This window comes from Luteimonas sp. KH_071, from assembly GCF_057838005.1.
The window spans coordinates 3,236,490-3,351,031 of the sequence record NZ_CM174458.1; the positions used below are offsets into that span (position 1 = coordinate 3,236,490).

Sequence of the window (114,542 nt, forward strand, 5' to 3'; positions counted from 1 at the left end):
GCCGGCAGCGGCAACCCGGCGTTCACCGACGGCTTCTACATGTTCGACTTCAAGACCGTGCGCGATCTCGCGGCGCAGTTCGCAGGCGACGAGTCGCTGTATCTCGCGCCCGCGACCTACAACACCGACCGCCGCGTCACCGAGAAGTCGAAGAGCGCGTACTTCCAGATCAGTTCGACCTGGGATATCGGCATCCAATTGAATGCCGCGGCGGGCGTGCGCTACGAGAAGACCGACGTCACCTCCTCGGCGCTCGTGCCGGTGGCCACCGCGCTGCTGTGGGAATCCAACAACGAGATCGGCATCCAGCGCGAGGGGTCAGACTTCACCACCCTCTATGGCGACTATGCGCACTGGCTGCCCAGCATCGACCTCAGCGCCGAGCTGACCGACAGCCTGGTGCTGCGCAGCAGCTACAGCCGCACCATCGGCCGGCCGGGCTGGGGCGACATCCAGGGCGGACAGACGCTCAACGAACCGGTCCGCATCGACGGCGGCACCGGCCAGCAGGGCAATCCGGGCCTCGAGCCGCTCAAGGCCGACAACTTCGACCTGTCGCTCGAGTGGTATTACGCCGAGGCGAGCTATCTGTCGTTCGGCTACTTCCAGAAGAACATCGACAACTACATCGGCACGACGATCATCCAGGCGACGCCGTTCGACCTGACGACGCCGATCGGGGGCGCGTACTGGAATGCGGCGGTCGCCAACGCGTGTCCGACGACCGACCTGACCTGTATCCGCAATTACATCTTCACCAATTTCAACGGCCAGCCCGGTGTGGTCCGCGGCCCGAACGATGCGGGCGGCAACGCGACCGGCACGATCACCGGCCAGCCGGGTGACCCGATCGCGGACTTCCGGATCACCACGCCGGCCAACACCGGCTCGTCGAAGCTCGATGGCCTGGAACTCAACCTGCAGCACGTGTTCGGCGACAGCGGTTTCGGTCTGGCGGCGAACTACACCTACGTCGACAGCCCCGATCTGAACTACGACAACTACAACCTCGGCGGTCAGTTCGCGCTTGTGGGTCTGAGCGATTCGGCCAATCTGGTGGCGTTCTACGACAAGGGCGCCTGGCAGGCGCGTGCGGCCTACAACTGGCGCGACAAGTTCCTGTCCAGCGGCTTCGACAGCGAACGTCCCAACCCGGTGTATGTCGAGGAGTACGGCCAGCTCGACGTCAGCGTGGGTTACAAGGTCACCGACAACCTCACGGTGCAGGCCGAGGCGATCAACGTGACCGACGAGACCCAGCGCACGCACGGACGCAACGCACGCCAGCTGCTGTACGGCACCCAGACGGGGCCGCGCTACATGTTCGGCGTCAGGTACACGTTCTGACCAGCGTTATCACCCGGGCGCCGCGGCTTCATGCCGCGGCGCCACGCTCCTCCAGGGCCTGCGACCACGCGCGGGCCGCATCTGCGAGCCTGTCGCGTTGAGTCGTCCGGTCCGTCATGTCGTCATCCTCGGAGGCGGTTCCGCCGGCTGGCTGACCGCCGCGTTGCTGGCCGCCGATCACGACGGCGCATCGCCTACCGGCCTGCGCGTGACCCTGATCGAATCGCCGGACGTGCCGACCATCGGCGTCGGCGAAGGCACCTGGCCGACGATGCGCGACACGCTGCGCCGCATCGGCGTGTCGGAAACTGAGTTCGTGCGGGCCTGCGATGCGACCTTCAAGCAGGGCTCGAAGTTCGTGCGCTGGACCCGCGACACGGCCGACGACCATTACCACCATCCGTTCGTGCTGCCGCAGGGCTATCACGACGCGGATCTCGTCGCCGGCTGGCTGCGCCGCGGTGACACCCCCTTCGACCGGCTGGTGAGCTTCCAGCCGCCGCTGTGCGATGCCGGGCGCGCGCCCAAGCAGTTCGGCACGCCCGAGTACGCCGCGGTCGCCAACTACGCGTATCACCTGGACGCGGCGAAGCTCGGCCTGTTCCTGCGCGCGCATTGCACGGAACGGCTCGGTGTCCGGCTGGTCTCCGACCATGTCGACGGCATCGACGTCCATGACAACGGCGACATCGCCGCCCTACGCACCCGCGCGCATGGCGCGATCGACGGCGACCTGTTCGTCGACTGCACCGGCATGCGCGCGCTGCTGATCGGCCAGCATTACGGCATCGACAAGGCGCCCTGCGGCGACGTGCTGTTCAACGACCGCGCGCTGGCGCTGCAGGTGCGCTATCCGGATGCCGATACGCCGATCGCCTGCCAGACCGTGTCGACCGCGCAGGCCAACGGCTGGATCTGGGACATCGGTCTGTCGGCGCGACGCGGTGTGGGCCATGTGTATTCCAGCGCGCACACCGATGCCGACGCCGTCGAGGCCACGCTGCAGCGCTACATCCGTGAGACCGGCGGCGCGGACTGCGAGATCATCGCCCGCCAGTCATTGTCGTTCGAACCCGGCTACCGGCGGCGCAGCTGGCATCGCAATTGCGTGGCGATCGGGCTGTCGAGCGGCTTCGTCGAGCCGCTGGAGGCGTCCTCGCTGGTGCTGGTCGAACTGGCTGCGACGATGCTCAGCGAACAGCTGCCGGCCACGCGCGAGACGATGGACGTCGTGGCCACGCGCTTCAACGACACGTTCGCCTATCGCTGGGAACGCGTGGTCGAATTCCTCAAGCTGCACTACGTGCTGTCCCATCGCGACGACAGCGCGTACTGGCGCGACCATCGCGAGGCCGCGTCCATGCCGGCGCGACTGGCCGAGCTGCTGGCGCTGTGGCGGCACCAGTCGCCGTCGCGCTACGACCTGCCGCGGGTGGACGAGGTGTTTCCCTCGGCCAGCTGGCAGTACATTCTCTACGGCATGGGATTCCGGCCCGACGCGCGCGCCACCACGCGGCGCGCATCCGATGCGGGTCGCGCCGAAGCCGCATTCCGCGAGGCCGCCGATCTCGCGCGCAAGATGATTCCGGCGCTGCCCAGCCACCGCGAACTGATCGACCACATCCACACCCGGGGCCTGTCCCCCGTCTAGGCGAGCTGATGTCCAGGACCGTGCAACTCAACAACGTCGACCACAGGGATCTGCGCGTCGACACCCGCCGCAGTGCGGCGCTCGGCGACGACGTGATGTGGGCGATCACGTTTCCCGCGGAGTTCCGCAACGTGCAGGCGCACTATCCGATCGTGTTCGGCAAATCGGCCGACGGCGAGTTCCAGCCGCTGGCGCTGTTCGGCTTCACCGACCGGCAGAACCTGTTCCTCGACGGCGAGCGCTGGGACGCGACCTATATTCCGCTGACGGTCGAACGCCAGCCGTTCCTGATCGGCCGGTCCGCCGACGAAATGCTGATGCACATCGATCTCGACCATCCGCGCGTCGGCACCACGCACGGTGAGGCCCTGTTCCTGCCACACGGCGGCACGAGCGCGTATGTCGAGCATGCGAGCTCGCTGCTCAACACCATCCACCAGGGCCTGCAGGGCACCGCGCCGTTCGTGGCCGCGCTGCTGCGGTACGACCTGCTCGAACCCTTCGTGCTCGACATCCGGCTCGACGACGGGTCCGACAACCGCCTGTCGGGCTACTACACGATCAACGAGGACCGCCTGCGCCAACTCGACGGCGAGGCGTTCGCGGCGCTGGGCCGCGCCGGCCATCTGGAAGCCATCTACATGATGCTGGCGTCGGTCGTGCGATTCCGCGACCTGATCGAGCGGGTGAACCGTGCCGGCGCTGCAGGTCGATAAGCGCATCCCGGAACTGTCGGGGATCGACCCCCGCGCGATTCCGGACGCCGTGCTGCGCTCGGAGACCCCGCTGGTCCTGCGCGGGCTGCTGTCCGAGTGGCCTGTGGTGCAGGCGGCGCGGACGTCGTCCGACGCGGCCGCGCAGTATCTGCAGCGTTTCGAGCGCGTGGATGGCCCGCCGGTGGTCGCGACGGTCGGCCCGCCGGAGATCGACGGCCGCTTCTTCTACGACGACACCCTGCAGGGCTTCAACTTCCGCCGCGAGAACGTCCCGCTGGGCGTCGCGCTGAAGACGCTGCTCAAGTACGCGCCCGACCCCGCGCCGCCGGCGATCTACATCGGCTCGAGCACCATCGACACCTGGCTGCCGGGCTTCCGCGCCGAGAACGATCTGCCGCTCGGCGGGCGAGATGCGCTGGCCAGCATCTGGATCGGCAACCGCACGCGGATCGCCGCGCACCAGGATCTGCCCGACAACCTCGCCTGCGTGGTCGCGGGCACGCGGCGCGCGACGTTGTTCCCGCCGCAGCAGCTCGAGAACCTCTACATCGGCCCGCTCGACGTCACCCCGGCCGGCCAGGCCGTGAGCCTGGTCGATTTTGCCGACGTCGACCATGCGCGCTTTCCGCGTTTCGAACAGGCGCAGGCGCAGGCCCAGTGCGCCGATCTCGAAGCAGGGGACGCGCTGTTCATTCCCAGCATGTGGTGGCACCACATGGAAGCGCAGACGCCGTTCAACGTGCTGGTGAACTACTGGTGGCGGCAGGCGCCCGCGTGGGCGACCACGCCGATGGACGCGTTGATGCACGCGATCGTGAGCATCCGCGACCTGCCGGACGCCGAGCGCGCGATCTGGCACGACGTGTTCCGCCACTACGTCTTCGACTACGACGAGGACACCGTCGCCGGCCACGTGCCGGCTCCGGCGCGCGGCGCATTGGCCCCGCTCGACGAGGCGCGCGCGCGCGCCATCCGCGCACGCCTGCGCAAGCGGCTCGACCGCTAGGAGAACTTCAATGCATGTTGCAGCTTCCGACCCGGGCCAAGTGCCCATCCGCCGCGTCGTCATCGCCGGCGGCGGCACCGCCGGCTGGATGGCCGCGGCCGCCCTGTCGCGCACGCTGGGCAAGGTGCTCGAGATCACGCTGGTGGAATCGGACGAGATCGGCACCATCGGTGTCGGTGAAGCGACGATCCCGACGTTGATGACCTTCCATCGTCTGCTCGGCATCGGCGAGCAGGAGTTCATGGCGCAGACCCAGGCCACGATCAAGCTCGGCATCAACTTCGAGAGCTGGCGCGACGTCGGCCAGGACTACTTCCACTCCTTCGGCCTGACCGGCACCGACCACTGGACGGCCGGCTTCCAGCATTTCTGGATGCGCGGCCGCGAACGTGGCCTGGCCAGCGCCTACGACGACTACTGTCTGGAACTGAAAGCGGCCCTCGACGGACGCTTCGCCCATCTGCCCAAGCGCAAGCTCAACTACGCCTACCACCTCGACGCGACGCTGTATGCGCGCTACCTGCGGCGTTTCAGCGAAGCCAACGGCGCGCGCCGCGTCGAGGGCAGGATCTCGGAGGTGGCCACCGACCCGGAATCCGGTTGCATCACCGCCCTGCAACTCGAGAACGGCACGCGCGTCGAAGGTGATTTCTTCATCGACTGCACGGGCTTTCGTGCGCTGCTGATCGAGAAGACGCTCGGCGTCGGATTCGACGACTGGTCGCACTGGCTGTTCAACGACCGCGCCTTCGCGGTGCCCACCGAAACGGTGAGAGACGCGGTGCCCTACACGCGTTCCATCGCCGGTCCCGCGGGCTGGCAGTGGCGCATTCCGCTGCAGCATCGCGTCGGCAACGGCATCGTCTATTCGAGCCGCTACATGGACGACGACCAGGCCCGCGACACGCTGCTGTCGAGCATCGACGGCGCGCCGCTGCGCGATCCGTTCCCGGTGCGCTTCCGCCCCGGCCAGCGCATGCGCTGCTGGGAGAAGAACTGCGTGGCGCTGGGCCTGTCGGCGAGCTTCATCGAACCGCTGGAATCCACCACGATCCACCTGATCCAGCGCGGCATCATCCACCTGATGCAGACCTTCCCGCGCACGCTGTGCCAGCCGGACATCGACCAGTACAACATGCGCATGGCCGATGAGCTGCAGCATGCGCGCGACTTCGTGATCCTGCACTTCAACGTCACCGACCGTCAGGACACGCCGTACTGGCGTGACTGCAAGGCGATGCCGATCCCCGATTCGCTGCGGCACCGCATCGACCTGTTCCGCGAAACCGGGCGGGTGTTCCACGTGCCCACCGAGCTGTTCGCGGAGAACTCGTGGATCCAGGTGATGATGGGCCAGGGCATCTATCCTAGGGAATACCACCGGTCCGCGGACCTGATGGGCGATGCCGAACTCAAGGGATTCCTCGACGGCATCCGCCAGGACGTGGACCGCACGCTGCGCCAGTTGCCGCCACATATGGAATACGTGCGCAGCTACGCGCCCGCCGCGCCCGCTTGACCCTCCGGGCGCGCACGATCGCAATCCACACCTGCCGGGAACCTTGTTGACCCGGTTTCAATGGCCGCAGCCGGAGCGACGCAGGGCATCCGTCGATTGCCGCGCTCAGCCCGGCGCCGGTCCCGTCGACTTGCGTACCTGCAGCGCATACGGCAATTCCAGCGTCTCGCCCGCGCTGCGGTCACGGATCGCCTTGAGCAGTTCGAGACCGGCCAGCCGCCCCATCTCGCGGCTGGGCTGGCGGACCGTAGTGAGCGAGGGATAGATGTGGCGCGCGATCGGCATGTCGTCGAACCCGCAGACCGACACGTCCTTCGGCACCGACAGGCCGCGTTCGCAGATCGCGCAGATCGCGCCGGCCGCCATGTCGTCGTTGGCGGCGAAGACCGCGGTGGGCGGATCGGGCAGATCGAGCAGGGTGTTGGTCGCGTCGAAGCCGGACTCGTAGAAGAACTTGCCGGCGACGACAAGCGACGCGTCGTATTCGAGCCCGGCCTGCTTGAGGCCGTCGCGGTAGCCGGCCAGACGCCAGACGCTGGCGCCATGCGCGGGATGGCCCTTGATGTGGGCGATGCGGCGGTGGCCGAGGCCGGCCAGATGCAACACGACGTCGCGCGCGGCGCTGCGCTCATCGACCACGGTGCCGATACGCCGGTTGCGTTCCTGTGCCGAGACGCTCGCGAACGGAATGCCCATCTCGTCCAGCCGCGCAATCAGTTTTGCGTCGTCGGTGATCGGCGGGGTCAACACGACACCATCGAGTTGCGACTGCACGATCATCGACTCGACCTTGGCGACGATGTCCTTGGCGGTGTAATCCACCGGTGCGAGCATCAGGTTGTAGTGCTGCGACTGGCAGGCGTCGAGCACACCGAGCTCGACTTCCATGAGGTAGTTGCTCGACGGATTGTCGTAGAGCATCGCCACGAGATAGGAGCGGCGCCCCGCGAGCAGCCGCGCCGATGCCAGTGGGCGGTACTGCAGCTTCTCAACTGCCGCCTCGACGGCCACGCGTGTGCGCTCCGACACGTTCGGCTCGTTGTTGAGTACGCGCGAAACGGTCTTCATCGACACGCCCGCCGCTTCCGCCACATCCTCGATCCGCACACGCATGGTGTTCAATCCGGCCATCCTGTTCCCGGTGGCGCATTCTGCCAGAGCCCACAATGCACGACTTGCGGTGCCGTCGGTGTCGATGACGCTCTGCAGCAAGCGCGCAGGCCCGTCCGCCGGTATGCTGACCGACGTCTGACAACGCTGTCATCGCTGCTGAGCAGCATGGCGCCCGTCCCATCCGCGGCCCAGGCCGCACTCTCCTGATCCGGAGCCCTTCGATGATCCAGTCGCATCGCCCCGCACACCGATCCTTCCGCCACGCATTGCTGCCCGCGATGCTCGCCGTATGCGTCCTCGGCGCCTGCGCGCGCGACGACGCACCTGCCGCTGCCGCCACGCCCGCACCTGCGGCAACGAACGCGGCCGACGCCGGCGCGATCGATGCCGCCAACTGGCCCGAGACCGCGTGGCCGCTGGCCGAGGACGCTGCGCTCGAGCAGCGCATCACCGACCTGATGGCGACGATGACCGTCGAGGAGAAGGTCGGCCAGATCGTGCAGGGCGACATCGCCGACGTCACGCCCGAGGACGTCCGCAAGTACCGACTCGGCTCGATCCTGGCCGGCGGCAACTCCGATCCGGGCGGCCGCTACGACGCATCGCCTGCCGAATGGCTGGCGCTGTCCGACGCGTTCTGGGAAGCGTCGATGGACACCGCCGGTGGCGGTAAGGCGATTCCGGTGATCTTCGGCATCGATGCCGTGCACGGCCAGAGCAACATCGTCGGCGCGACGCTGTTCCCGCACAACATCGGCCTCGGCGCGACGCGCAATGCCGAACTGATGCGCGAGATCGGCCGCGTCACCGCGATCGAAACCCGCACCACCGGCATGGAATGGGCGTTCGCGCCGACCGTCGCCGTGCCACAGGACGATCGCTGGGGCCGCACCTACGAAGGCTATTCCGAATCGCCGGACGTGGTGGCCGCGTTCGCGCCGGCGGTCGTCGAAGGCATGCAGGGCAAGGCCGGCTCGCCCGACTTCCTCGACGACCACCACGTGATGGTGTCGGTCAAGCACTACCTCGGCGACGGCGGCACGGTCGGCGGCAAGGACCAGGGCGACACCCAGGTCACCGAGGCGCAGCTGCGCGACATCCACAACGCGGGCTATCCGCCGGCGATCGCCGCCGGCGCCCAGGCGGTCATGGCCTCGTTCAACAGCATCCACGGCGAGCGCATGCACGGCCACCGCGCCCTGCTGACCGACGTGCTCAAGGACCGCATGAACTTCGGCGGCTTCATCGTCGGCGACTGGAACGGCCACGGCCAGCTGCCGGGTTGCACCACCACCGATTGCGCGGCGACGTTCAATGCCGGCCTCGACATGGCGATGGCGCCCGACAGCTGGCGCGGCCTGTTTGATAGCACGGTCAAGCACGTGCAGTCGGGCGAGATTCCTATGGAACGCCTCGACGACGCGGTGCGTCGCATCCTGCGGGTCAAGTTCCGCATGGGCCTGTTCGACGCGCCGCGTCCCTCGGAACGCGCGCTCGGCGGCAAGTTCGAACTGCTCGGCGCCCCGGAACACCGTGAGGTCGCACGCCGCGCCGTGCGCGAATCGCTGGTGCTGCTGAAGAACCAGGACGGCATCCTGCCGCTCGCCGCGAACCAGAACGTGCTGGTGGCTGGCGACGGCGCCGACGACATGGGCAAGCAGTCCGGCGGCTGGACGCTGAACTGGCAGGGCACCGGCACCAAGCGCGCCGACTACCCCAACGGCGACACCATCTGGGACGGCATCCGCAACCAGGTCACGGCCGCCGGCGGCAGCGCGCAGCTCGCGGTCGACGGCGCGTACCGGCAGAAGCCGGACGTGGCGATCGTCGTGTTCGGCGAGGATCCGTATGCCGAATTCCTCGGCGACCTGCCGAACCTGCTGTACAAGCCCGGCGACGATGCCGACCTGGCACTCGTCAATCGCCTGCGCGCGGACGGCATTCCGGTGATTTCGGTGTTCCTCAGCGGCCGTCCGCTGTGGATGAACCGCGAGATCAACGCGTCCAACGCCTTCGTCGCCGCCTGGCTGCCGGGCTCTGAAGGCGCGGGCATCGCCGACGTGCTGCTGCGCGGCGCCGATGGCCAGCCGCAGCACGACTTCAAGGGCAAGCTCAGCTTCTCGTGGCCGCGCCGCGCCGACCAGTACGTCAACAACGTCGGCATGGAGGGCTACGACCCGCTGTTCGCGTTCGGCCACGGCCTGACCTACGCCGATGCCGGCAACCTCGACGCCCTGCCGGAAGACGCCGGCGTCAGTGCCGAAGACGGCAAGGACGCCGGCTATTTCGCCAAGGGCGTGCCCGGCCCCGGCATCCGCCTCGTGGTCACCGGCGCCGACGGGCGCGGCGCCGATGTGCTGCATCCGCGCGTCGTCACACCGGACGGCACGTTGAGCCTCGCCGCGGTCGATTACCAGACCCAGGAAGGTGGACGCCTGCTGACCTGGACCGGCACTGCGACCGCCGAACTGCTGTCGCACTCGCCGGCCGATCTGAGCCGCGAGACCAACGGCGATTCGCTGCTGCTGATCACCCTGCGCGTCGACGCCCTCCCCGCCAGCGGTGACATCACCCTGTCCGCTGGCTGCGGCGACGACTGCGCGGGCGCACTGCCGGTGCGCGAATGGCTGGCGACGCTGCCGCAGGGCGAGTGGGTGACCGCGGGCATTCCGCTCAAGTGCCTGACCGCTGCCGGTCTCGACGCCACCCGCGTCAGCACGCCGTTCGCATTGCGCGCACCGGCCGGTCTGACCCTGGGTCTGGCCGAGGTCCGCATCGGCACCGACGCCACGCACCGGCTCGACTGCAACACGCAGTAAGCGCCGCTTCGACCCCTCTCCTCCAGGGAGAGGGGTTGCGGTGCGGGCAGATGCCCGCAGCACACCCGACCGACGCCGCCGCTTCAGGCGGCGTCGTCATATCCGCGCCCCAGGCCACACCACCGCAACGCAGCGTGCGTCCCGCATCCACGCCGCCCTACGAGGGCGCGCCTAGACTCGACGCACCTGTCCCGCGGAGCGGCACCCCATGATCGACCTGCACTACTGGCCCACCCCCAATGGCCACAAAGTCACTCTGTTTCTCGAAGAAGCCGGGCTCGACTACACGATCCACCCGGTCAACATCGGCAAGGGCGACCAGTTCAAGCCCGAGTACCTCGCGTTCTCCCCGAACAACAAGATGCCGGCGATCGTCGACCACGCCCCGGCTGGCGGCGGCGAACCACAGACCGTGTTCGAATCCGGCGCGATCCTGCTGTATCTGGCGGAGAAGTCCGGGCAGTTCCTGTCGACCGATCCGCGCGTGCGCATCGAGACGCTGGAATGGCTGTTCTGGCAGATGGCCGGTCTCGGCCCGATGACCGGCCAGTACGGCCACTTCAACGTCTACGCGCCCGAGAAGATTCCGTACGCGATCGAGCGTTACACCAACGAAGCCAACCGCCTGCTGCAGGTGCTCGACACACATCTGAAGGGCCGCGACTTCATCGCCGGCGACGCGTATTCGATCGCCGACATGGCGACGTATCCGTGGATCGGTGTCTACGACAAGGCGCCGATCGACATGACGCCCTACCCGGAAGTCCAGCGCTGGCATGCCGCGATCCAGGCACGCCCCGCCACCGCGCGTGCGTATGCGAAGGCAAAAGAGGTCAATCCCGATGCGGGCAAGACCATGAGCGACGCGGAAAAGAAGCTGCTGTTCGGGCAGGGGCTTCGCTGACGGACCGTCGCGCGTGGCGGTCTGCGCCGCTGCGCGCGCTTGCGTAGGATCGGAGGTCTCCCGGACTCAAGGACGACCTCGGATGCGAAAGTTCACCACGCTGACCGCCGCCTGCCTGCTCACCGCGTGCGCGTCGACCCCTGCCCCCGTCACCCTCGACATCGCACGCTGCGATGCACTGGCCGGCGACGACTGGCGACGCACCGCGGCCCCCGACGTGGCTGCAGAACTGCTCACGCTGGCCCATGTCGAAACGCCACCCGATCTCGCGGCGTGGTACATCGCCGCCGACGGCGCGCAGGCCGCGTGCCTGCCACCACCGGCGGCGGCGGGCACCTGCGGCCATGCGCTGCACACGTTCCAGCCACAGGTGCATCGCATGTGGGGCTGGTCCGACAGCACGGTGCGCCGCGAAGCCTGCGCGGACTGAGGTCTGAGCCGGGCCTCCTGCGCCCAACCGATACACTGGGCGCCTCGCTCCACTGGACCCGCCATGCGCTCCGTACTCGCTGCCGCCGCCCTGATGATCGCCACCTCCTCCGCCCTCGCCGCCACGCCACCCGCCGCCGGCGGTCTCACGCTCGAAGCCATCACCGGCGATGCACCGCTGTCGGGGCCGACGCTGATGAAGCCGCAGGTCGCACCGGACGGTTCGCGGGTGACATTCCTGCGCGGCAAGGACGAGAACCGCAACCAGCTCGACCTGTGGGAATACGACATCGCCAGCTGGCAGACGCGGATGCTGGTCGATTCCAAGGTCGTGCTGCCGGGCGAGGAAACGCTCAGCGATGCCGAGAAGGCGCGCCGCGAACGTCAGCGCATTGCCGGGCAATCCGGCATCGTCGATTATCAGTGGGCGCCGGACGCGCAGCGGCTCCTGTTTCCGCTCGGCGGCGAGCTGTATCTCTACGATCTGTCGAAGTCCGGCAGCGATGCGGTACGCCAGCTCACCGACGGCGGCGGCTTCGCGACCGATCCCAAGGTCTCGCCACGCGGCGGCTTCGTCAGCTTCGTGCGCGCGCGCAATCTGTGGGTCATTGATCTCGCCAGCGGCACCGAGCGCCAGCTGACGAATGACGGCAGCGAGGTGATCGGCAATGGCGTCGCCGAGTTCGTGGCCGACGAGGAAATGAACCGCCACACCGGGTACTGGTGGGCGCCCGACGACAGCGGGATCGCCTACGCACGCATCGACGAATCGCCGGTGCCGGTGCAGAAGCGCTACGAGGTCTATCCCGATCGCACCGAAGTCGTCGAGCAGCGCTACCCGGCCGCCGGCGACGACAACGTGCGCGTGACCCTGCATGTCGTCGCGCCGCAGGGCGGCGCGGTGACCGATGTCGACCTGGGCAACAACCCCGATATCTATCTCGCCCGCGTGCACTGGCGCGATGCGCAGCGCCTGACCTTCCAGCGCCAGTCGCGCGACCAGCAGACACTCGAACTCGTCGAGACCACGCTCGCCACCGGCGCGCAGCGCACGCTGGTCACCGAGCGCGGCCGCACCTGGGTGCCGCTGCACGACAGCCTGCGCTTCCTCGATGACGGCCGCTTCGTCTGGTCGTCCGAGCGCGACGGCTTCCAGCATCTGTATCTGGCGTCCGAAAACGGACGCCGCATGACCCAGCTCACGCAGGGCGAGTGGCCGGTCGATGAACTGCTGGCCGTCGATGCTGGCGCAGGCCTCGCCTACTTCCGCGCCGGCATGGTGTTCGAAGAGGGCAAGGCGCTGCCGCGCGCGACCGAATCGCGTATCTACAGCGTCGGCCTCGACGGCCAGCACGCCTACACCGCGCTGTCGACCGAACCCGGCATGCATGGCGCGAGCTTCGCGCGTAATGCATCGGTCTACGTCGACAGCTGGTCGAACACGACCACGCCGCCGCAGATCGCGCTGCACCGCGCCGACGGCACGCGGCTCGCGACGCTGGTCGAGAACGATCTTTCCGCCGCCGATCATCCCTACGCGCCGTTCCTCGCCGCGCACCGGCCAACCGAATTCGGCACGCTGACCGCCGCCGACGGCCGCACGCCGCTGCACTACTCGCTGATCAAGCCGGCGGATTTCGACGAGACCAAGCCGCATCCCGTGGTCGTGTTCGTCTACGGCGGCCCCGCCGCGCAGACCGTGCTCGATACCTGGCCCGGCCGCGCCGATGCGAGCTTCCACCAGTACCTTGCGCAGCAGGGCTATGTGGTGTTCTCGCTCGACAACCGCGGCACGCCGCGTCGCGGCCGCGATTTCGTCGGCGCGCTGTACGAGCGTCAGGGCACGGTCGAGGTCGAGGACCAGCTGCGCGGCGTCGAGTGGCTGAAGTCGCAGCCGTGGGTCGACGGCGACCGTATCGCGGTCAACGGCTGGTCCAACGGCGGCTACATGACGCTGATGCTGCTGGCCAAGGCGCCGGACGCATACGCCTGTGGCATCGCCGGCGCGCCGGTCGCCGACTGGGCGCTCTACGACACGCACTACACCGAGCGCTACATGAATCTGCCGAAGGCCAACGTCGACGGTTATCGCGAGGCCAGCGTGTTCACCCACGCCGACAACATCAAGCCCAACGCGCTGCTGCTGATCCACGGCATGGCCGACGACAACGTGCTGTTCACCAACGCCACGCAGCTGATGAGCCAGTTGCAGCAGGCCGGCACGCCGTTCGAACTGATGACCTATCCGGGCGCCAAGCATGGCCTGCGCGGACGTGATGCCCTGCATCGCTACCGCACCAGCGAGGCGTTCCTGGCGCGTTGTCTGGCGCCCTGACGGCGCACGCCGAAAACACCCGCATGTCCACGACCCCGCCACCGCTGCCGCCGCGCCCCGTGTCTGTGCCGCCACCACGTGGCTGGTGGCAGCGGCACTGGAAGTGGGCGTTGCCGGTCGCCGTGGTCACGTTCGTTGCGCTGGTCGCGGCGTTCGTCGCGATCGCGCTGTTCGCAGTCCGCGGCTCGATGACCCGCTCGGATGTCTACGCCGATGCACTGGCGCGCGCCCGCGCGCATCCGGAACTCGTGGAGGTCCTCGGTACCCCGATCGAACCCGGATTGATGCCGATGGGATCGATCAGCACATCGAGCGACAACGGCGGCGAAGGCCGGGCAGACCTGGTGATCGGCATCGAGGGACCACGCGGCGAGGGACGTCTCGTCGCGAGTGCCGATCGTCGGCTGGGCGCCTGGACCTGGGAATCGCTGCTGTACGTGCCCGGGGACAACGACCCCGAACAGATCATCACGATCGCCGAAGCGGACACGCCGGTCGAACACCACGCATTGCCGGCGCCGTGACCTCCGGCCATTGCCGGCACGCACGCGAGCGCCTACGGTCGCCATTCGTCCTTGCCGCTGGTGCTGCCATGAAACCGCTTGTCCTCGCGATCGCCCTGTCCCTCGCCGCGCCGCTCACGGCACTCGCCCACACCGATGACGCCAGGACCGCCGTCGCCGCATCACAGACCGCGTCGCCGGCCTGGGTGACGCGCAGCAACGAACTGTCGCAGATCCTGATCGACGCCCAGGCGCCGTTCCAGCCCGAATCCGCAGGCTTCTTCGGCGTGCCCGGCTACGACGACCAGGTCGCGGATTTCGGTCCCGACAACGCCCGGCGCTATCGCGACGCGATGACCGCGGCGCGCGCCCAGTTGCAGACGCAGCTCGAACTCGAGCGCGATGCCAACGTGCGCCAGGACCTGCAGATCCTGCTGACCAGCATCGACCAGAGCATCGAGGGCAGCACGCTCGGCGAGCGCTACCTGCTGCCCTGGACCGATGCGCCGCAGTTGATCTTCGGCGGCATCAACGGCCTGCTGTCGACACAGACGCCGGCCGAGCGCCGCGTGCATGCGCTCGCCCGCCTGCAGCGTTACGCCGGCCTCACCGACGGCAGCACACCGATCACCACCCTCGCCCGCCAGCGCTACGAAGAACGCCTGTCGAATCCCGAATTGCTGCAGCCGACGAAACTCGAGGTCCAGCGCGCGCTCGACAGCGCCGACACCTACATCGCCGGCATCCGCAAGCTCTTCGAGGAATACGGGATCGAGGGCGCCGAGCCGGCACTCGACGCGATCGCGAAGGAGATCACCGCCTACGCCGACTGGACGCGCACCACCGTGCTGCCGCAGGCGCGCGAAGACACGCGTCTGCCGCCGGAACTCTATGCGTTCGGCCTCAAGCAGTACGGCACCGATGTCGATCCGCAGCTGCTGATGCAGCGCGCGCAGCTGGCCTTCATGGAAATTCGCGCGCAGATGCAGCAGCTCGCGCCGCTCGTCGCGAAGGACAAGGGCATCGCGGCGACCGACTACCGCGAGGTGATCGCCGCGCTCAAGCGCGACACGATTCCCAACGACAGGCTCGAAGCGAGCTACCGCGAGGTCATCGACGCGATCGATCCGATCATCGAGCGCGAGGACATCGTCGACGTGCCGCAGCGCGAGATGCAGATGCGCCTGGGTTCGGACGCCGAATCGGCCGCGCAGCCCGCGCCGCATTTCCGCCCGGCGCCCCTGGTCGGCAACACCGGGCAGCAGGGCACGTTCGTGCTGCCGGTGGGCAATCCCGGCGGCACCGGCGACGACGCGGCTTACGACGATTTCAACTTCGACGCCGTGCGCTGGACGCTGTCGGCGCACGAAGGCCGGCCCGGCCACGAGCTGCAGTTCACCGCGATGGTCGAGCGCGGCGTGTCGCTGGCGCGCTCGATGTTCGCGTTCAACTCGGTCAACGTCGAAGGCTGGGCGCTGTATGCAGAAGCCGAGCTGGTGCCCTATGAGCCGCTCGACGGCCAGCTGATCGCGCTGCAGTTCCGCCTGCTGCGCGCCGCGCGCGCGATGCTCGATCCGATGCTCAATCTCGGCATGATCGACCGCGAACGCGCCGGCCACGTGCTGACCGAGGAAGTGATGCTCTCGCCCGCAATGGCGCGCCAGGAACTCGACCGCTACACCTTCAACGCACCGGGCCAGGCGACGAGCTACTTCTACGGCTACACGCGCATTCTCGAACTGCGCATGCGTACCGAACTGGCGCTGGGCGCGACGTTCGACCGCCGCGCGTTCAACAACTTCCTGCTCGACCAGGGCCTGCTGCCGCCCGACCAACTGGCCGAAGCGGTGGAAACCACGTTCATCCCGGCGCAGCAGCGCCGTTGATGCTGCGCGACGCGGGGCTCACGGCCCCGCGTCCGCGTCCACGACCACCCGCTGGGCCGCCGTGCGTGCATTGCTGGCGCCGCCGTACATGAGTTCGGCGGTGGCCGGCGCCGCGAGGTAGTCGCCACCGTTGCCGGCGCGCAGGAAGTAATGCACTGCGTGCGTTCCCGCCGGCAGGTGTTCTGCATAGAAGCGCGGCGACCGCGGATCGAGGCGGCGCGTGGCGAACCAGTCGCTGCCGGTGTCCGACACCTGCTGCAGGTCGAGTCCCGCGATCGCGCCAAGCGCGAGATCGGTCGGCCGCAGACCGCCCGGCACCGCATCGGTGACGGCCACGAACCAGCGCGTCGCGCTCGTGCGCACGGTCAGCGTGACGCGCAGCCAATCACCTTCGCGCACGTTCGCGCCATCGATCGACGTCCATGCGCCATCGCGCAACACCGCGTATTGGCGCTCGATCGAGAAGCCGATGGCCGACGCGCGCGCCAGCCGGGCGTCCTCGTCGAACGCGATCTCGGCGATATAGCCGGCCGGCGCATCGCCCGAGGAGCGGTTGGAGATCGCGAGCCGTCCGTCAGTGGGCAACGCGCCCTGCCAGTCCGTCTGCACGTCACCGGGCGCGACGCGCAAGGTCTGCTCGGCCGCTGTGCCGGGCTGCAATGCGGCCGACACCGTTCCGCTACCCGGACGCGCGACATCGCGCAGGGCCAGCAGACACATCGCGCCGCTCTGCGTGTCCACCGCCGGCGTGCCGCCCGCGTAGAGATCGCCGAGGCCGGCGATCAGGGCACGACGTTCGGTCGCATGCGCCGTGTCGCCATACAGCAGGTCGATCAACGCGCATTGCTCGCGCAGCGGCGAACCCATCCAGCGCGTCGCATCGCCGGCTGCACGCAGCGTGCGTACCGGCCCTTGCGCCGGCGCCTGCTGCAGCAGGCGCGAGAGCGCCTCGTCGGCAGACGGATGGTTCGCGTGCCGCAGGCCCGAGGTCAGCGCGATGCGTGCGGGCATCGCGAGCTGCGCCCAGCGCGCGAAGCTGTCGTCGAGCGAGGCGGCCGGCGCATCACGGAAGGCCCCGAGCGCGAACGCACGTTCATTGGCGGCGACCGCATCGGCGGCTGCCGGCAAGGGCTCGCGTGCGCGGCTCGCCAGGAAATCGCGGGCACGCTGGTCGATGCCAGCATCGACCGGATACCCCAGCCCGCGCAGTTCATTGAACGCACGCACCGTCCAGGCGGTCAGCGCGAACTGCGCCCGCGCACCGGCGTACGTCGCGTCGACACCGTCGGCGAAGAACCTGAAATCGCCGCCGCCGTTCTGGAACACTGCGGCGTTGTCGAGCGCTTCGCGCACAGCGGCTTCGGCGCCCGGCCAGTCGGCGACGTCTCCGCGTTCGATTGCGAGCGCGGCCGCAACGGCGCGGCTGAGGATCTGCTCCCAGCAGCGGTGGCGGTAGTCGCGCATGTCCCCGGTCCAGCGCGACACCAGCCCCGCAACGCCGTGCTGCAGGGTGACGTGCAGATGTGGGTTGCTGGCGCTGTCCGGCAACTGCGGCAGCGCCAGCGACACGGGCGTCTCGCCGAGCCATCCGGCCTGCAGGCGGCGGCCGCGGATCGTTGGCGGCGCGACCTCGATCGTCGAGACGACGGCGTCGCGACCGGCGTCTGCCTCCGCACTCGCGAGCACCTGCAGCGCGCCGGGCGCGACAGGTTCGATGGAGGTCGCGATGCTCGCCTGACCGCGCGAAGCGAGATTGACCGCCTGCGTGTCGCGCACCGGCGGATCTAGACCTTCGACTTGCAGGCTGCCCTGCACCGCCGTTGGCGCGTCGCCGGTCTGGCGCAGGTTTGCGGCCAGGCGCGAACGGTCACCCGGATACAGGCGCACCGGCGTCTGCAGGCGCACCTCGATCGGCAGCCCCGTTTCCAGCGTGGCTTCGGCAACCTGGAAGTCGTCATCGGCATCGCTGCTCCATGCGATCGCGCGCCAGCGGGTCAGGTTGTCGGGCAGCGTCAGCGCCACCTCACGGGTTTCCCCTGGCGCGAGCCGCACGCGCGGCAGCCACAGCGCCGTATCGGCGAAATGCGAGCGGACGCGCGCGCTTGCCTGCAGTGCGCGATCCATGTCGCTGCCCCGCGTCTCGTCGATATCGAGATCGCGCCGGCCGCTGCCGGCGTCGGCAACGGCATCGGCGAGGCGGCTGCCGGTCACCACGATCTGGTCGAGGCTCGTGTAATCAGGATCGACACTGGCGCCGATGTCCATGGCAGGAGCCGGCGGCGCGGGGGGGGCTGGCGGCGGCGCGGGCGCATCCATTGGACTGGGGTCATCGAACACCACCGGCGCCTCGGGATACGCTGGCACCGGCGGTTCCAAAGCGGCGTCCGCAGTCGTCGGCCACGGCAAACGCACTGCCCATGGGGGCGAACGCTGCCACAGCGAAAACCCGGCCGTCGCCGGCGTCGCGCGGGGCGCCCGCATACCCAGCCAGGCATTGCCGGCAGGATCCGAATAGGCCAGGAACGGCCCGGCGAGTGCGCGCAGCGCATCGTCGACGACGGCCAGCGTGACCTCGCGCGGCTGATCGCCGGGGTTGTGCAGGCGCACCATGTGGCGTCCGCCGGGCGCCGCCTGGGGGGCGTCGAATGCGACCGTGACCGCCACGTCCGCTTCGGACGTCGACGGCATCGGCACTTCGGCGCGAAGCGTCGTCAGCGTCGGCACCTCGCGGATGCCGCCCACGACCGAACCCGGCGACGCGTCGCGCACGAAGGCATGCAGCACCGGCGTGCCACGCCAGTCGCGGTCGGTCGGCACGGTGAGCTGCGCGACGCTGCGGTCGAGGGTCTCGACCTGATGGGCGAGCAGCGTGTCGTTGCCGGCCACGAACACCAGTAGAGCGCGGGTGCGCGCATGCGGCTGGGTCAGCGCAAACCGGGCCGGATCTCCGTTGGTTTCCACCGGACCCAGCAGTTCGAGCGTCGCACGCTGGCGCGTTGCGGGCGCCGTCCAGCCGTCCCAGACATGGCGCACGAGGGTGGCCGGTGCGGCGTCGCCACTGCGCGCGGTGAAGCGGTAACGGCCTGGGGCCTTGCGCGGGACATCGCAGGTCACCGCTTCGCGCGTTGGTACGATGCAGCTCGCGACCACGTTGGATGCTGCGTCCGCCGCGGCATCGTGCGGCTGGTATTCCACCACCACCTCCACCGGCGCATCGACCACGGCGCCTTCGGCATCGATGACCAGCCCCTGCAGCGTCACCGGTGTGCGAGCGTCGAACGCGCGCGGCTCGACCTGCAGCCCGGTGAAGCGTGCATAACGGCTGTAGCGCGCACTCGCCGCATTGCTCGCGGTGGCCTCGCGATCGCCTGGGCGCAGTTCGGCGATGACCCGCAGGTCGCCGAACGCAACCGGCGTCGCCTCGGGCGCGCGCATCGTCACCGGCTGGGCGATTCGGGCGCGGCCATCGGGTCCGGTCACCGGCGCGGGATCGACGGCGTCGACCAGCCGCACCGGGCCATGGCCGGCGAAGGATTCGATGAAGGTGTAGGCCGCGTGCTGCGGATACGCCGATCCGATGCCCCGCGGCGTCACTGTGGCCGTCACCCGCGACAGGGCGATGCCCGCCGCCGGCCCGCCCGAGTAATAGCCGGCCGACACGTCGACATCGAAGCGTTCCCCGTCGCGCAGCACGCGCGGCGCATCGCCCGTCGCCTCGACCCAGAGATCCTGCGCACGATGGGTGCCGACGAAGAAACACGTGCCGCGCACCGCGTAACGCTCGCCGGTGCCGATGCAGTAGGTGCCATCGGTCAGATGCACCGGCAGCGGGAGTTCCCCTTCGATGCCGCCATCGGCATCGGGCGTCGCGTTCCAGCGCAGGATCGTCCGTCTCTGGTCACGATCGAACAGCTGCAGCGCATGCGCTGGCGGCGTTTCGATGCGCAGCAATCTGCCTCCGCTGCGCTGGCGCTGCCACAGCCGGTAACGCACGGTGTCGCCGCTGCGGTACATCGGCCGGTCCGACACGCCCCAGGTCTGCAGCGGCGCGGCCCGGCCGAGGCTCAGGGTGTGCGCGGCCGGCTGCCACGCCGGCAGCACCGCCCGACGCGCGCGATCGCCACGGCCCTGGCTCGCGCGCAGCAGCCACCTCGGAAAGCCGGCCTCGCCCTGCACGTCATCGACGATGGTGTCGGGCACGCGCAGCCGGGCGACACCATCGCGGCCGGTCTTCGCCGTGGCGACCACGCGCGGCGCCGCGTCGGCACGGTCCATCCACAGCAGTTCAACCTGCGCACCGGTCACCGGGGCATCCGTGTCCCAGGCATTCGCCCAAGCCAGCACCTCGCGACGCCCGGCGACCGCGAACAGATCGAAGTCCGGCGCGGCGAACTCGAGCATCGATGGATTCGCGCCGACATCCGGACGCCAGCGCGCCCAGCCGCCTTCTGCCAGCACGCGCGTGGTGACCGCCGAGTCGATCGGCTGCGCCTGGGCGAGCGCAGGCGCTGCCGCGACGGCGCGCCCGGTGTGCAGCGTGCGACCGACGCCGGTCACGTCGATGTCGACACCTGCGGTGTTGACCGCTTCGGCGAGCATGGCCGGCAGCCGGTCGCCGTCCGCGATCAGGCGGCGTTGCCCGGGCGCGTGCAGCCCCGGGCGGAATGGCCCGATACGCAGATCGATCCGCGCCGGTTCGATCGCGGTCGATGTGCCCGACGCGCGCAGGCCGGCATCGACGTTGATCGTCACGGCATCACCGGGCGTCTCGAAGACGATCCGCGCCGAGCGGCCCGGTGCCGCCGCGATCGATCGGTCATCGTCGGCGTACACGCCGGACTGGTCGGACCAGCTGAGGACCCGCGCGCTTTGCGGCAGCGACGCGGCCCACTGCGCCTCGTCGGCCGGATCAAGCGGTCGCGAAAACCAGATTTCGACCGGTTCGCCGGCCAGGCAGCGCAGGGCGACCACGCCATCGCGATTGCGCGCATAGGCCGGCCGCGCCGGCGCCGCGCACTGGCCGCCGCGAATGCGGAAGGACTCGCGCGCGAGCACGCGCACCAGCGATGCATCCTGGGTGCCGGGTAGTGGACCGGCGGTGCTGCGCAGGCCGGGCGCGACGGACAACTCGACGATCCGGTCCGGTCCCGCCGGCAGACCCAGCGCGTCGGCATCGAGATCGAAGGAGGCGGTGGTGTTCCGGCCCGGAATGGAGACGGGCGTCAGCGCCGCGGCCGGCAGGGTCACCGGTCTGCCATCGACACGCAGGCGCAGGGTCGCGGCCACGGCCTCGCGCGCGGCCGGCAACGACGACGTGATGCGGAGCGTCGGCAGACCCTCGCGCCAGCGCATGGCGAACGCGGAGAGCGTGGGCCGCTCCGTCTCCGCCTCCAGCATGCGCGGCGCCACGGCCACACCCTGCTGCGTCGTCAGGCCTGCGCCCACCTGGATGCGATAGCGCGTTGCAGGCGTCGGCTGCGCCTCGCCGAAATCGCATTGCATCAGCAGGTCACTGCTCCAGCTGCAGGTCGCAGGCAGCCCGGGGCGCAGGCGCACGAGTCCGTCATCGCGCGGGTTGTCCCAGACCCGCATCGGCTCGGAGAAACGCAATTGCAGCCAGCGCCCCTCGAAGCTGGCGTCGATGCGCGCTGCCTGCGCGCCGGCGGTGGCGAGCCCGCAGGCCAGCGCAACGACAACCGCCACTGATGCCGAGCGGCGCGTCTTCGCGCCGGCCACGTCCGCTGTCCGCATCGTCCTGCCGCTCCCTGCCGAAGACCGGACCAGCCTACACGGCGCACGGCATGGCGTTGAGGATCGAAAGCGCCGCGGCCCACCGCGCGCATGCGGCGTGGACAGGATCGCCTAGCTGATCCGTTCGATCAGCCCGCGATGGCCGATCAACCGTGCCCAGCGCACGCCGATGTCGAGCCAGCAGACGTAGGCGGCCTCGCCGGCGATGCGCCACAGCATGCCGGGCCGCCAGGACAGCTGCGGCTCGGCCGCGCACAGCTCCCAGTGCAGGCCGAGTCCACGTGCGAACAGCGCGCAGCGTGCGAGGTGGTAGCGGCTGCTGAGCAGGGTGACGCGGCGCGTGGGCGCGTCGGGATCGACAACCGCGGCGGCGAGCAGGCTGCGCGCATTGCGCAGGTTCTGCAGCGTGTCGCGCGACGCATCCTCGAGCACCAGCGGCGCGTCCTCGGGCACACCGAGTGCGTGCAGGGCATCGCGCGCGAGCGCGGCCTCGGTAGGCCTGCCTACCGGACCGCCACCGAGCAGCAGCACGCTGCCGGGCGCATGCGAGGTCCACAGGGTCGCGGCGCGCGCGAGGCGGGCCTGGAAATCAGCGTCCAGCCGCCCCTGCGGCGAGTGCTTGCCGAACACCAGAACGCATTCGCCGTCGACCGGTTCGCAGGGCGCGTCGCGCGCGACCCGCAATACGTGCACCAGATAGCCCACATAGACCAGGCCGCCACTCAGCACGCAGGCCGCCCCGGCGACCACCAGCGTATGCAGTGCATCGCGGTCGGCGAGCCGTTTCAGGCGGTGCAGCAAGCGGGTGCGGGCCATCGTGGAGCAGCTTTCCGAACGGTCCGGAACCGGGGGTGGCCCTGAAGTCTAGCCTCACGATGCTCTCGCTATACTCGGCCTCTTGAGTCTCCCCGGATCCATTGCGTGCCTGAACCGCTGTCCCTGTCGCCGATGCCGGCACTCGCCATCCGCGCGTTCACCGCGACCACCGCGCTCGGGCGTGGCAACGCCGCCCAGGCCGCCGCCCTGCGTGAACGACGCGGTGGCCTGCGCCGCAACGATTTCGGTCCGACGCCGCTGCCGACCTGGATCGGTCGCGTCGAAGACGTGGAAGCGGCGCCGCTGCCATCCGCGCTGTCGCGCTGGGAGTGCCGCAACAACCGGCTCGCCTGGCTGGCGCTGCAGCAGGACGGCGTGCTGACGTCGCTCGACACGATGGTCGCGAAATACGGCGCGGATCGCATCGCGCTGGTCGTCGGCACGTCGACCTCGAGCATCGGCGCCAGCGAGGAAGGCTATGCGCGCGCCGAGATCGATGCCGATGGCGTGCGCCACTTTCCCGACGATCTGGCCCGCCCGATCGTGCACACCCCGCATTCGCTGGGCGACTTCCTGCAGCACGCCACCGGCCTGCGCGGTCCCTGCATCACCGTCGCCACCGCCTGCTCGTCGAGCGCGAAGGTGTTCGCGCAGGCGGCGCGGATGATCGAGGCCGGTCTCGTGGACGCGGCCCTGGTCGGCGGTGTCGACACGCTGTGCGGCAGCGTGCTGTTCGGCTTCAACGCGCTGGGCTTGGTCTCGACCGAGCGCTGCCGCCCCTTCGACGCCACGCGCGACGGCCTGTCGCTGGGCGAGGCCGGTGGCTTCGCGGTACTCGAGCGCGCGGCCAGTGGCGACGCCGGCCTGCAGCTGCGCGGCTACGGCGAGTCCAGCGATTCCCATCACATGTCCGCGCCGCATCCCGAAGGCCTCGGCGCGAGACTGGCGATGCGCGGCGCGCTCGACCGCGCCGGCATCGACGCGGCCGAAGTCGGCTATCTCAACCTGCATGGCACGTCGACGCCGGCCAACGATTCGGTCGAGGCGCGCGCGGTCGATGCGCTGTTCCCGGCCACCCTGCACGCCAGCTCGACCAAGGGCTGGACCGGCCACACGCTGGGCGCGGCCGGCATCGTCGAATCCGTCTTCGCGCTGCTGGCGCTGGAGGACGGCCTGTTGCCGGGCATCCTCGACAGCGCCGTGCGCGATCCCGCGTGCGGCCCGCAGATCCGCTTCGACAATGCGCAGGCCGACATCCGCTACGCGATGAACAACTCCTTCGGCTTCGGCGGCAACAACTGCTCGCTGGTGTTCGGCAAGGTGGCGGCATGAACACGTCCAGCGCGCTGACCGCGACGATCGCCGGCATCGGCTTCTGGACCGATGGTCTGCCGGACTGGGACGCGGCACGTGCGTTCGCGCGCGACGGCACGCGCCCGGAATCCGCGCCGTCCCGCCCGTCGCCGCAGCTGCTGGCACCGAACGAACGCCGGCGCGCGCCGGGCTCGGTCGCCGTCGCGCTCGAGGTCGCGCTCGCCGCGTGCCGCGATGCCGGCATCGCGCCGGAGACGCTGCCCTCGGTGTTCGCCTCCACCCATGGCGACCTCGGCATCACCGATTACATGTGCGACACGCTGGCCACCGATCCCACCGCGATTTCGCCGACGAAATTCCACAACTCCGTGCACAACGCCGCCGCGGGTTACTGGACCATCGGCGCCGGCTGCACCGAGGCGACGACCGCGATCAGCGCTCACGACGCCACGTTCGCCCAGGGCCTGCTCGAAGCGATGATGCAGCTCGCCACCGGCAGCCCCGCTGTGCTGCTGGTGGCCTACGACACCGCAGCGACTGGATTGCTCGGCACCGTGACCCGCAGCGAGGGCCTGCTCGGTGCGGCGCTGGTGCTGGTGCGTGACGGCGTCGGCCCGCGCCTGTCGGCGGCACTGGAGGACGGCGCGGATCTCGAATCGCCCGGCCCCCTCTGCACGCACGCGGAACAGAATGCGATGGCGCAGATGCTGCCGCTCTTCGACGCGCTCGCCACCGGCACGGCGCGCGCCCGGCTGCGGGCCGGCCCGCACCGCTCGCTGGCGATCGAAATCGCGCACGCAACGCAGGCGCAGTCACATGGCTGAGCATCCGCACCTGCATCGCGGCAACGTCGCGGTCGTGATTCCCGCGCTCAACGAAGCGCTCCGCATCGAGGAAGTCGTCGGCGAGGCGCTGTCGTACTGCGAACACGTGATCGTCGTCGACGACGGTTCCGACGATGCGACATCCGACATCGTCGCCGCACTGCCGGTCACGCTGTTGCGCCATCCGCAGCGCATGGGCAAGGGACAGGCGCTGCGCGACGGCTTCGCCGAAGCACGCCGTCGCGGCTTCGCCGCCGTGGTGACGATGGACGGCGACGGTCAGCACCGCGCCAGCGACATCCCGCGCATGATCGAAGCCGCCAACCGCCATCCCCACTGCATCGTCAACGGCGCCCGGCTGAAGAAGCGCGGCACGCAGCCCTGGTACCGGCGGATCGGCAACGATTTCGGCGACTGGGGCATCGCCTGGGGCTGCGGCTTTCGCATGGTCGACACGCAGAGCGGGCAGCGGCTGTATCCGGCGACGGTGCTCGCGCTCGACGACGTGCCCGGCGAGGGCTTCGTGTTCGAGGCGCAGATCCTGATCAGCGCCGCGCGCCAGCTCGGCTGCGGCGTGGTGTCGGTTCCGGTGGAGACGCGCTACCACTGCGCGGACTCGGACGAACAGTTCCGCAAGAGCCACTTCCGGCTCTACCGCGACCTGAAGCTCATCACCCTGCACGTGCTGCGGCAGGTGCTCGCGCGGGGCGACCTGCTGCAGACCTGGCGCGCCACGCGCGCCAATCCCCCGGTGATCTTCGATCCCGGCGCCGGGCCGGATGCGATGCTCTCCCCCGAACCGATGCAAGGCGCACGCTGATGTCCGACCAGGCCCGCACCCCCGCACGCGCCGGCGAAGCGCACACCGACGTCGCGATCCTCGGCGGCGGACTCGCCGGACTCACGCTCGCCCTGCAGCTGCGCCAGCGCGACCCCGATTGCGCGGTCACCGTCATCGAGCGCCGCGCGCATCCGGTGCGCGAGGCCGCCCACAAGGTCGGCGAATCCACGGTCGAGATCGGCGCCCACTATCTCGCCAAGGTGCTGGGCCTGGAAGCGCATCTGGAAGCCGAGCAGATCCGCAAGTTCGGCTTCCGCTTCTTCTTCTCCGACCGCCGTGCCGACATCGACCAGTGCACCGAACTGGGCGTCAGCCAGTTGCTGCCTGCCCCGTCGTGGCAGATCGACCGCGGCCGTTTCGAGAATTTCCTCGGCGAGCGCGCACGCGAGCTGGGTGTGCAGTTCGAGGATGCGGCCGTGGTGCGAGCGCTCACGATGGCCGGCGAGGGTGCGGGCGATCACGTCGTCGCATTCGAGCGCGATGGCGCGACACACACGCTGCGCAGCCGCTGGCTCGTCGATGCCAGCGGACGCGCCGGCCTGCTCAAGCGCAAGCTCGACCTCGCCCAGCCCAACGATCATGACGCCAACGCGGTGTGGTGGCGTGTCGACGGCATCGTCGATCCCAACGCCTGGTCGCAGGATGCCGGCTGGCTGCAGCGTTGCGATCCGCCGGACCGCTGGCGTTCGACCAATCACATGTGCGGGCCGGGCTACTGGTTCTGGCTGATCCCGCTGGCCTCGGGCGCGCACTCTTTGGGGATCGTCTGCGACGCGAAGATGCATCCGCTCGAGACGATGAACACCCACGACAAGGCGATGGACTGGCTGCGCACGCACCAGCCGCAGGTCGCCGCGACGCTCGACCGCAGCGAACACGGCCTGCAGGACTTCCTGTTCCTGCGGCACTTCTCGTACGGCTGCAAGCAGGTGTTCTCGCGCGAGCGCTGGGCGCTGACCGGCGAGGCCGGGCTGTTCCTGGATCCGTTCTACTCGCCGGGCACCGACTTCATCGCCATCGCCAACACCTACATCTGCGACATGATCGGCAAGGATCGCGCGGGCATTGACTACCGGCCCTACGTCGCGCTCTACCAGCAGCTGTACTTCTCGTTCTACGAAAACACGCTCACGCTCTACCAGGACCAGTACCCGCTGTTCGGCGATGCCCAGGTCATGCCGGTCAAGGTGATCTGGGACTACACGTACTACTGGTCCTTGCTGGCGCCGCTGTTCTTCGCCGATCGCCTGACCAGCATGACCGTGCTCGGCCGCTTGCGGCCGGTGTTCACGACCGCCGGCAGCCTGAACCTGGCGATGCAGGCGCTGCTGCGCGACTGGGGCCGCCGCAACCGGGAGGGTGTCGCGCTCGATGCGCGGATGCTGGACCAGTCGGGTATCGAGTGGTTCCGCGACATGAACGGCGCGCTCACCGACGTGCTCGACGACGACGCGCTGGTGGTACGGATCGGCGACAACATCGCGCGGATGCAATGGCTGGCCGCGGAGATCCTGCAGCGTGCGCGCGCCGCGCATCCCGACATCGACGACATGGGTCTGGGTGCGTTGCTGGCCGGCGTCACCACCGACGGGGCGCCATCGCTGTCGGCCGCCTGGTACGCCGACGCGGCGTGACCCGGGGCGGGTACCGGCGACATGCCGCGCGTCTCATGCGGCATGTCGCGGCCCTGAAGCGCGGGGCGCGCCGGATTACTCGGGCGAGCCCGGGAGCACCGGCGGCGTCTGCGGTGCATCGGCCGGGGGCGGATTGGCCACCCAGATCGCGACGCCACTGGCGTACTTCTGCTGCGGACTGATGTCGACGCCGACACCGGCCGACGAGAACGAGCGGCCGCCGCCGCGGCCCACGCCGCCGCCCACACTGACGCCGCCGCTGCGGTAGCCGTCGGCCGTCCCCTGGAACAGCACGCCGTTGGCGCCGAGCTTCGCCGCCTCGTTGCGCAGCTTCTGCAGCACCGAGTCGACCTTGTTCTGCTCGCCGTAGGTCAGCGCGCCGCTGCTGGTGTTGAGGATCGCGATCTCTTCGTACTGGCCCGGCGGCGGGCCGTGATAGATGCGCACCTGCGCCGGATCGATCGGGGCACGCGGGGTGCCGGTCAGCACATGGGAACTGGCGCAGCCGGCCAGCAGGCTGATGCCGAGCAACAACGGAAGCAGACGGAAAGCGCGCATCGCAGAATCCTCGTGGCGGGTACGACGATGATGCGGCGGGCGGTGTGAATCAGGGTTCATGCCGCTGAAGGACGGCGTTCCGCAGCCCGCGACCGCTCAGCCCATGCCGCCGTTGATGCCGATGACCTGGCCGTTGATGTAGCCCGCAGGCTCCGAGCACAGGAATGCGACCAGCGCCGCGACCTCGTCCGGCGTGCCCGCGCGCGCGGCCGGGACGATCTGCTTGATCATCTCGTCGGGGAACGCGTCGTCGGCCATGTTGCCGGAGATCACGCCGGGCGCGACCACGTTGACGCTGATGCCACGGCTCGCCATTTCGCGGGCCAGCGACTTCGACGCGCCGTGCAACGCTGCCTTGGCGGCGGCGTAATTGGTCTGGCCGCGATTGCCGGTCACCGCGGCCACCGACGACACGCTGACGATGCGGCCCCAGCGCTTGCGCGCCATCGGCAGCAGCAGCGGCTGGGTGACGTGGAAGAAACCGTGCAGCGACACGTCGATGACGCGCTTCCACTGCGCCTCCGACATGCCGGCCATCGGCGCGTCGTCGTGGATGCCGGCGTTGTTGACGATGACCTGGATCGGCCCGGCCTCGAGCAGGACATCGAGCGCGCGGCGCGTGACCGCACCGTCGGCGACATCGAACGCCACCGCCTCGGCATGGCCGCCATTGCCCACGATGTCGGCGACCACGGCTTCGGCACGCGCGAGGTTGCCGTTGGCGTGCACGATCACATGCAGGCCGTCGGCCGCGAGACGGCGACAGATCGCACCGCCGATGTCGCCGCTGCCGCCGGTGACGAGCGCGCGGCGTACGGGTGTGCTGGATGCGGGATGTGTCATGTGGAGATTGTAGCGGGGCACGCGCGACGGTCACGCCGGGAGCGGGTCTCCGGACCACCCCACGCACACGACAGACAGCGTCGGCTCAGGCGGCGTCCCGCGCCGGTCCCAGCATCACCGCGGCGCGCCCTTCGGCGAGCAGCACGCCGTCGCATGTGATCCCGAAGGCGTACTGCTGGCTGTCTTCGGATTCGACCAGCACCTCGGCGACACATTCGAGGTCGCCGTCGAGGTCGTCGATACGCCCCACGTGCAACTGCATGCCGCGCAAGGCGACCAGCATGCCCGGCCGCACCGGGGCGCCGCTCTCCTGCCCACGCAGGCCGCCATGCACCGCCATCGCCTGCGCGCCGTATTCGCACAGGTGCAGCGCGCGCAGCTGGCCGTCGCTGCGCAACGGGTTGGCCGGATCTCGATGGCTCGCGCTGCGCAGGGTGACGCGCGCCGCGTCCCACGCGGTCACCGCATCCCACAGGCACATCGCAGCCTGGTGCGGAATCATCGACAGGATCGTCTCGCGATCGATGTGGCTCATACGACAGGCTCCGGTTCGGCGCGTGCCGCGTCGATCGCCGCGCGTTGGCGCGCGACCAGCAGCGACAGCACGAAGTTGGACACCACGCCCAGCGCGACCGTGCTGCCGATCGCGCGCAGCACCGGGATCGACGACAGCGCAAGCAGGCTGAACACCAGCAGCGTCATCAGGCTGCAGACGAGGATCGCGTGCAGGGTGCGGATCTGGTCCTGGCGGCTGTCGCCGGCATGTTCGAAGAACAATGCGTAGTCGAGGCCGAGACCGGCGGCGAGGATCAGCGCGACGAGATGGAACAGGGTAAGTTCGACGCCCATCAGACGCAGCACCGCGACGACGACCAGCAACGTCAGCAACGTCGGCAGCAGCACGCGCCAGACCCGGCGCGGACTGCGCAGCGCGATCCACACGGTGGCGATCAGCAGCACCAGCGCAACCGCCATCGCCGCGAGCACGCGGCCGCGGTATTCGATGACCAGCGATTCGGACGCGTCCTTCATGTCGAGCAGGCGCACGTCGACGCCGGGCGCACCCGCCTGCGACGCGAGCGCGATGACATCGGCCGGATCGTCGAGGCCGCTGAGCGACACCAGTGCGGTCGATCGGCCTTCGCTTTCGAGCAGGAGGCCGGACACCGCGGTCGCCAGCGGCGAGCCCTCGAGATCGGCGCGGGTCAGCGGCGCAGCGGCCTTCGCACGCGCGACATCCTCGACGAAGGGTTCGAACACGTCGTCGTTGAACGCAGAGTCCGTCAACGCATCGGCGAGCATCGCGCGCAGCGCGTCGCTGTCGGGCAGCGCGGCCTGACGCGCACGCTGCGTATCGGCGCCGGGCAGATAGCGCGCCGCCATGTCGTAGCCGTCGAGCTGTCCGTCGGCGACCAGCGCATCGAGCGCCGGCCGCAACGCGGCGGTCGCGCCGAGCGCGGCGTCGCTGTCAGCCGACTGCGCGACCAGCACGTAGCGCACGTCGGGCGCGCCGAGCTCGACGCGCAGTTCGGTGTCGCGCTGCATCGACTCGGGATCGACCGGCGTCAACTTCGACAGATCGTTCTGCCAGAACGCGCCGGGACTGAAAGCGATCGCGGCGACGGCGCCGAACGCCAGCACCGCCAGCGTCCACTTCGGCCGCGGCAGCGCTTCGATCCGGTGCCACAACCGCTGCAGGCGCGCCGAATCGGCGAGGTCGGGCGGCGACGGATCGACCAGACCCGGCAGCAGGTAACGCGTGGTCAGTGCGGCGACACCGAGCGCGAAGATGGTGAACACCGCGAGCTGGCGCAGACCGTCGACGCCCGAGAACAGGAACGTCGCATAGGCGATGCAGGTCGCGACGACGCCGGTCGACAGCGCCGGCCACAGCCCGCGCACGTTTTTCCACGGCGACAGGCCGGCGCGCTGGTGGCTGAAGAAGTGGATCGGATAGTCCTGCACGACACCGATCAGGGTGAAGCCGAATGCGATCGTGATGCCGTGCACGCCGCCGGGGAACAGCAGCGCGACCGCGGTGAGCCCGGCGATGCCCGCACTCGCGAGCGGCAGCACGCCGAGCAGCGGCATCTTCCAGCTGCGGTAGGCGACGAGCAGCAGCAGGATCAGGCCGATGGTGTCGACCATGCCGATGCGCTGCGCTTCGGCCTGCGTACGCCCGCCGATGTCGACCGAGAACGCGCCCGGGCCGACGACTTCGAGCGTCGCACCGCCCTCGCCCGCCTGTTGCGAGAAGGTGTCGCGGATCGTGCCGACCGCATCGAGCTGGCCGGTCGGATCGAAGCCCGCGGCGCGGGTTTCGACCAGCAGCAGCGCCTGCGCGCCGGCTTGGTCGAACCACACGTCGTGCAGCCGCTGAGGCGCGCCTGCGGGCTGCCAGGCTTCGGCGAGCGTGAGGACTTCCAGCGTCGGATCGGACGGAATCAGCGGCTCGACCAGGCCGGCGGCCGGCGAGCCAAGATCCTGCAGCCGCGCATCGAGCGCATCGCGCAGGGTGTCGGCATCGAGCGGCGCGTCGTCGAATGTCGACGTCAGCAGATAGCGATAGGGCAGCAGGTCCTGCGGAAACGCATCGAGCCCGGCCTCGCCGCCGTTGGTGACCAGAGTGAAGCGCGGATCGCCGACCAGGGCGTCGTGCAGGTCACGCGAACGTTCGGCGAGCACTTCGGGTGTGTCGCCGGAGATCGCCAGCATCAGCAGGCGCGACCCCGGACCGTCGCCGAGTTCCTCCATCAGCAGACGCTGTTCGGGCGTGCGCGCGTCCGGCAGGAAGCGGCGCAGGTCGCCGCTGAATTCCAGTTTCGCCGCGGCGATCCAGCCCAGCGCGAGCAGCGCGAGCAACCACGCGACCGCCAGCGTCAGCCGCAGGCCGGGACGCTGCAGCAGGCTGTCGCGGAATCCGGGGCGACCGCTCAACGCGGAACGTCGTGGCAAAGCCGCTGCGCGGCTTCGAGCGAGTCCACGGTGGCCACGGCGGTAGCGGCGCTGCCGAGCAGGGTCGGCTGCGCATCGCCCTGCCTGGGCCGCGTCTCGATGCAGCGCAGTTCCGCGTCGCGACCGCGCAGCACGATACGGGCCACACGTGTGGCGGTGCGCGGATCGCGCGGCGTCAGGGTCAGCGTCCAGTCCGCCGGCACACCGTCGGCTTCGAGCGCATAGACCGATTCCAGCGCCTTGCGGTCGCCGGCGAGCAGCGCGCCGAAGCTGCCTTGCAACGCGGCGAGTTCGGGCACGCGCGACAGCGAGAACGTACGCGGGCTGCGGCCTTCGCGGGCGATCGTCGCCTCACCGGCGCGGATGGTCGTGGTCTCCGCGTACGGCACACGCACTTCGCGCACCAGCGTGTCGCTGTCCGGGCGGCGGTACTCGCCCGACAGCTGCAGCGGGCGCTTGAGCATCGAGGAGACGCGCAGTTCGACGAACGGCGTGGCGGTGGCGCCGTGCTGGGTCAGGCGCTGCAGGATCCAGTCGGCATCCACGGTGCGGCCGGTCGCGATCACCGGCGCAGGCACACGGTCGCGCGACTGGTTCGCGCGCGGCGCGGGATCAGCGGTCTGCGCCGCCGCCCATGTCGGCAGTGCGAGCAGCATCGCCAGCAGCAGGCAGAGCGCCGGCCACGGGCGCAGGGACGTCGCGCTTGTCATCGGCACCTGTCCAGAAGTCATAGAAGTTGAACCAGTTGTAGGGGGCACTGCGTGCGTGATGTTCCAGACGCGCGGCGTAACGGTGGATGAGCGCGGCCACGCCGGCCTGGCGATCGCGACGCGGCAGGTCGATGCCTTCGCTGAAAGGTTCGAACACCAGGTCGTAGCGGTTGCCACCACGGTACAGGCCGAACGCCAGCATCACCGGCACCTTCAGCACCGACGCCAGCAACCACGGCGCGACCGGGAACGGCGCGGGCGCGCCCAGGAACGGCACCGGCATCGTCACGCCGCCCTCCTGGCTGCGATCGACCAGCAGCGCGACCATCGCACCCTGCGCCAGCCCTTCCTGGATCGCCAGCGCGACCGCCGGGCCGCTCTCGCCGGCATCGATCACCGTCGCGGCGACTTCGGGATTCAGCGCTTCCAGCAGCTCGGTCATCGCCCGGCCGTGCGCGCGGTCGAGCACGACCCGGATCTTGTAGTCGGGGCGCTGGCTGGCGAGCACGCGCAACACCTCGAAGCTGCCCAGATGCGAGCCGAACAGCAGCACGCCGCGACCGGCGTCCAGATGCCGATGCAGGACATCGAGTCCCTGCGGGTGCACGTCGAAACGGCGCGTGTTCTCGCTGAGCAGGAACAGCCGGTCGAGGATGGTCGCCGCGAAGGTGCGGAAATGTCGCGCCACCTCGCCCAGCGTTGCCGGCCGTCCGAACATGCGCGCCAGATACTGCCGTGAATCGCGACGTTCGGCGCCGCGGCGGAGCATGAAATACAACGCGATCGGATACAGCAGCGCGCGCGCCGGTGCGCGGCCGCAACGCGAAGCGAAGACCAGCAATGCGCGCAATGCGAGCCGCCCGCCGCCTTCGCGGCGCGCCTTCCACGCAGCGCTCATGCCAGCGCGGGACCGTCGGCGACGAGTTCGCCGCTGGCGAGCAGCACGCCGTCGCGCTCCACCCGAAAACGCCATCGCGAGACGCCGTCGCGCTGGGATGCGTCGAGGACGATCGATGCCTGCTCGCCGGGCAGCAGCGACTGCACGAACTTCACCTGCGGCAGGCGCAACGCGCCCTGCGGTCCGTGCACGGCCTCGACCGCAGCGACCACGCGATCGAGGATCACCACGCCCGGCACCAGCGGCTGGCCCGGGAAATGCCCCGGCAGGCAGGGATGCGCGGCGTCGATGACGAAGGTGTGCGGCGCCATCGTCAGCGCCTGCCGAGCATCGCAGCCACGGCGTCCTGCGCCTCGCGGGCGACGGCCTGACGGCCTGCCGCACCGGTGCGGCCGTCGACGCGGACCGGGGTGCCGACGGTCGCCCGCATCGGACCCCGGCAGGTGCGGAAGAAGCCGGTCGGCGGCAGGACCCGGCCCGTGCCGTGCAACGCGATCGGCAGGACGTCGACGCCCGCGTCGATCGCAGCCTGGAACGAACCCGACTTGAACTCGCCCATGCGGCCATCGCGCGAACGCGTGCCTTCGGGAAACAGGCACAGCGACTGGCCCGAGCCCAGCAGTCCGGCGACCTGGCGCCGCAGCAGCGGCCCGGCGCGCCGGTCTTCGCGGCTGATGAAGAGCATGCCGGTGGCGCGCGCATAGCCGCACAGGAACGGCACGCGGCGCATTTCCTCTTTCAGCAGAAAGCGCAGCGGCACCGGCACGGCCATGAACAGCACGCAGATGTCGAGCAGGGATTCGTGATTGGCCACCACCAGGTAGGGGCGGTTCCAGTCGATCGCATCCGCGCCTTCGACGGTCAGCCCACCGGCCGGCCCGACCAGGCCCGGCGCCCAGTGCGTACGCGCCATCTCCAGCGCGAGATCACGCCGGCCCGTCAGCGCCTGACGGATCAGCGACACGCTGATCCAGCCCGCCGTCCATAGCAGGGTGTACAGGCACTCCAGGACGTTGATCGCGCGTGCGGACCAGGCCGCGAACGCCACGGCCCCGGGTGCGGCACGGGTCTGTCGGTATTCCATGTGTGGATAGGATATCCCGTGTGGCCGCTGCGCAACGCGCCCGATGCGTTCAGCAAATGCCGCGTCAGCGCAGCAGATCACGCCAGAACATCGGGCCCAGCCCGGCGAGCTTGCGCAGGAAATCCAGAAATCCGGCGTAGCGGCCCGGGAAGCGGCGCTTGCGGAACGCGAATTCGACGACGAAGAACCCGCCGATCACGCCGTAGTTGAGCAGGTTCGCCCACAGCGACCACTGCTCCTGCGTGATCGGCAGCGGCGACGCCACACCCATACTCTCCAGCAACCCCGCGGGGCTGGCGATCAGTGCGAGCAACAGGTTGGCGCCGGCCATCAGCAGCAGCACCCCCGCCCAGGCCGCGGTCAGATTGCGGGTGTAGCGGCGCAGATCAGGCTCGAGTGCCTCGGGGCCATCGCCGCCTTCGATGCCCAGCACGATGCGCGTGATCAGCGGGACCGAGCCGGCGCGCAGCGTGCGTGCGAACAGCCAGGCGATCGCGACCACGAACACCACCGGCACCAGCAGCAGCGGCAGCGCGGCGTGCCCGGCGGCGTACAGCGCCCACGCGCCCCAGGCCAGCAGCGGCGCGGCGACATACGCCCACGGGCGACGGGCCAGCAGCGGTTCGATCACCACCATCGCGATCAGCAGCACCAGCGCGCCCAGCGCGAGGCCGTCGTGGTGCCAGCGGCTGGCGAGATGCGCCAGGGCCGTATAACCGAGCCCCAGCAGCAGTTGCAGCAGCAGGATCAAGTGGTGCGGTGCTGCTCGATGTGCGCAGACAACGCGCGCAGCGAGGCGAAGATCTGCCGGTTCTCGTCGTTGTCCGAACGCAGCTGGAAGCCGTAGCGCTTGCTGACGGCCAGCGCCAGTTCCAGCGCGTCGATCGAATCCAGCCCCAGGCCGGCGTTGAACAGCGGCGCCTCGGGATCGATGTCGGCCGCCTGCACGTCCTCCAGGTTCAGGCTCTCGACCAGCAGGTCGGCGAGCGCGCGTTCGGCTTCGGTTTGGGCGGACATCGGGACTTCCGTGGAATGACAGGTGTGCCACGATCCGGCATCGGAACCGCGCGCGCAAGCACTCCCGGCCGGGATGGGGGCTTGCCGTTATGATGCGCGCCTGCCCGCCGCCCATTTCAGCCGGATGACACCTGTACCGCACGCGCCCGTGCCTCCCAGTTCAGAAGCGCCCGTCCGCGATGTCGACGTGGTGGTGATCGGCGGTGGCCCGGCCGGCAGCACCGCGGCGACGCTGCTGGCCCGCGCAGGACATTCGGTGGTGCTGCTCGAGAAGGACGTCCATCCGCGGTTCCACATCGGCGAATCGCTGCTGCCGATGAACATGCCGATCCTCGCCGAGCTGGGCGTGCTCGACCAGGTCCGCGCGATCGGCGTGCACAAGGCCGGCGCCGACTTTCCGATGCCCGGCGACGCGACGCGCAGCCACGTGTTCCATTTCACCCGCGCGCTCGCGCCGCAGGCGGATTTCGCTGTGCACGTCCGTCGCGACCAGTTCGACCAGTTGCTGTTCGCGCATGCGCAGGCCAATGGCGTGGAGACGCACGAGCGCACGCGCGTGGTCGACATCGCCTTCGGCGCGGACGGTCGCCCGTCGCGCGTCGAAGCGGACGGTCCCGACGGCGCGCGCCTGCGCCTGCGGCCGCGCTACGTCATCGATGCCAGCGGCCGCGACACGTTCCTGTCGTCGAAACTCGGCACCAAGCGCAAGAGCCGCACGCACCAGTCGGCCGCACTGTTCAGTCACTTCCGCGGCGTGCGCCGACATCCGGGCGTGGACGCCGGCAACATCACCATCGCGCGGTTTCCGCACGGCTGGTTCTGGCTGATCCCCCTGCCCGACGACGTGATGAGCGTGGGCGCGGTGTGCTTCCCCGAATATCTTCGCCAACGCAACACCGACAGCGGCCGACTCGACAACGAGGCGCTGCTGATGCGCACGCTGCAGGGCAATCCCGCGGTGTGGGCACGCATGGACGGCGCCGAGCGCATCGCGCCCGTGCACGCAACCGGCAACTATTCCTACGGTGCCACGCGCATGTCCGGCCCCGGCTGGCTGCTGGTCGGCGACGCCTATACCTTCGTCGATCCGATCTTCTCCTCCGGCGTGTTCCTCGCCATGGACAGCGCGCGCCGGGGCGCGGCGGTGGTCGATGCGGCGCTGCGCGCGCCCGAGCGCGAGGCCTCGTTGCAGCGCGCGATGCAGGTGCGACTCGAGCGCGGCCTGCGCCACTTCACCTGGTTCATCCACCGCTTCAATACCCCGGTCATGCAGCGCCTGTTCGCCGCGCCGCGCAACGACCTGCAGGTGGAGCAGGCGGTGATCTCGATGCTCGCCGGCGATGTCTTCGACAACGCAGCCGTCCGCTGGCGGCTCTATGTTTTCCGGCTGATCTACGCCATCAACGCTGTCGCGATCGCGCCGCAGGCACTGCGCGGCTGGCTGACCCGGCGCCGTCAGGCCGCCACCGCCTTCCGCGGCGACACCCTGCACGAGGGCAACCCATGAGCCGACCGGCACCGCACCACCCGGAACCCCTGCCGCGCCTGCGCGTCGATTACGTCGACGACACCGCGCCAGCCGACCTGCTCGCGCAGTCCGATGTCCTCGCGGTACTGGGATTCGGCGATGCCGCCCCGGCACTCGACGATCCGCGCTGGCTTCGCGTGCCGCTGCAGCCCTATGGCGCGTCGCCGCTCGAGGTCTGGCGGGGCCAGGCCCCGGTCGATCATGGCCGCGATGGCGACATCGCCTGGTCCACGGACGGCCATCTGATGTTCGGCGCTATCGAGGTCGACGAGCCCGAAGGCCATACCGGCGAGGGCGACCACAGCGGCATCCTGCTCGCCGCCGAGCACGCGTATCGCGAGCTGACCCGATTCCTCGGTGGCAGCGACTTTCCGCATCTGCTGCGGATCTGGAACTACCTCGACGCGATCACCCACGGCGACGGCGATACCGAACGCTATCGCCAGTTCTGCGTGGGCCGCGCGCGCGGGCTCGGCACGTTCGACACCTCCCAGCTGCCCGCCGCCACCGCGATCGGCCGCTGCGACGATGCGCGCACCATCCAGGTCTACTGGCTGGCCGCGCGCCTGCCCGGCATTCCGGTCGAGAATCCGCGCCAGGTCAGCGCCTACCAGTACCCGCGCCAGTACGGTCCGCAGCCGCCGAGCTTCGCCCGCGCGATGCTGCCGCCGGCCGGCAGTGCCATGCCACTGATGCTCTCGGGCACGGCGAGCGTGGTCGGCCACGCCTCGCAGCACGAGGGCGAACTGCTGGCCCAGCTCGACGAGACGTTCGTGAACTTCGACGCACTGATCGCCTCCGCGCGCCGGCACCGCCCGGATCTGCCGGCGGAATTCGGCCCGGGTTCACGGCTGAAGATCTATGTGCGCGATGCCGCCGACCTGACCACCGTGGCCGAGGCCTTCGACGCACGCTTCGGTGATCGCCTGCCGCGCGTGGTCCTGCATGCGGCGATCTGCCGCCGCGAACTGGCACTGGAAATCGACGGCGTCCACGACATCGGCTGAAAACCGCGTTGCACTCCATGTGCGAGCGCGCTCGCGCGCGACACGCGGGAAAGGCGCTGCCTGACCGATGGGGTCGACGCCGACGCTCTACCGCGTTCGTGACCAGGGGTCGCTCCCACATCGAGGTCCATTCCCGTCTGCGGCGAGGCGTCGCAGGCCCCACGCCGGGTGCACGCGTAGAATCCGCGCCATGACCAGACCCGATACCCGCATGCGGCGGATGCGCCGCGACGACTTCTCGCGCCGGCTGATGCGCGAATCCACGCTGACGGCCGACGACCTGATCTACCCGGTGTTCGTGCACGAGGCGCACGGCCGCGTCGCGATTCCGTCGATGCCGGGCGTCGAGCGCTTGTCGATCGACGACCTGCTCCGCGTCGCCGAGACTGCGAGCGAACTGCGGATTCCCGCGCTTGCGCTGTTCCCGGTCACCGCGCCCGAGGCCAAATCGCTCGACGCGGTCGCCGCGTGGGATGACAACGGCCTGTGCCAGCGCGCGATCCGCGCGTTGAAGTCCCGCTTCCCGGACCTCGGCGTGATCACCGACGTCGCGCTCGATCCCTACACCTCGCATGGCCAGGACGGGATCACCGACGACACCGGCTACGTGGTCAACGACATCACCGTCGATGCCCTCGTGCAGCAGGCGCTGAGTCATGCGCGCGCCGGCGCGGACGTGGTCGCGCCCAGCGACATGATGGACGGGCGCATCGGCGCGATCCGCGATGCGCTCGAAGCCGACGGCCATGTGCACACGCGCATCCTCGCCTATGCCGCCAAGTACGCCAGCGCGTTCTACGGCCCGTTCCGCGACGCGGTGGGCTCGGCCGGCGCGCTCGGCAAGGCCGACAAGTCGACCTACCAGATGGACCCGGGCAACTCGGACGAAGCCATGCGCGAGATCGCGCAGGATCTCGACGAAGGCGCCGACATGGTCATGGTCAAGCCGGGCATGCCGTATCTGGACATCGTGCGGCGCGCAAAGGACGAGTTCGGGGTGCCGGTCTTCGCCTACCAGGTCAGCGGCGAGTACGCGATGCTCAAGGCCGCCGCCGCCAACGGCTGGCTGGACGAACGCAGATGCGCGCTCGAGGCCCTGCTCGGCTTCAAGCGAGCCGGCGCGGATGGCGTGCTGACCTACTTCGCGCTCGATGCGGCGCGCTGGCTCCGTTCGGGCTGAGCGACCGCGCCCGGCCCGCGATGCGGGCGTCGTGTTCACCGCAGACGCCCGGCACCGCCGGGCGTTCTGCTTTTCGCACAGGCACACGCCCGGTGGACCGTGGCGACACGTCGCGTGGCGTCGCGACGCCGAGGCTCACCCCGCCAAAGAAAACGCCCGGGCAAGCCCGGGCGTTCTGGTACCGGTTGAAGCAGACGATCAGTTGACGGTCAGCACCACCGGCGTTGCGGCCTTCGGAGTGACCGGATCGTTGCTGGCCACACAGAGGTAACCGAGCTGGCGGCCCGCACTGAGGCCCGCCGCACTCAAGGCCACACGGTTCGCCTGCGTCGCGCCGTTGAGCACGGTGCCCGATGCCGGCGTCACTGCGCCAATCCACGGCGCACCGCAGGGCACCAGGCCCTTGACCGTCATCGCCAGGCCCGGGAAAGCCGTGTTCGCGGCCCACGCACCCGTGCCGTTGGTGGCCACCGTGATCGAGGCGAAGCCACCGTTGCCGGACGTCGAACCGTACTGCGCGAACCGGTTGGCGAACGTGCCACGCGTGGACGCGACCAGCCAGTAACGGCCCGGCTGCAGCGTGAGGCTCTGACCGGCTGCCGGCAGGTTCAACGACAGCGCGGTACCGGCGACACTCACGCCCGGCGCCGTCGGCGCTGCGGTGTAGCTCCAGATCGCCGCGCCGGCCCCGCTGGTGGGATTGCCCGCCGGCACGCCGTTGGCGTCGGGGTAGATCGACCAGGTCAGCGACGTTGCAGCCGTGGCCAGGGCGGTGCCGCTGACCACGAAGCCCGGCGCCGACAACGAGGTGAGCTGCAGCGGACGCTCGACGACGAAATCGTCGGCGCTGTACTGCGCCTGCGAGCCTGCGGTGGCCGGATCGGTGTAGCTCGTGTTCCGGAAGCCGCTGGTTACACCCAGGCTGGAGTTGTCGACCAGCGACACCGCACCAGTGCCGGTGTTGTCGATCGAATAGATCAGCGGCGATCCACCCGTATTGCCCACCGAACCGACCGCCGTGCCGCTGCGACCGGCTGCGAGGGCCAGCGAGATCGAATCGGGCAGCTTGACCACCGGCGCCTGGATCGCGATCGCGATCGGCAGCGTCAGCGGCACGCGTTGCACGCCCAGGATCGGACCCGTCGACTCGAGCCGCATTTCACCGAAGCTGAAGGTGCCGTTGGCGGCCACACCGCGCGTATTGACGGTGATGCGGACCGAGGCCGATCCACCGGCCGGCACCTTCAGCGTGGACGGCGTTGCGGTCGCGCTGACGCCGGTGAAGCTGATGCGCCAGCTCGATGCACTGCCGTGCGGATTGCGGAACGTCCGGACGAAGCTGCAGCTGCTGTAGCAGTTGCGGTTCGCCATGCTCGGCTGGTTGAGTGCGGAGACGTCGCCACCCAGCGCCGGGTCGGCCGCGAGATAGTTCGCCTTCGTTTCGTGCATCACCAGACCGGCATTGATCGCACGATCGACCTGGATACGACCGCTGCCCTTGTCGAACGGGGTGCCGAGGGTGACCTGGTCTTCCTTGAACACTTCGGTCTTGGCGGTCATCGCCAGTGCCGACTTGATCTCGGGCACCGACCACGTCGGACGCGCCTGACGGATCAGGCCTGCAGCACCGGCCTGATGCGGCGATGCCATCGAGGTGCCGTTGTACAGATCGACCGCATTCTCGAAGCCGGTGATCGTGGTGCCCGCGATGACGGCGAGAACGCTCACGCCGGGCGCGGTGACGTCGGGCTTGACCAGGTCGAACGTGCCCGCCGGACCGCGCGAGCTGAAGGCGCCCAGTGCATCGGCCACATTCGGCAGCACCAGCGGCGGGTACTGCACGCCGGCGGTTGCGGTGGGGTTGGCCGCGACGAAATCACGCAGCAGATTGGCATCGGCCTGCGGCATGCCGAACACCGGAACCGTTGCACCGGGTGCTGACGGAATGATGGCGCCGGCGGCGTTGTTGGCAATGACGACCGCGACTGCGCCTGCGTTCGCAGCGTTGATCGCTTTGTCCGAGAACGGGCAGGTGCCGCGGCGGACCACGGCGATCGCGCCCTGGAACGTGTTGGCCGGGTACGCCACACACCCGTCGTTCGCACCGTCGATACCACTGCTGACGCGCAGGGCCGTCGTGCCGGGAATCGTTGCGTTGAATGCGACGCCGCCTGTGCCTTCTTCCACCAGCACCGGACGCAGCGGTTCGGGCACGTTGCCCGGGCCGGTGACGTCGAGGGCGAGCGCGAACGAACCGCGACCGTGCTGCGACGCCGCCGTCGACGACACCCATGGCTCCAGGTGACCCATGGTGTTCGGGCCCGGACCGCTGTTGCCGGCCGACGAAGCCACGAAAATGCCCGCGTCGGTCGCATTGAGAAACGCCAGCGATACGGCTTCGGTCCACGGCTGCGCGCCGCCACCGACCGAATAGTTCAACACGTCGACGATGCCGTCCGCGATCGCCTGGTTGACCGCGGCCACTGCCGAATTGTTCGGGCACAGGCCCTGGCCGGTCGCGGTATTGGTGTAGCAGATGTCGTAGGCGATGATGTTGCCGCGCGGCGCGACACCGGAGATCCGGCGGGTATTGCCGCGGAACAGCGCATCACGACGGTTGCCGGCGACGGTCGAGGCGACATGGCTGCCGTGACCGTTGGTGTCGCCGAAGCCGGGTTCTTCGCGGATGTTCGGCTGGCCGCAGACATTGCCCGGCGCGCCGCAGACGAAGTTGTAGCCGCCGATCAGCTTGTCGTTGCAACGACCCGCATCGACTTCACCCGTACGGCACGTGCCCAGATAATTGCCGGCGCCCAGCGGATTGACATGCTGGTACCCGTCGATCGGATCGACGGCGGTGAACGACGGCGCGCCGAAATTGATGCCCGAATCGAGGATGCCGTAGACGATGCCCTCGCCCTGGAACTGCCCCGTCGCGCCCGACCAGGTGCCGTTCCAGACCGCTTCGGAACCGATCAGCCTCGGACCGGTGTCGGTGTCGAGCGCGTATTCGCGGTAGGCCTCGACCAGTTGCACGTCGGGCAGTTGCGCGATGCGCGCCGCCTCGGCGGTGGTCAGTTCGACCATCACACCGTTGAGCGCGTGCTGCATGCGGTACTCGACGTCGATCGGACGACCCACGCGCAGCGCCATCGCGCCGACGTGGTCGGACTGTCGGCCCTGCAGATAGCTGACGTAGTTGCGCGCGCTCGCGCTCTTGACGTCGAGGCGCGATTTGCCGCGTGCATCGGTGCGACGCGCCGGCGCGGCAAGGCCGCTGATCTCGCCCTTGTAGCCGGCGAGTGCAGGCTCCTGAAAGACGACGATATAGCGCTCGGGCGTGTCCGAAGACTGCGCCGGCGCAGCCGGCGTGGAGACGCGCCCGCCGGCAGCGGTCGCGACGGCTGCATCGGGGGCACTGGCGCCGAACAGCGAACCGACGCTGGCCTTTGCGGAATCGACCGCGTTCCCGATGGCCGGGACACGGGACGGAAGTGCGGTACTCGCGACCGCGACGACGGCGAGGCCGAGCAGGGCCGAAGCCACCCCGACCTTACGAATGCGTGACATGGATGTATCCCCTCGTGATGGACCTGCCAGACATGGAACGACGATGCCGCCCAACTGCCGACTGCATCGACATCCTTCCCTCCGATGGCGGGCGAGCCCCCCTGCCAGACCACCCATCAGCATGTGACGTTGTATACGACTTTCTGACGCAGCAGGGCATGCCCGCGCCAAATTCCTGCGCCCGAGGTGCCGTGCTGCGACGCTGGCGTCGCGCGGCGCAGCTAGACTGCGGCGACGCCAGCCCGGCGTGTCGCATCCAGGGATCTTCATGTCGCCTGCCCGCCTCGTCGTGTTCGGTCACCCGGTCGCGCATTCACTGTCTCCCCGCATCCACGCCGCGTTCGCCGCGCAAACCGGGATCGCGATCGCCTACGACGCCATCGACGCGGCGCCCGATGCGTTCGCCGACGCCTTGGCGGCTTTCGCTACGGCAGGCGGCATCGGCGCGAACGTGACACTGCCGCTGAAGGAACACGCCTACGCCCTGTCCTCGACGCGCAGCGAGCGGGCCGAGCGCGCAGGCGCGGTCAACACCCTGGTGCGCCAGGGCGAGGCCTGGCACGGCGACAACACCGATGGCGCAGGCCTGGTGCGCGATCTCACCGAACGACACGGACTCGATCTGCGCGGCCGGCGCACCCTGCTACTCGGCGCGGGTGGCGCAGCCCGCGGCGTGGCACCGGCGCTGCTGGATGCCGGCATCAGCGAACTCTATGTGGTCAACCGCACGGCGACCCGCACCGACGCGCTGGCGGATGCGCTCGGCGAACCCGGGCGCGTGCATCCGCGTTATCTCGAGCAGCTCGGCGAACTGGGCGAATTCGAACTGATCATCAATGCGACTTCGGCCGGCCGCGCTGGCGCGATGCTGTCGCTGCCGCGCTCGCTCGTCGGCATGCGCACGGCGGCGGTCGACCTGAGCTACGCAGAAGCCTCCGTGCCGTTCCTGGCCTGGGCACGCGCCCATGGGTGCCGGGATGCGATCGACGGCCTCGGCATGCTGGTCGAACAGGCCGCCGAGAGTTTCGCGCTATGGCACGGCGTGCGGCCCGACACCGCCGCGGTGTTCGAATCGCTGCAGTCGCGCAATGCGCTACTCGTCAACGCGGACTGAGCCGGTCCATGGAACTTCGCGAACTTCTGATGGTGATCGCCAGCCAGTTGCCGGGGCGGCTGCCGATCCTGATCGCGCTGGTCTTCGGTCTGGTGCTGGTGACGCAGCGCCGCACGCTGCCGGCGGCATCGCGCCGGGCGGGCCTGCTCGGCTTCGGCCTGCTGCTGCTCACGAATGTGCTGGGCATGCTCGGCTGGCCGCTGCTGCAGATGCATGTCATCAACGCCGCGATGTCGGCAATGCAGGTCCAGATGACCTTCGCGCTGCTGGCAGTGCCGCTGGCGCTGCTCGACGCGGCCGGCCTGGTGCTGCTGGCCCTTGCGATCGTGCGCGGCGCGCGCTGATCCCTAGTGGAGTGCCGGGACAGCTGCGCGGCGTGCTGCATCGCGCCTTCGATCACGTCGCCGATTCCGGGCATGCCCAACGGCAAGCCCGCGGGGGTGCCGTGTGTGCAGCTCGACGAGCGTCTGCAGTGCCGCCTGTTCGGAAGTCCGGAACGCCCTGCGTTCTGTGGGTCGCTGCGGCCCGCATGGGAGATGTGTGGCGCTTCGCGGGACGCTGCATTCGCGATACTTGAAGACCTGGAGCGGATGACTGCCCCCTGAGATGGGTCCGATGCGTCGATCGCATCTGCGGTGCTGCAACTGTCTGCGTGGAGCAGGTGTCCTCACCCGATGCGCCTCGCATGCACCTGCTCGACAACAGGGCGCGGGCTGTGACCCCGAGCCGCCACCCACGAAAAGGGCGACCGAAGCCGCCCGTCCGTGACATGTGCCGCCGCTTCAGCGGCCCTTGCGCGCGTCGTCGTTGGCTTTGCCGACCGCGCTCTGGACCTTGCCGGCCGTCTTCTGCGCCTTGCCTGCGACTTCCTTCGAGGTGTTGCCGGTGACCTTGCCGACGACTTCCTTCGCCGTGCCCTTGACCTGGTTCTTGATGCCTTCGCTGCGATTCTTGTCCACGTGGCTGTCTCCGGCCTGCTGGATTGCAGGGTGCGAACGATATGCGCCGGGCGATGCCATGCAGAGGTGAAGAAACCCCAGTGTCGAACGCCCTCGTTACCGAAACGCTCAGTTCGATCACAGGATCGGCGCGCCGCCGGTCACCGCGTAACGCCCGCCGCTCATGTAGCTCGCTTCGTCGGATGCCAGCAGCACAAAGATCGGCGCGCATTCGGCGGGCTGGCCCGGGCGCTTCATCGGCACCTGCGAGCCGAACGACGCCACTTCGTCAGGCGGCATCGTCGAGGGAATCAGCGGCGTCCAGATCGGACCCGGCGCCACCGAGTTCACGCGGATGCCCTTGTCGGCCAGCAGCTGCGCCAGACCTGCGCTGAAATTCGCGATCGCACCCTTGCTCGCCGCATACGGCAGCAACGTCGCCTTGGGCTTGTCGGAGTTGATCGAGCTGGTGTTGATGATCGAGGCACCCGGCTGCATGTGCGGCACGGCGGCCTTGCAGAGGTGGAACATCGCGCCGACGTTGACCTGGAAGGTGTAGTCCCACTTGTCGTCGGGGATCTCCTCAAGCGAGTCGTAGCTCATCTGGTAGGCGGCGTTGTTGACCAGGATGTCGATGCGGCCGAATGCATCGACGGTCTGCTGCACGATCGCGCGGCAGTGCGCGGCGTCCGCAATGTCGCCGGGCACCAGCGTGCAACGTTTTCCAGCCGCTTCCACCAGGCGCTGCGTTTCGCGCGCATCCTCGTCTTCGTTGAGGTAGCTGACCAGCACATCCGCACCTTCGCGCGCGTATGCAAGTGCGACGGCCCGGCCGATTCCGCTGTCGCCGCCGGTGATGATGGCGACCTTGCCCTCGAGTCGTCCGCTGCCGCGGTAGCTGTCTTCGCCGTGATCAGCGGGCGGATCGAGCTTCGTCTCGACGCCGGGGAGGTCCTGCTGCTGCGCGGGCTGGTTCATCGCGGGTGCTCCTGGGTGCGGGGCCTGCCACGCTCGCGCCCGCATCGTCGCCCGGCCGTGAATTTGCCGCGCCCAGCGCGCGCACCGACGATGCGAACTGCCGCGCGCCGGCGCCACGGTGGATGAAGCCGCTCCGTCCGCGCTGGCGATCGCCACCGGTTCCGGTTGCGCTGCGGACGCCACCAGGGGCATCCCGAACGCCAGCCGGGAGGCGCTGGCCGAGGGTGACACCGTGCTCTGCCCTGCGTGCGCACGGGCGATTTCGCCGGCAATGAAGAAATCACCTGCGCGCGGCCCGTGCGCCGGACCGCCGCGTCCCGCCAGCGCGCCGCACGCTGTCGAGCGCGCCGCCTGCGAGGGCCAGGCCGGGCGCTTCGACGGCCAGGACCAGGCTGTCATCCGAGATCGTCGTCCCGATCGACACGGTCACGTCTGCCGGCACGTGCCGCAGCGCATGCAGCGCAAGGCTCACCAGCAACTGACCGGGACGCGCCGGATCACACTCCACCGCGACGTCGCTCCGGACTGCCGTCACCCGCGCACGCTGCGGTTCGGCCGTCCGTGCCGCCGCGGCGTGGGGCGTCAGCGGCGCGATCGGGACCAGCCTGTCGTGAGCGGAATCCGCGATGCCACCGACAGGGACCGCGTGCGCCACAGGTTTCGTGCGGGTGACGACCTCGAGGATCTTCGGAACGGCGGCAATGCGGGCGACCGCATCGATATCGAGCTGCATCCGGTTCGAAACGTCCATGGGACGGGCAGCAAACGGAGACGCGCCAGACGACGCCTGCAAAGCAGACGCCGCCACCGCGACGCCCGCTACACGCGGCCGCGCCCACGCTGCGCCTTTCCCTCTCCAGGACGCCCGATGCGCCTGCTTGCCGGTTGCGAACTCGTCGTCGAAGCGGAGGTCGACTGTGCCGTGGTCGCGATGCTGCGTCCCCGCAGTGGCGAAGCCCAGTGGCTGGTCAGCGAGCACTACGCCTTCGATCCCGACGTGCGGCCGACCGAGTTCGTCGATTCGTTCGGCAATCTATGCCAGCGCTTTGTCGTGCATAGCGGGCGCATGCGGATCCGCACCGAACTGGAGGTGGAGACCGAACGCGACATCGCCGTCGCGCCGTGGAGCGCGCCGATGGCGCCGGCCACGCTGCCGGATCACGCCCTGCAATACCTGCTGCCCAGTCGCTACTGCCCCAGCGACCGCGCGTTCGAGCGCGCCCAGCAGATCGTCGACGAGGCCGGGCCACGCGCCGGACAGGTCGGCGCGATCGTCGCGTGGATCCGCCGCCACATCGAGTACCGCTACGGCGTCAGCGATGCCACCACCGACGCCTTCGACACGATGGCGCACGGCGCCGGCGTGTGCCGCGATTACGCGCACGTCGGCATCACCCTGTGCCGCAGCCTGCGCATTCCCGCGCGCATGGTGGTCGGGTATCTGCACGGGCTGGAGCCGATGGACCTGCATGCCTGGTTCGAGGCCTATCTCGACGGCCGCTGGTACACCTTCGATGCGACCCAGTCGGCGCCCCGCGGCGGCCGCATCGTCGTCGCCTACGGACGCGACGCGGCGGATGTGGCGTTCCTGACCAACTACGGCCTGCTGCAGACGGTCGAAATGCAGGTCTGGGTCGGCGAGAAGCCCTGATCCGCGAACGCGCACACGGTCACGACTGGCCGAAGGTCCAATGCCGCGTCTGCGACGCGCGTGCTGACATCCGGCCACTGGCCATCTCCCCCACACGGCCGGATCGCGACCGGCGCCGTCGGCCGCGCCACCTGAGTGCGGCCCGCGGGCCGAGGGAGATGTTCCGATGATCCGATACGCCGATCGCCGCCGCCCCGCGCGGCTGCTTCGACTGCTGCTGGTCCTGCTGGCTGCCACGTTCGCCTCGGCCGCGCAGGCCGCGTGCCGCGATGCCGTGGTGCTGGTGCACGGCAATGCCGGCACGCCCGCGCAATTCGACAACACCTACGTGGAACTGCGCGCCCGCGGCTGGACGGATTTCGAGATCCTGCGGCCGAACTGGGGCAGCAAGGTCTGCGCGGCATGCAACGACCACAGCGGCAGCGAGGAGACGCCGGTGCTCGACGCGCTGGTCGAGGCGATCGCGCGTTCGTGCACCGGCAAGATCGATGTCATCGGACACTCGATGGGCGTGACACTTGCGGCGAAGCAGATCGTCAACTACCGCCTCGCCAACGATGTCGCCAGCTTCGTAGGTATCGCCGGTGCATACCGCGGCCTCTGGAGTTGCGGGACGTATCCCTGGAATATCGCGACCTCGACCTGTGGCGCACAGGGCCTGTCGGTCAACAGCCCGTTGCTGGCGTCGCTGGCCGGCAAGCCGCTCGGGATGAAGACCTATTCGATCAAGTCGTGGATCGACCAGATCGTCTGCTATGGCGGCCTGTGCACCGTGGGCGGCGTGCACAGCTCCACGCTGCCGGGCGAGAACGCGAGTCACACGATCGCCACCGGCCACTTCGGCCTGCTGACCGACACCGCGGTGCTGCAGGTGAATCTGATCCAGTAGCGCGGTGCATGCGTGCGACGCGGCAGCGGCTGCGTCGCACGCGTCACGACAGGCCGAGAAACACCCGCATGCGCTCGAGTTCGGCATCGAGTCCATCGTGGAACGCCGCATCGCGCGGCGCCTTGCCGGCGACGTACCCGAGGCGCGCGTCCACGGCGCCGTCGACGACCGACACGTTGCCCCAGCCGATCACGCGGTCACCCCACAGCAGCGGCAGCGCGTAATAGCCGAGCGTGCGCTTGGGTGCAGGCGTGTAGGCCTCGAAGCGATAGCGCCAGTCCCAGAGCAGTTCGAAGCGACGCCGGTCCCAGACCACGGGGTCGAACGGGGTCAGTAGCCGGACCTCGGCATCGGGGCGCCAGCGGCGACTCCGCGGCGACTCGTCTGCCGGCCAGATCCAGTCGACGCCCTCGATACGCGCGCCGCCCAGTCGCGCGCGCGAACGTGCCAGGGTCGCCGCGCGCGCGGCATGCCACTGCGGCACGCCGCGCCCGAGATACGACATCAGCTGGCGCAGGCTGGCGGCAGGCAGCGGCGCGTACTTGCGCACCAGCAGATCGAGCATGAGATCCAGGCGCCCGTCGATCTCGTCCGCGTCCAGCACCGCCTCGTCCGGCGCACGCAGTGCATAGACCCGCGTGCCACCGTCACGCCGCGCGACGCGCAGCAGGCCGCGATAGTGCATGCCGTCGAGCAGTTGGGTGCTGGCGTTCGACGAGCCGCCGAACCAGTTCCTCACCTTGCCGTGGGCGAAGTGCGCATCGACATCGCGCGGATGCACGGCGCCGCGTTCGGCGATGAATTCACGCACGGCCTGCGCCTGTCGCCAACGCGTGGGCGTCCAGGGTTCGCGCGCGACGCGTGGATGCATCAATGCCTGCGTGGCCTGCGGCAGGAAGCCGTAATTGACGAAGAAATCCTCTTCGAGTGCCAGCCGCGGATATCGTCGCTCGAGATCACCGGCGCGGTAGCCGACCACGCGATGATGCAGGGTCAGGTCCTGCGCACGTGCCGGCGCGCGGATCGGATCGGCCTGCACGAAGCCCAGCTTCGTAACCGCGCGCATCAGCGTGGTCGGCTTGAACAGCGAGCGCGCCACCGCGTGGCGGCGCAGATGATCGAGGGTCAGCGGCGGCATCGCCGCATGATGCCAGCCGCCGTGTCGGTAAGGCCGCACACGCTGCCATGCCCGCGCCGCACGGCTTCGACCGGTATGCCCGGGATACGTGCTCTGGCGTTCACGCATCGGGGCCTAGTGTCTTCGCATCACCCCCAGGAGTTCCACGCATGCGCTACCCAATCGCAGTTGCAGCCACCCTGTCCGCAATGGTGCTTATCAGCACCCATGCGTTCGCCGATCCCCCGCGCCACGCCCAGGGCAAAGGTCCGCCCGCGCATGCCGGGACTCCGCATGGGCGCCAGGGCCATGACCGCACGCCCCCGGGCTGGGAGAAGCAGGCATGGCGCCGCGGTGATCGCCTGCCCTTGGCGGAACTCGATCGCCGTTATTACGTCGACGATTACCGGGCGCAGCGCCTGCATGCGCCGCGCGACGGGCAGCGATGGGTGCGCCAGAGCGACGACCAGTACCTGCTGATCGAGGCTGCCACCGGCATGATCCTCGAGGCGCTTTCGCGCTGACAATCCGGCGAGCGTCGGCCTGCCCGGGCCGGCGCGTGTTCCTGTAACGGGCCGGGGGGGCGCCATGACTCGAGCACCCGGAGTCAGCGCCGCTCGTCATCTTCCGGCGCGGAAGCCTGTGGAGCCGACTGCACACGTTGCCATGACCGATCGATCACGCCGTGCGGCGTCCAGCACCGCGCCAATCGATAGGCCGACAGGCGCGGGGCATGCCGTCGACGCGCGACATGGGGCGTCCAGCGCATCGGGGAGGTGGACAGAGAGGGCATTCCTGCCGCGGCGATGCTTGAAACACGCAACGCCATGACGATTCCCACGTGCAGCACCCGCATCATGACCGTCTGCTTGCCGACGGAATCCGACAAAAAAACGGGCGCCCTGAGGCGCCCGTTTTGTTACGCATGTGTCGACTGGATCAGAACGCGTATTCGGCCGTCAGACCGAGCAGCGCGGTCGAGCGCTTCGGACCTTCGAAACGCGCACCCGAGATCGGATCACGCACATCGCCGGACTTCGCGCGGTAGTAGTCGTAGTGCACACCGACGCTGAAGTTCTCAGTGGCATTCCAGCCGGTGCCGACGCCGGCGTACCAGCTGTTGCGGCCATCGCTGCCGCCGCTCTCGAGACCGAGGTCCTGACCGACGGAGTTGTAGTAGTCGACGTTGTTGTCGGACGCGCGGAAGAAGCCGCCACGGCCGCTGACGTACCACGCCGGCGCCACGTTCCAGCGCGCGTTGCCGCCGACCTGCCAGCCGCGCAGGGCATTGCGGTCGGCACGCTGGTTCACGTCGTCACTGTTGTTGACGTTGCGGACCTCGATGTTGCCCAGATCTGTATAACCGCCTTCGACGCCGATGCCGAAGCTCGGCGCGACCTTCCAGCGGTAGCCGCCGACCAGGCCGTAACCGGTCTTGCGGCCCTCGCGGCTTTCGAACACGTTGAAATCGCCGGTGCCGAAACGACCGGCCGTGCCGCCGTCGGTGCGGCCAACGCTGCCGGCGACGAATGCGTTGCCTTCGCCGACCTGCAGGTCGGGACGGTAGGTGTCGCCGCCCATGCTCTGGGCGAACGCGGTGGGTGCGCACAGCGCGGCCGCAATCGCGGCGGGAATCAGAAGCTTCTTCATCGGGGGCCTTCCTTTCTTGGTCTTGGACGCGCTCGATCGACGGGTCGATCGCGCATCTGCGGGGGAAATTCCGCAACGCCAAAGGGGCGTCGCGGGCCGCAGTAGAGACCTCCGAGCCTGAAGCGCACACAAACCTTCACGCGCACACCACGAATTCGTGGCTGCGTTGTTCAAGCTGTGTTTACGGCGGTGAGGAACCCGACGCGCTTGCACAGGTCGCGGCATGCGATTGCAGCTGCCGCGTGCCGCGTTTCAACGATGGGTTCAGGGCGCAGTCACGGCGTCCGCAGCCGGCGCATCGATGCCTTCGATGCGTGCCTCCACTTCGAACATGCCCGAGCCGCCGCCCAGACTTTCGACGCGCACGGTGTAGCGACCGGCGGCGAGCTGCGTCGACAGGCGCGCGTTCGTGCCCGAACCGCCGTCGTCGTCCTCGAACGTGCCGCCCGGGCCTTCGACGTGCAGCACGGTATCGAACTCGTCGGAGCGCGCGTCGAACGTCACCTGCGCCGCGTTCGGCACGTCGAGCGTGAAGCGACGACCGCTTCCACCCTCGACACGCGCGAGTGCGACCTGGCCCGGGACCAGCGCCGTGCCATCGCGCGTGACCATGCCGCCGGGCAGCGGCGCATAGCGCACCGCGAGATTGAAACCGCCGCGACCGTCGTCTTCGAGCGCCGCGGCATTCAGCGTGTACGTGCCTGGCTCCAGAAACAGACGCAGCAGTGAATCGGTGCCGCCGGCACTGTCGTCGTTCTCCGCTTCGACGCCGGGGCCGCGCACGCGGAGCACCGGATCGAACGCGCTCGACGCGAGTGTCATCGTGTACAGGCCGGCGCGCTCGACCTGCAGGGTGTAGTCCTTGGCGCTGCCCGTCAGCCAGTCCACGATCTCGCCCTCGCCTGCCAGCGGCGTACCGTCGTAGGCCTCGATGGCCTTCGCGCCCAGCCGGAACGGACCGAACGCCTCGGCGCCGCGACCGCTCACCGCGACCAGATAATCGCCCGCCGACGTTGCGCGGAATGCGAGATCGGGACCGTCGCCACGCGCGATCAGCTGATCGCCGTTGAACACCGCCAGCGTGCCCGGCAGCGCACCTGCCAGCGACAGCGACACGGCCTGGCCTTCGGCCAGCGGCAGCGAGAAGCGCTGGTAGCGGCTGCCGTCGCTGTAGTTGATGCCGCTCGACGACGTGATTTCGCCTGACGCCTCGCCATCGATCGACAGCGCCGTCGCGCCTGCGTCCGTCGTCGCAGCAACCTCGCCATCACCGCGCCCCGATACGTTGAATCCACACCCCGACAGCAGCAATCCGGCAGAGACGGCCAGGCTCAAAGCGGCAACGCGCATGCGACGACTTCCGATGAGGGGACGGGATTCGCCCGGAGTCGCGATTCTCGTCGAAGCGTGGGCGATCGGACAGAGGCGCGACGCGGACCGGTTACGATGCCCGCCCGATCCGTGCAACGACCCGCGATGCCCCACGCCACCGGCCCCCTGCTGACCCGCGACACCGCAGAGGCGCTGCTCGCCGCGCACCGCACGGGCGCGGGCGAATGGACCGGCTCGTTCGATCTGGGCCGCAGCGTCGACACGGTGACGCTCGCCGACGACCACTGGTCGTGGCGCGGCCATGCGTTCCCGTGGCCGGGCAAGCTCAAGGACCGCACGCTCTATGTGATCGACGGCGACGACTGGACGGCGGTCTCACGCTACGGCCGCTCGCTGATCAAGCTGGTGCCGACCGACTGGGGTCCGCCGACGTTCGAGATCGACGGCATCAAGATGCTGGTGTCGGCGCGCATCTCGCCGGTCGACGACGCGCGGCAGAAGGTCGCGCTGGTGGCACCACGCGGCAAGACCGTGCTCGATACCTGCGGCGGGCTCGGCTACTTCGCCGCATGCGCGCTTGAATCGGGGGTCGCGCAGATCCGCTCGTTCGAGAAGAACGAAGACGTGCTGTGGCTGCGCACGCTCAATCCGTGGTCGCCCGATCCGGATGCGCCCGAGACCGGTGGACGCCTGCAGCTCGCGCACGGCGACATCTCGCAGGCGATCGTCGACATCGCCGACACCAGTGTCGACGCGGTCCTGCATGACCCGCCGCGCTTCGGCATCGCCGGCGAACTGTATTCGCAGGTCTTCTACGACCATCTCGCACGCGTGCTGCGCCGCGGCGGCCGGCTGTTCCATTACACCGGCGCGCCGAACCGCCTGACCAGCGGCCGCGATGTGCCACGCGAAGTCGCGCGGCGGCTGGAGAAGTCGGGCCTGAAGACCGAACTCGCGCTCGACGGCGTGCTGGCGGTCAAGCGCTGAACCTGCTGCTGCAACGTCAGTCGCGAGTGGCCGACAGCAGGCCGCGTCGGCGGAACCACATCTCGACCGGAATCGTCACCAGCGGCGGAACGGCCGCGAGCAGCGCGACCAGCACCGCCCACAGCGGCCAGCGCAGGCGGATCCAGGCAAACAGGCTGACCCCGATGTAGACGAGAAACGCCACACCGTGCAGCCGGCCGAAGAACCACACGCCGAGTTCGGTCGTCTGCGTGCCGTACTTGAGCAGCATGCCGATCAGCAGGCCTGCCCAGGTGAGCGCCTCGAAGAACGCCGCGGCCGCGAAAAGGCGACCAGTGGTGGACAACGGGCGAGGCGGCATGCGGCGTTCCGGAAACCAGGCGGGGCAGTGTAATGGCGCATCGGCCGCCTGCCCCCGCGTCGGAGTGTCATGACGCCGATGCGCGATCAAAACGCAGCCGATGCACCGGATCGATCGTGATGCCGGCTCTCAGCGCGCCGCCCACCCTGCAGCATGCGCAACGCCGAAGATCATCTGTGGCGGCAGCTGGAAAATGAAGTAGGGATTGATCGACGGCGGCACGCTTGCAGCGTCGAGTCGCGCCTGCTGCTCCGCGTTGAACTCGATCTCGAGCGCCGTGATGTTCTGCTGCAACTGCTCGACGCGGCTTGCACCGACCAGCACCGACGACACGCCCGGCCGGCGCGCGGTCCATGCGAGCGCGACCTCGGCCATCGAACGCCCCAGTTCTTCAGACACCGCGCGCACCACGTCGACGATGTCGAAATTGCGCGCGGTGAACAGCATGCCGCCGAAAGGATTGTCGCCGTCGAGGCGACCGTCACCGTCGCTGCGTGGGCCGCCCTCGTTGCTTGCATCTCCGGGCAGGCGCGAAGCTCGCGCGGCATCGGCGAGCTTGTCGCGACCGTACTTGCCGGTCAGCAGGCCGCCACCGAGCGGACTCCACGGCACCAGGCCCAGACCCAGCGCATCGCCGGCCGGCAGGATCTCAAGCTCGACGCCGCGATCGAGCAGCGAGTACTGGTACTGCAGGCCGATGGGCGCCGGCAGACCATGCGCCTGCGCCAGTGTCGCGACGCGCGCGACGTACCAGGCGGGGGTGTTCGAGAATCCGTAGTGCAGGATGCGGCCGGCACGCACTGCATCGGCCATCGTCTGCAGCACTTCTTCGGGCGGCGTCAGCCGGTCCCAGACGTGCATCCAGTACAGGTCGATGTACTCGGTGCGCAAGCGTGAAAGCGAACCCTCGAGCGCGGTGCGGATGTTCTTCGCGCCGTTGCCGCCGCCGTGCGCGTTGCCCTGCTCGCGCGGAAAGCCTGACTTCGTCGCCAGCACGATGCGCTCGCGCAGGCCGGCATCGGCAATGAAGCCCCCCAGCATGTCCTCGCTACGTCCGCCCGCGTACAGATCGGCGGTGTCGACGAAGTTGCCGCCCGCGTCGACATAGGCGTCGAACACGGCGCGCGATGCGCTGGCATCGGTGCCCCAGCGCTCGGTCCCGAAGGTCATCGCGCCCAGCGCGAGCGGGCTCACCAGCAGGCCGGAACGGCCGAGGCTGCGGTAATGGGTCATGTCCATGGGGATCTCCGGTCGTGTCGCCGCGGGGGTGGCGACCTGCGCACAGGCTAGGGGCGAAGGCCGCGCAGGATTAGCCGTTGCCGGCCGCATGGGCCTGTGAGCACACTGCAGCAATGCAACGAGGCGAACTCAACGATCTGCTGGCCTTCGCGGCCGTGGCCCGCGCGCGCAGCTTCACCAAGGCGGCCGGCACGCTGGGCATGTCGCCGTCGGCGCTGAGCCATGCGATGCGCGGCCTCGAAGCCCGGCTCGGCGTGCGTCTGCTCGCCCGCACCACGCGAAGCGTCGCGCCGACCGAGGCCGGCGAACGCCTGCTGCGTTCGTTGACGCCTGCGCTTGCGGAGATCGAGCATGGATTGCTGGCCCTGGGCGACTGGCGCGATGCGCCATCAGGCACCGTCCGCATCACGACGTTCGCCTATGCCGCGCAGATGGTGCTGGAACCGAAACTGCCCGCGTTCCTGCTGGCCAATCCCGACGTGCGCGTGGAAGTGAGCATCGACAACGGCCTGACCGATCTCGTCGGCGAAGGCTTCGATGCCGGCATCCGCTTCGGCGAACACGTCGACCGCGACATGATCGCGGTGCGCGTCGGTCCCGACCTGCGCACGATCGTCGTCGGCACACCCGCCTACTTCGAACGCCATGCGCCGCCGGTTTCTCCTGGTGATCTCGACCGCCATGCCTGCATCGGCTACCGGCTCAAGAGCACCGGCGGCCTGCTGCCGTGGGAATTCGAGCGCGACGGCCGCGCATACAACGTGCGCACCCAGGGGCCCCTCGTCGTCGATGAAGCGCCGTTGACGCTGGCCGCGGTGCGCGCGGGTGTGGGCCTGGGCTACGTGATGGCACACGAGGTCGCCGACGACCTCGCCGCCGGTCGCCTGGTGCAGGTGCTCGACGCCTGGTGCCCGACGTTTCCCGGCTATCACCTCTATCACCCGAGCCGTCGGCAAACGCCCCCGGCACTGCGCGCCCTGATCGATGCCCTGCGGCACGTCGGCTGAACCGCTTCAGCCGCCAGTCGGCTTCGGGACGCACTGGTCGGGATGCACGACTCGACCGCGCGCCGCAGGTCACATGCGGCTCACCACACCGTCGCCACCCTGACGTCCCCACCCAATCGATGGACCCTTCATGAAGATGTTGAGAATCGTCGCCGCAGGCGCCATGAGCTACTTCGCCTACCGCGCGTGGAAGCGCAACCGCGACGAGCAGAGCAGCCTGCCGCACCAGACCGCGCGGTCGTTGCCCGACGACGGCGCCCGTGTCGCCCCGCACGGCGATCCGCTGATCGCCGACGAGGATCTCGATACGTCCGTGCCGCGCAGCACTTCGCACTCGAGCCCGGGCTTCGGCGCGCCTTGACCCCCTGTTGATCGCGAGGTCCCGGCGGCGACGGAACGCGTCATCGCCGAACGCGCACCGTGTGGCCTGGTTCCACATCCGCCCTGCGCCCTGCGCGTGATCGCGCGCGCCATCAGTGCGTAGATGCAGCTACGAAATCCCATGCCGTGATCTGCAGTCCGGCGTCGACGCCTGCATCCCGTCAGGCGTCGACCTCGCCGGAGGCACGCGCTTCGAGATCCTGCGCGCTGCCGGCGTGGCCGCATGACTGCAGGTCCGGGAGCCCGCGGCCGTGGCGGAATTTCGCGCGACCCGGTTTGAGGCGACCACGATGGACCGCATCGCCGCGGCGGCCGGGATGTCCAGGCGCACCGTCTACGACCATTTCCCGCGCAAGAACGCGCTGTGCCTGCACATCCTCGAGGCGATGTTCGCGCGCGGCATCGGCGGCCCCGATCTCGCCTGCCGCGCCGATCGCCCCCTGCGCGCGCAGCTGTTCGAACTGGCCGAACAGAAACTGCGGCGCCTCGACGACCCGCTTTTCGTCGACCTCGCTCGCGTCGCGACCGCGGCCGGCCTGCGCGAGGAAGGCATCACCACCTGGGTGGTCGAGACGTTCCTCGCACGCAACGGCTGAAGCTGCCGCTCACCCGTCGTCGATAGACCCGTAATGCAGCCACAGACCGGCCATGCGCGCGTCCTCGAACACACGCGCTTCCAGTCCCGCGCCCATCGCCGACAGCACGCAGTATTCGATGGTGTCGAGGCCATGGGGTTTCACGTGTGCGATCCGCAGGCGTCCGAGACGCGGGCCCACGTCGCTCACCAGGCGGATCCACTCGTCCGCAGTCAATGCCGGGCCGGTCAGCTCGTCCAGCAGCAACAGCGCCTGTGTCGGCCGCAGCTCGACGGCCTCGGCGATCGCGCCCCAGTACCGCAGGGTGTTCTCGAAGCTTCCCTCGCCGCACACGTGGACCTGCAGGAGATGTCCCGGCTTGCGGCGCACGTCGATCTGCAGATCGTGCATCTGGCCCTCCTGGCCGACGTTCGAAGTTGCTGTTGGAATCGTCACGTTCGACTCAGGGGCGCAACGCTGGAAGCGCTGAGCCGCTCGCGCCACGCGCGCCGCCTGTCGCCCTGACTGTCCGTCCGAGGCCCGATGGAAATCGTGCACTGAAGCGAGTGTCCTTGAAAACGCATCTTTCGGCGGAATCCGGCCATCGACGCGGCAAACCGGACATGAAGGGGCGGCGCAATACAGCGACCTGGCGGCGCACGCCCACCTCCGGCGATTCGAGGCAGGGATCACGGCTGTCGCGCTACAGCCATCGTTCCAGCGCGTGCGCGACCGCGCCGTCCCGATGCGTCGACAGGAATCGCGGCAGGTGCTGCAGAACGCGCCCGATGTGGCCCGATGCAGACGCATGCCTCTCGCGGGGGTCTTGGCGTTTCCACCGGCAAATATCAGCGATCACGCACGCCTCCGATGCCTGCGCGGTGCGTGACCAGGAAGCAGCTCCTGTAAGCCCGCGCGATGGGCACGGGGCCGCCTCGGTGAGCGCGCGCGATATGAAGGGCACCTGTCGAAGTCGGAGCGCACGCCGCATGAATGCCGGCGCATCGCTCCGGATTCACGGCCACAGGTGCAGCGTCCCGATTCCACGCAGCACCGCCGCTCTTGAGCGCTGATCAGCTGCGTGAAACGCCCCGCCATCCCCCCACCCACACAGGACATCTCACATGGGACTTTTCAGAATCGCCGCCGCAAGCGCACTGGGCTACGTCGCGTACCAGGCCTGGCAGCGCCGGTCCTCGGCTGCAGCCGCGCTCGACAACGATGCCGCCGATACCTCCGAGCGGACGCTGGTGACCAACGTGTCCGATGACGCGAATCGGGCATCGCCTGCGGACTCGACATCGCCCGGTACCGGCGCGCACTGACGACGACTGTCCGTCCGCCACGCAATGGCGCGCCGTGCGTGGCGGCGTCGCACCACATTCCTCCGGAGAGATGCATGGATTCCATCAACCGCAACCAGCCCGAACACAATCGCGAAGACCTTGCAGGCGCCAGCGCCGTCGCGCGCATCCGCGACATGACCAAGGACGCGGAGTCGTGTTTCTTCTGCACCACGCCGCTGACGGGCAGCGCGACCGGCGGCACCCGGCCGATGGCGATCGAGGAAGCCGACGACGCGGGCGCGCTCTGGTTCCTCAGTGCGTCCGACAGCCACAAGAACGCCGAGATCGAAGCCGATCCCAGCGTGCGCCTGTATTTCCAGGCGTCGAAGCACTCGGGCTTTCTCGCGCTCGATGGCCACGCATCGATCAGCCGGGACCGCCAGCGCATCGACGATCTGTGGAACCCGATCATGAGAACCTGGTTCACCGGGGGCAAGGACGATCCGCGCATCACCGTGATCCAGGTCAAGCCGACCGGCGGCTACTACTGGGACAACAAGCACGGTGATTTCGTCGCCGCGTCGAAGATGGTGGTCGGTGCCGCGCTCGGCAAGACGCTCGACGATTCGATCGAAGGCCGTGTCTCCCCCTGATCCAGTCCCAATGCGGGACGAGGCCTTCCGGCTTCGTCCCGCGACCGAACCTTTACGGAACGCCGCATAAGCGGTTCAGGCCTGTCGCTGTGATGCGTCGGTGCACTCACGCGCCCGCCCCTACGCTGCACGCGCGGACTCCCCCTCTCCGCTTGGCCTCTGTCTTGAAATCTTTCAGCTCCCTCCTCCGCCGGCACGCGCCGGCGATGACCGCACTGGTCCCGAAATCCATGCTGAGCCGCGGATCCGCGGGTGCGCAGCAGATCCAGACCACCATCCAGGATGCCCTGTCGTCCGCGGGCATCCGCGCCGACGGCAACGCCACCGGTGTGCAGAAGACCATCCAGGATGCGCTGCAGCAGGCCGGTCTGCTCCCATCGCAGGACGCATCGCCCATCCAGGCGGCGGCTGCCGATGGCGCAGGCACCGCGCGCGCCGCTCCGAACGAGAATTCGGCTGCGCGCCTGCATGGCGCGGAACCGACGACGCGCACCGCGCGCGGTGCGACCACCGAGCACAGCTACACCCACCATGCGGGCACGCGCAGCTACATGCTCTACGTGCCGCCGGGTCTCGATGCGGACGATGCGGCTGCCGCGCCACTGATGATGATGCTGCACGGCTGCACGCAGACCCCTGCGGACTTCGCGGCCGGTACGCGCATGAATGCACTCGCCGACGCCCACGGCGTGCTGGTGGTGTACCCCGCGCAGACCGCACGCGACAACGGTCAGAAATGCTGGAACTGGTTCCGCAGCGAAGACCAGGCACGTGACGCAGGTGAGCCCGCGATCCTCGCCGGCATCGTCGATGACATCGCCAGCCGGCATCGCGTGGACACGCGCCGTGTCTACGTCGCCGGACTGTCCGCCGGCGCGGCAATGGCGGTGATTCTCGGCCGCACCTATCCGGACAGGTTCGCGGCCGTCGGTGCGCATTCGGGCCTGCCCTTCGCCGCGGCAACCGACGTGCCCGGCGCATTCGCCGCAATGCAGGGGCGCAGCAAACGACCCGAATCGCTGCGCGCGACCCAGGCGCCGCGGGTTCCGACGATCGTCGTGCACGGCACGGCCGACCACACCGTGCGGCCTGACAACGGCAGCGCGATCGTGGCGGATGCGACTGCCGGCAACACGAGCGTTGCACCGCTGCGCGCCGAAATGTCCGACACCACGAAGGTCAACGGTCGCGACTGCACGCACACCGCGTTCGTCGATGGCGAAGGCCGCATCTGCGTTGAACACGTCGTGATTGCCGGCGCCGGTCACGCGTGGAGCGGCGGCGATCCGTCGGGCAGCCACACCGATGCCAAGGGACCGGACGCATCCGCGCTGATCCTTGCGTTCTGCCTGCGTCACACGCACTGACACCAGCAGGGCGGCCGGAGCCGCCCTGAGGTGCGGCGTTACATCTGCGGCGTCAGCCTCGCCGGCCTCAGGGTCCGCACTGCCAGCGACCCTCGATGGTGCGGCTCGCGCCATCGGCGCGCAGATAGGTCAGCGTCGCCGGACGCGGCGGCGATTCGCCGCCGCCGATTGCCGCACCTGTTTCCTCGATGCGGATCGTCTTCCCCTGTCCGGTAAAAGTCGGGCTCTGCGTCATCCCGTCGAAGCCGCCGGGTGCGCGCACCGGTTCGACATATCCGGCGACCTTCACGATGCCCTGCGCAGGCGTCTGCGAGCCGACGACACCCATCGCGTACAGCAACGGCGACTGACCGTCTTCCGAAAAGCTGCAGGCGAGTTCGCCGGCCAGGTTTGCGTTGTTCAGATCGGTTTCGCCCAGTGCGTCGAGCACGATCCGGGAGCCGTCACCACCGATCGTGTCGCTGGCGACCACCGGCGCAGGTCCTGCGGGCGCGGGCGTGACCGCATCGGCAGCCGCCGGTGTCGGCGCGATTGCGGACCCTCCGGCGGCGGGTGCTGCCGCGTCGTTCGCCGGCGTGCACGCGGCGAGCAACGCCGTGGAGCACATCGCGATCGTCAGGGTTCTGGCGATGGTTGCGGGTCGAAGTGCGATGGATCGCGTGAGGGGCATGGGGACCTCGTCGTATTGCGGCCGCGCGCGCATCGGCGGCCCGGATCACCGATCCTCGTCGCGCACGCCTTCGCGTTCCGTGAAGCGCGTTGCCGCGCAGATGCCGTCCACACACGGCGCGCTGCCTACACTCGGCGCATCGCCCCAACGCGCTGCGACCACGGCATGCCGCCACTCACGACACCCGACGGGCGCTACCTGATCGTGCGCGGGCGTCTGTGGCGCACCAGCAATCCCGCGTTGCCGGACGCACGACGCCAGCGCCTCGTCGATGCGCTGATGGATGCACGTCGCGCGGTGAAACACGCGAAGCAATCCGACGACGCCGCTGCACTGGCCGATGCGCGCCGCGACGTCGACGCCGCCAAGCACGCACTCGGCGAACGCGGACCGGTGTGGTGGACCGATGGCGCACCGGACTACAACCGCCATCTGGTCGAAAATTCGCCGTATGCGGCGTGGTACGTGGATCGGGAGGCGCCACGGTCGTGATCGACCGCCGCAGGACACCGCTGCGTCCGGATCCTGTACTGATCCGTTTCCCGGCACCACCCCGGCCGGGTAAGCCGGGGTGTGCGGACGCCTCGCAGCGCCCGGTCCGGCGACGCCGCGCACGTTTCAGGTGTGAACGGATCCTGTGCCGTGGCGCCTGCGCCTAGGGCCTGCCCCAATGCCGGGCCGCCGCACCAAAGCGCACTATCGGAACATCCCCGATTTCCCCGGTTCTCTCCATGAGCTCGATCTACGGCGTCAACGCCCAGACCTACCATCGCCTGCCGTCCGAAGACCAGGCGTCCATCCGCGCCAGCTTCGAATCCCGGCAGACGCCGGATGTCCCGCCGACGCCGCAGGCGGCACCACTGCCTGCGCCCACGGTCGCCGGTGCCACCACCGCGCAGGATGCCGTCGCCGCACTGCATGCGCTGCCGACGCCCAATCACGCCGACCTCGGTCAGCTGCGCCTGCCGCCGGAAGATCGCCAGTCGATCGTCGACAGCCGCAACGCGACCTACAACGCCACGCGCGCGGACGCGGCGCAGCAGGCGCTGGACCGGCTCGCACCGCAACGCAGCGACTACGACGCATTGCCGCCGGCCACGGCCAACATGGAGTTCCAGCAGGCGCAGCAGGCCTGGGCGCAGAACCCGTACGCGACCGAGCTGCAGCGCATCGTCGACGAGGCCACTGCGTCGCCGACGACGATTCCCGCCTATCTCGATGGCAGCGATGCCACCGCCGACACCGCGCAGTTCACGCCGGACCAGATCCGCGACGCGCTGGCAGCCGTGGGCATCGACATTCCCGCCGACGCGACGGCCGAGACCCTGCAGGCCGGACGCGATCTGCTGGGCACGTTTCCCGACAGCATCCTCGCCACAGCGATCAACCCGGGCAGCCAGGTGAGTTTCGCCCAGGGCACCGGCGCCAGCAGCACCAACCTGCTCGGCCCGTCGGCCAACTACCAGCTCGAAGCGGGCGCCGAAATTTCATTGTCCGACGTCACCACCGGCGTCGACTTCGCCCAGACCCAGCAGTTCGAGGCGTCGGTCACCGTGCAGGGCGGCACAGGCGTGGAACTCGGCAAGACCACACTGCAGCAGGTCTACGGCTGGGCCGACCGGCTGGGCCAGCTGCCCGACGCCGCGCGACAGCTGGTCGACAGTTCGCCGCTGCTGCGCCAGGTGGTGAAGGGACTGCCGGTATCGGGCTCCTACAGCGAGTTCGTGGGTGCGCAGCTGAGCTACGACGCGACCGTGACCAGCGATCAGGGCGCGCAACTGGCCGACGGCAATCTGGACGGCCTGCCCAATCCGCTCGATCCGCTGAACATGCCGCCCGGCACCTCGGTGCTGATGCGCGGCCAGACGCTCGTCGGCAGCGCGTTCGAGGCCAACTACAAGGTCTTCACCATCGGCGGTACCACCGCCGAACTGTCCGGCCTGGGCTTCGGCGTCACCCGCGGCGAGGGCTCGATCGTGGAGATCTATTCCGGCCCGGTCGACACGGTGGAGAACGCGTCGTTCTTCGGCCTCGGCCGACAGGGCCTCGCCGCGATCGGCTTCGGCTCGGAACTGAGCATGGAGACGCGCGAGATGCAGATCGCGCGCCTCGACCTGTCGACCGCCGAAGGCCAGGCGGCCTATCAGGCCTTCATCAGCGGCGGCACCATTCCGGACTGGGCACCGCCCGGCGTGCAGCAGTCGGGCACGACGGAAGTGTTCTCGCACGCGTACGCGCGCACGGCCGGCATCGAGCTGGGCGGACTGTCGGTCGGCGTGTCGAGCGAATCCAACGGCACGATCACCCAGACCAGCTGGGCCGACGGCAGCATCGATTACACCAACACCTACACCTCCGCGAATGGCATCACCAGCGAAGTGACCTCGAGCCTCAACGCCGACGGCACCGTCAACCACGACGACGCCAGCTGGCGCATCGTCTACGCCGACATCGATCCCGCTTCGGCGAACTACATCGAGAGTGCCTACGATCCCTCCCAGGCCAACGATTTCGCCGACAGCAACCAGCACGTGCAGCTGGAGATGACCAGCGCCGAGCTGATGCAGCTGCGTGACCTCGCGCGCGACTATGTCGGCACGCAGATGGATCCGGGCGTGCTCGAAGCACTCGACAGTGGCGTGCAGTCGCCGAACCCGCTCTCACCCGAGCAGGCCATGGCCATCGCGCAGACGCCTGACGAAGTGTTCGCGGCGCTCACCAACAGCAACCACGGCACGGCGTACGCCGAGGCGCTGCTGGCGATCAGCTTCAACGCCGACAGCATGCCGGGCAACGTGCGGATCGCGACCGCCGGGTAAGCCGCGCCGCGTGCGTCGCGACGAAGCGGCGCACGCGCGTTTCACTTCGGCGGTTCCCTCACCCTGCGTCGCGCCGGCCCGCCTGGTGCCCGATGGCCTCAGGCGTCGCGCGCCGCCTCCAGCGGCCTGATCCAGTCGACATCCAGCACGAAGTCGCCGGCGCGGCCGTCCCCGATCAGCAGGCCGATCTCCTCGACCTTCGACAGATCGAGCGGCGGCCCGTTGAGCGTGGTGCCCCGGTAGGTCGGCTGCATCGCGGCGAAGTCGACGGTCGTCTCGATCCATTCGCCTGCGCGGGTGGCGAAATCCCCGCGCCACGACACGTTCGAGCCACGATGTCGCGCGTCAGTGGCGATCCGCAGCTGGTACGCACGCCCGTCGCCGCGGGCCCGCAGGCGCATGGCGTTCGCGTGGCGCAGATCGAACGCGCCACGGGCCCGGATCGACGCGAAGCCGCCGTTGTCTTCCAGCGACGTCGTGCCGGCGAACGTCAGCACTTCATCGCGCACCGTGACGCGGCTGCGCGAGTGCCCGCCCATCACGTCATCATCGAGCGTGATCCAGTGGGCATCGATCGAGCCGATGGGAAAGCTCGCAGGCGATGGACTCATGCGACTTCCAGCACCACTTTGCCGAAGTGCGCGCCACCCTCGAGATACGCATGCGCGGCTGCGGCCTCGGCCAGCGGAAACCTGCGGTCGATGATCGCCTTGACCTTGCCTTCGGCGATCCACGGCCAGACCACGCGTTCGACCGCGACGGCGAGGCGTGCCTTTTCGTCGGCGCTGCGCGGGCGCAGCGTGGAGCCGGTGATCACCGCCTGCTTCTGCATCAGCTTCATGATCGGCACCTCCAGCACCGGCCCGCCAAGCGTCGCGATGTAGACGATGCGGCCTTTCGGGTTCAGCGCATCCAGTGTGGCGTCGAACGTCGGCGCACCGACCATGTCCAGCGCCACATCGATGCCGCCGTGTTCCTTGGCGATCGCGCCGAAATCCAGCGTCGAGGTATCGACCGACACATCCGCGCCGAGCGCGTGCGTGCGCGCCGCCTTGTCCGCGCCGCGGCTGCTCGCCAGCACGTGCGCGCCGGCGGCCTTGGCCATCTGGATCGCGGCCACGCCGATGCCGGACGTGGCGCCGTGCACCAGCAGCCATTCGCCCGGCTGCAGAGCGCCGTGCTCGAACACGTTGGCGTAGACGGTGAACACCGTTTCCGGCAGCGCCGCCGCGTGCGCCCAGTCGAGTCCTTCCGGGATCGGCAGCACATGGCGCGCATCGGCTAACGCGTACTGCGCATAGCCGCCGCCGCCCAGCAGCGCGCACACGCGATCGCCTTCTTTCCAGCGTCCGGCGCCGTGCACGACCTCACCGGCGACTTCGAGACCCAGTGTCTCAGGCGCACCGGGCGGCGGTGGATACTTGCCGCCGCGCTGGGCGATGTCCGGGCGGTTGACGCCGGCCGCGCGCACGCGGATCAGCACTTCACCATCGCCGGGCACGGGACGCGGCAGCTGCACCGGATGCAGGGCGTCGGCATCTCCGGTGCCGCCCCGGATGGCGATGGCGGTCATGGTCGGCTCTGGCATGGAAAGGTCCTGCGGTCGCGAGCGGGCTCGCAGAGGGCACCACCCTAGTGCGGCAGGCGTTGCGGCCGGGTGTTGCTGCAGTCGCTGATCGGCGAATCGTGCACATACATCGCAATAACATCCGTCCGGCCAACATTTTCGAAGGGTCCGTATTCACGGCCGCAGGGCCCGGCAGCGCCTGCCACCTGCGACCGGATGTCGTCGTGGCCCGCTGTATCCCCGCCCCCTCCACACGGACGCCAGGAGATCACATGCGACTCGCGGATTTCATCGAGGACAACGTCGGAGCGATCCTGGAAGACGCGGAAGCCTTCGCGAAGACGCAGGCGCCCGCCGGCGTGGAACTGAGTGCGAAGGAGCTGCGCAACCACCTGCCGCAGATCCTGAAAGCGATCGTGGCCGACCTGCGCAGTCCACAGAGCCGCCATGCGCAGCAGGCCAAGGGCGAAGGCCGCGCCCTGCCCCCGGCCGGCCCCGAATCGGCCGCGACCTATCACGGCCGTACGCGCGCGGTCGCCGGTTTCGGGGTGAACCAGATGGTCGCCGAGTACCGGGCCTTGCGTGCATCGGTGCTGCGCATGTGGGCGGCCGACGCGCGTCTGTCGCAGGCCTCCACCCAGGACATGGTGCGATTCAACGAAGCGATCGACCAGGCCGTGGCCGAGTCGCTGGCCGAATATTCGACCGAAGTGGAATCGTGGCGGCAGATCTTTCTCGGCGCGCTGGGACATGACCTGCGCGGCCCGCTGACCGCGGTGGTGTTCACCGCCGACGTGCTGGCGGAGAAGACGCGCGACACGCCATACGTCCGCCATGCCGAGCGCATCCGCGCCGGCGCCGAACGGATGGCGAAGCTGCTCGACGATCTGCTGGCCTACAGCAGGAGCAAGCTCGGCGCCGGCATGGATCTGGACCGCGAACTCTGCGATCTGGGCGACGTGCTGGTCGACGAGATCGAACTCCTGCGCGCGGCGCTGCCGAAGACCGCGATCCGGTTCGGCGCATCGGGCACCACCCAGGGCCGGTTCGATGCGTCGCGCGTTCGCGAGGCGTTGCACAACCTCGTGACCAATGCCGCCAAGTACGGCGAGGCGGGGAAGGAGATCTGGGTCGATGTCGAAGGCGATGTGGACCACGTGCGGGTGTCGGTGCGCAATGCGGGCGCGCCGCTCTCCGACGATGCGATGCACGCGATGTTCGATCCTCTGCGACGCGGCGCCAGAAGCGCGTCGACGGGCGAGCACATGAGCCTGGGTCTGGGCCTATTCCTGGTGCGCGAGATCGTAGCCGCGCATGGCGGCAAGGTCACCGCGTCGTCGGCCGACGGGTTCACCACCTTCCTGATCGCGCTGCCGCGGGACGCGTGAGTCGCCGGACGTGATGCCGCTGCCGCGCCAGCTCCGGTGACGCCGCCGCGCCTGGAAAAACCCAGGCGCGCCACGCATGCGGGCGAAACGCGCTGCGGTCGCGGCGCTCTCAGTGGACCGAGGTGGGTCTCCGGGCCCGGGTGACGACCAGCATCTCCACGCCGTGGATGCGCCCGATCGAACGCGCATCGTAGGAATCGACGGCACAACTGTGTCGCACCTCGCACCAGTGCCTGAAATGCAGGGACCAGTCCGGGCCGCTGCGCTGGCTGCGCACGAGAAAGTCGTGCACCGCGAACACCCGGGATTCCAGCCCGCTCGCCAGCGTGTCCCAGAACGGTATCTCCAGTATCCAGTCGTACGTGTTCGGCATTCCGTGACCCTCCGCTCCCGGTCCACTGGACATCACGCGCTCACGCATCGGCCCGGGCCGTCAGTCCCGCAGCGACGCCAGCGGTCCCCTCTGCGTCTCGAGCACGCTGCGCAGTGCCGTGTTCGGCATCGCCTTGCCGTAGCGCCAGCCCTGCATGCGGTGCACCCCGGCGTCCATCAAGGCCGCCTCCTGGGCAGGCGTTTCCACGCCCTCGGCGATGACCTCGATCTCGAACGCGGCGGCCAGCCCGACGATTGCCCGCACGATCGCCACGTCCGCGACGCTGCCGGGCATGCCCTGGACGAATCCGCGATCGATCTTCAACGCATCGACCGGCAGGCGCTTGAGATAGACCAGCGATGCGTAGCCCGTGCCGAAATCGTCGATCGCCACGTGGACGCCCATCTCGCGCAGTGGCTGCAGAATGTCGAGCGCGTGGTCGATGTCGCGCATCAGCGTGGTCTCGGTGAGTTCCAGGCTCAACCGCGCGGGATCGAGCCCCGACGCATCCAGCGCGGCCTGCACCTCCTGCAACAGATCCGACTCGTCGAACTGCCGGGCCGAAACATTCACCCGGACGCATGGCGACTGGCCATCCGGACCCGCGGGCCAGGTCATCGCGTCCTGGCAGGCCTGCCGCATGACCCAACGGCCGACTGCCGGCATCAGCCGAGAGGCCTCCAGCACACCGATGAATTCCCCCGCCGTCCGGAGCGTGTCGCCCACGCGCCAACGCAACAGGGCTTCCGCCGCGACCCATTGCCCGGTCGCAGCGTCGTACTCGGGCTGGTAATGCACTTCGAACGCGCCGCTGGCGAATCCATCGCGCAGTTCGCGTTCGAAACGCAGCGATTCCAGCAGCGATGCGTGGTGTTCGGTGTCGTAGACGGCGTATCCGAATCGCCCCGCGGCACGCGCCTGCGCGGCGGCTTCCTCACCGCGCTGCAACAGCAACAGCGGGTTCTGCGCACCGGCCTGCTCGGCAAGTGCGATGCCGATGCACGCACCCGGGTCGACGTCCGCGTGTCGCCACTCCATCGACTCGAGTACATCGAGAATGGCTTCCGCCAGGCGGATGACCGTGCGCTTCGCGGGATGGGTGGCCACCAGGAAACTGAAGCCGTCGATGCCCGTGCGCGCGAGTTCGGTGTCCCCGCCCATTACCGGGCGCAGGACCTGCGCGATGCGACCCATCACCGTGTCCACGCTGGGCGCCCCGTGCGACCAGGCCGCGGCGCCGCTGACATCCACCTGCAGATGGACGATCGCCAGCACCTCCTGCCGGCGGGACGGCCCATCCAGGAAGCGCTGACGGATCAGCTCGGTCATGTAGTCGCGGTTCGGCAGGCCGGTCGCCACGTCGTGCAGGCGCAGATGTTCGACTTCGGCCTCGGCCCGCCTGCGCCGGGCGATCTCGAACGCCATCGCCACGTAATCGCCCATGCTCGCGGCGAAGGTGGTTTCCGCCCGCGACCAGATACGCGCACCGGCCAGGCTCTCGTGGCAGATCACGCCCTGCAGTTCGCCGCCGACGAAGGCCGGAGCATCGAGCAGGCCGTGGATGCGATGCCGTTGCAGATAGTCGCGCAGTGCCACAAGCGAGCGGGCCATCACCGCATCGCGTTGCAACGCGTCCATCTCCAACGTGCGCACGTCGTCGAACGACGCGACGTAGTCGTCCTCGTCCAGCGGCAGCGTTTCCAGCGCGTCGGGCGGGGTGCTGTGGTCTGTGATCGCATCGTAGGCATGCAGACACCGCAGGCAGCACGCAGCGGCGTCGTAATTCCAGACAGTCACGCGCTCGATCTGCAAGGCCGCGGCGGCCGTCCTGCAGATCGACGCGATGGCCGTTTCGAACGTGCAGTCGGGGCTCCAGACCGTACGTGTCAGCGTGACCAGCGCGCGCGTGAAACGCGCGCCGGCGTCGGCGTCATCGGACTGGATTTCCGGTGACCGGACAGGCCTGAACATCTGCAGCTTCACCGGACGACCCCGCTGGCCGATGCCGCCACACACGCATCCGGCGGATGCGTCGAGGGCGACTTTCCGCACAGTACGCCCGAAAAACGCCGGGTGGTAGCGCCCGTGACGGATTGCGCCGTGACCTGGGAATCCGGCCCACCTCAGGTGGTGTTTGACGTGACCGCGGGCACATTCCGGACCGCACAGGATCCGACCTCACCGGGCGATACAGGCGCACCGCACGGGGCCAGGCCACGGATTGCGCGAATCCGCAACGGGCGGCGGCGCGCGTACCGCGCCCGCACTCAGGCGTACTGGGCCTCGTACTCGCGCAGGAACGTCTCCAGAGGCACCAGCGCCTTGGGCGGCAGGTCCTCGTCCAGCAATGGCGCAACCTGGCGACGCGCCCCGACCCAGCGCGTCATGAACCGCCTGGCCTGCGCCGGCGATGCTGCCGTGCCGACGTATTCCCTGCGCCGCCACTTCAACCAGTACCGCCCGCCCGGATACACCGCGCCCACTGCCTTGCCCTTCCACATCAGCATCATCACGCCGGCGCATGCACGCCATTCGTAGAGCAGCGGGATCGAGCGCAGCGTCCGATGGGCCACGCCGATCTCTTCGCGCAGCAAGGGGTTGGTCTGCCATTCCATGGACGCAGGATGATCGGCCGCCGGGTCATGGGATGAGACGCCGGCGCGTCCGACCGCGTGGGCCGATGGCACGGACGCAGCCTCCGGCGCCGCACGTCTGCTGCGGAAGGTGCAAGCTGCCGGCCATCTCACGCATACGGATCGACGATGCCCCGACTTCCATACCGTCTGACCGGTGTGTTGTGCGCACTGGCCTTCGGCGTCGCGCACGCGCACGGCGGCGGGCTCGACCGGCACGGCTGTCACAACGACCGGAAGAACGGGGGCTATCACTGCCATCGTGGACCCACTGCTGCGCCGCCTGTGCAGCCGTTGGCACCGCGCACTACACCGTCATCGCAGCAGCCGACTCGCTCTCATATCCAGTCGCAACCGATGCAGAGCGCCTACCGCAACTGCACCGCCGCACGCGACGCGGGCGCCACGCCGGTGCGGCGAGGTGATCCGGGCTATGGCCCGCATCTGGATCGGGACAACGATGGCGCGGGGTGTGAGTCCTAGCACGGCTCCTGGACATCGTTGGAGGGTCGCGATGACATCGCATCTGGCGCCCTCCCGCGATTGCCACCATGTGTTCCGCGACCCCAGCGCGTACCCCATGTCCGTGTCGCACACCATCGCGCTTGCCGTGCCACGGGTTTATTGCCATCTTTTCAGGGTGCGAGCATATGCATCGTTGATGCAGCGAACGCGCCAGCACAGGCCCCACTGTTGTGTTGTGTGCGCAACCAACGCCGTGAACCACTGGATCGAAATCCCACCAAGGCGCCCAGCATGCAATTCGTCTCCCGATGGCTCGATGCGTCTGCGATTCTGGATCCCGTCGATCGCCGTAACGCACCCATGCTGCAGATCGTCCTCGGCTTGCTCGGCACCGTTCCGCCTCTGCTCTGGCTTTACCGGGTCTTCGGAAGCGGGCTTCCATGGCAACCGGGCGAGACCGCTTCACTGATAACCAGCCTGGTCATCAGCGCCGTCGCCGTCTGGTCGTTGCTGTTGATCCGTCGAGGACGCTTTCAGTGGGCGATCCGGCAGTTGCTGGTCGTCGTGGCGGTCATGATGCTTACCTCGTATGCGATGGCGGGGTTGTCGTCGCATACCTTCGAGCAGCCGATCCAGGTGATGTGGCTTCTGGTCGCCGGCATGATGATCGGCCGCAGCGCGCTGTGGGCGATGTACGGCGTCCTGGTCGTCGCCATGGTGGCGGGTGGCTATACCGACGCAGGACGAACCGGCGAACCCCTCTCGGCAACGTTCGCAGATGTCGGCGTCCGCACGGTGATGTTCCTGTTGATCACCATCGTCGTCGACCGTACGTCGTCGGCCCTGCGCAACAGTCTGGCCGAGGCCACCCGACACACGGTGTCGCTGGCGGAAGCCAACGCGCGTCTGTCAGAGGAGATGTCCGCGCGCGAGCGCGCCCAGGCGCAGTTGCTGCACGCACAGAAGGTCGAGGCAGTCGGCCGCATGGCCAGTGGCGTCGCCCATGATTTCAATCATCTGCTGACGCTGATGCTCGGATACGTCGAACGCGGACGCCGCAGCCGCGATCCGGCCGAAATCGAAGCTGTGCTGGGCGGGCTCGATACGGCAGTACGCCGCGCTACCGCCATCACCCACAAGTTGCTGACCTTCGCCCGCAATGACGCGTGCCAACTCGAACGCTTCGACGCGGCGGAAGCGCTGCGCGAGATCGCGCCGATGCTGCGACAAACGCTGGGGCCTCAGATTCCGCTCGCCCTCGAGTTGCCCAATGCGCCGGTGCCGATCCTGTTCGACCGCACACAGTTCGGACTCGCGATCCTCAACCTCACGGCCAACGCCGGCCAGGCCATGCCCGATGGTGGACGCTTCTCATTGGTGCTCGGCGCACCCGATCCCGAGGGCCATGTGCAGCTCGACGTCGTGGATACCGGGCACGGCATTCCGGACCACCTGAAGACGCAGATCTTCGAACCGTTCTTCACGACCCGCCCCCCTGGACAGGGCACGGGTCTCGGGCTGGCCGTCGTCGCTGGCCTGATGGCCGATGCGGGCGGTTCGCTGACCGTCGACAGCGCCCCCGGCAAGGGCAGCCGCTTCCGCATGCGCCTGCCGTTGGCGCCAGCGCCTTCGAGGGACCGGGCCGCCGCTTAGCAGTTTCCTGCCAAGAGGCGTGAGAGCGTTGCCGCCGACGAGCGCCCTCGGCCGGGATGTCGCGTCAACGCCGAGCCGCACTGCCCAAGAGGCGTCAGGTCACGGCACTCCCGGACTCGCTGTGACCACACACTCGAAGGTCAGTTCGATCTGCCCGCTTGGTGGCAATGTCGGGATCACCGCACCGGCGCCCTGCAGAATGCCGATCGACACATCCGCCGGGCATGCCGCGCCGTTGCTCGCACTGCAGGTCGGCACGGCGGCCGTGCAATCGAGTCCGGGGATAGCGGGGTCGCGGACGATCGCGCCGTCCGCGTCGACCAGTGCAGCGGCATCGCTCGTCACCGTCAGGATGTATCCAATCGTCTCGCCCAGCGCTGCACTTGCCGCAGAGGCGGTCTTGACGATGGCGAGGTCGACGTCGTCGTCGAGAATTTCCCAGAGGGCCTGGGCCACACCCGGATCTCCGCAGACGCTTGTCGAACGCGTGAAATAGGTGTCCTCGTCGACCTCCAGCTGCAGCTGCACGGTGCGTGTGCCATCGAACAGGCTGTTGCCGATGGCGGCGAGCCCGAGCGGAAGCGAGATGCCGTCGTAGGTCCCGGTCGGGATACGCACGGTAAACGTGTCGCTGCCGCTCGGCGTGGTGAAGTCGGCGCCCAGAACAGCCGAGCCGCCGGGGAGCACGCGGATGATTACATCGATATCCGCATCCACCGTGCCGGCGATGCGCAACGTCGGAAGGCCGTCTGATTCACCTTCGGTCGTGCGGTAGGTGCCGCTGGCCAGCTCGATGAACGGCTTCAGGAACACCTGGATGTCGTCGAGGAAGTTGCCCTCCGTCGTGCCGCCGACGGCCTCGAAGCCGATGTTGGTGACACCGGGAATTCCCGCGTAGTTGAACTGGCCCTCGTAGTCCAACCAGTTCGCAATGCCGCTGTTGTTCGGCGGAAGTGCCGTGCCCTGACCAATCTGCACGACTGCCCCCGTGCCCGTATTGTTCGACTCCACCTGCACGATCAGCGCTTCGCCGATCAGGAAGTTCATCTGGTTGGCGCTGTTGCGGCCGCGATGGCTGAGGCGCCAGCGGATGTCGTCATTGGGTTCGAGGCAGACGTTCTGGGAGATACGCGAGGACTGGGCCGCGTTCAACTCGGCGAACTGGGTCCCGCTGCGTGCCGGAACGGCGACGTTGCCGGTGTTGTTGTTGCGCGGCCCGCGCCAGATCTCGAGAATCCGGGCCGGCGCAGTGGTGAAGCCGGGAATGTCAAACCCGACGCAACCGCTGTTCTCCTGCGCTGTCAATGTGTGTGACGTCGTCCAGCCGGGGACGTACTCCTCGCCGATGTAGAGCCGGCAGGGGGTGGTGCCCAGCGAAGGCGATTCGAAACCCAGATTGATGAAGCTGCGCTGCACTGCGGTCACGCCTACCTGCGCGGACGCTCCGGCGGCGGCCAGGGTGAGAACGGCGGCGGTGGCGACGGTCAGCAGCGTCCGGCGGCGGAGGGAATGGCGCGGATGGTCGGTCATATGTCGAATTCCTTTCGGCGTGCTGTGGGGTTGAGCGCGGCAAGTCGCGCGCGGCCCCGATCAGTAGCTGCCGACGAAGTTGATGTAGAACCCGCGATGGTCGTAGTCGAGATCGGTGAGGTCGTCACTGAAATCGGTGAAGTTGTAGCCCACGCCCACGCGGAAGTTGCGGCCGATGTCACGGTCGACGCCGGCCATCCAGCCCTGGCGGGTGCCGCCGTTGTCGACGTCGAGCCAGCGGTACTCGGCCAGCGCGTGCCACTTGTGCAGCAGTTCGTAGCGCAGCTGGCTGGCGGCGAAGGTCGTCGCCGAGTCGAACCACGCGCCGGTGCCGCGGCCGTAGCGCGCTTCGCCTTCGCGGCGTGCGAGCTTGCCGGCCACTTCCCAGCGGTCGTCGATGCGGTACACGCCTTCGAGCGACAGCACCTGGGACTTCTGGTCGTAGTCCGCACCACCCAGCTGGCCCAACGTCGCCAGGTCGTACAGATACGTGTAGCGGCCGAACAGGCCCCAGCGCGATCCATCCCACGGGCGATACGCGAAGCCGAGGTTGCTCTCGATGAACTTCGCGCTGGCGCGCGGATCGAGATCGTCCTGGGTGTCGGCGTAGTTGAAGCGCGCAGCGACCCGCCAGCTTTCGTTGAGGCGATGCTGCACGCGGTTGGTGGTGATCCACTGCGTGCGACGTTCCGCGCCGGTGTCCTCGCGCCACTCGATCTTGCTCTGCCAGTCGGTGATGTTGGAGGTGCGACCGCCCGAGACGCTGATCGCACGTCGATCGACCTGGCCGCCATCGCGCGTGGTCAACTCGCCGTCCGACAGCGTGAAGCCGAGGTTCCAGCCCACGCCCGGATAGAAATCCATGCCGTAGGTGTGCGCCAGGCCCGACTCCTGCCGGGTCTTGAGGAACTGGCTTTCGTTGAAGATGTTGACCTGGTTCGACAGGCGCCAGCGCTGGCCGAGCGTCCAGCCGTTCTGGCGGGTCGGGTTGAACAGCGGGTCGTACTCGGTGGTATCGGTCGAGTAGGTGTAGGCGCCATACAGTGCGTGCTGCGGCGACAGCCGGTACTCGCCGTTGACCTGCGCCGCGTCGCCGCGATCGCCCGTCGTCACCTCGCCGCCCAGCGTCGAAAGATTGGCGAAGTTGTAGCGGCCACCGAGCGTGAACGCATCGTTGTCCGCGTAACGACCACCGTCATCGTCGAGCGTCAGCTGCGCGACGCCGTAGACGTCGAGCGAGGTGCCGAAGCGATGCGTGTAGCGCAAGGCGCCGAGCGTGCCGGCGATGTCGGCCGTCGCAGCGCGCTCTTCCTGCACACGGCGCAGTTCGGCGGCGAGCGCGGTGACGTCGGAGAAGCGCCACTCGGTCGTCGCCTGCGCCTGCACCAGCGCATCGATGCCGCGTTCGGCGCGGCTGTAACGCGCGTAGAAGCCGATGTCGGACGTGAACTCGCCCAGCACTTCGGCGCCGTATTCCTCGATGTCGGCGCCGGTGTCGAAACGCGCGACCGAGAAACCGGCATCGACGCGGCGCCACCATGCTCCCGTGCTCCAGTCCTGCACGGTCCAGCCGAGCTCGCGGAAGTTCGCACGCAGTTCGACCGCACTCGACTCGCCTTCGCGCGGACCGACAGGGTTGAGCTGGCTGAAGGTGAAACCGCCGTTGTCGGAGAAGAACACCGGCGCGCCGGTGGACTCGGTGCGGCTGTGCTCGAGCTTGAGGTAGGTGCCCTTGCCGGCCTGCAAGGTCAGGTCGGCCGACATCAGCGTGTAGTCCTCGCCGGCGCGGTTCTCGTCGACCCAGGTCGCGCCGAGGCCGACGTGATCGCCGAACCACTGCTTGGCGCGCACACCGGCAGCGATCTCGTCGGGATCGAACCCTGCGGGCACCCATTCGTAATCGACGATCAGGCGCTGCTCGAAACCATCGAGCGGTGCGTCACGGGTGATCGTAGGCACGTTGTCGCGCGAGACCGGCATCAGCGGGCGCGTCAGGATGATGCGGCCCTGCAGTTCGTCGATCTCGTAGTCGGCGCCGCGCAGCAGCACGGCGCGCGCTTCGACACGGCCCGTCGTCGGATCGCGCGTTTCCACGACGACGTGCTCCGAACCCGGCAGCACGTCGGTGTGGCGCAGGTAGTACAGGCTGCCGCCGGTGCCGACGAACTCGCTGTGCCCCGGCGCGGTCTGCGCTTCAGATCCGAACGCACGCAACTCGCTGACCGGGTCGCCCCAGACGTTGGCCGCGCGCGAACGCCACGCCAGCGCCGCGCCGTAGAGCGCACGCTGGTACTGGCCGTACTCGGTGCCGGTGAAACCGGTCGAGAAGTTGCCCCACAGCGCCTGGTTCTTGTCCCAGTCCATGCGCACGTAGAAGCGGCCCATGGTGTCGACGTCGCGATACGTCGTGGAATCGTCGCCGTAGCTCGGGTAGTACAGGTCCGGATCGACGCGGCGGAAGATGTCCTGCGGATCGGCTGCGGTGAAGCCGTCGAAGAGATCACTGAGCGGACGGTTCTGGGTGTCGGCCTGCGCGGTGATCAGGTATTTGCCGCCGATCTTGCCCTTGCCGTAGAACGCGAGGCGGCCGTCGCTGAGGATGTCGTCTTCGCGGCCAGCCAGTGCCATTTCACGGCCGGGGCCGATGGCCTTGTTCTGGAACACGGTGACGTCGGCAATGCCGACGCCGAAGAAGTAGCGGCCGCTGACGTCGACATCCAGCGCGTGCTGCGCGGTGTCGCCATTGCGGTTCTGCAGGCCGATGTCGAAGCGGTGCTGGCCGACCGGCATCAGGTATTCGGCGACGAACTTGCGTTCCAGATCGACCGGATAGCTGTCGCCGTTGATCAGCAGCGTCTGGCCTTCGGCCAGATTTCGGCCCTGGATGCGCACACGCGAGCCGTACACCGGAATGTTCTGCTGGCGCAGGCCGTTGCCGGAGAAAACGGCATCGATCTGCGACTGCGTGGCCGCCTGGTCGGTGGTCAGCGCGGTGCCGAGCGCACGCTCGGTGCCGGTGCGCAGCATCTGGTCGCCGCGATCGGCCTCGGCCGGCGTGACCAGCTGCAGGCGGTGTGTATACGTCTCGTCGAAATGACCTTCGGCGTCGTAGGCACGCAGCACGTAGACCAGCTCGTCGCCGGGACGGAACTGGCGGCCGGCAGGCAGCGTGCCGTCCCACTCGGCGTCGGCGACAGCCGCGCGCGGCAGGTCGAACTGCGCGATCGGCTCGATCAGGTCGGCATCGCTCGCGCGATACAGCGTGAGCTCCAGGCGATCGATGAAGTCGACGTAGTTGCTGCGCGCGTAGAAGCGCACCGGACGCGTGATGCGACCGGCTTCGAACGGCGCCAGCGACGGGCCGGATACCGACAGTTCGGGCTGGCCGAGATCGGGATCTTCGGTCGCCCAGATGGCGCCGCCACCCGGCAGCTGCACCGAGAAACGACCGAGCGCGGTCGCGCGTCCCGGCTGCTCCAGCGCCACGCTGACGCGGCGATCGGGCTGCAGCGCGGCCGACGACGAGCGCGCGGACGTGCCCGTGGTCACCGGCTGGTCGAAGCTGCGCGTGCGCAGCTGGAACAGCGTCGCGTCACCATCGCGGCAACCCGAGTCGTCGCAATCGATCGCGGTGCCGGTCGGCGCTGCATTCGCGGCGTTCGTGGCAGCGGCGTCCTGCGCTGTCGCGGCTGCCGACGCCATGCCGGCCAGGATGCCGAGCAAGGTGGCGTCGAGCAATTTCATCTTCATGGTCCGGTTCCTGATCACTTGCGCACCTCCCCAACCGGCGCAGCCGGATCGCGCGTGGCCTCGACCCGTGTATTCGCACGCACCTGCGGACTCAACCGCCCTGCGAGTGCGTCGTAGACCGCCCGCGCGCGGCGCAGGCCCAGATCGACGTTGTAGGCATGCGCGCCGCGCACGTCGGTATGTCCGACGATGCCGACCACGCCACCGCCCAGGGTGTCCAGACGCGCGGCCACTGCATCGAGCAGCGCCGCGAATTCGGGCCGGATCGTCGCGCGATCGGTCTCGAACAGCACCGTGCCGAGCAGTACGTCGCCGTTGCCGACGCCGGCCACCAGCGCATGCGGATCCTCGACCCGCGTGCGCAGTTCGACCTGCAGCGCTTGCGAGGCCGCGGGCGAGACCTGGCCCTGCAGCGCGTCGCGCACCGAAGCAGCGCGCGCAAACGCGAGCGCTTCCTGGCCACCTTCGCCGGTGATGACGATGCTGCCGCCGCCGTGGCGGTCGACCTCGCGCGCCATCGCCTCGATCGCCGGCAGCATGTCCGCGCGCAGCGCGCTGCTATCGGGGTCGAACATCACTTCACCCAGCGTCATCTCGACGGTTTCGCCCGGCGCCTGCAGCTCGACCACCGGCAGACGCACGCCGAAGTCGAAGCGCACCGGCAGACCGGCGGTCACGCGACGCACCAGCGGATTGGCCGTGGTGAACGTGGTGCCAGGTGGCAGCGTCGCGGGATCGACCTTGAGGATGAAGTTGCGGCCATGTGCGGCGGTGCCGCCCGGCACGTCGACCAGGTGATAGCGGCCGTATTGATCGGTTTCGATCAGCAGGCCTTCCACCGACGCGATCCGCACGCCCGGAATGCCGCGCTCGTCGATACCGGCGTTACCGATCACGTACTCGACCAGCACGCCCTCGCCGTCCTGCGAGACGCGCCGGGTCACCACCGGTTCGGCGGCCGACAATCCCTTCGCCACGTCACCGCTGCGCTCGATGCGCGTGCTGCCGTCGGCCGACATGCGCAACGTCGCGCCATCGCCGCTGGTGAGCACGAAGTCATCGGTGAAGTCCGCACTGCGCAGACGCTGGCGGATCACGACCTGGTTCGCTTCGACCGGATCGGCCACCGACTGGCGACCGGCGATCGTGTCGAACACCACGCCGTGCAGCAGCGGCGCGCTGGCGTCGGCCAGCGGCTGCGGGCCGTCGCCGTGATCGATCGTCGTCGAACCCGCGATGTAGGCACCCGGCGCGAAGCCACCCTGCACGCGCACATCGCGCAGCGCCGCACTCGCCTGCCAGCCATCGCCGTTGCGATCGTCGAACACGGTGCCGAACACCAGGCTGTCGTCGAGCAGCGGATCGAACCCGGTCTGCACCTGCGCAGTCGCGACGTTGGAGAGCGGGATGCCGCCTGCGCTCTGCGCCTGCACCTGGTTGACGTGACCGCCGGCGCGGATGCCGGCACCCACGCGCAGCAGGTAGCTCATCGTCAGGTTGTCGCCCGGCGCGAGATCGAGGCTGGCGATGCGGATCGGGCGCGCGCCCGTCACCGACAGCGCGCGGCCATCGCTGGCGGCCAGCGACCCGTCGACGTAGCTGAAGCCCACCGGCGGCGTGTCGACCACACTGGCGCCGGAGACCACGGCGTTGCCGATGTTCTCGACCGTCACCGTGTAGCGCACCAGATCGCCGACCTTGACCTCGCGCACGGCGGCGGTCTTGGTCACGCGCAGCGGCGACACGCCTTCAACGCGGACGAGCACGGTCGCGGTATCGCAGACCGGCGACGGGTACGAGGTGTCGCAGACGCGGTAGACGAAGCTGTCCTCGCCAGTGAAGCCGAACTCGGGCGTGTAGGTGCAGATGCCATTCGCACACTCCACGACGCCGTGGCCGGGCGGCGTCAGGATCGTCAGCGAGCCGGGATCCAGGGGCGCACCGGTGCTGGTGTCGTTGCCGACCACGAGGACGGGCGTGGGCACGCCGGATTCGACCGTGCCCGCGTTATCGTCGATCGCTTCGACGATGTTCGGCATCACCGTGACCGTGACCGTCGCGGTGGCGCAGTTGGCCGGATTGGTGATCTCGCAGATCTGATACTCGAACACGTCGTCGCCCGAGAAGCCGGGGTTCGGCGTGTAGGTGATCGTGCCGTCCGGATTGATCGTGATGCGGCCGTTGGCAGGCGGCGACACTTCGACGACGCTGACGCCATCCGGGTCGACGGGCACGCCATTGACAGTGTCGTTGTCGAGCACCGGAATCGTGACCGGCGTGTTCTGGTCGGTCGTCGCACCATCGTCGACTGCATCGATCGCCGGGGCCTCGACCACCAACGTCACGGTTGCGGTATCGCAGTTGTCGGGGTTCAACGTCTCGCAGATCGTGTATTCGAAGGTGTAGCTGCCGGCCGGCGTGCCCGGCTCGACGCCGACGACACCCGTCGTCGTATCGACCGTGACGCCGGGCGGCAGCGCGCCGGTCGTGATCGTCACCGTATCCGGCGTCGCCGGCACACCGTTGAGCGTGTCGTTGTCGAGCAGGTTGCCGACCGAGGGATCGCCATCGGCGCCGTTGACGGGTCCGAAGCTGTCGTCGCTGGCGACGATCTCGGCTGCCTCAACCACGATGGTCACCGTGGCGGTGTCGCAGTTGGCCGGATTCAAGGTCTCGCAGATCGTGTACTCGAACGTGTAGCTGCCCGCCGGCGTGCCCGGTCCGACGCCGACGACGCCCGTCGTCGTATCGACCGTGACGCCATCCGGCAACGCGCCCGTGGTGATCGTGACCGTGCCCGGCGTCGCCGGGTCGCCGTTGAGCGTGTCGTTATCAAGCACGTTGCCGACCGACGGGTCGCCGTCGGTCCCGTTGACCGGGCCGAAGCTGTCGTCGGTGGCCACGATCTCGGCGGCTTCGACCACGACGGTCACTGTCGCGGTGTCGCAGTTGGCCGGATTCGCCGTCTCGCAGATCGTGTAATCGAACGTGTAGCTGCCCGCCGGCGTGCCGGGCTCGACGCCGACGACACCTGTAATGGGATCGAGCGTGAGGCCCGGCGGCACCGTGCCGGGCGTGATCGTCACCGTGCCCGGGCTCGCCGGCACGCCATTGAGCGTGTCGTTGTCGAGCACGTTGCCGACCGACGGATCACCGTCCGTCCCGTTGACCGGGCCGAAGCTGTCGTCGTTGGCGGCGATCTCGTAGGGCGTGATGCCGACAGTGACGGTCGGGCTGCACGCCGCGGACGTGCTGCCTGCAGGACAGACGCCGGGCTCGCCCGTGGCGATGGTGGCGGTGTTGACCAGCTGGCCGGCATTGACGTCGGCCTGCGTCACCACATAGGTGCCGGTGAGCACGCAGCTCGCGCCCGGCGCCAGGCTGGCGCAGACGATGCGGGCAGGCGTGATGCGGTCGTCGCGCACGTCGACATCGGCCAGCGTCACCGTGCCGGTGTTGGTCGCGGTGACGGTGTAGCTCAGCGTGTCGCCGAGGGTGACCGTCCCGCTGCCATCCTCATCGGCGTTGCCGCTCAGCGCCTTGTTGGCGCTGAGCCCGGGGCTGCGCACTATGTCCACATCGGCATCATCCGGCGGGCTGGTCGTCGTGCCGCCACCGGGCGGCGTGCCGGTTGCGGTCGCGGTGTTCAGCACCTCGCCCGCATCCACTTCGGCCTGGGTGATCGTGTGCGTGCCGGTGCAGGTCGTCGAGGCCGCGGGCGCCAGCGTGATGACCGGGCAGACGGCGGCGGCATCGAGCTGGGCATCGTCGATCGCGATGGCCGTCAGCGTGACGTTGCCGGTATTGGTGACGAGGAACGTGTAGCCGATTGTGCTGCCGACCGCGTTGCCGCTCGGCGTCCCCGCCGTCTTGACGACGGTCAGCGACGGCGTTGCAGCGAGCGTCACGTCGTCGGCGTCCGGCGGACTGGTCGTCGTGCCACCGCCCGGCGGCGTGCCGGTCGCGGTCGCAGTGTTCAGCACCTCGCCCGCGTCGACTTCGGCCTGGGTGATCGTGTGCGTACCGGAGCAGGTGGTCGACGCTGCCGGCGCCAGCGTGGTGACCGGACAGACTGCCGCGGCATCAAGCCGATCGTCGTCGATCGCGAGATCGGCGAGCGGCACGTTGCCGGTGTTGGTCACCAGGAACGTGTACGCGATCGTGCTGCCGGCAATGGCGCCGGTCGGTGTGCCGGCGGTCTTGACCACAGTCAGCGACGGCGCGGGGGCGGTGGTCGGTACGTCGACGCTCGGGCGGCAGACCACGTCGGTCGCACCGACCGGGCAGAGCCCGGGCGTGTCCGGCGTGGTGATGACCGCGGTGTTCGACACGGCGCCCGCAACGATATCGGCGGCGGTCACGGTATACGTGCCCGTCAGCGTGCAGACCGCAGCCGCCGCGAGGGGCGCGCAGGTGATGGTGGTCGGCGTGATGCGGGCGTCGGTGAGCGTCACCGTCGGCAGCACGACGTTGCCGGTATTCGTCGCAGTGACCGTATAAGTCAGCACGTCGCCGAGGGCGACGGGTGCGGCCACGGTGACGGGGACCCCGTTGACCGCCGTCAGCGCCTTGGCGGAAGTGAGCGCGGGCTCGACCTCGACCGGCGTGTCCTCCGTGCAATCGTTGCCACCGACGGCGCAGTCGATGCCCGGTGTACCGTTGACGACGACGCTGTTGGAGATCTGGCTGACGGTATCGGCGAGATCGACATCGATCTGCACCACGAACTGCAAGGTGACGCTCTGGCCCGCCGCGATGTTGACCGGGCTGGTGTTGGTGCAGACGTCGGCGGTACAGCTGAAGGCGTCCGTCGTTCCAGTGCGCGAGGTGTTCGCGGGCACGGTTTCGACTATATCGCCGGCAAACAGGGTCGCGGCCTGGGTTCCGCCGGTGTGATCGATCCGGATGTCGTAGGTCAGGACATCGCCCGGCGCCGCCGGTTCGCCCGCGGGAACGGCTGCGCCATCGCGGGTGATCGAGGCCAGGGTCTTGGCCACCTCGAGCTCCGCCGGCGTGATCGAGGGAAAGCTGCAGGACGCCAGATCGCGCCCACGATTGTTGCTACCGGTGGCGACCGATGTCGCGACCTGCGTCATCGTGCCCGTGCCCAGATTCATCGCGTAGTACACGCCAGAGCTGTTGTCCACCACGTACAGCAGGCCATCGCCGCCGAAAGCCGCGCCGGCATAGACCACGTTGCCAGTCGGGGCACCCGTGAAGGCCTGCTGCCGGGTCGCGGTCCCGGCCGTGACATCGACCTTGTAGAGGTCGGAGCCCGCGACCAGCCAGCCGAAGCCCTGGTCGTCGAACGCGATGTCGCCCGAGTTCACATCGCCAGGCGCTACGTCATAGACCAGCGTGGTCGGCGCGCCCACGGTGTAGCCGTAGGCACTGCTGCGCACCAGCCGATACATCTGCGCGGTCGCGCCGGCGCCGACCTGTGTGGCCTGGGTGATCAGGTAACCCACACCCCCGGCGGTCATGCCCGCGCGCGGCAGATTGGCACTGACGACCGCCCCCGTCTGGTACCAGCCCGGAGTCGTCGGATTGGTCGGGTCGTAGGCCCAGATGCTGCCGGAGCCTCCGTCATGGAACAGCAGGCGGTTGCGCTCGCCGCCGGCCCCGGGATCCACCATCAACGCGTTGACGTTGGTGCCGAGCGTGAAATCCAGACTGGTAACACGACTGTCGCTGGGCGAGCCCGGTGGATACCGGTAGATACCCACGCTGTTGACGATGTTGAAGACATCCCCCGCTGCGCAGAAGTCCGGGCCACTCGCGCCGATCGCCACCGTGGCACTGTCGGTGTTGCTGGCTGGCTCGACATCGTTCCGGCCGGCAGGTGCAGTGACGGTGGCGACATTGGTGACCGTCGAGGACTGCGCGATCGCCAGATGCGAAACGCCCGCGATCAGCGTGAAGGCCAGTGCCAACAGAAAAGCGGACGCGGTTGGACGCGCCCGGCCAGAAAGCGATTTTTCGAACACGTAGCTGCCCCTTTGCGCCGTCGAAAACGGCACATGCGTTCCGGCGCCAGTGGCGCCTCTGTCATCACTGCTTCGGCGCGTTGCCCACCACGCGCCTCCCCGGACGCCCGCACCAGCCCCCGATACCGCGGACTGATGAGACGTGCGGCGCGCACTATATGTGATGCGCAGCCCAGAATCACGCACCGTGTGTTGCGAAACCTCACCTCATGTGAGGAAGACCGGCGATCAGCGGGCGGACACGGGGTTACAGAGGCGAGCGTCGTCCATCGGGACCGCGAGCCGCCACAGAAGACCGCCCCGCGCCCCGGGTCAGATGCGACTTGCGGGCCACAATCGCTACCAGGCGAGGACGTAACCCACGCCGCGCACCGTCTGGAGCGGGAGGCACATACCGGTCGCGTCCTGGCACTTGCGGCGCAGGCGGTAGACCAGCATTTCCAGCCGGTGCGGGTCGAAGCCCTGCAGATCGTCGGACAGGCTGGCCATCAATCTGTCGCGGCGGACAGGCGTGCCGGGCACTGCCGCAAGCAGCCGCATGATCTGCTGTTCCGGCAACGACATCGCGACCGCGCGTCCATCGGGCAGCAGGATGCGCCAGCCCGCTGCATCCAGCCGCCAGCGCCCGGTGGCCTCACCGGCGCCCACCCCCACACGTCGGGATACGTTGCGCAGGGTGGCGATCAGGGTCTCGGACTCGACAGGCTTGTTGAGGTAAGCGTCCACCCCGGCTTCGAGTCCACGCAGGCGATCGCGGTCGGAGATGTACCCGCTCAGCATCACCAGGCCCGTTGCCGGCGCCGCCTTGCGCAGATGGCGGGCGATCTCGACGCCATCCTCGTCCGGAAGACCGACATCGAGCAGCACCAGGTCGTAGCGATTGACGACGAGATCGCGATACAGGGCCAGCGCGCTCGCCACCCCGGTCGCTCTGAAACCCGACGCACGCAGCAAGGGCAGCAGGATCTGCTCGCGCAGCTCGTCGTCGTCCTCGACGACCGCCACCATCGGTTGGTCGACTTCGCTCACGCTCGCATCGCCTCGGCTCCGCACGCCTCTCGGCAGGCGCCGCGAAGATAGCAAATCGGTGCAGTGGCCCGGTTCCAAGATCCCGGTAGATAACAGACGTGCGCGCCGAGCGTGTATGCGCGTAGACGTCACGCGCCCAGTCGGATCGTGTGCCGACGCCTGATTGCGACCCGCCAGGCAGGGAAACATCCCAAGTCAATGACGACGCCTGCCCCCACGGGCGCGCTCTCAGCGCGTACCGGCGCCGCGCGCCTGCGCCCGGTCGGGCTGCTGGCGAGTTCCGATCTCGCCTTCGACACCGCATCATCCGGTTACGACGTGCTACTCCCCGCGTGGATGAGGATGATGTCGATGGCCGACGTCTCGCCCGAGGCATTGCGGCGCATTCGCCAGGCCTGCGGCCGAGATGTCGCCGTGCTCCCGCCGCGCGAGGTGGCCGCGATTCGCGAAGAGGATGGCTTCGAGACCTCGGTGCAGTTCTTCCAGGCCGGCCTCATCCACAGATGGGTGAGCCGGGCACCCGCGTGAGCCCTTCACGCCGGAGCGCGGCTGCGCGGCTGTCACCCGGGTGCGCCGGATGCCGTCGCCCCTTCTGACGAATCCAACGCGACGCCTCACGACTCGGGTTCGCAGCGGCCTTCGGCAATACTCCGCTGCGCTGCAGCCAGCGCGTCGCCGGGTGGCAGGTCGCATGCTGCGTAAGCGTCCTCGAGCACGCGCCGTTGCCGGCGGCAGCTGCGACCGCGCAGGGCGGTCGTCGTCGTCATCAGCGCAAGCACGGCGTGCTGCACGCGCGTGCCGGTCGAGGCGAGCTGGGCGCGCACCTGGCCCCACTCGGGAATGCGGGGCTCGATGCCGACGGCGTCGCGCAGACGGGCGAGCAGCAGGTCGTAGTTCGGATGCGCGTCTTCGGCCGCGACGACGAGTTCCGCAACCGCATCCAGCGCCAGGCGCCGGCCGTCGTCGTCCAGCTGTGCGCGCTCGAGCGCCGCGACCGCCTCGCGAACCGCCAGGGGACCGGCGGCGCGCACGCGCGCTTCGCGGATCACCCACCACGCGATCAGCGCGTTCCACCCGGCGAATACGGGCACCGCGGCGAAGGGCAGCAGCACGCGCAGGCTGCTGCGCGCCAGCACGCGCCGGGCGAGGATACGCACCACGAAGCTGGTCGCGCCGACCTTGACCCGATACAGCGCGGTGTACGCCAGCATCTTCAAACGCGAAGTCCGCGCGTAGGGATCGAGACCGTGCAGCGCGCGACGCGGGTTCGGAATATCGAGCGCCGCGCGGGACAGGCCCGTCGCCAGCGCGTCTTCGACATCGCGACGCGAGACCGCCAGGCCCGCCGCATCGGCGATGCCCGCAACGCTGCGCAGCAGCACCCAGTACATCGTCAGCAATTCCAGCAGGCTCGCCAGCACCGCGATACCGCCGTACCACGCCCAATAGGCGGCATCACTGCCCAGGGCGAACAGGGACGGCTCCGCGCCCGTGACGAACGCATCGCGCAGCCACAGGTCCGCTGCGCCGATCAATGACGCCGAGACGGCCCCGGACAGCCCGCACAGGCCGACCGCCCAAAGCTGCAGCCGACGGATACGCGTCAGGTCCTCGTCGCGCCACGCGCGGATCTCACTGTCGCGACGACGGGCGCCCCGGCGCAGAAACGCCAGGCCGGCGCGTTCCACGGCGTTGAGACGGTCGACGTCTGCTTCGGTTTTCACGATGCTCCAGCGCAGCCAGCGACAGGCAGTCTAGCGAGCGGTCCGGCAAGACCAGGTGCAGTGGATCCACTCGAGGACTGCATGCGCGCAAGGTGTCTCGACATCTTCGCTGGCGTTCCGAACGTCGCCGCGCGAGCCGCAGCCGCATATGCACCCTGGCACCTTGGCGATGCGAGCACGCGGACCGGTGACATGCGCGTGCCCGCCTCGGCCGCACGCGCGGCGCAGATGACGCAAGCTGCGAGCCACTTCCTGCGCGCGGATCCACGATGCCCGGATTTACCCACCTTCTGCTTGGTGTGCTCTGCGCGCTCACGGCCAGCGTTGCGCACGCCCACGGCGGTGGCCTCGACCGGCATGGCTGTCACAACGACCGGAAGAACGGGGGTTACCACTGCCATCGCGGACCAGCGGCGACGACGCCCGTCCAGCCCTTGGCACCGCGTGCACCACAGGCACCGCAGCAGCAGCCGGACCGAACGGGCTTTCAGATGCAGCCGACGCAGCGCGTCTTCCGCAACTGCACCGAAGCCCGGGACGCCGGCGCCGCGCCCGTGCATCGTGGTGATCCGGGCTACGGCCCGCATCTCGATCGCGACAACGACGGCGTGGGCTGCGAGCCGTCCCGCAGGCGCTAGACATCGCAGCGCATCCGCCGTGCCAAAAGCCCAGCGTGGCTGCCGTCGAATGAAAAATTGCCGGCACAGCCCGCTTACGGGCCGCTGGTGTCGTCCTGCTGCGCTTGCGGTTCTTGCGTCTTGTGCCGGTCCAGCTTCGCCTGCGCGGCCTGCTTCTCGCGCGCGTCCTGTTTCGCCTGATCGTGATGCCACTTGATGGCGAAGAACATGCCAGTACCGAGCACGACGACCTTGAACACGATGAAGACGATGGGGAACCAGTCGTACATATCTGCCTACTGCGGGGTCATGACGCACACCACCTGTCGTGAAGCGCATGCGCGACACCGGACACGGGTCCAACAGCATGCGGTCTGCATGCCGTCGGGTGGCATCTTAGACCTGTCGCGACGTGCGCCCGCGCGACACTTTGTCGCAGCGGTGTGCCGTCATGGACGCGTGTTCAGCTGAAAGAGGCCGGTGGCATGACGCAGTGCCCGCCCGCAGCCTCGACGCCCTGCTTGCTTCCAGATTTTCCGGAGTGCATCGCACCTGCATCCGCACGCCGCTGCCCGCTCGTAACTTTCTGTCCGAGCCGCTGCCCACACGCCGGAGAGTTGCGTTGGTTCAATCCGCGAACGCGCACGATTTCGTCCTCATTACGCTGCCCAAGCGGACGAAGCCGGCCGTCGTCGCCGAGCTGAAGACGCAGGTGCGGCGACAGAAGGCGATGGGGTCCCGTGCGCTTGCCTGGAGCGTCAATGTCGGCGGACTCAGCGACGAGACGCTCGACGAAACGCTGGCTGCGATGGCGCGAGTCGGTTGCGTGGGCGCATGGGAGCGCGAGTGTGGCTTTGTCGCCCACTACACTCTGACTTGGTGACGCCATGCACGACGCTTACCGCATACGCGTCCACGGCACACCACTGGTGCCCTGCCGGCGTCCCTCGCAGGGGTCGTCGATCACCGTCGCCGTCAGCACGTCGCCCGCCAGCGTCCAGCTGTAGCGGCCCGCGATGCCGATGCAGTCCTTGCCCATCTGCTGGCGCAGCATCTCGCTCTCCCACGTGTCCCGCATGACGACCTCGTTCCCGGTCACCCTGTAGGTGCCTCGCACCCAGTCGTCGCCGGTCGGCGTCGTGCCGACGAAGGTGCCATTGGCGTTGAAGATCGCGACCGACTCCCCGTTCTGGTACGTGCCTGGCTGGAACGCGGACGCGGCGCTGCCCCCACCGGTGCTCGCGCAGCCTGCGGCCAGTAATGCACAACCGACTGCCAAGCCAGCGGTGACGCGATTGACGTGCTTCATGCGGGTTCTCCCTGGAATGCGGAACTGGCGTCCATTCGCCGCTCCTTGGGACATCAACGCGCAGGGCGCGGCAGACCGGCCGTGGGCCGCAGGCCTGCACTGCGCAATGGGCCGCATCGGGACTGCGATCAACGGGTGCTGTCGGCCGCGTGGCGTACCCGTGTCGGCAGCGAGTCGTCGCGCCGCGCCGCCGTGCGGCAGGATGATGTCGGGCATCCAGACCGATCGCGGAGGCACTCGATGCACATCAACAGCACCTATCTCCGTGAGCTGCGGACTGCCCGGCGCTGGTCGCAGGAGCAACTGGCCGAACTCAGCGGCCTGAACCTACGCACCATCCAGCGCCTCGAATCCGGGGCGAAGATCTCGACCGAATCCCTGCGCGCCCTGGCCGCTGTCTTCGAAGTACCGGCCGAGCGCTTGCTGCTGGGCGCGCCCACGCCCGGACAACCGGCGATCGCCGCGATGCGCGACGGGGTGCTGCGTGGCCTGGCGTTCACGGGCACCACCGGACGCGCGGACTTCTGGTGGTTCGCGCTCGCCGTGGCGATGGTGCTGGCGCTCGCCAGCCTGCTCGCCGAGGCGACCGGCCCGCTGCCGCTGCAGATCGCATCGCTGATCGTGCTGCTGCCCTGGATCGCCGCCTGCACCCGGCGCCTGCGCGACGCAGGCCTCAATCCCTGGTGGCAACTGATCAGCCTGGTGCCGGTGGGCGGCATTCTGGTGTTGCTCTGGCTGCTGACCTATCCGACGAAGCCGGAAGCAGCCGTTGTCGCCTCCGCAAGTTGACGTGCCGCGCCGTGCAACTGCGGCGCACGTCGACTTCGACACGCGCGGACGCTCCGCGGCGCAAGCAATACGCGTCCCATCAAAAAGGGCTCCCGGCGTTGCCGAGGAGCCCTCCTGATCGCAGCATCAACCGATGGCAGCGCCTTGCGTTTAGAAGATCAACATCAGCAAACCGATCACAACGATCAGGCCGATCAGAAAAATGACGCCCGCAGTCGAGGCCAGAAACTTCAGCATGTCGATCACCTTTTTACTTCGAAGAGTTGATGGACAAACTACGTGCGGCCGAGCCTGCATGCCGTGAAAAAGCCATCGCGCCCGGGCTTTTCCGCCACGTTTCTGTTCGCGTCCTTGATGTCTTCCCACGAAGCGCTCTTGCGCTTCCGGCACTGCCGATGTCGTGGATATCTCAACGCTTGACCGCTAGAGACAGCGGGTGCTGGATGTCCCCACACCAGACGACATCGAAGCCCTCCGACTCCACTTGCAACGCCTCATCTCGATGGTCCTGACCGCTTTAGTCGTGCCATAGAAGCCCATCTCGTCCGCGTGTCCGGACTTGGCAAGCCCGGACGCTCGAGCACGGTGCGGGCGAGCGCATCGGCGCCAACGGAGCAGACCGAAATCGCACTCCGACCCCTGTTCTGACGGACCCCTGTTCTGACGGCACTGTTGCCGGGCGCGCCGCCTCCGTGGCCCGACTGCGGAAACTCGGGCGGGCCTGCCGCGATGAAGCCATACGCCTACCAGTTGGTCTGCTGCTTGATCGCCTCTTCCAGCAGCGGCAGCGGGATCAGCTTGCCGGCCTGGAGTGCTTCGACGAATCGCACTTCGTCATCGGCCGTTGTGACGCCGCCGCCTGCAGGCGTGCCGCGCGATGGCGGTTGCTCGGCGCTCTGCACCAGCGTGCCGGCTTCGAACTTCGGCCATGGAGTCCACCGTGAGGGTCAGCGAGGCGGTGGCGATAAGCAGCAATGCAGCGGGATGCGCTGCGCACGCGGCAGTACATCGGCGCCAAACGCTGTGACAGCGTTCGCAATTGATGACGTCGGTCGCAGGTTGCGGACCAAAGATGAACACGGAACCGGCATCATCCGGAACGGTCGGCGCTGCCTCGCAGCCGCATCCGCTGCGCCAGAACATCCCTCCCCCAATTGACCTTGCCCAATCAGCCTTCTTACGGGAGGACGAACTGATGTAGCGGCGTCGCGCCAGCGCTGAAAGACCCATGCACAGAATGAAACACATCGCCGGTCACGATCGGCATGGAATGCTGAAATTCCAGAGCGCGGCGCGGCGCGAGAAGATCACCGCCATCCTGACGTTGACGGGCGTGGCATCCATCACACTCGGGCTGGCGTGGACGGTGTGCTACTGGTATTTCGATCGCGCGGAACTGGCGGGGCTGTTCTTCGCCGTTGCGGTGGTCGGCGTGCTGGCACTGGCCCGCAGAAGACGAGGCGACGGTAAGTCGGTCCTGCTGGTCGCACACGGCATCCTGGTCGCGGTGTGCGGCATCGCGTTGATCGACGCGCCGATTGCATGGGTGCCACGATCGGCGCACATGTTCCTGCTTCCGCTGGCGGCCGCCGCGGCCTTCATCTTCGAAGCGCGTGAGCGCTACGGCTCCCTGGTCTTCCCCATGCTCTGCCTGGCCGCGTTCGCGGCGTTCGCGGCCGGCGCGCTGGATCCACTGGCGCCGGGGATTTCGCCACCGCTCGAGGTGCGCGAGTGGGGGGCACGCTCCAACATCATCTTCGCCATCGCGCTGCTGGCCACCATCTTCAAGATCTATCGGGCGGACGTCGGCAAGCGCCTGCAGCTCGAACGCGAACTGGGACGTGCGGTGCGCAACGGCGAGATCGAACTGCACTATCAGCCGCAGGTGCGGAGTGACGGCACGGTCACGGGCGTGGAAGCGCTGGCGCGCTGGCGGCACCCGTCAGGCACGTTGCTGTCACCGGATGCGTTCATCCCGTTGGCCGAAGAGAGCACACTGATCAACGAAATCGGTCTGGAGGTGTTGCGCCAGGCCTGCGAGACGCTCAAGGCATGGTCCGAAGGGACGAACACCCGGCATCTCCGCATCGCGGTCAACGTCAGTCCGATGCAGCTGATGGACGAGGACTTCACACCATCCTTGACCGCCGTCATCCGACAGGCGGGCATCGACCCGGCGTTGCTGGAACTGGAGCTCACCGAGTCCGCGTTGTCCACCAACACCTCGGCGATCGTCGACAAGATGCGGGCGATCGAGGCGCTGGGCATCACCTGGGCGCTGGACGACTTCGGAACCGGCTATTCGTCCCTGGCCACGCTGCGCCAACTGCCGGTGCAGAAGCTGAAGATCGACCGCCAATTCGTGCAGGAGGCCGCCGGCCACGACAGCGCACAGCGCCTGCTGGGCAAGATCATCGAAATCTCCCAGGTCATGCACATGAGCGCACTGGCCGAAGGCGTCGAAACTATCGCCCAGCGCGACCTGCTGATCTCGATGGGCTGCGATCACTTCCAGGGCTATCTTTTCGCGCGTCCCATGCCCGGAGCGATGCTGGAGGATTGGCTCGACGCGCATTGATCAGCAAAGGGCCTATCGCGGAGTCTAGAAGTGAACCTGCCCCCGGTATTCGACGGTCACCCATAAGCCCCGAAACGCGACACAGGCGCAACCCGCTGAATCAGATCAAAGTCGGACTATCCTCCTGACCGTTCGCATGGACGAACGCCGACTCTCCCGATGCCCGGATCATGCTGAGCCAACATTTCTTGTTCTTCTTCGCCATGCTCGGCGCCTTCAACGGGATCGGCGTGGCGTCGTTCCTGTGGTGGCGGGCGAAGGGCCAGCCCACGCAGCGTTGGCTGGCCTTGCTGATCCTGATGGTCAGCGTGCGCACCGGAAAATCGGCGGCCTTCCATGTCTGGCCGGAAATTCCGCTCGTCGTGCTGCAGATCGGGCTGACCGCGTGTTTCCTCATCGGGCCCTGCCTGTTCTTTCTGGTGCGATCGAGCCAGGGCGATGCGCCCGGGCCGGGTACGGCGGACCGGTGGCACATCGCGGCGTTGCTGATCATCGTCGCGGCCGTGAACCTGCTCTTCCCTTATGACGACCATGTCGCGCTGTGGCGCGGCGTGATCACGCCGGGCATCAACTACGCATGGCTGGGTTATCTGCTGCTCGCAACCACGCAGCTGTACCGCCATCGCGCGCGGCTTCGGGGCACGCCGTCGGGCACGCTGCTGCTGGGCGCGCTGGTGGGGATCTGGCTCATTTGGACCGCGTATTACACCGCCGGCTACACGTCCTACATCGTCGGCGCGCTGTCCTTCACCTTCGTGCTCGCGGCGAGCGTGCTGATCTATCTGCGCCTGCGGGCGGGACACGCCGCGATCGAGCCCTATCAGGACCGTCGGATTCCCGAGTCCGAGGCCACTGCGCACCTGCAGGCACTGGACGATCTGATGGCGCGCGAGCGTCTGCACCTGGACCCGGCGCTGACCCTGCCCCGTCTCGCACGTCGGCTGGGGATGCCCGCCACCCGGCTGTCGCAGCTGTTGAACCACAACAACCAGACCTCGTTCAAACAGTATCTGGCGCGGCTGCGCGTCATCGAGGCCAAGGCGCTGTTGCGGCAGACGCCCGCGAAGCCGCTGGAGATCGTGGCCGAGGAAGCCGGCTTCCAGTCGATGTCGACCTTCTACAGCGCCTTCAAGAAGCAGGAAGGTGCCACCCCGGCGGCGTTCCGCGCGGCGCACGTCGACTCCTAGAATCGATTCCAGCACTCCTGGAACAGATTGCAATGCATTGATTCGAAAGCGATCGCATAGCGTGCGGGCTCCTTCCTGCGAGCCTGCCGCATGCCTGCCTTCCGCCTTTTCATCGCGCTCCTGTTTCTCGTCCTGTCGTCCTGGCATTGCGGCATGCCCAAGGCCCATGCGGCAGATGGCGCCGCCGAACGTGCCAGTGTCGCCCGCCCACTGACCGCTCCGGCCGCGACGTCGGCCCGCGCAGACCAGACGGCTGGACGCGGCGATCTCGCACCGCCGGTGCGCAGTGATCAGGCCCGCATCCTCTTCATCCTCGCCAGCGCCAGGGTCCACGGCAGTTCGACCATCCCGGCCAGCATCAGCTTCGGCGAAGTCGTGCACGCCTGGGACACGTTCCACGCCGCGGGCTATGCCGTGGACTTCGTGACACCCGACGGCGGCGATGTGCCGATCCTCGATGCCTACGTCAGCGACGACGTCGCATCCCGCCTCGAAGACGCCCGCATCATGCGTGGCCTGCGCAATACCGCCACGCCCTCGCAGATCGATCCCGAGCGTTACCGCGCCGTCTATTACGTCGGCGGCAGCAACGCCATGTACGGCGTGCCGGAGCACCCGGTCCTGCAGCGTATCGCCACGCATGTGTACGAGCGCAACGGCGGCGTGATCTCGGCCGTGTGCCACGGCACCGCGGGCATCGTGCACCTCCGGCTCGCCAACGGCCAATACTTCGTCTCTGGCAAGCGCATCAGCGGCTATCCCGAAGATCACGAAGACCGGGACGCCGCGTACTTCAAGGAATTCCCGTTCCTGATCCGGCAGACCGTCGAAGCCCGCGGCGGCGCGTTCCACATGGTGGACAGCCCAGCGCCGTACATCGAAGTCGATGGCCGCGTCGTGACCGGGCAGAACTACGCCTCCGCCGCGCCGGTGGCCGAAGCCGTCGTCGACGTACTGCACAGGCTTGCCACGCAATCGCCCCGCGCCGAGACCGCGCAACGCTGAAGTCCCAACCGGCGCCCCGTCGCCAGGCGGCAGCGCTGCTGCACACCCAACCCACCACCATCAGGACAGCCCCATGCACACATCACTCCGCGCCACCACCTTCGCAGCCGCCCTCTTCCTTCTGCTGCCGACCGCTGCCATGGCCCAGACCAGCGACCGCGACGCCGTGGATCGCGTCATGCAGACCTTCATGCGTGCGTACACGACGGCCGACAACGCTCTGGCGAAAGAAGTCTTTCGCAGCGACGGCGTCATGATCGGCACCTCGGAGAACCGCGGCCCCGCACTGGCCCAGCGCACAGGCGCGCAGTTCGCCGAAGGCTTCGACGGCAAACCCGCCGCCAACGAAGACCAGCGCAAGCGCAGCTACGCAATCGTGGACGTGGCCCGTGACCTTGCCGCAGTCCGCGTGGACCTGGACTACCCCGGCTGGCGCGGCGTGGACTACGTCGTGCTGATCAAGGTCGAAGGCCAGTGGATGATCGCCAGCAAGACGTGGACCGGCTATCTGACGCCGCGGTCGCCGTAATCCATCCAGACCCACCGTTGCGCCAATGAAAAAACGCGCCAGCTGCGATGCGGCTGGCGCGTTCTGTCTGCAAATTGGTCCACAGAACGTGAGCGCGACCTGGCGACTTGACGATCACTTACGGTCCGCAGCTCTTGCCATCGTCTGCGATCGATTCCAACCGCGATCGTCAGCCCGGCGGATATCTCACTTTTGTCCCTTCGATCACGATGCGCTGCGTGTCCTTGAGGCTTTGAAGCACTGCATCGATGGCCTTCTCGTCGAGCGCGGGCCCGAGCCACGATTTGATCGAAGCCCGCAGACCGGACACTTTGCCCGGCTTGGTGGACTTGGCCAGGAGCGCGAGGACGGACTTGGCATGTGCGGCACTGGTACGCGTTTCCACTTTGGGTGCCGACGCGGTCGCCGTTGGTTCGACGACGATCTTGATGCTCGCTGTCTTTGCTGGCTTCGCGACCGCCGGCTTGGCTGCAGCGGATGCGAGCGCGACAGGCGCGGCCTTCGCCATGCTCGTCTTCTGGACGCCTGTCGCCACCTTGGCCGGTTTCGAGACGGGACCGATCTCCGGGATGCGTCTGCAGTCGACACCCTTCGCCACGAGATGGCGCACCAATGGATCGAAGCCCGTGTCCTTCGAGACGATCCGGAACCTGGCGTTCGGCTCATGCGCGGACAGGCATCCGATGTAATAGGCGATGTGGAAATCCACAGCATCCGGCCCGCTGCCGGTGATCTGGATGTACTCCGCGTCCGTGCCGAACGGCTGCAGTGCACGCGCCAGATCCAGCATCACCTTGGTCTGCTGTGCGCCCACAAAGACCTTGATGCACGACGTGCCCGGCTTGAGGCAGTCGAGCGCCTTGGGCTGCACGTTCTCGAAATCGATCAGGTAATACGGCTTGTCCATGTGCCCTCCCCCGTTGACCCGATTCTGCCGCGTCGTCGAAGCAGCGGGAAGCTCGGAAGTGCATCCTCGGCGGCCATGCGACGAAGCACCCCGCTATCCTGGTACGACCCCGCAGGAGCGCGCGCATTGGACATCGTGGAAGGCGAAACCGGAGCCCCCTGGACCGACACGGAGATCGAAGCGACGGTCGCCACCTATTTCCAGATGCTGAGGACGCAGGAGCTGGGTCAGACGCTCAACAAGGCGGAACACAACCGCCGCCTACAAGCGCGCATTCCTGCGCGCAGCCGCGGTGCCATCGAGTTCAAGCACGCCAACATCAGTGCGGTGCTCATGGAGGTCTACGACGCGCCACAGCTGCGCGGTTACCTGCCCCGCTTCAACTATCAGAGCGATCTTGTGATCCCGGTCGGCCACGCACTCGCAGCCGACCGTGTGCTGGATGAAGCGGCATTGCGCAACGTGCAGAGCGCAATGGAGACGCCGCTGCTCGACAGCTACGACACGTTCGTGGTCGATGTCCCCGCGCGGGCAAGCCGCAAAGTCCGCGAGCCACGAAAGGACTGGTCGACCGTCGTGCCGGTCAAGCGCGACTACCTACACCGCGAGGCGCTCAATCGCTCCCTCGGACTCGCTGGCGAGAAACTCGTCATGGAATACGAAGCCCGACGCTTGCACAGCCTGGGCGCCCGAACACTAGCCCAGCGCGTCGAACACGTCTCGCAAACGCGCGGCGATGGCCTGGGCCACGATGTGCTGTCGTTCGAAACGGATGGGCGTGAGCGCTTCATCGAGGTCAAGACCACCGCGTACCTTGCAGAAACCCCGTTCTTCATCTCACCGAACGAGGCCGCGTTCTCGGACGCGCACGCCGAACAGTTCCATCTCTACCGCCTGTTCGACTTCAGGCAGTCGCCGCGCATGTTCATGCTGCCGGGCGCGGTCGGCACGCATTGCCGTCTCGATCCGATCAGCTTTCGTGCGACGCTCTTGGCCCGTTAGTTCATTTCCACGCGATCGCCCAGGGAGCGCATGCACTTGATCAAGGACGTCCTAGGCGCTGGCGGTCCCGGCCTGCTCATTCCTGTCGTGTTGTTCGGATTGGTGCTCTACGCCGCGCGCGGCCTGTTCGGCCTGCACGGCAGACGCAATCAAAGCCGGAACGAGTTCTTGGAGCGATGGGATCCGAAGCGAATTGACGACGATTTGTGGTTGGAAGTGACGATCCGCCACCTCTACGGCACGAATCTTCCCGCACATGTCATTCGCGCAGCGCTTGCACATCCGCACGCAAGCCAAGCGTTGAGTGATCTGTCCGATATCTGGACATTTCTCAGCTACGACGCTGACACGCAAACGGTCAGCTGGCAGTAATCGATACATCGCAACCAGACGACTCGCGGACTTCTAAGCCACTGGCCGCTCATTCGTTATTTCCTGTTCGCCTTCAGTGGCGCCAGCGCCGCGTACTACGCGGCGCACATTAGCGGACTCAGCCAGTGGGTCATTTCGATCTTTGCCGCCGTCATGATTTCGTGCGCCTTTATCAGCCTGTGGCGCGCAGAGGCTGAGAAGGCGGCGGCCAAGGTTGGCGAAGCGTGGATCAAAAGGATTAACGGTGTCCGAGAGATTCCGTCGCCTGCCGACGGCACTGATAAGTGAAGCTGGCACCGTTAGCACGTGGTTGGCTTCAACCAATGGGTATTCCCAACGAAGCGTCTTAAGTGAACATAGCACCGTTATCCCGGCGTTATTTCACTCGTCTAAATAACCTAATGACCAAGTCTCGAACGAGCGATCTAAAAATTACAATTGTTGCCAACTGCACGACAACGAAGTATCCAATAAACAATTTTCCGCCTGACTGCCAACCATTGGCGAATCCGTGAATCACGCAAAGCACCGCCATCACTGCAAGTAGCTGAGCTTCAAAAACAAGCATATCGCGAAGGTTGGATTTTCGGAATTTCATTGTGGATACCGCGCCTTCTCAATCTGATCCCCTACCAAGGAAGCGCCAACATCAACCGCTGCAACTTGAACGGCGAAAATCGTGCTTTCAGCCTGGTTTCCGGAATTTGATGATCTCGTAGTATCAGCCACTGTGCAATGCAAACCACCGCGCGCCTACTTTTTATCTAAGCCTGAATTCTCGCTAGCCGCAAGTCGCGCTCCGAGCGCTCCGCTTGCGAGAGAAAGTGAGCCTGGCACCGAGAGGCTGAGAAGACGGCGAGCAAAGTTGGCGAAGCGTGGATCAAAAGGATCAACGAAGGGCGAGAGATCACGTCGCCTGCCGACGCCAGTAAAAAGTGAACCTGGCACCGTTATCCAGCGGTTGCTGAGGCACACCATGGTCATGCCATTGGTGGGGTAGATCGACATCGCGTCGCTGTTGCCAGGGGCACCGCCCCTGTGGCCGAACAATCGTCGAACCCGATTATTTAGACCTGACCCTGTTCCTGTCGTCACGCGAGATAAAGTTAACCTGGCACCGTTAGCCCTGTCGAATTGATCAAGGACGTCATTGCCGCCTAGGGGAACCTGGCACCGATTAATCGGGCACCGTTAGCCACCGTGTCAGCAAACATGCCCATCCTTTACCCAAGCAGCGTGGCGAGGAAATTCGAGACTTGCTTTCAACTGCGCTGCATCGCTTGCTTCGATATCAATCTGACGCAACTCAGTCACTGACCACCTGTCCGTCTTAGACCAAATGAAAGTGCCAGGCGTTTGTGAGCGACTGCTCTGCATGAGCCCCCATTGGCTGACCAACCCATCAAACAGGATTTCCTTAATGGTTCGACCATGATCGATCATTACAGAGATCGAGGTGATTCGGTACCTATCGCGAATCGGATCACTGCCAGGGAATAAGATGAAGGAAAGTTCGTAATTATTACGATCGTCGTCAGTGAACGTCGCTTCTCGGTTCGGTGACGTAGCGCTGACGCATTCCAGGCCCCAGTCTTTGGCAGTGCCTTGTGTTGCGGGGCCGAACAATTCCTCCGCCTGGCCGAGTGTCATGCCGAGACAGAGTTCGCCTATGCAGCGCGCCCCTTCGATCTCAAGAATTGCGGCGTGCCACTCTTTTGAAGCGCCCGCCGCCTGAGCGCTAGAAGCCGGACCCGCTAAAAGCGCGGCAAGATATATGCATGTGAGTCCCTTCAAAGACTTATTCCTTTAAGTGAATCTGATCCCGCTACACGGGCAAGGCGTGGATCAAACGCATCCATGCCGAATCGGAACATCTTGAGACGATCGACGGTGCGACTTAAGTGACCTGGCACCGTTATCTGCATAGCGAGGGTCCGGCCCCCGATCGCGGGGCACGGCGGTCTGCTGTTCAACCAAAGTAAAAGTCGAATCTGACCCCTGCCGCGCCGCTGCCCCTTATGCGGCCTCGTTGGCCGGGTAGAGACAGCCACGTCGCACTGCATGTGCATGGAACTTCTTGCTCATCTTGCGCCACTCCTTCTCGGTGTATGGCGAGTAGTCAACGACCGCGTGTGCTGAGTTGTCGGGCAAAGGATCTGAGTACGCAGAGACTGCTTCTGCCGCGTACTCGCCAACCGCTATTGCCCACACGCCACCAGACCTGCGACCAGCTGCGAGGTAAGCCTCGAACGCCTCGCGTGGCGTCACCATGCTGTTGCGGTCTGAGGAAAGCAGACCCTCGTCATTCGAGTTCGGCTGAAAAGCGCGGGTCGCCGGCCTACCTTCTTGTATCCAAATCTCGATGACTTGGCGAAGCAAGAGCTCATCGTGATCGCTCAGCTTGTGTTCTTCTCTAACTGGCATTACTGGCCCCCTGTATCAGAATCCATTCCACTCCAGAAATGACTAAAGGCTGACAGCATATGCTCGTCAAACTGCGCAAATTCGACGTCGAGTTCTTGGTCAGTCTCTACGTTCAGCGCATGAAGCTCGATGGCAAGGTCTGGCAGCGTTACGGTTGCGCTGATCTCCCAGTCCCCGCGCGTCCACTCACCCGTTACGCTTCCGTCAGGCAGTGGGTAAACGTAAGGCATGGGCACACCCGCTTCGGTAGTGATCATCGCTACCAGTTCGCGCATTCGGGCAATAGCTCCTGTATCCGGCGCGGGATTGTCGCCCGAGTACCAGCCTGCGGGTGTGCTCGCAATTTCAGCCAAGCGTTCCTCTAATGGCTGCTGAGGCTCGTCATCGGTGTAGATGAGCTCTTTGAGCTTGATGATCCTTGTCAGTCGATCATGTCGATCGAACAGACCTATACCAACAACTCGTACTTGGTGGCGGCGTCGAGCAATCGCTTTCTCGCACTCTTCGACTGTGTCCACAGTGAAATCGAAACGAGCGCCGTCTTCGTCAATCAAATGCACGATTCGAGAATGAAGATCACCGCCCGTGAGCATGAACTTCTGATCTAACGCGTTCTCATAAGTCGCGTTGGCGGACAGCACAATGCGTTTGCGCGTTTCGCTGTCGTATCGAACCGGAACCGTACGCCCATGGGAAAGTTCGGCATGCTCCCCCGCTCTGAGGCTTTGCCCAAAGCGGTTGAACTTGCCGACGAGCTCACGAGGGAACTCTTGGGGCAGAGGTTGGCCATTGTTAGCGGCCGCTATCACGCGGTCAAGCAGGTCACGCGCGTCTTCAAACTCGCCATAGCGAGGAAAGCCGAAACCAGCCTGCGCAGCATTTGCGGACTGGTCTTCCAGCGTCTCTAACCTCTGTGCCAGCGCGGTTGCACTGTTGCCTTGAATGACTTGGGACAAGCCAAGTTGGAACGACTCCTCGAACCCTTTGGGCACCCGTTGCCGGTCGCTGTTCCGCTCACGAAATAGATGCTTCGCAACTTCCACCACCAAGTCGCGGTAGGCCGCAAGGTCGGGAAGAACGTCGAACGGGATGGTGTGGGAGTCGAAGCGTCCACCGGCAAAGCGCACGCGCACGAAATCGCCGTTGTGTTCGATCTCTGGCTGCGGTTGCTGGCTCGGTACGTCCGTCATTTTAGGCCTCCCCCAGCCCCATCCTCAGCCGGGTTGATAGCAGATTGTCGTTCTCCTGTCTCGCTCCGTGAGACATACGTGACCCACTCTGGGTTCCCCCAACTCTGGCTATTGGCTATGCCCCGCCGTCGAACCATTGCCTGTGACCACTGCGGCTTCCTGCAGCTGAAGCGCGATACCGAGTGCGAAGCCTGCGGGCGCATAACACGCCGGGAACGCAACCGCTGGATTACCAAGGCGGTGCAGCTGGGCGTGATTCTGCTGGTGGGTGCCTTCATGTACGCCAAGCTCAAGGGGCTGGCACCGTAGTAGGCGGGTGACGGCACAGGTGGGCAGTGGAAACGAACGGTGCCAGGTTCACTAAAGAAAAGGGCAGCCAGATGGCCGCCCTTTCTTAAATTCCATCGACTGGAATCAAACCCCAACCGGATTCGCCTTCTCCGGATCGATCTTGTACAGCTTGATCGCCCGGGCCACATCCTTGCCAGTCATCTTCCCGTCCTTCATCAGCCCCTCGATCGCGGCCTGGGCGATGTAGTAGCGATCGACCTCGAAGTGACGACGCAGGTTGGCACGCGTATCCGAGCGGCCGAAGCCGTCGGTGCCGAGCACGGTGTACGTGGCTGGGACGAAGGCGCGGATCTGGTCGGCGAACGCGCGCACGTAATCCGTTGCGGCGATGACCGGGCCCTGGCGACCTTCGAGCAAGGTGGTGACGTAGGCCTTCCGCGGGCTCTTGGCTTCGGGGTTGAAGCGGTTCCAGCGCTCGGCATCCCAGCCGTCGCGACGCAGCTCGGTGAAGCTGGGGCAGGACCAGATGTCGGCGGTGACGCCGAAGTCCTTGTCCAGCAGCTCGGCGGCGGCGATGGCTTCGCGCAGGATGGTGCCCGAGCCCAGCAGCTGCACGCGCAGCTCGCCCTTCTTGGCCTTGCCGGCATCCTTGAGCAGGTACATGCCCTTGATGACGCCTTCGGCCGCGCCTTCGGGCAGCGCCGGGTGGCTGTAGTTCTCGTTCATCAGGGTGAGATAGAAGAACTCGTCTTCCTGCTGGTCGAGCATGCGCTGCATGCCGTAGTGCAGGATCACCGCCACTTCGCCGGCGAAGGTGGGGTCATACGCGCGGCAGTTCGGGATGGCGCCGGCCAGCAGGTGGCTGTGGCCGTCTTCGTGCTGCAGGCCTTCGCCGTTGAGCGTGGTGCGGCCGGCGGTGGCGCCGAGCAGGAAGCCGCGGGCGCGCATGTCGGCGGCCTGCCAGGCGGAGTCGCCGATGCGCTGGAAGCCGAACATCGAGTAGTAGATGTAGAACGGCAGCATCGGCACGTCGTTGGTGCTGTAGCTGGTCGCCGCGGCCATCCAGCTGGAGAACGCGCCGGCTTCGGTGATGCCTTCTTCCAGCACCTGGCCGGCCGCGTCCTCGCGGTAGTACGACAGCTGGTCACGGTCGACCGGCTTGTACTTCTGGCCCTGCGGGGCGTAGATGCCCAGCTGGCGGAACAGGCCTTCCATGCCGAAGGTGCGGGCTTCGTCGGCAACGATCGGCACCACGCGCGGGCCCACCTGCTTGTCGCGCAGGATGATGGACAGCGACTGCACGAACGCCATCGTGGTGCTGATCGAACGCTCACCGGTGTCCTGCATCAGGCGGTCAAACACCTTGAGCTCGGGCGCCTTGAGGGTTTCGGTGCTCTTGCGGCGACGCTGCGGCAGGAAGCCGCCCAGCGCCTGGCGGCGCTCGAGCATGTACTGCACTTCCTCGGAATCCTTGCCCGGGTGATAGAACGGGATTTCGCCGTCCTTGAGCGCGGCATCGCTGACCGGAATCTTGAAGCGGTCGCGGAAGGTGCGCACGGCTTCGTCGTCGAGCTTCTTGGTGTTGTGGGTGGGGTTGAGCGCTTCACCGGCGCTGCCCAGGCCGTAGCCCTTGACCGTCTTGGCGAGGATGACCGTGGGCTGGCCCTTGGTGTCCATCGCGTTCTGGTAGGCGGCGAAGACCTTGTGCGGGTCATGGCCGCCGCGGTTGAGGCGCCAGATGTCGTCGTCGCTGAGGTTGGCGACGAGGTTCGCGGTTTCTGGGTACTTGCCGAAGAAGTTCTCGCGCGTGTACGCGCCGCCGAACGCCTTGCAGTTCTGGTACTCGCCGTCGACGGTCTCCATCATCAGCTTCTTGAGCATGCCGTCCTTGTCCTTCGCAAGGAGCGGATCCCAGTAGCTGCCCCAGACGGTCTTGACCACGTTCCAGCCGGCGCCGCGGAAGCCGCCTTCCAGTTCCTGGATGATCTTGCCGTTGCCGCGCACCGGGCCGTCGAGGCGCTGCAGGTTGCAGTTGATGACGAAGACCAGGTTGTCGAGGCCTTCGCGGCCGGCGACCGAGATCGCGCCGAGGCTTTCCGGCTCGTCGGTCTCGCCGTCGCCCATGAAGCACCACACCTTGCGGTCGGACTTGGGCATCAGGCCGCGGGCTTCGAGGTACTTCCAGTAGCGCGCCTGGTAGATGGCGGCGATCGGGCCGAGGCCCATCGAAACCGTGGGCACCTGCCAGTAATCGGGCATCAGCCAGGGGTGCGGATAGGACGAGATGCCCTGGCCGTCGACTTCCATGCGGAAGTGGTCGAGCTGGCTTTCCGTGAAGCGGCCTTCGAGGAACGAGCGCGCGTAGATGCCAGGCGAGCTGTGGCCCTGCGTGGCGATGACGTCGCCCGGGTGATCGGCCGACGGCGCGCGGAAGAAGTGGTTGAAGCCCACGTCATACAGCGTGGCGCTGGAGGCGAAGCTGGCGATGTGGCCGCCCAGATCCCCGGGCTTGCGGTTCGCGCGCACCACCATCGCCATCGCGTTCCAGCGGATGATGGAGCGGATGCGCCATTCCAGCTCGGAATTGCCCGGCATCTTCGGCTCGAGATGCGTGGGAATGGTGTTGACGTATTCGGTGGTCGGCGCGAACGGCAGATGCGCGCCGGCGCGGCGCGTCAGCTCGACCATGTTCTCGAGCAGCTGGTGGGCCCGCTCCGGGCCGCCGACGTCGATGACCGCTTTGAGCGACTCGACCCATTCGCGGGTTTCGGTCGGATCCGGGTCGTTCTGCAGGACGTCGTTCAGCCAGTTCATTCTCTGCTCCAGCGCGGCGCACATGCCCGCGTCTCATGGGGGTCGTTCGGACCCTGAATTCTAACAGGGGGACGCGACTGACACCGGACGCCAGCGGACGGTCCGCGTTGCCACGAACGCCGCCCTCGGCGATGATCCCGCGTTCAGGGGAGGATGCGGCATCATGCGCGACCGCTCCGCCCGCGCGAGATGCACCGTCCCATGCCGCACACCGTGACTCCACCCTCGTTATTGAGCCGCTGGCGCCTGCCCGTGCTGGGCCTGGCGATCGTGGCTATCGTGGTGGGACCGTTCCTGATCATGCGCGCGGCGATCGGCGAATCGGACGTCGCCACCGAGAAGGTGATGCACACCCGCGAGGTGGAATCGCTGATGCAGACGGTGGCCGCCGACGCGCGCAGCCTGGAGGCCGCGGCGATGACCCGCGCCCGCGGCATCGACAGCCCGGTGCTGCGCCAGCGCATCGAAGAAGCCCGCGCGCGCATCCTGCCGAACGTGGATGCGGTGCTGGCGCTGACCCGCGACAACCCCGAACAGCAGGCGCGCCTGGGTGCGCTGCGCAGCAACCTGGAACAGCGGCTGGCGCGGATCGACGCGGTGACGGAGGCGGCCGAGTCCGCGACCGACGAGCAGATCGACAACATGGTGGTGCTCAACCCGATCCAGCTGCTGATCACTGGCATCGTCGACGAGGAACAGCAGCTGCTCGACGACCGCGCCGACCGCGCCGCGCGCGCCGACCGCAATGCCGACGTCGCCCGCTGGACCTCGATGCTGGTGCAGCTGGCCCTGCTGCTGGGCGCGAGTTATTTCGCGCTGCGCGAACAGAGCGGCCGCCGCCAGGCCGAAGGCCTGGCCGCGCGCGCCAGCAATCGCTCGGCGCTGGTGCTCGACAGCGTGCGCGAGCCGATCGTGCTGATCGACCGCGACCAGCGCGTGGTGATGCACAACGCCGCGTTCGCCGAACTCTACGGCGCGGACGATGTGGAGATCCGCGGCGAAAAGCTGGCCGCTGTGGGCGAAGGCGCGTGGGACCACGCGGAGACACTGCGCCGCTTGCACGACGTGCTGGCGCGCAACCGCGAACTGTGGGATCACCGCATCAGCCAGAGCACGTCGGACGGCATCGAGCGCACCATGCTGGTCAATGCACGCCGCATGCCGCTGCCCGACCGCGAGGATCCCGTGGTGCTGGTGACCGCGTCCGACGTGACCGCGCAGACCATCAGCGAGCGCCAGATCCGCGAGCTCAACCAGCAGCTGGAAGGCAAGGTGGAGCAGGTTTCGGACGTCAACCGTGAGCTGGAAGCCTTCAGTTACTCGGTCTCCCACGATCTGCGCGCGCCGCTGCGCCACATCGCCGGCTTCGCCGACAAGCTGGGCCGGCATCTGGGCGCCGACGTCGACGAGAAGACCACGCATTACCTCGGCGTGATCGGCGGCTCGGCGCGGCGCATGTCGGCGCTGATCGACGACCTGCTGGTGTATTCCCGCCTGGGCCGCAGTGCGCTGCGCCTGCAGAGCGTGGACCTGCAGTCGCTGGTGGCCGACACCCGCGCGATGCTGGACTCGAACGCGGCGGCCGAACATCCCGGCCATCGCATCGAATGGACGATCACGCCACTGCCGATCATCGTCGGCGACGAGAACATGCTGCGGCAGGTGTGGTTGAACCTGCTTGGCAATGCGGTCAAGTACAGCACCGGCAGCGAGCCGGCGCAGATCGAGATCGATTGCCGCCGCGGCGCCGATGGCGGCTACCAGTTCAGCGTGCGCGACAACGGCGCCGGCTTCGACATGCAGTACGCGGGCAAGCTGTTCGGCGTGTTCCAGCGCCTGCACTCGGCCAGCGAGTTCCCCGGCACCGGTGTGGGCCTGGCCAGCGTGCGTCGCGTGCTGGGTCGCCACGGCGGCCGCATCTGGGCCGAAGCCGAGCCCGGCAAGGGCGCCACGTTCCACTTCACCCTGCCTGCGTCGATGACCGATGCGGGTCCGTCTTCTTCACCAGGACACTCCCTGACATGAGCGAAATCCGCACGATCCTCCTCGCCGAGGACAGCCCGCACGACGCCGAGATGGCCATCGACGCGCTGCGCGAAGCCCACCTCGCCAATCCCATCGTGCACGTGGAAGACGGCGTCGAGGCGCTGGACTACCTGCTGCAGCGTGGCAAGTACGCCGACCGCGCACCGGGCGATCCGGCGGTGCTGCTGCTCGACATCAAGATGCCGCGCATGGACGGCCTGGAAGTGCTCAAGCAGTTGCGCGAGCACGAGACGCTCAAGCGCATGCCGGTGGTGATCCTGTCGTCGTCGCGCGAGGAGAGCGATCTGGCGCGCAGCTGGGACCTGGGCGTGAACGCCTACGTGGTCAAGCCGGTGGACGTGGACCAGTTCTTCGAAGCGGTGCGCACGCTCGGCAAGTTCTGGGCCGTGCTCAACGAAACGCCCGACGAAGAGTGATGGTCGAGGCCGCGCCGTTGCGGGTGCTGATCGTCGACGACTCGCGCGACGACGCCGAGCTGACCGAGCTCGCGCTGCGCGATGCGGGCATGGACGTCGACTGCCGCCGCGCCTATGGCGAGGCGGGATTGACCGACCTGCTGCGGGATTTCAGGCCGCAGATGGTGCTGTCGGATGTGAACCTGCCCGGCTTCTCCGGTGCACAGGCGATGGGCCTGTCGCGCGCGATGCTGCCGGGCGTCCCGGTGGTGTTTCTGACGGGCTCGGAGATCGGCGTGCCGGGTGAGGAACTGCCGGTGGGCGACGGCCTGGTGTTCAAGGACGCGCTGGAATTGCTGCCGGGCGTGGTGCGGGGACTGGTGACGGCGTAAGCGGCCTGGGGGTCGTTGCGCCGTGTTGCGCATTTGACGTGTGTGGCGTCGCTGGGTGTTCGCGGCGCTGGTGAGGCGATGGGTTTCGCTCGGCTCTACCCATCCTGAGGACTCTGTGACGCGCGGCTGCGGTGTGTGCCGCGGGTGGGATGGCTGCGGGCGTTTGCCCTCACCCCAACCCCTCTCCCAAGGGGAGAGGGGCTCGATTACGCGAGCGTGCTGCCTTTAGCCCCTCTCCCTCCGGGAGAGGGGTTGGGGTGAGGGCCATCGAAGAGGCGATGCCTCAATCGAAGTGGAACGTGTCGAATCCAGCGCGCGATGCACTTGCGAACCTACGCGTCATCGTGGTCTCAGCCTTCCGCTTCCGCCAGCTGCGCCTTGCGGATCTGCGCATCCACCGCGGCGATCGCGGTCATGTTGATCACGCGGCGCGGGGTGGCGGACGGGGTGAGGATGTGGGCCGGCTTGTTGACGCCCATCAGGATCGGGCCGAGCGCGGCGCCGCCGGTCATCACGCGGATCATGTTGTAGGTGATGTTGGCGGCGTCGATGTTCGGGAACACGAACAGGTTCGCGCGACCGCTCAGCGTGGTGTCGGGCAGCATGCGGCGACGCAGGGACTCGTCCCATGCGGTGTCGCCCATCATCTCGCCATCGAACTCCAGCTTCGGCGCGCGACGCACGAGGATCTCGCGAACTTCGCGCATCTTGCGGGCGCTCGGATCGTCGTGGCTGCCGAAGTTGGAATGCGACAGCAGGGCGATCTTCGGCTCGATGCCGAACAGCTTCAGGCGGAGCGCGGCCTGGATGGTGCTCTCGGCGATCTGCTCGGCGGTCGGATCGGGCTGCACGTGGGTGTCGACGAAAAACCACAGGCCCTGGTCGTTGACCACGCCGGTCATCGCCGACGTGCTCTGCAGGCCCGGGTCGAGGCCCAGCACGCTGCGCACGTAGCCGAGCTTCTTGTGGAAGCGGCCGACGATGCCGGTGATCATCGCGTCGGCTTCGCCGCGGTCGACCATGATCGCGGCGATCAGCGTGGGCCGCGAACGCAGCAGGTTCTTCGCCGAATCCGGGGTCACGCCGCGCCGCGCGGTCAGCGCGTGGTAGTGCTGCCAGTACTCGTTGAAGCGGGGATCGTCGTTGATGTTGGTCAGTTCGAAATCGCGACCGGCGACCAGGCGCAGGCCCAGGCGCTTGATGCGCATGTCGATGACGTCGGGACGGCCGATCAGGATCGGGAACGCGAGTCCTTCGTCGACCACGGTCTGCACCGCGCGCAGCACCACTTCCTCTTCGCCCTCGGCGTAGACGATGCGCTGGCGGTCGGCGCGTGCGCGATCGTAGGCGGGCTTCATCGCCAGGCCGGTGCGGTGGATGAACTGGCCGAGCTTTTCGCGATAGGCGCGCATGTCGTCGATCGGACGCAGCGCGACGCCGGAGTCCATCGCGGCCTGCGCGACGGCCGGGGCGACGATGGTCAGCAGGCGCGGGTCGAACGGGCGCGGAATGATGTATTCGCGGCCGAAGCTCGGGATCTCCTCGCCGTAGGCGCTGCCCAGATCGCTCGCTTCTTCCTTCGCCAGCTGCGCGATCGCATGCACGCAGGCGAGCTTCATCGCCTCGTTGATGCCGGTCGCGCCGACATCGAGCGCGCCGCGGAAGATGTACGGGAAGCAGACCGCGTTGTTGACCTGGTTGGGGAAGTCGGAGCGGCCGGTGGCGATGATCGCGTCCGGACGCACGCGGCGCGCTTCCTCCGGCATGATTTCCGGATACGGATTGGCCAGCGCGAGGATCACCGGATTCGGCGCCATGGTGGCGATCATGTCCGGCTTGAGGATGCCGCCGGCCGACAGGCCCAGGAACACGTCCGCGCCGGCGACGATGTCGGCCAGCGTGCGCGCGGGGGTATCGCGCGCGTAACGCGCCTTGTCCGGGTCGAGATTGTCGCGGCCGCTGTGGATCACGCCGTCGCGGTCGAAGGCGAGGATGTTCTCGGGCTTGAGGCCCAGCGCGACCAGCATGTCCAGGCACGCGATGCCCGCGGCGCCCGCGCCGGTGGTGGCGAACTTGACGTCCTCGATGCGCTTGCCGGCGATCTCGAGCGCGTTGACGATCGCCGCGCCGACGATGATCGCGGTGCCGTGCTGGTCGTCGTGGAACACCGGAATCTTCAGCCGCTCGCGCAGCTTGCGCTCGACGATGAAACACTCCGGCGCCTTGATGTCCTCGAGGTTGATGCCGCCGAAGGTCGGCTCGAGGCTGGCGATGATCTCGACCAGCTTGTCGGGATCGCGCTCGTCGACCTCGATGTCGAACACGTCGATGCCGGCGAACTTCTTGAACAGCACGCCCTTGCCTTCCATGACCGGCTTGCCGGCCAGCGCGCCGATGTCGCCCAGGCCCAGCACCGCGGTGCCGTTGGAGATCACCGCGACCAGATTGCCGCGCGCGGTGAGCTCGCTGGCCATGTTCGGGTCGCGGACGATTTCCTCGCAGGCGTAGGCCACGCCCGGCGAATACGCCAGGGCGAGATCGCGCTGGGTCAGCATCGGCTTGGTCGCGCTGACGGTGATCTTGCCCGGCGGCGACGCGCGGTGATAGTCGAGGGCGGCCTGGCGGAATTCGTCGTTGGACATCGTCGGGGAGTCTGCTCTGGAAAAAATGACGCGGGACAGGATTCTAACCCCGCCCCGCGCGAACCCCTGGACGGGGGCGTGTGGTCCGCTTCAGGACCGCTGGATACGGCCCGGTCGGCACGGCCGACCGGGCCGTCCGGTCAGAACACGACCTGGGTGCGGATGTTGAAGGTGTGGCCCGAATCCTGGCCCGCGTAGGTACCGACCTGGTTGTCGGTATTCCAGCGCACGACGTTGAACATCACGCGCGACCAGTTGTTGAGGTACCAGTTCAGGCCCAGCGTCCACGAATCGCCCTCGCCGCCGCGCGCGGCATCGGTGAAGTCGTACTTGTCGTAGCGCGTGGCCAGCTCCCAGGCACCGATGCCGCCCTCGGTGACCGGACGCGCGACGCGGGTGGTGCCCCACACGCCCGAGCGGGCGCTGAAGCCGGGCTTCTCGCCGGTGATCAGCCAGCCGGCGTAGGCCGAATGCGCCTTCTGGTCGACTTCGCCGACCGAGGTCGAGCGCAGCGTGGTCTCGCTGGTTTCGGCGAAGGCCCAGAAGTTGCGGAAGGTGCCGCCGAGCTCGGCGCCCCAGACCTTCTCGCCGGTGACGTCGTTGATGGCGCTGGCCGACACGCGCACGTTGTCGTTGAAACGCGAGGCCACGCGCGGCGTGCGGTTGATGCGGTTGGTGTCCACGCCGTAATCCTCGTGCACGTACCAGCCACCGACATGCAGGAAGCCGGCCGGGCGCTTGATCGGGTTCACGTGGCCGCGGAAGGAATAGGTCAGCGAATCGGTCTCGGTGCCGGTGTTGCCGACGTCGTCGCCGGTGACGCCGAAGGTGGTGTGCCAGTTCTGCCCGATCATCTTCATCTGCACGCCGAGGCCGAAATAGCCGCTGGCCGGCATGCCCACGCTGGCCACCGCGTTGCGCTCCATGAAGGGCGTGCGGGTGAGCGTGGTGCTCGAATCGATGGCGCGGTCCTTGAGCTTGTTGCCGACGTAGAACTCGGTGGGAATGCTGCCGAGCATCGTGTCCCAGCTCAGGTAGGCATCCGACAGGCTGACGGTGTTGTCGGCCAGCTCGGCGTCGATCTTGTAGCCCAGCGGTCCCATGCTGCCCTGCGCGCCCAGACGCGCCTGGCGCAGGTTGGTGCCGGTGATGTTGCGGTCGTCGAAGCTGGAGCCGTGGGTGGACGAGAAGTCCACCAGCACGCGACCACGCGGGTTGAAGGTGAAGCCGCGATCGCTGCTGCGGAACTCGGGGCCGCCGCGACGCCAGCTGACGTTGCCGCCACCACCGCCGCCCCCGCCGCTTGCGGCGAGCTGCGCGACCTGGGCCTGCAGGATCGCCATGTCGTCCTGGCGGGTATCGGCGACGGCGGCGTCGACCTGCGCCTGCACGCCATCGGCGGGCGCGCTTGCCGGCGCAGTGGCGACGGCCGGTGCGCCCATCGCGTCGAGGCGCTGGTTGAGCGCCTGCAGCTGCGCGGATTGCTGCTGGATCTGTTCGGCCTGCAGGCGGATCAGTTCACGCAGTTCGGTTTCGGTGGCGGTATCGGCGGCGAGCGCCGGCAGCGCGGCCAGGCCCAGCAGGGCGCCGGCGGCGAGCGCGCGGGTATGTGTGCGATTCATTCGGTGTGTTCTCCCTAAAGCGGATGCAAGGCGTGGACGGCTCAGTCGCCGTCTTCTTCGAGATCGGCGTCGTCGGTGTCGGCCGGCGGCGGCATCGGTGCGGTCTGGCCGGTCAGCGGCTGCAGGCTGACCGGCGGTGCGGCCATGAAGCCGTGTGCGCGCGCCCAGGTGGTGAACAGGCGCGGCCATTGCGCGACCTGCGTGCCGGGCCGGCCCAGCCCCCAGCTGTGGCCGCCGCGATCGAAGATGTGCAGTTCTGCAGGCACGTTCTGCGCGCGCGCGGCCTGGAACATCAGCAGACTGTGGTTGACGTCGGCGATGCGGTCATCAGCGGCGTGGGCGAGGAACACCGGCGGCATGTCGCTGCGCACGTGGCCTTCGACCGAATAGGCCTCGACGGCATCGGACTGCGTGGCGAGTTCGCGGCGGCTGCGGGTGGTGTCGTAGGGCGGCTTCAGCGTGACCACCGGGTAGAGCATCGCCAGGAAGTCCGGGCGCGACGGCAGGCGGTCGCTCGCGTCGAGCGCGGGATAGAAGTCGTGGTCGAAGCGCGTGGCGAGGATGCCGCCGAGGTTCGCACCTGCCGAGGACCCCATGACGCCGATCTTCGTCGGGTCGATGCCCAGTTCGGCCGCATTCGCGCGCAGCAGGCGCATCGCCCGCTGGCCGTCGGCGAACGGCGCGGATGCCGGCCAGCCGTCGACCGGCATGCGGTAGTACAGCACCGCGCTGGTCACGCCGATCGACGCGAGCCACTGCGCCATCGGTCGTGCCGCGGTGCCGACCTGGATGCGGAAGTAGCCACCGCCGCCGAGGATCAGCACCGCGGTGCCGTTCGGATTCGCCGGGCGGTGGATCTCCATGCGCGGCTGCGACACGCGGGTGACCGCGCCCACCGCACTGCCTTCGTTGCCGATCTGTTCCGGTCCGCTGACGGTCTGCGGCAGGTGGCCGTCCGGCCAGAGGTTGAGCGTCTGCGTGCCGGTCTGGGCATGCGCCAGGCCGGTGCAGGCGAGCAGGAGGCCGGCGATCAGGCCGGCCCAGTGGTGTCGTGTCGTCATGGGTTCCCCTCCCAGGGCGTTGCGTGTGAATCGTTTCAAGCGGCGTGCGTGCGCTCAGTCCAGCGCGAGCACGCCGCGGTCGCCCGGGCCTGCCGCCGGGTCGGGCGCGGCGGCGACCGGCAGCGGCTTGCCATCGAGCGCGGCGGCCAGCTGGTCGCGGTCGAGCGCGCCTTCCCAGCGCGCGACGACGACGGTGGCGACCGCATTGCCGATGAAGTTGGTGATCGAGCGGCATTCGCTCATGAAGCGGTCGATGCCGAGGATCAGCGCCATGCCCGCGACCGGCACCGTCGGCACCACCGACAGCGTGGCGGCGAGCGTGATGAAACCGGCACCGGTCACGCCGGCCGCGCCCTTGGAGCTGAGCATCGCGACCAGCAGCAGGGTGATCTGCTGCCACAGCGTGAGTTCGGTGTTCGTCGCCTGCGCGATGAACAGCGCGGCAAGCGTCATGTAGAGATTGGTGCCGTCGAGGTTGAACGAATACCCGGTCGGCACGACCAGGCCGACGACCGACTTCTGGCAGCCGGCCTTTTCCATCTTCTCCATCAGCGACGGCAGCGCGGATTCCGACGACGACGTGCCCAGCACCAGCAGCAGTTCGGCCTTCAGATAGCGGATCAGCTTGAAGATCGAGAAGCCGCAGGCGCGCGACACCGCGCCCAGGATCACGAGTACGAACAGCGCGGCGCTGACGTAGAACGTGCCGACCAGCCACGCCAGGTTCGCCAGCGACGACAGACCGTACTTGCCGATGGTGAAGGCGATCGCGCCGAACGCGCCGATCGGTGCGGCCTTCATCAGGATGTGCACCAGCTTGAACACCGGCACGGTCAGCGTTTCCAGAAACGCCTGGATCGGCTTGCCCTTCTCGCCCACCAGCGCCAGCGCGATGCCGAACAGCACCGCGATGAAGAGCACCTGCAGGATGTTGCCGTCGACGAAGGCGCCGACCAGGGTGCCGGGAATGATGTCGAGCAAAAAGCCGGTCAGCGTCATCTCGTGCGACTTCTGCACGTAGCCTTCGACCGCGGCGGTGTCGAGCGAGGCCGGATCGATGTTCATGCCCACGCCCGGCTGCACGATGTGCGCGACCAGCATGCCGATCACCAGCGCCAGCGTGGAGAAGAACAGGAAGTAGGCCATCGACTTGGCGAACACGCGGCCGACCGTGCGCAGCTGGGTCATGCCGGCGATGCCGGTGACGATGGTCAGGAAGATCACCGGCGCGATGATCATCTTGACCAGCTTGATGAAGGCATCGCCGAGTGGCTTGAGCTGTTCGGCGAATGCCGGCTCGAAGTGACCCAGCAGTGCGCCGAGTGCGATCGCGATCAGCACCTGCACGTAAAGCTGGCGGTACCACGGCAGCCGCGGCGCGGCGGGGATCTCGGACGGGATGGCGTGCATGGGTGCGTACCGGGTGTGCGCATCCAGCGAATGCGGATGCAGGCGTTGCGTTGTACGCGGCTGCGGCGACGCTGCCGATAGCGCATTGGTGTTAGCCCCCCTATTCCTAATCCTTTCGGACTAGCCCGCAGATCGTGTGCACATCCCCGTCCTAGACTTCTTCTGTCGCACGCGCGCGGACGACGCCCCCACACCGCAGCAGGTCGCCCCCGCGCCCGGCTGCAGCCTCCCCCAAGGATTCCATGCGTTGCATCCTCCCCTCCTTGCGGGTGCTGTGCACCTGCACTGCGACCCCGCATGCGTTCGCCGCCGATGGCGCGCAGGCCTGGCCACCGGCATTCACGTTCGCCGACGGCACGGATGTCGCGCTCACCGGCAACTTCGCCTGGGATCACAGCGATTTCAGCGGCGACGCCCGCCTCGGCAGCGACAACGGCATGCGCCGCCGCGAGTTCGGCGCGACGTGAACTGCGACGCGAGCCGACGTTCCGCGACCTGAATTGCCGCGCGTTGCGCGGCCTGCAGCTGAATCGACAGCGCGTTCACCCCGTCCATGCTTCAGCGCGCGACGTTCCGGCCGATACCACGAGCTCGTCCACCCGATTCTGTCGCCATGTCCCTGTTCGCTCCGCTTCAGCGGCGCCTCGCCGATCTTCCGGTCGCCCGCAAGTTCATCCTGCTGTGCGCGGTTCTGGCGCTGGGCATCCTGGCCCTCGCGGTCTCTGCCGCCCGGCTGCAGTACCTGGAGCTGGTGGACGCGCGCAAACAAAGCGTGCAGATCCAGATCGAAACCGCGATGAGCGTGGCCGATCACTACGCCAGCCAGGCCCGCAGCGGCGCGATCACGTCGGAACAGGCGCAGGCGCTGGCCATGGGTGCGCTGGGTGCGATCCGCACCAACGACGGGACCGACTATTACTTCATCGTCGATCCGCAGATGCGCATCCTCATGCATCCCAGTCGCGAGACCGGGACCGACATGAGCGATTACCAGAGCAACTCGGGCGAGTACGTCTACCGCGACATCCTCGAGACCGTGACACGGGGCGACGGCTTCTCGTACTACAGCGCGCCGAAGCCGGGCAACGAAGGCCAGTTCGAGAAGATCAGCTATGCACAGGCGTTCGACGAGTGGGGCTGGATCGTGGTCATGGGCGTCTACGCCGACGATATCCAGCACCAGGCGATGGCGTTCACCCGGTTGATGGCGCTGATCGGCGGCCTGGTGATGCTGACGATGGTGTGCCTGTCATGGCTGATCGGCCGCGCCATCGTGACGCCGCTGCGCGCCGCGACGCGCGCTGCCGAAACCATTGCATCGGGTCGCTTCGACAACCCGATCGCCATCACCTCGCGCGACGAGACCGGCCAGCTGATGGCGAGCATGCGTCAGATGCAGGATCAGCTGCAGCGCTTCAATGGCGAGATGAACACGATGATCCGCCTGCAACAGGGCGAGGACATCACCCACCGCATTCCGGAGGATTTCCCCGGCGATTACGGTGCGCTGGCCCGCGGCGTCAACACGGTGGTGTTCGAGCACCTCGACGCCATCAACGATGCGATGGCGGTCATGGACGAATACGGCCAGGGCGACCTGAGCCGCGACATGCGCCGTCTGCCCGGCCAGCGTGCGCGGCTGCACGAGGCGCTGGACACCGTCAAACGCAACATGGGCGCGGTCAACAGCGAGATCGCCACGCTGGCCGAAGCCGCCGCGCGCGGCGACTTCGGCGCGCGCGGTGACGAGTCCCGCTACAGCTTCGCGTTCGCCGAGATGGTGGAAGCGTTGAACCGGCTGATGCAGCAGGCCGATGCCGGTCTCACCGACGTCGGCCGGATCATGGCCGCGATCGCCGACGGCGATCTGTCGCAGCGCGTCGATGCGCGCTACCAGGGCGCGTTCGGCCGTCTGGCAGACGATGCCAACCGCACCGCGTCGCAGCTGGCCGACGTGGTGCGCGGTATCCAGCAGTCGGCGGTCTCCATCGACGGCGCCGCCGGCGAGATCGCCGCCGGCAACGACGACCTGTCGCGCCGCACCGAGAGCCAGGCCGCGAACCTCGAGGAAACCGCGGCGTCGATGGAGGAGCTGACCTCCACCGTGCGC

99 protein-coding genes and 1 pseudogene (2 of these 100 cut by a window edge) are annotated in these 114,542 nt (G+C 68.0%); 53 read left to right on the forward strand and 47 right to left on the reverse strand.

From position 1 onward, the window contains the following. The 5 genes from AC3IRM_RS14940 to AC3IRM_RS14960 form a co-directional block, all read left to right on the forward strand. Positions 1-1,347: the end of a TonB-dependent receptor gene (locus AC3IRM_RS14940; protein WP_489203873.1), read on the forward strand. It extends 1,674 nt beyond the left edge of the window; the window shows 1,347 of its 3,021 coding nt (coding positions 1,675-3,021); the start codon falls outside the window, past its left edge; its stop codon occupies positions 1,345-1,347. Between the two features lie 97 nt (positions 1,348-1,444). Continuing rightward, positions 1,445-2,998, forward strand: coding sequence for a tryptophan halogenase family protein (locus AC3IRM_RS14945; RefSeq protein WP_489203874.1), 1,554 nt, complete (start codon positions 1,445-1,447; stop codon positions 2,996-2,998). Between the two features lie 8 nt (positions 2,999-3,006). Then, a complete protein-coding gene (locus AC3IRM_RS14950; protein WP_489203876.1) occupies positions 3,007-3,714 on the forward strand; it encodes a SapC family protein in 708 nt (235 codons plus the stop codon). Further along, complete coding sequence (locus AC3IRM_RS14955) at positions 3,701-4,720, forward strand: cupin-like domain-containing protein (protein ID WP_489205942.1); 1,020 nt, start codon at positions 3,701-3,703, stop codon at positions 4,718-4,720. Before AC3IRM_RS14950 ends, AC3IRM_RS14955 begins: the two co-directional genes overlap by 14 nt. A gap of 10 nt (positions 4,721-4,730) precedes the next feature. Then, entirely contained in the window at positions 4,731-6,239 is a 1,509-nt protein-coding gene (locus AC3IRM_RS14960) for a tryptophan halogenase family protein (protein WP_489203877.1), read from the forward strand. Positions 6,240-6,344: 105 nt separating this feature from the next. Here AC3IRM_RS14960 and AC3IRM_RS14965 read toward each other — a convergent pair whose 3' ends face one another. Next, positions 6,345-7,352, reverse strand: a complete 1,008-nt coding sequence (locus AC3IRM_RS14965) for a LacI family DNA-binding transcriptional regulator (protein ID WP_489205943.1) — start codon at positions 7,350-7,352, stop codon at positions 6,345-6,347. Positions 7,353-7,573: 221 nt separating this feature from the next. On the opposite strand from AC3IRM_RS14965, the gene AC3IRM_RS14970 reads away from it, so the two are divergent. The 6 genes from AC3IRM_RS14970 to AC3IRM_RS14995 all read left to right on the forward strand — a co-directional run bounded on the left by AC3IRM_RS14970 (position 7,574) and on the right by AC3IRM_RS14995 (position 16,228). Further along, on the forward strand, positions 7,574-10,171 hold the full coding sequence (locus tag AC3IRM_RS14970) for a glycoside hydrolase family 3 N-terminal domain-containing protein (RefSeq protein ID WP_489203878.1): 2,598 nt from the start codon (positions 7,574-7,576) through the stop codon (positions 10,169-10,171). Between the two features lie 208 nt (positions 10,172-10,379). Beyond that, positions 10,380-11,075 (forward strand): glutathione binding-like protein, encoded by a 696-nt coding sequence (locus AC3IRM_RS14975; protein WP_489203879.1) that lies wholly within the window; start codon positions 10,380-10,382, stop codon positions 11,073-11,075. A gap of 82 nt (positions 11,076-11,157) precedes the next feature. Further along, positions 11,158-11,505 carry a hypothetical protein gene (locus tag AC3IRM_RS14980; RefSeq protein ID WP_489203880.1) on the forward strand — a complete coding sequence of 116 codons (348 nt, stop codon included), beginning with the start codon at positions 11,158-11,160 and terminating at the stop codon, positions 11,503-11,505. A gap of 63 nt (positions 11,506-11,568) precedes the next feature. Further along, entirely contained in the window at positions 11,569-13,839 is a 2,271-nt protein-coding gene (locus AC3IRM_RS14985; RefSeq protein ID WP_489203881.1) for a S9 family peptidase, read from the forward strand. Positions 13,840-13,862: 23 nt separating this feature from the next. After that, positions 13,863-14,363 (forward strand): cytochrome c oxidase assembly factor Coa1 family protein, encoded by a 501-nt coding sequence (locus tag AC3IRM_RS14990; RefSeq protein ID WP_489203882.1) that lies wholly within the window; start codon positions 13,863-13,865, stop codon positions 14,361-14,363. A 68-nt stretch (positions 14,364-14,431) separates the two neighbouring features. Further along, the gene (locus tag AC3IRM_RS14995; RefSeq protein WP_489203884.1) at positions 14,432-16,228 is read left to right on the forward strand and encodes a DUF885 domain-containing protein; all 1,797 of its coding nucleotides are present in this window, start codon (positions 14,432-14,434) and stop codon (positions 16,226-16,228) included. Between the two features lie 18 nt (positions 16,229-16,246). Here the strand turns inward: AC3IRM_RS14995 and AC3IRM_RS15000 are convergent, their stop codons facing one another. Both AC3IRM_RS15000 and AC3IRM_RS15005 read right to left on the reverse strand, forming a co-directional pair. Continuing rightward, positions 16,247-21,979 (reverse strand): alpha-2-macroglobulin family protein, encoded by a 5,733-nt coding sequence (locus AC3IRM_RS15000; protein WP_489203885.1) that lies wholly within the window; start codon positions 21,977-21,979, stop codon positions 16,247-16,249. A 111-nt stretch (positions 21,980-22,090) separates the two neighbouring features. Further along, complete coding sequence (locus AC3IRM_RS15005) at positions 22,091-22,795, reverse strand: YdcF family protein (protein WP_489203886.1); 705 nt, start codon at positions 22,793-22,795, stop codon at positions 22,091-22,093. A 132-nt stretch (positions 22,796-22,927) separates the two neighbouring features. Between AC3IRM_RS15005 and AC3IRM_RS15010 the strand changes: the two genes are divergently transcribed. From AC3IRM_RS15010 to AC3IRM_RS15025, 4 genes are read left to right on the forward strand one after another with little or no spacing between them, the layout of a single operon-like run. After that, entirely contained in the window at positions 22,928-24,127 is a 1,200-nt protein-coding gene (locus tag AC3IRM_RS15010) for a beta-ketoacyl-[acyl-carrier-protein] synthase family protein (RefSeq protein ID WP_489205944.1), read from the forward strand. Further along, positions 24,124-24,933, forward strand: a complete 810-nt coding sequence (locus AC3IRM_RS15015; RefSeq protein WP_489203887.1) for a beta-ketoacyl synthase chain length factor — start codon at positions 24,124-24,126, stop codon at positions 24,931-24,933. Before AC3IRM_RS15010 ends, AC3IRM_RS15015 begins: the two co-directional genes overlap by 4 nt. After that, positions 24,926-25,753, forward strand: a complete 828-nt coding sequence (locus AC3IRM_RS15020; protein WP_489203888.1) for a glycosyltransferase family 2 protein — start codon at positions 24,926-24,928, stop codon at positions 25,751-25,753. Before AC3IRM_RS15015 ends, AC3IRM_RS15020 begins: the two co-directional genes overlap by 8 nt. Then, positions 25,753-27,408, forward strand: a complete 1,656-nt coding sequence (locus tag AC3IRM_RS15025) for an NAD(P)/FAD-dependent oxidoreductase (RefSeq protein WP_489203889.1) — start codon at positions 25,753-25,755, stop codon at positions 27,406-27,408. The genes AC3IRM_RS15020 and AC3IRM_RS15025 overlap by 1 nt, the downstream gene beginning before the upstream one ends. Before the next feature lie 75 nt (positions 27,409-27,483). Here AC3IRM_RS15025 and AC3IRM_RS15030 read toward each other — a convergent pair whose 3' ends face one another. The 10 genes from AC3IRM_RS15030 to AC3IRM_RS15075 all read right to left on the reverse strand — a co-directional run bounded on the left by AC3IRM_RS15030 (position 27,484) and on the right by AC3IRM_RS15075 (position 35,473). Continuing rightward, the gene (locus tag AC3IRM_RS15030) at positions 27,484-27,966 is read right to left on the reverse strand and encodes a hypothetical protein (RefSeq protein WP_489203891.1); all 483 of its coding nucleotides are present in this window, start codon (positions 27,964-27,966) and stop codon (positions 27,484-27,486) included. 96 nt (positions 27,967-28,062) lie between these two features. Continuing rightward, a complete protein-coding gene (fabG, locus tag AC3IRM_RS15035; RefSeq protein ID WP_489203892.1) occupies positions 28,063-28,809 on the reverse strand; it encodes a 3-oxoacyl-ACP reductase FabG in 747 nt (248 codons plus the stop codon). A gap of 85 nt (positions 28,810-28,894) precedes the next feature. After that, complete coding sequence (locus AC3IRM_RS15040; protein ID WP_489203893.1) at positions 28,895-29,344, reverse strand: hotdog family protein; 450 nt, start codon at positions 29,342-29,344, stop codon at positions 28,895-28,897. Next, a complete protein-coding gene (locus AC3IRM_RS15045) occupies positions 29,341-31,746 on the reverse strand; it encodes an MMPL family transporter (RefSeq protein WP_489203894.1) in 2,406 nt (801 codons plus the stop codon). Before AC3IRM_RS15045 ends, AC3IRM_RS15040 begins: the two co-directional genes overlap by 4 nt. Continuing rightward, on the reverse strand, positions 31,743-32,474 hold the full coding sequence (locus AC3IRM_RS15050) for a LolA-related protein (RefSeq protein ID WP_489203895.1): 732 nt from the start codon (positions 32,472-32,474) through the stop codon (positions 31,743-31,745). Before AC3IRM_RS15050 ends, AC3IRM_RS15045 begins: the two co-directional genes overlap by 4 nt. Continuing rightward, complete coding sequence (locus AC3IRM_RS15055) at positions 32,377-33,372, reverse strand: lysophospholipid acyltransferase family protein (protein WP_489203896.1); 996 nt, start codon at positions 33,370-33,372, stop codon at positions 32,377-32,379. Before AC3IRM_RS15055 ends, AC3IRM_RS15050 begins: the two co-directional genes overlap by 98 nt. Beyond that, the gene (locus AC3IRM_RS15060) at positions 33,369-33,683 is read right to left on the reverse strand and encodes an ApeI family dehydratase (RefSeq protein ID WP_489203897.1); all 315 of its coding nucleotides are present in this window, start codon (positions 33,681-33,683) and stop codon (positions 33,369-33,371) included. Before AC3IRM_RS15060 ends, AC3IRM_RS15055 begins: the two co-directional genes overlap by 4 nt. A 2-nt stretch (positions 33,684-33,685) precedes the next feature. Continuing rightward, the gene (locus tag AC3IRM_RS15065) at positions 33,686-34,456 is read right to left on the reverse strand and encodes a lysophospholipid acyltransferase family protein (protein ID WP_489203898.1); all 771 of its coding nucleotides are present in this window, start codon (positions 34,454-34,456) and stop codon (positions 33,686-33,688) included. Positions 34,457-34,520: 64 nt separating this feature from the next. Continuing rightward, positions 34,521-35,204 carry a COG4648 family protein gene (locus AC3IRM_RS15070; protein WP_489205945.1) on the reverse strand — a complete coding sequence of 228 codons (684 nt, stop codon included), beginning with the start codon at positions 35,202-35,204 and terminating at the stop codon, positions 34,521-34,523. After that, on the reverse strand, positions 35,204-35,473 hold the full coding sequence (locus AC3IRM_RS15075; RefSeq protein ID WP_159680767.1) for a phosphopantetheine-binding protein: 270 nt from the start codon (positions 35,471-35,473) through the stop codon (positions 35,204-35,206). The genes AC3IRM_RS15070 and AC3IRM_RS15075 overlap by 1 nt, the downstream gene beginning before the upstream one ends. A gap of 124 nt (positions 35,474-35,597) precedes the next feature. On the opposite strand from AC3IRM_RS15075, the gene AC3IRM_RS15080 reads away from it, so the two are divergent. The 3 genes from AC3IRM_RS15080 (at position 35,598) to hemB (ending at position 39,188) form a co-directional block, all read left to right on the forward strand. Continuing rightward, positions 35,598-36,980, forward strand: a complete 1,383-nt coding sequence (locus AC3IRM_RS15080; RefSeq protein ID WP_489203899.1) for an NAD(P)/FAD-dependent oxidoreductase — start codon at positions 35,598-35,600, stop codon at positions 36,978-36,980. Beyond that, positions 36,977-38,008 (forward strand): chorismate transformation FkbO/Hyg5 family protein, encoded by a 1,032-nt coding sequence (locus tag AC3IRM_RS15085; RefSeq protein WP_489203900.1) that lies wholly within the window; start codon positions 36,977-36,979, stop codon positions 38,006-38,008. Before AC3IRM_RS15080 ends, AC3IRM_RS15085 begins: the two co-directional genes overlap by 4 nt. Before the next feature lie 190 nt (positions 38,009-38,198). Next, positions 38,199-39,188, forward strand: coding sequence for a porphobilinogen synthase (hemB, locus tag AC3IRM_RS15090; RefSeq protein ID WP_489203901.1), 990 nt, complete (start codon positions 38,199-38,201; stop codon positions 39,186-39,188). A gap of 198 nt (positions 39,189-39,386) precedes the next feature. Here hemB and AC3IRM_RS15095 read toward each other — a convergent pair whose 3' ends face one another. Beyond that, positions 39,387-42,758 carry a S8 family serine peptidase gene (locus AC3IRM_RS15095; RefSeq protein ID WP_489203902.1) on the reverse strand — a complete coding sequence of 1,124 codons (3,372 nt, stop codon included), beginning with the start codon at positions 42,756-42,758 and terminating at the stop codon, positions 39,387-39,389. Between the two features lie 268 nt (positions 42,759-43,026). On the opposite strand from AC3IRM_RS15095, the gene aroE reads away from it, so the two are divergent. From aroE to AC3IRM_RS15110, 3 genes are read left to right on the forward strand one after another with little or no spacing between them, the layout of a single operon-like run. Further along, entirely contained in the window at positions 43,027-43,872 is an 846-nt protein-coding gene (gene aroE, locus AC3IRM_RS15100) for a shikimate dehydrogenase (RefSeq protein WP_489203903.1), read from the forward strand. Between the two features lie 8 nt (positions 43,873-43,880). Further along, positions 43,881-44,216, forward strand: a complete 336-nt coding sequence (locus tag AC3IRM_RS15105) for a hypothetical protein (RefSeq protein ID WP_489203904.1) — start codon at positions 43,881-43,883, stop codon at positions 44,214-44,216. 6 nt (positions 44,217-44,222) lie between these two features. Further along, positions 44,223-44,477 (forward strand): YkgJ family cysteine cluster protein, encoded by a 255-nt coding sequence (locus AC3IRM_RS15110; protein WP_489203905.1) that lies wholly within the window; start codon positions 44,223-44,225, stop codon positions 44,475-44,477. 177 nt (positions 44,478-44,654) lie between these two features. On the opposite strand, the gene AC3IRM_RS15115 is transcribed toward AC3IRM_RS15110, so the two are convergent. The 3 genes from AC3IRM_RS15115 to AC3IRM_RS15125 form a co-directional block, all read right to left on the reverse strand. Continuing rightward, on the reverse strand, positions 44,655-44,831 hold the full coding sequence (locus AC3IRM_RS15115; protein WP_232133980.1) for a CsbD family protein: 177 nt from the start codon (positions 44,829-44,831) through the stop codon (positions 44,655-44,657). A gap of 117 nt (positions 44,832-44,948) precedes the next feature. Next, a complete protein-coding gene (locus tag AC3IRM_RS15120) occupies positions 44,949-45,788 on the reverse strand; it encodes a glucose 1-dehydrogenase (RefSeq protein ID WP_489203906.1) in 840 nt (279 codons plus the stop codon). A 280-nt stretch (positions 45,789-46,068) separates the two neighbouring features. Then, entirely contained in the window at positions 46,069-46,539 is a 471-nt protein-coding gene (locus AC3IRM_RS15125; RefSeq protein ID WP_489203907.1) for a hypothetical protein, read from the reverse strand. A 117-nt stretch (positions 46,540-46,656) separates the two neighbouring features. On the opposite strand from AC3IRM_RS15125, the gene AC3IRM_RS15130 reads away from it, so the two are divergent. Both AC3IRM_RS15130 and AC3IRM_RS15135 read left to right on the forward strand, forming a co-directional pair. Next, positions 46,657-47,439: a transglutaminase domain-containing protein gene (locus AC3IRM_RS15130; protein WP_489203908.1), complete on the forward strand. Its 783-nt coding sequence runs from the start codon at positions 46,657-46,659 to the stop codon at positions 47,437-47,439. A 166-nt stretch (positions 47,440-47,605) separates the two neighbouring features. Further along, positions 47,606-48,328: an alpha/beta fold hydrolase gene (locus AC3IRM_RS15135; RefSeq protein WP_489203909.1), complete on the forward strand. Its 723-nt coding sequence runs from the start codon at positions 47,606-47,608 to the stop codon at positions 48,326-48,328. Positions 48,329-48,371: 43 nt separating this feature from the next. Here the strand turns inward: AC3IRM_RS15135 and AC3IRM_RS15140 are convergent, their stop codons facing one another. Then, positions 48,372-49,466, reverse strand: a complete 1,095-nt coding sequence (locus tag AC3IRM_RS15140) for a DNA glycosylase AlkZ-like family protein (RefSeq protein WP_489203910.1) — start codon at positions 49,464-49,466, stop codon at positions 48,372-48,374. Positions 49,467-49,615: 149 nt separating this feature from the next. Here AC3IRM_RS15140 and AC3IRM_RS15145 point away from each other — a divergent pair, with 149 nt between their 5' ends. After that, entirely contained in the window at positions 49,616-49,969 is a 354-nt protein-coding gene (locus tag AC3IRM_RS15145; protein ID WP_489203911.1) for an RcnB family protein, read from the forward strand. An 83-nt stretch (positions 49,970-50,052) separates the two neighbouring features. Here the strand turns inward: AC3IRM_RS15145 and AC3IRM_RS15150 are convergent, their stop codons facing one another. The 3 genes from AC3IRM_RS15150 to AC3IRM_RS15160 all read right to left on the reverse strand — a co-directional run bounded on the left by AC3IRM_RS15150 (position 50,053) and on the right by AC3IRM_RS15160 (position 52,445). Then, positions 50,053-50,334 carry a hypothetical protein gene (locus AC3IRM_RS15150; RefSeq protein WP_489203912.1) on the reverse strand — a complete coding sequence of 94 codons (282 nt, stop codon included), beginning with the start codon at positions 50,332-50,334 and terminating at the stop codon, positions 50,053-50,055. Between the two features lie 50 nt (positions 50,335-50,384). Further along, a complete protein-coding gene (locus AC3IRM_RS15155; RefSeq protein WP_489203913.1) occupies positions 50,385-51,095 on the reverse strand; it encodes an outer membrane protein in 711 nt (236 codons plus the stop codon). A gap of 264 nt (positions 51,096-51,359) precedes the next feature. Further along, positions 51,360-52,445, reverse strand: a complete 1,086-nt coding sequence (locus AC3IRM_RS15160; RefSeq protein WP_489203914.1) for an ABC transporter substrate-binding protein — start codon at positions 52,443-52,445, stop codon at positions 51,360-51,362. A gap of 126 nt (positions 52,446-52,571) precedes the next feature. Between AC3IRM_RS15160 and AC3IRM_RS15165 the strand changes: the two genes are divergently transcribed. Beyond that, positions 52,572-53,414, forward strand: coding sequence for a class I SAM-dependent methyltransferase (locus tag AC3IRM_RS15165; RefSeq protein ID WP_489203915.1), 843 nt, complete (start codon positions 52,572-52,574; stop codon positions 53,412-53,414). 16 nt (positions 53,415-53,430) lie between these two features. On the opposite strand, the gene AC3IRM_RS15170 is transcribed toward AC3IRM_RS15165, so the two are convergent. Together AC3IRM_RS15170 and AC3IRM_RS15175 are read right to left on the reverse strand one after the other, a co-directional pair. After that, positions 53,431-53,754, reverse strand: coding sequence for a DUF3817 domain-containing protein (locus AC3IRM_RS15170; protein WP_489203916.1), 324 nt, complete (start codon positions 53,752-53,754; stop codon positions 53,431-53,433). 129 nt (positions 53,755-53,883) lie between these two features. Continuing rightward, complete coding sequence (locus AC3IRM_RS15175) at positions 53,884-54,993, reverse strand: aldo/keto reductase (protein ID WP_489203917.1); 1,110 nt, start codon at positions 54,991-54,993, stop codon at positions 53,884-53,886. Between the two features lie 113 nt (positions 54,994-55,106). Here AC3IRM_RS15175 and AC3IRM_RS15180 point away from each other — a divergent pair, with 113 nt between their 5' ends. The 3 genes from AC3IRM_RS15180 (at position 55,107) to AC3IRM_RS15190 (ending at position 56,977) form a co-directional block, all read left to right on the forward strand. Further along, a complete protein-coding gene (locus tag AC3IRM_RS15180) occupies positions 55,107-56,000 on the forward strand; it encodes a LysR family transcriptional regulator (protein WP_489203918.1) in 894 nt (297 codons plus the stop codon). A gap of 130 nt (positions 56,001-56,130) precedes the next feature. After that, on the forward strand, positions 56,131-56,361 hold the full coding sequence (locus AC3IRM_RS15185; protein ID WP_489203919.1) for a hypothetical protein: 231 nt from the start codon (positions 56,131-56,133) through the stop codon (positions 56,359-56,361). Positions 56,362-56,632: 271 nt separating this feature from the next. After that, positions 56,633-56,977, forward strand: coding sequence for a TetR/AcrR family transcriptional regulator (locus tag AC3IRM_RS15190; protein ID WP_489203920.1), 345 nt, complete (start codon positions 56,633-56,635; stop codon positions 56,975-56,977). A 9-nt stretch (positions 56,978-56,986) separates the two neighbouring features. Here AC3IRM_RS15190 and AC3IRM_RS15195 read toward each other — a convergent pair whose 3' ends face one another. Continuing rightward, entirely contained in the window at positions 56,987-57,367 is a 381-nt protein-coding gene (locus AC3IRM_RS15195) for a hypothetical protein (protein ID WP_489203921.1), read from the reverse strand. Between the two features lie 713 nt (positions 57,368-58,080). On the opposite strand from AC3IRM_RS15195, the gene AC3IRM_RS15200 reads away from it, so the two are divergent. From AC3IRM_RS15200 to AC3IRM_RS15210, 3 genes are all read left to right on the forward strand, one after another. Further along, the gene (locus tag AC3IRM_RS15200) at positions 58,081-58,281 is read left to right on the forward strand and encodes a hypothetical protein (RefSeq protein WP_489203922.1); all 201 of its coding nucleotides are present in this window, start codon (positions 58,081-58,083) and stop codon (positions 58,279-58,281) included. A 74-nt stretch (positions 58,282-58,355) separates the two neighbouring features. Then, entirely contained in the window at positions 58,356-58,895 is a 540-nt protein-coding gene (locus tag AC3IRM_RS15205; protein WP_489203923.1) for a pyridoxamine 5'-phosphate oxidase family protein, read from the forward strand. 206 nt (positions 58,896-59,101) lie between these two features. Beyond that, positions 59,102-60,262 carry an extracellular catalytic domain type 1 short-chain-length polyhydroxyalkanoate depolymerase gene (locus AC3IRM_RS15210; protein ID WP_489203924.1) on the forward strand — a complete coding sequence of 387 codons (1,161 nt, stop codon included), beginning with the start codon at positions 59,102-59,104 and terminating at the stop codon, positions 60,260-60,262. Between the two features lie 67 nt (positions 60,263-60,329). Here AC3IRM_RS15210 and AC3IRM_RS15215 read toward each other — a convergent pair whose 3' ends face one another. Continuing rightward, a complete protein-coding gene (locus tag AC3IRM_RS15215) occupies positions 60,330-60,932 on the reverse strand; it encodes a hypothetical protein (protein WP_489203925.1) in 603 nt (200 codons plus the stop codon). A gap of 165 nt (positions 60,933-61,097) precedes the next feature. Between AC3IRM_RS15215 and AC3IRM_RS15220 the strand changes: the two genes are divergently transcribed. Both AC3IRM_RS15220 and AC3IRM_RS15225 read left to right on the forward strand, forming a co-directional pair. Next, positions 61,098-61,424: a hypothetical protein gene (locus AC3IRM_RS15220; protein ID WP_489203926.1), complete on the forward strand. Its 327-nt coding sequence runs from the start codon at positions 61,098-61,100 to the stop codon at positions 61,422-61,424. 239 nt (positions 61,425-61,663) lie between these two features. Beyond that, complete coding sequence (locus AC3IRM_RS15225) at positions 61,664-63,751, forward strand: hypothetical protein (RefSeq protein ID WP_489203927.1); 2,088 nt, start codon at positions 61,664-61,666, stop codon at positions 63,749-63,751. Between the two features lie 98 nt (positions 63,752-63,849). Here the strand turns inward: AC3IRM_RS15225 and AC3IRM_RS15230 are convergent, their stop codons facing one another. Then, positions 63,850-64,362: a CIA30 family protein gene (locus tag AC3IRM_RS15230; protein WP_489203928.1), complete on the reverse strand. Its 513-nt coding sequence runs from the start codon at positions 64,360-64,362 to the stop codon at positions 63,850-63,852. Next, positions 64,359-65,339 (reverse strand): NAD(P)H-quinone oxidoreductase, encoded by a 981-nt coding sequence (locus tag AC3IRM_RS15235; RefSeq protein ID WP_489203929.1) that lies wholly within the window; start codon positions 65,337-65,339, stop codon positions 64,359-64,361. Before AC3IRM_RS15235 ends, AC3IRM_RS15230 begins: the two co-directional genes overlap by 4 nt. A 47-nt stretch (positions 65,340-65,386) precedes the next feature. Between AC3IRM_RS15235 and AC3IRM_RS15240 the strand changes: the two genes are divergently transcribed. Continuing rightward, a complete protein-coding gene (locus AC3IRM_RS15240) occupies positions 65,387-66,706 on the forward strand; it encodes an ATP-binding protein (RefSeq protein ID WP_489203930.1) in 1,320 nt (439 codons plus the stop codon). 109 nt (positions 66,707-66,815) lie between these two features. Here AC3IRM_RS15240 and AC3IRM_RS15245 read toward each other — a convergent pair whose 3' ends face one another. The 3 genes from AC3IRM_RS15245 to AC3IRM_RS15255 all read right to left on the reverse strand — a co-directional run bounded on the left by AC3IRM_RS15245 (position 66,816) and on the right by AC3IRM_RS15255 (position 69,694). Continuing rightward, a complete protein-coding gene (locus AC3IRM_RS15245; protein ID WP_489203931.1) occupies positions 66,816-67,079 on the reverse strand; it encodes a hypothetical protein in 264 nt (87 codons plus the stop codon). Between the two features lie 60 nt (positions 67,080-67,139). Continuing rightward, complete coding sequence (locus AC3IRM_RS15250; RefSeq protein WP_489203932.1) at positions 67,140-69,050, reverse strand: putative bifunctional diguanylate cyclase/phosphodiesterase; 1,911 nt, start codon at positions 69,048-69,050, stop codon at positions 67,140-67,142. Positions 69,051-69,346: 296 nt separating this feature from the next. Then, positions 69,347-69,694, reverse strand: coding sequence for a hypothetical protein (locus AC3IRM_RS15255; protein WP_489203933.1), 348 nt, complete (start codon positions 69,692-69,694; stop codon positions 69,347-69,349). Positions 69,695-69,841: 147 nt separating this feature from the next. Between AC3IRM_RS15255 and AC3IRM_RS15260 the strand changes: the two genes are divergently transcribed. Beyond that, on the forward strand, positions 69,842-70,195 hold the full coding sequence (locus AC3IRM_RS15260) for an excalibur calcium-binding domain-containing protein (RefSeq protein ID WP_489203934.1): 354 nt from the start codon (positions 69,842-69,844) through the stop codon (positions 70,193-70,195). 342 nt (positions 70,196-70,537) lie between these two features. Next, positions 70,538-71,830: a sensor histidine kinase gene (locus AC3IRM_RS15265; protein WP_489203935.1), complete on the forward strand. Its 1,293-nt coding sequence runs from the start codon at positions 70,538-70,540 to the stop codon at positions 71,828-71,830. Between the two features lie 99 nt (positions 71,831-71,929). Here the strand turns inward: AC3IRM_RS15265 and AC3IRM_RS15270 are convergent, their stop codons facing one another. The 4 genes from AC3IRM_RS15270 to AC3IRM_RS15285 form a co-directional block, all read right to left on the reverse strand. Then, the gene (locus tag AC3IRM_RS15270; RefSeq protein WP_489203936.1) at positions 71,930-73,360 is read right to left on the reverse strand and encodes a hypothetical protein; all 1,431 of its coding nucleotides are present in this window, start codon (positions 73,358-73,360) and stop codon (positions 71,930-71,932) included. A 60-nt stretch (positions 73,361-73,420) separates the two neighbouring features. Continuing rightward, positions 73,421-77,110 (reverse strand): outer membrane protein, encoded by a 3,690-nt coding sequence (locus AC3IRM_RS15275; RefSeq protein WP_489203937.1) that lies wholly within the window; start codon positions 77,108-77,110, stop codon positions 73,421-73,423. 14 nt (positions 77,111-77,124) lie between these two features. Continuing rightward, positions 77,125-83,043 carry a DUF7507 domain-containing protein gene (locus AC3IRM_RS15280; protein ID WP_489203938.1) on the reverse strand — a complete coding sequence of 1,973 codons (5,919 nt, stop codon included), beginning with the start codon at positions 83,041-83,043 and terminating at the stop codon, positions 77,125-77,127. 393 nt (positions 83,044-83,436) lie between these two features. Continuing rightward, complete coding sequence (locus AC3IRM_RS15285; RefSeq protein ID WP_489203939.1) at positions 83,437-84,126, reverse strand: response regulator transcription factor; 690 nt, start codon at positions 84,124-84,126, stop codon at positions 83,437-83,439. Positions 84,127-84,324: 198 nt separating this feature from the next. Here AC3IRM_RS15285 and AC3IRM_RS15290 point away from each other — a divergent pair, with 198 nt between their 5' ends. Further along, positions 84,325-84,654: a hypothetical protein gene (locus tag AC3IRM_RS15290; protein WP_489203940.1), complete on the forward strand. Its 330-nt coding sequence runs from the start codon at positions 84,325-84,327 to the stop codon at positions 84,652-84,654. 86 nt (positions 84,655-84,740) lie between these two features. Here the strand turns inward: AC3IRM_RS15290 and AC3IRM_RS15295 are convergent, their stop codons facing one another. Continuing rightward, positions 84,741-85,850, reverse strand: a complete 1,110-nt coding sequence (locus AC3IRM_RS15295; RefSeq protein ID WP_489203941.1) for an LBF_2804 family protein — start codon at positions 85,848-85,850, stop codon at positions 84,741-84,743. 269 nt (positions 85,851-86,119) lie between these two features. On the opposite strand from AC3IRM_RS15295, the pseudogene AC3IRM_RS15300 reads away from it, so the two are divergent. Together AC3IRM_RS15300 and AC3IRM_RS15305 are read left to right on the forward strand one after the other, a co-directional pair. Beyond that, a pseudogene (locus AC3IRM_RS15300) lies at positions 86,120-86,242 on the forward strand (hypothetical protein); the annotation flags it as partial. Positions 86,243-86,341: 99 nt separating this feature from the next. Continuing rightward, complete coding sequence (locus tag AC3IRM_RS15305) at positions 86,342-86,488, forward strand: excalibur calcium-binding domain-containing protein (protein ID WP_489205946.1); 147 nt, start codon at positions 86,342-86,344, stop codon at positions 86,486-86,488. A gap of 74 nt (positions 86,489-86,562) precedes the next feature. Here the strand turns inward: AC3IRM_RS15305 and AC3IRM_RS15310 are convergent, their stop codons facing one another. Continuing rightward, positions 86,563-86,757: a hypothetical protein gene (locus AC3IRM_RS15310; protein WP_489203942.1), complete on the reverse strand. Its 195-nt coding sequence runs from the start codon at positions 86,755-86,757 to the stop codon at positions 86,563-86,565. Positions 86,758-86,960: 203 nt separating this feature from the next. Here AC3IRM_RS15310 and AC3IRM_RS15315 point away from each other — a divergent pair, with 203 nt between their 5' ends. After that, positions 86,961-87,350, forward strand: a complete 390-nt coding sequence (locus AC3IRM_RS15315) for a hypothetical protein (RefSeq protein WP_489203943.1) — start codon at positions 86,961-86,963, stop codon at positions 87,348-87,350. Positions 87,351-87,365: 15 nt separating this feature from the next. Here AC3IRM_RS15315 and AC3IRM_RS15320 read toward each other — a convergent pair whose 3' ends face one another. Next, a complete protein-coding gene (locus AC3IRM_RS15320; RefSeq protein ID WP_489203944.1) occupies positions 87,366-87,776 on the reverse strand; it encodes a hypothetical protein in 411 nt (136 codons plus the stop codon). Positions 87,777-88,016: 240 nt separating this feature from the next. On the opposite strand from AC3IRM_RS15320, the gene AC3IRM_RS15325 reads away from it, so the two are divergent. Then, a complete protein-coding gene (locus tag AC3IRM_RS15325) occupies positions 88,017-88,565 on the forward strand; it encodes a DUF805 domain-containing protein (protein ID WP_489203945.1) in 549 nt (182 codons plus the stop codon). Positions 88,566-88,715: 150 nt separating this feature from the next. On the opposite strand, the gene AC3IRM_RS15330 is transcribed toward AC3IRM_RS15325, so the two are convergent. Next, on the reverse strand, positions 88,716-88,955 hold the full coding sequence (locus AC3IRM_RS15330) for a small membrane protein YohP (protein ID WP_489203946.1): 240 nt from the start codon (positions 88,953-88,955) through the stop codon (positions 88,716-88,718). Between the two features lie 353 nt (positions 88,956-89,308). Beyond that, a complete protein-coding gene (locus AC3IRM_RS15335; RefSeq protein WP_489203947.1) occupies positions 89,309-89,467 on the reverse strand; it encodes a hypothetical protein in 159 nt (52 codons plus the stop codon). 335 nt (positions 89,468-89,802) lie between these two features. On the opposite strand from AC3IRM_RS15335, the gene AC3IRM_RS15340 reads away from it, so the two are divergent. The 4 genes from AC3IRM_RS15340 to AC3IRM_RS15355 all read left to right on the forward strand — a co-directional run bounded on the left by AC3IRM_RS15340 (position 89,803) and on the right by AC3IRM_RS15355 (position 93,864). Next, positions 89,803-91,143 (forward strand): putative bifunctional diguanylate cyclase/phosphodiesterase, encoded by a 1,341-nt coding sequence (locus tag AC3IRM_RS15340; protein ID WP_489203949.1) that lies wholly within the window; start codon positions 89,803-89,805, stop codon positions 91,141-91,143. Positions 91,144-91,313: 170 nt separating this feature from the next. After that, on the forward strand, positions 91,314-92,330 hold the full coding sequence (locus AC3IRM_RS15345) for a helix-turn-helix domain-containing protein (RefSeq protein ID WP_489203950.1): 1,017 nt from the start codon (positions 91,314-91,316) through the stop codon (positions 92,328-92,330). A gap of 153 nt (positions 92,331-92,483) precedes the next feature. Further along, entirely contained in the window at positions 92,484-93,335 is an 852-nt protein-coding gene (locus tag AC3IRM_RS15350; RefSeq protein ID WP_489203951.1) for a type 1 glutamine amidotransferase domain-containing protein, read from the forward strand. Between the two features lie 73 nt (positions 93,336-93,408). Next, positions 93,409-93,864, forward strand: coding sequence for a nuclear transport factor 2 family protein (locus AC3IRM_RS15355; RefSeq protein ID WP_489203952.1), 456 nt, complete (start codon positions 93,409-93,411; stop codon positions 93,862-93,864). Positions 93,865-94,033: 169 nt separating this feature from the next. Here AC3IRM_RS15355 and AC3IRM_RS15360 read toward each other — a convergent pair whose 3' ends face one another. Next, positions 94,034-94,771: a PIN domain-containing protein gene (locus AC3IRM_RS15360; protein WP_489203953.1), complete on the reverse strand. Its 738-nt coding sequence runs from the start codon at positions 94,769-94,771 to the stop codon at positions 94,034-94,036. Between AC3IRM_RS15360 and AC3IRM_RS15365 the strand changes: the two genes are divergently transcribed. Then, positions 94,772-95,773 carry a protein NO VEIN domain-containing protein gene (locus tag AC3IRM_RS15365; RefSeq protein WP_489203954.1) on the forward strand — a complete coding sequence of 334 codons (1,002 nt, stop codon included), beginning with the start codon at positions 94,772-94,774 and terminating at the stop codon, positions 95,771-95,773. It abuts the gene before it with no gap. Between the two features lie 36 nt (positions 95,774-95,809). After that, entirely contained in the window at positions 95,810-96,145 is a 336-nt protein-coding gene (locus tag AC3IRM_RS15370; RefSeq protein WP_489203955.1) for a hypothetical protein, read from the forward strand. A 1,203-nt stretch (positions 96,146-97,348) separates the two neighbouring features. Here AC3IRM_RS15370 and AC3IRM_RS15375 read toward each other — a convergent pair. Together AC3IRM_RS15375 and AC3IRM_RS15380 are read right to left on the reverse strand one after the other, a co-directional pair. Then, positions 97,349-97,939, reverse strand: coding sequence for a hypothetical protein (locus AC3IRM_RS15375; protein WP_489203956.1), 591 nt, complete (start codon positions 97,937-97,939; stop codon positions 97,349-97,351). A 629-nt stretch (positions 97,940-98,568) separates the two neighbouring features. Continuing rightward, complete coding sequence (locus tag AC3IRM_RS15380) at positions 98,569-99,759, reverse strand: hypothetical protein (RefSeq protein ID WP_489203957.1); 1,191 nt, start codon at positions 99,757-99,759, stop codon at positions 98,569-98,571. A gap of 117 nt (positions 99,760-99,876) precedes the next feature. Between AC3IRM_RS15380 and AC3IRM_RS15385 the strand changes: the two genes are divergently transcribed. After that, positions 99,877-100,068, forward strand: a complete 192-nt coding sequence (locus AC3IRM_RS15385) for a hypothetical protein (RefSeq protein ID WP_489203958.1) — start codon at positions 99,877-99,879, stop codon at positions 100,066-100,068. Positions 100,069-100,173: 105 nt separating this feature from the next. On the opposite strand, the gene aceE is transcribed toward AC3IRM_RS15385, so the two are convergent. Continuing rightward, positions 100,174-102,864, reverse strand: coding sequence for a pyruvate dehydrogenase (acetyl-transferring), homodimeric type (gene aceE, locus AC3IRM_RS15390; RefSeq protein WP_489203959.1), 2,691 nt, complete (start codon positions 102,862-102,864; stop codon positions 100,174-100,176). Positions 102,865-103,065: 201 nt separating this feature from the next. Here aceE and AC3IRM_RS15395 point away from each other — a divergent pair, with 201 nt between their 5' ends. Genes AC3IRM_RS15395 through AC3IRM_RS15405 form a run of 3 tightly spaced genes read left to right on the forward strand, consistent with a single transcriptional unit; the run spans position 103,066 to position 105,697 of the window. Continuing rightward, complete coding sequence (locus tag AC3IRM_RS15395) at positions 103,066-104,889, forward strand: sensor histidine kinase (protein ID WP_489203960.1); 1,824 nt, start codon at positions 103,066-103,068, stop codon at positions 104,887-104,889. Further along, complete coding sequence (locus AC3IRM_RS15400; protein ID WP_310232537.1) at positions 104,886-105,326, forward strand: response regulator; 441 nt, start codon at positions 104,886-104,888, stop codon at positions 105,324-105,326. The genes AC3IRM_RS15395 and AC3IRM_RS15400 overlap by 4 nt, the downstream gene beginning before the upstream one ends. Next, a complete protein-coding gene (locus AC3IRM_RS15405; RefSeq protein WP_489203961.1) occupies positions 105,326-105,697 on the forward strand; it encodes a response regulator in 372 nt (123 codons plus the stop codon). The genes AC3IRM_RS15400 and AC3IRM_RS15405 overlap by 1 nt, the downstream gene beginning before the upstream one ends. A 350-nt stretch (positions 105,698-106,047) precedes the next feature. Here AC3IRM_RS15405 and AC3IRM_RS15410 read toward each other — a convergent pair whose 3' ends face one another. The 4 genes from AC3IRM_RS15410 to AC3IRM_RS15425 form a co-directional block, all read right to left on the reverse strand. After that, positions 106,048-108,339 carry an NADP-dependent malic enzyme gene (locus AC3IRM_RS15410; protein ID WP_489203962.1) on the reverse strand — a complete coding sequence of 764 codons (2,292 nt, stop codon included), beginning with the start codon at positions 108,337-108,339 and terminating at the stop codon, positions 106,048-106,050. Between the two features lie 140 nt (positions 108,340-108,479). Then, positions 108,480-109,961, reverse strand: a complete 1,482-nt coding sequence (locus AC3IRM_RS15415; RefSeq protein WP_489203963.1) for an OprO/OprP family phosphate-selective porin — start codon at positions 109,959-109,961, stop codon at positions 108,480-108,482. Between the two features lie 41 nt (positions 109,962-110,002). Next, positions 110,003-111,022, reverse strand: coding sequence for an alpha/beta hydrolase (locus AC3IRM_RS15420; protein WP_489203964.1), 1,020 nt, complete (start codon positions 111,020-111,022; stop codon positions 110,003-110,005). Between the two features lie 54 nt (positions 111,023-111,076). Next, positions 111,077-112,432: a dicarboxylate/amino acid:cation symporter gene (locus AC3IRM_RS15425; RefSeq protein ID WP_489203965.1), complete on the reverse strand. Its 1,356-nt coding sequence runs from the start codon at positions 112,430-112,432 to the stop codon at positions 111,077-111,079. A gap of 242 nt (positions 112,433-112,674) precedes the next feature. Between AC3IRM_RS15425 and AC3IRM_RS15430 the strand changes: the two genes are divergently transcribed. Both AC3IRM_RS15430 and AC3IRM_RS15435 read left to right on the forward strand, forming a co-directional pair. Beyond that, positions 112,675-112,899, forward strand: a complete 225-nt coding sequence (locus tag AC3IRM_RS15430; RefSeq protein ID WP_489203966.1) for a hypothetical protein — start codon at positions 112,675-112,677, stop codon at positions 112,897-112,899. A gap of 146 nt (positions 112,900-113,045) precedes the next feature. Continuing rightward, a protein-coding gene (locus tag AC3IRM_RS15435) for a methyl-accepting chemotaxis protein (RefSeq protein WP_489203967.1) crosses the window boundary here: on the forward strand, positions 113,046-114,542 show its 5' portion. The gene runs 642 nt beyond the window's last position; 1,497 of the gene's 2,139 nt are visible here — the first part of the coding sequence; it begins with the start codon at positions 113,046-113,048; the stop codon falls past the right edge of the window.

Coding starts and splice junctions, on each gene's coding strand:
- AC3IRM_RS15255 (WP_489203933.1), bottom strand. CDS start 69,694: ATGGAATGGCAGACCAACCCCTTGCTGCGCGAAGAGATCGGCGTGGCC.
- AC3IRM_RS15135 (WP_489203909.1), top strand. CDS start 47,606: ATGATCCGATACGCCGATCGCCGCCGCCCCGCGCGGCTGCTTCGACTG.
- AC3IRM_RS15205 (WP_489203923.1), top strand. CDS start 58,356: ATGGATTCCATCAACCGCAACCAGCCCGAACACAATCGCGAAGACCTT.
- AC3IRM_RS15050 (WP_489203895.1), bottom strand. CDS start 32,474: ATGACAAGCGCGACGTCCCTGCGCCCGTGGCCGGCGCTCTGCCTGCTG.
- fabG (WP_489203892.1), bottom strand. CDS start 28,809: ATGACACATCCCGCATCCAGCACACCCGTACGCCGCGCGCTCGTCACC.
- AC3IRM_RS15215 (WP_489203925.1), bottom strand. CDS start 60,932: ATGCCCCTCACGCGATCCATCGCACTTCGACCCGCAACCATCGCCAGA.
- AC3IRM_RS15275 (WP_489203937.1), bottom strand. CDS start 77,110: ATGAAGATGAAATTGCTCGACGCCACCTTGCTCGGCATCCTGGCCGGC.
- AC3IRM_RS15220 (WP_489203926.1), top strand. CDS start 61,098: ATGCCGCCACTCACGACACCCGACGGGCGCTACCTGATCGTGCGCGGG.
- AC3IRM_RS15270 (WP_489203936.1), bottom strand. CDS start 73,360: ATGACCGACCATCCGCGCCATTCCCTCCGCCGCCGGACGCTGCTGACC.
- AC3IRM_RS15175 (WP_489203917.1), bottom strand. CDS start 54,993: ATGGACATGACCCATTACCGCAGCCTCGGCCGTTCCGGCCTGCTGGTG.
- AC3IRM_RS15425 (WP_489203965.1), bottom strand. CDS start 112,432: ATGCACGCCATCCCGTCCGAGATCCCCGCCGCGCCGCGGCTGCCGTGG.
- AC3IRM_RS15325 (WP_489203945.1), top strand. CDS start 88,017: ATGCACATCAACAGCACCTATCTCCGTGAGCTGCGGACTGCCCGGCGC.
- AC3IRM_RS15000 (WP_489203885.1), bottom strand. CDS start 21,979: ATGCGGACAGCGGACGTGGCCGGCGCGAAGACGCGCCGCTCGGCATCA.
- AC3IRM_RS15265 (WP_489203935.1), top strand. CDS start 70,538: ATGCTGCAGATCGTCCTCGGCTTGCTCGGCACCGTTCCGCCTCTGCTC.
- AC3IRM_RS14995 (WP_489203884.1), top strand. CDS start 14,432: ATGAAACCGCTTGTCCTCGCGATCGCCCTGTCCCTCGCCGCGCCGCTC.
- AC3IRM_RS14950 (WP_489203876.1), top strand. CDS start 3,007: ATGTCCAGGACCGTGCAACTCAACAACGTCGACCACAGGGATCTGCGC.
- AC3IRM_RS15015 (WP_489203887.1), top strand. CDS start 24,124: ATGAACACGTCCAGCGCGCTGACCGCGACGATCGCCGGCATCGGCTTC.
- AC3IRM_RS15055 (WP_489203896.1), bottom strand. CDS start 33,372: ATGAGCGCTGCGTGGAAGGCGCGCCGCGAAGGCGGCGGGCGGCTCGCA.
- hemB (WP_489203901.1), top strand. CDS start 38,199: ATGACCAGACCCGATACCCGCATGCGGCGGATGCGCCGCGACGACTTC.
- AC3IRM_RS14970 (WP_489203878.1), top strand. CDS start 7,574: ATGATCCAGTCGCATCGCCCCGCACACCGATCCTTCCGCCACGCATTG.
- AC3IRM_RS15400 (WP_310232537.1), top strand. CDS start 104,886: ATGAGCGAAATCCGCACGATCCTCCTCGCCGAGGACAGCCCGCACGAC.
- AC3IRM_RS14980 (WP_489203880.1), top strand. CDS start 11,158: ATGCGAAAGTTCACCACGCTGACCGCCGCCTGCCTGCTCACCGCGTGC.
- AC3IRM_RS15290 (WP_489203940.1), top strand. CDS start 84,325: ATGACGACGCCTGCCCCCACGGGCGCGCTCTCAGCGCGTACCGGCGCC.
- AC3IRM_RS15355 (WP_489203952.1), top strand. CDS start 93,409: ATGCACACATCACTCCGCGCCACCACCTTCGCAGCCGCCCTCTTCCTT.
- AC3IRM_RS15145 (WP_489203911.1), top strand. CDS start 49,616: ATGCGCTACCCAATCGCAGTTGCAGCCACCCTGTCCGCAATGGTGCTT.
- AC3IRM_RS15360 (WP_489203953.1), bottom strand. CDS start 94,771: ATGGACAAGCCGTATTACCTGATCGATTTCGAGAACGTGCAGCCCAAG.
- AC3IRM_RS15260 (WP_489203934.1), top strand. CDS start 69,842: ATGCCCCGACTTCCATACCGTCTGACCGGTGTGTTGTGCGCACTGGCC.
- AC3IRM_RS15250 (WP_489203932.1), bottom strand. CDS start 69,050: ATGTTCAGGCCTGTCCGGTCACCGGAAATCCAGTCCGATGACGCCGAC.
- AC3IRM_RS15225 (WP_489203927.1), top strand. CDS start 61,664: ATGAGCTCGATCTACGGCGTCAACGCCCAGACCTACCATCGCCTGCCG.
- AC3IRM_RS15340 (WP_489203949.1), top strand. CDS start 89,803: ATGAAACACATCGCCGGTCACGATCGGCATGGAATGCTGAAATTCCAG.
- AC3IRM_RS15165 (WP_489203915.1), top strand. CDS start 52,572: ATGCCCCACGCCACCGGCCCCCTGCTGACCCGCGACACCGCAGAGGCG.
- AC3IRM_RS15235 (WP_489203929.1), bottom strand. CDS start 65,339: ATGCCAGAGCCGACCATGACCGCCATCGCCATCCGGGGCGGCACCGGA.
- AC3IRM_RS15025 (WP_489203889.1), top strand. CDS start 25,753: ATGTCCGACCAGGCCCGCACCCCCGCACGCGCCGGCGAAGCGCACACC.
- AC3IRM_RS15210 (WP_489203924.1), top strand. CDS start 59,102: ATGACCGCACTGGTCCCGAAATCCATGCTGAGCCGCGGATCCGCGGGT.
- AC3IRM_RS15130 (WP_489203908.1), top strand. CDS start 46,657: ATGCGCCTGCTTGCCGGTTGCGAACTCGTCGTCGAAGCGGAGGTCGAC.
- AC3IRM_RS15125 (WP_489203907.1), bottom strand. CDS start 46,539: ATGGACGTTTCGAACCGGATGCAGCTCGATATCGATGCGGTCGCCCGC.
- AC3IRM_RS15105 (WP_489203904.1), top strand. CDS start 43,881: ATGGAACTTCGCGAACTTCTGATGGTGATCGCCAGCCAGTTGCCGGGG.
- aroE (WP_489203903.1), top strand. CDS start 43,027: ATGTCGCCTGCCCGCCTCGTCGTGTTCGGTCACCCGGTCGCGCATTCA.
- AC3IRM_RS15010 (WP_489205944.1), top strand. CDS start 22,928: ATGCCGGCACTCGCCATCCGCGCGTTCACCGCGACCACCGCGCTCGGG.
- AC3IRM_RS15230 (WP_489203928.1), bottom strand. CDS start 64,362: ATGAGTCCATCGCCTGCGAGCTTTCCCATCGGCTCGATCGATGCCCAC.
- AC3IRM_RS14960 (WP_489203877.1), top strand. CDS start 4,731: ATGCATGTTGCAGCTTCCGACCCGGGCCAAGTGCCCATCCGCCGCGTC.
- AC3IRM_RS15120 (WP_489203906.1), bottom strand. CDS start 45,788: ATGAACCAGCCCGCGCAGCAGCAGGACCTCCCCGGCGTCGAGACGAAG.
- AC3IRM_RS15085 (WP_489203900.1), top strand. CDS start 36,977: ATGAGCCGACCGGCACCGCACCACCCGGAACCCCTGCCGCGCCTGCGC.
- AC3IRM_RS15350 (WP_489203951.1), top strand. CDS start 92,484: ATGCCCAAGGCCCATGCGGCAGATGGCGCCGCCGAACGTGCCAGTGTC.
- AC3IRM_RS15415 (WP_489203963.1), bottom strand. CDS start 109,961: ATGAATCGCACACATACCCGCGCGCTCGCCGCCGGCGCCCTGCTGGGC.
- AC3IRM_RS15305 (WP_489205946.1), top strand. CDS start 86,342: ATGCAGCCGACGCAGCGCGTCTTCCGCAACTGCACCGAAGCCCGGGAC.
- AC3IRM_RS15200 (WP_489203922.1), top strand. CDS start 58,081: ATGGGACTTTTCAGAATCGCCGCCGCAAGCGCACTGGGCTACGTCGCG.
- AC3IRM_RS15060 (WP_489203897.1), bottom strand. CDS start 33,683: ATGGCGCCGCACACCTTCGTCATCGACGCCGCGCATCCCTGCCTGCCG.
- AC3IRM_RS15245 (WP_489203931.1), bottom strand. CDS start 67,079: ATGCCGAACACGTACGACTGGATACTGGAGATACCGTTCTGGGACACG.
- AC3IRM_RS15040 (WP_489203893.1), bottom strand. CDS start 29,344: ATGAGCCACATCGATCGCGAGACGATCCTGTCGATGATTCCGCACCAG.
- AC3IRM_RS14985 (WP_489203881.1), top strand. CDS start 11,569: ATGCGCTCCGTACTCGCTGCCGCCGCCCTGATGATCGCCACCTCCTCC.
- AC3IRM_RS15410 (WP_489203962.1), bottom strand. CDS start 108,339: ATGTCCAACGACGAATTCCGCCAGGCCGCCCTCGACTATCACCGCGCG.
- AC3IRM_RS15380 (WP_489203957.1), bottom strand. CDS start 99,759: ATGACGGACGTACCGAGCCAGCAACCGCAGCCAGAGATCGAACACAAC.
- AC3IRM_RS15140 (WP_489203910.1), bottom strand. CDS start 49,466: ATGCCGCCGCTGACCCTCGATCATCTGCGCCGCCACGCGGTGGCGCGC.
- AC3IRM_RS15030 (WP_489203891.1), bottom strand. CDS start 27,966: ATGCGCGCTTTCCGTCTGCTTCCGTTGTTGCTCGGCATCAGCCTGCTG.
- AC3IRM_RS15020 (WP_489203888.1), top strand. CDS start 24,926: ATGGCTGAGCATCCGCACCTGCATCGCGGCAACGTCGCGGTCGTGATT.
- AC3IRM_RS14990 (WP_489203882.1), top strand. CDS start 13,863: ATGTCCACGACCCCGCCACCGCTGCCGCCGCGCCCCGTGTCTGTGCCG.
- AC3IRM_RS15310 (WP_489203942.1), bottom strand. CDS start 86,757: ATGTACGACTGGTTCCCCATCGTCTTCATCGTGTTCAAGGTCGTCGTG.
- AC3IRM_RS15195 (WP_489203921.1), bottom strand. CDS start 57,367: ATGCACGATCTGCAGATCGACGTGCGCCGCAAGCCGGGACATCTCCTG.
- AC3IRM_RS15395 (WP_489203960.1), top strand. CDS start 103,066: ATGCCGCACACCGTGACTCCACCCTCGTTATTGAGCCGCTGGCGCCTG.
- aceE (WP_489203959.1), bottom strand. CDS start 102,864: ATGAACTGGCTGAACGACGTCCTGCAGAACGACCCGGATCCGACCGAA.
- AC3IRM_RS15405 (WP_489203961.1), top strand. CDS start 105,326: ATGGTCGAGGCCGCGCCGTTGCGGGTGCTGATCGTCGACGACTCGCGC.
- AC3IRM_RS15005 (WP_489203886.1), bottom strand. CDS start 22,795: ATGGCCCGCACCCGCTTGCTGCACCGCCTGAAACGGCTCGCCGACCGC.
- AC3IRM_RS15095 (WP_489203902.1), bottom strand. CDS start 42,758: ATGTCACGCATTCGTAAGGTCGGGGTGGCTTCGGCCCTGCTCGGCCTC.
- AC3IRM_RS15170 (WP_489203916.1), bottom strand. CDS start 53,754: ATGCCGCCTCGCCCGTTGTCCACCACTGGTCGCCTTTTCGCGGCCGCG.
- AC3IRM_RS15065 (WP_489203898.1), bottom strand. CDS start 34,456: ATGGAATACCGACAGACCCGTGCCGCACCCGGGGCCGTGGCGTTCGCG.
- AC3IRM_RS15180 (WP_489203918.1), top strand. CDS start 55,107: ATGCAACGAGGCGAACTCAACGATCTGCTGGCCTTCGCGGCCGTGGCC.
- AC3IRM_RS15345 (WP_489203950.1), top strand. CDS start 91,314: ATGCTGAGCCAACATTTCTTGTTCTTCTTCGCCATGCTCGGCGCCTTC.
- AC3IRM_RS15420 (WP_489203964.1), bottom strand. CDS start 111,022: ATGACGACACGACACCACTGGGCCGGCCTGATCGCCGGCCTCCTGCTC.
- AC3IRM_RS15185 (WP_489203919.1), top strand. CDS start 56,131: ATGAAGATGTTGAGAATCGTCGCCGCAGGCGCCATGAGCTACTTCGCC.
- AC3IRM_RS15160 (WP_489203914.1), bottom strand. CDS start 52,445: ATGCGCGTTGCCGCTTTGAGCCTGGCCGTCTCTGCCGGATTGCTGCTG.
- AC3IRM_RS15320 (WP_489203944.1), bottom strand. CDS start 87,776: ATGAAGCACGTCAATCGCGTCACCGCTGGCTTGGCAGTCGGTTGTGCA.
- AC3IRM_RS14975 (WP_489203879.1), top strand. CDS start 10,380: ATGATCGACCTGCACTACTGGCCCACCCCCAATGGCCACAAAGTCACT.
- AC3IRM_RS15075 (WP_159680767.1), bottom strand. CDS start 35,473: ATGTCCGCCCAAACCGAAGCCGAACGCGCGCTCGCCGACCTGCTGGTC.
- AC3IRM_RS15155 (WP_489203913.1), bottom strand. CDS start 51,095: ATGAAGAAGCTTCTGATTCCCGCCGCGATTGCGGCCGCGCTGTGCGCA.
- AC3IRM_RS15080 (WP_489203899.1), top strand. CDS start 35,598: ATGACACCTGTACCGCACGCGCCCGTGCCTCCCAGTTCAGAAGCGCCC.
- AC3IRM_RS14965 (WP_489205943.1), bottom strand. CDS start 7,352: ATGCGTGTGCGGATCGAGGATGTGGCGGAAGCGGCGGGCGTGTCGATG.
- AC3IRM_RS15430 (WP_489203966.1), top strand. CDS start 112,675: ATGCGTTGCATCCTCCCCTCCTTGCGGGTGCTGTGCACCTGCACTGCG.
- AC3IRM_RS15385 (WP_489203958.1), top strand. CDS start 99,877: ATGCCCCGCCGTCGAACCATTGCCTGTGACCACTGCGGCTTCCTGCAG.